The sequence below is a fragment of the Streptomyces buecherae genome (assembly GCF_014295035.1).
GTDB classification, from domain to species: Bacteria; Actinomycetota; Actinomycetes; order Streptomycetales; family Streptomycetaceae; genus Streptomyces; species Streptomyces youssoufiensis.
On sequence record NZ_CP060404.1, the window covers coordinates 2,072,501 to 2,187,843 of the forward strand.

Below are 115,343 nucleotides of genomic sequence, written 5' to 3' on the forward strand. Positions count from 1 at the left end.
CGCCGCGTCCAGGATCTGCTGGATGCGGTGCACGTGGCTGGCGAAGCTCGCCACGATGATCCGGCGGTCGGCGCTGGCGAAGACCTGGCGCAGCACGTTGGAGATGTCGCGCTCCGGCGCGACGAAGCCGGGGACCTCGGCGTTGGTGGAGTCCGACAGCAGCAGGTCGATGCCCTCCTCGCCGAGCTTGGCGAAGGTGGGCAGGTCGGTGAGGCGACCGTCCAGCGGCAGTTGGTCCATCTTGAAGTCGCCGGTGTGCACGGCCATGCCGGCCGGGGTGCGGATGGCGACCGCGAGGGCGTCCGGGATCGAGTGGTTGACCGCGACGAACTGGCAGTCGAAGGGGCCGATCCGCTCGCGGTGCCCCTCCGTGACCTCCAGCGTGTAGGGCCGGATGCGGTGCTCCTGGAGCTTCGCCTCGATCAGGGCGAGCGTCAGCTTGGAGCCGATCAGCGGGATGTCCGGCTTCTCGCGGAGCAGGTACGGCACGCCACCGATGTGGTCCTCGTGGCCGTGGGTGAGCACGATGCCGTCGATGTCGCCGAGGCGGTTCCGGATGGACGTGAAGTCCGGCAGGATCAGGTCAACTCCGGGCTGCTCCTCCTCGGGGAAGAGCACTCCGCAGTCGACGATCAGCAGCCGTCCGTCGTACTCGAAGACCGTCATGTTGCGGCCGATCTCGCCCAGGCCGCCCAACGGGGTGACGCGCAGGCCGCCCTTGGGGAGCTTGGGCGGCGGACCGAGTTCTGGGTGCGGATGACTCAAAAGACTCTCCTTACCACGCGCGCCACATGTCCCCTGTTCCGCCGGGAGCGGGCAGGGAGGCACGTGGCGCGGGTGTCATTCGTGCACTTGCAAGTGGGTCGGTATTCGGTTGTGAAGTCCGTGGTTAGAGCTGTACCCCGCCGGCGGCGAGGTCTCGCTTGAGCTGCTCGGTCTCGTCGGCGGACAGCTCGACGAGCGGCAGCCTGAGCGGGCCGGCGGGCAGGCCCTGGAGGGCGAGCGCGGCCTTGGTCGTGATGACGCCCTGGGTGCGGAACATGCCGGTGAAGACCGGGAGCAGCTTCTGGTGGATCTCGGCCGCCTTGGCCACGTCGCCGGTCAGGTGCGCGTCGAGGAGGGCGCGCAGCTCGGGGCTGACGAGGTGCCCGACGACGGAGACGAAGCCGACGGCGCCGACCGACAGCAGCGGGAGGTTCAGCATGTCGTCGCCGGAGTACCAGGCCAGCCGTGAGCGGGCGATGGCCCAGCTCGCGCGGCCGAGGTCGCCCTTGGCGTCCTTGTTGGCGACGATGCGCGGGTGCTCGGCGAGCCGGACGATGGTCTCGGTGCTGATCGGGACGCCGCTGCGGCCGGGGATGTCGTAGAGCATCACGGGCAGTTCGGTGGCGTCGGCGATGGCCGTGAAGTGCCGGAGCAGGCCCTCCTGCGGGGGCTTGCTGTAGTACGGCGTGACGGCGAGCAGGCCGTGCGCACCGGCCGCCGCCGCGGAGCGGGCCAGTTCGACGCTGTGCCGGGTGTCGTTGGTGCTGGCTCCGGCCACGATGTGGGCGCGGTCGCCGACCGCTTCGACGACGGCCCGTACGAGGTCGGCTTTCTCCGCATCGCTGGTGGTCGGCGACTCGCCGGTGGTGCCGTTGATGATCAACCCGTCGTTGCCGGCGTCCACGAGGTGGGCGGCAAGTCGCTGGGCGCCGTCGAGATCGAGCGCGCCGTCAGCCGTGAACGGCGAGACCATGGCGGTCAGCACGCGCCCGAAGGGGGTCTGCGATGTGGAAGTCGGAGCCATGGGCACCACGCTACTCGCAGCACGCCCCTGCACGCTCCCTCGGGGGAGTATCGGTGTCAGACAAACCGGCACGAAGTGCGGCGCTATCGGGCCACGGGCGAGCCGCGACCGGACGTCGAAGCGGAAGGCACCGGCACTGCCTGCTCGGGGGTTCAGACAGTGCCGGGCCCATTCGTCAGCCTAGATGAAGTCCCTTAAATGCCGCAATTTGGACAGTTCGCGAGGGCGTGAGGCGAGCACGCGCACCGCGCACGGAGCGCGGGACGCCCGGGCGGGCGGCGCGGGGCTACGGGGCGACGCGTCCGTTGGCGTTGAATGCCGCGTGGGTCAGCGGCATCAGCCGGGCCCACTCCGCCTCCATCAGCTCGCCCACCATCTCGATCTCCCGCTGCGGGAAGGACGGCACGGCCGCCTGCTCGTGCTGCGTGCGCAGGCCGAGGAAGTGCATCAGGGAGCGGGCGTTGCACGTCGCGTACATCGAGGAGTAGAGGCCGACCGGCAGCACGGAGCGGGCCACCTCGCGGGCGACGCCGGCGCTCAGCATCTCCTGGTACGCCTCGTACGCGTGGACGTACGCGTCCTCCATGACCTTGCCCGTCAGCTCCTGCTGGGCCTGGGTGCCCTCGACGAACCGGTACTTGCCCGGGCGCCCCTCCTGCACGAGCTTGCGGGACTCGTTCGGGATGTAGAAGACGGGCTGCAGCTCGCGGTAGCGGCCGGACTCCTCGTTGTAGGACCAGCCGACGCGGTGCCGCATGAACTCGCGGAAGACCAGGATCGGGGCGCTGATGAAGAAGGTCATCGAGTTGTGCTCGAAGGGGCTGCCGTGCCGGTCCCGCATCAGGTAGTTGATCAGGCCCTTGGAGCGCTCGGGGTCCTTGGTGAGCTCGTCCAGGGACTGCTCGCCCGCCGTGGAGACGCGGGCGGCCCACAGCACATCGGAGTCGGCGGCGCTGTGCTTGACCAGCTCGACGGTCATGTCACTGCGGAAGCTCGCCGTGGCGCTCTCGGCGGCGGTGTCGGTCACTGAGGGTCCTTCCAGTCGCATCGCTTTGCATCGCTCGGGGCGGCGCCCAGCTTACGGGCCCGTCCGCGCGCCCCTCGCCGCATAGGCCCCGTCCTGGGTTGGCGAGACAAAACGGACCCCGATGGCGGAGCCGGGCATGGCAGTTGATATTTTTTCCCCTAAGCAGTCGAAAACGGGCATGTATGGGGTAGCTCAGACGTTCTCCGTACACCTGGCCCGCTGCCCCAGCCGCTTCCCGCCTGAACCGCACGCGGCCCGAGACCCGAGGAGAGCGTCCGTATGTTCCGACGGCGAGAGTCCGTGCCGTTCGCCTTCGTGGCGGAGGCCGACCGTTTCCGCAGCAATGTGGAGCCGCCACCCAGGGAGCCGTCGACCCGGGGGCAGATAGCCGGCCGGGCGCTCATCGGGCTGACCATCGCGGCGGGCTTCGTGGGCGCGCTGCTGTTCGGGCTGCCGTCGCTGGACACGCAGTCGCACCCGACCCGTCAGATACCCAGCGCTGAGGCGGCCGACGGCCGCTGACGGTAGCCTCACCCCGCACAGCCGAGTGTGCTGGTGAGTGAGGACGGGCCCGTGCCTTTGACCATTCTGACTGCCGACCGCGAGTTCGACGACGCCGCGGCCGGCCCGCCGCCGTTGCCGCACGAGGGCCGCGAGCAGTGGCGCCGCCCCTACCGGCCGGGCCCCTGGCGGGTGGGACTGGCCGCGGTGTTCCTGTTGCTGGCCTCGTTCGTCCTGCTGTCGGCCATGGTCATCGCGATGGCGGGCTCCGTCGCGGGCGCGGCCACGTGTGTCGCCATCGCCGCCGTCATGATCACCGGCGCGCTGCGGCTGCTGCGGATGGGCGTCTGGGTGAGCCAGCACGGGCTGCGGCACACGAGCTTCCTGTCCACCTCGACGCTGCGCTGGTCGCAGGTGGCCAGCGTGCGCACGAGACAGCAGCCGGTGAAGCTGCTCGGCCTGCCGCGCACCGTGCAGGGACAGGCCCTGGTGATCACCACCACGCGTGGCGCCGTGCTGCGCGCGCTGGTCACCGACCACAACAGCGACTTCCTCGGCCGCAGGCCGGCCTTCGACCGGGCGGCCGACGCGGTCGAGGCGTGGGCGGCGGAGCACACCGCGCCGCGTCCCTGACGATCCACGCCCCTGACGAACCACTGACGACCCACGTCCCTGAACGACAGCGGTGCCCGCGCACGCGGCCACGTGGGCGGGCGTGCGCGGGCGCGTGGGGCCGGCGTACGGGGCGCCGCCGGAGGGCGCCCGCTGCCGGGCTCCGGTCCCCCGGTTCGTGGCGGTCAGCCCCGTACCGGCTGGCCGTCGTACAGGTTGATGGCGCGCTGCATCGCCTTGCGGGCCCGCGGGGTGTCCCGGGCGTCGTGGTAGGCGATGGCCAGCCGGAACCAGGTGCGCCAGTCGTCCGGGGCCGCCTCCGTCTCCGCGCGGCGCCGCTCGAAGATCGCGTCCGCCGAGTCCCGGTCGATCCGACCGCTGGGCGTGCGCACCAGCTCGTCGACCGGCAGCGCCCCCTCCGCCTCCAGCGTCCTGGCCAGCCGGCCGGCGTTGCGGGCGAACTTCGTGCTCTGCCACAGGAACCAGGCGCCGATGAGCGGCAGTACGAGCACGCCCACGCCGAACGCGATGGTCAGCGGCGTGCCCTGCTGGATGAGCAGCACGCCGCGGCTGCCGACGAGCATGAAGTAGACGACCAGGACGGCGGCGAGGGTGAAGTAGGTGATCTTTGCGCGCACTGTTCTCAGTCCAGATCCAGGAAGTGTTCCAGTCCGAAGGTCAGACCCGGCACCGTCACCACGCGCCGCACGCCGAGCAGGATGCCCGGCATGAACGAGCTGTGGTGCAGCGAGTCGTGCCGCAGCGTGAGCGTCTCCCCCGCGCCGCCCAGCAGGACCTCCTGGTGGGCGAGGAGTCCGCGCAACCGTACGGAGTGCACCCGTACGCCGTCCACGTCGGCGCCGCGCGCGCCGTCCAGGGCGGTGCTCGTCGCGTCGGGCTGTGGCGCGCTGCCGGCCTCCTGCCGCGCCGCCGCGATGAGCTGCGCGGTGCGGGTGGCGGTGCCGGACGGGGCGTCGGCCTTGTTCGGGTGGTGCAGCTCGATGACCTCGACGGACTCGAAGAAGCGGGCCGCCTGCTGGGCGAAGCGCATGGTGAGCACGGCGCCGATGGAGAAGTTCGGCGCGATGAGCGTCCCGGTGCCGGGCGCCGCGTCCAGCCACGTGCGGAGCTGGGCCAGCCGCTCGTCGGTCCAGCCGGTGGTGCCGACGACGCCGTGGATGCCGTTGCGTACGCAGAACTCCAGGTTGTCCATGACGGCGTCCGGGTGGGTCAGCTCGACCGCGACCTGGGCGCCGGCCTCGGTCAGCGTCTCCAGGCGGTCGCCGCGGCCCAGGGTCGCGACCAGCTCCAGGTCGTCGGCCGCCTGCACCGCTCGTACGGCCTCGGAGCCGATGCGGCCCCCCGCTCCGATCACGGCTACGCGCAGCTTGCTCATGGTCTCTGGCTTTCCTTCGCTCAGACGGGTGGGAGGACGGAGTGGGTGCTCACTGGGGCACTCTCGCACGGGGCGCCGACGCACGGTGCACGGGGCGCCGTCCGCTGGAGCCCCGGCACCGTCCTACGGGGCACGGGGCACGGGGCACGGGGCACGGAGCGCCGGCGCCGTTCCACGGGGCACGGAGCGCCGGCACCGTTCCACGGGGCACGGGGCCACGGGGCCACGGGGCCACGGGGCCACGGGGCATAAGGCCATGGAGCACGGAGCACGGAGCGAGTGCCCCGCCGCCCCGTGCGGCCCGCACCGGGTGGCGCGGGCCGCACGGGGCGGGGCGGTCAGGCGACCGCCTCGTCCAGGCGGCTGGCCTGCTTGTCCTTCAGCGGGCCGATCACCGACAGCGAGGGGCGCTGCCCCAGCACCGTGCGGGCGATCTCGCGCACGTCGTCCGCGGTGACGGCCGCGATCCGCGTCAGCATGTCGTCGACCGACATCTGGTCGCCCCAGCACAGCTCGCTCTTGCCGATGCGGTTCATCAGCGCGCCGGTGTCCTCCAGGCCCAGCACCGTGGAGCCGGAGAGCTGGCCGATGGCCCGCCGCAGCTCCTCGTCGCTCAGGCCCTTCTCGGCGACCTCGTCGAGTTCGTCGCGGCAGATCCGCAGCACGTCGTGCACCTGGCTCGGGCGACAGCCCGCGTACACCCCGAACAGTCCGCAGTCGGCGAAGCCGGAGGTGTACGAGTACACGCTGTACGCCAGGCCGCGCTTCTCCCGCACCTCCTGGAACAGGCGCGAGCTCATGCCGCCGCCGAGCGCCGTGTTGAGCACGCCGAGCGCCCAGCGGCGGTCGTCGGTGCGGGCGATGCCGGGCATGCCGAGCACGATGTGCGCCTGCTCGGTCTTGCGGCCGATCAGGTCCACGCGGCCGGCGGTGCGGATCGCCCGGCTGCCGCCGCGCGGCGCCACCGGCGTCACGTCCTCCCGCTCCAGCGCCCCGGCCCGGTCGAAGGCCGCCCGGACCTGCCGTACGACGCGGGCGTGGTCCACGTTGCCCGCGGCGGCGACGACCAGGTGGGTGGGGTCGTAGTGCTTGCGGTAGAAGCGGCGGATGCGGTCGGCCGTCAGCGCGTTGACGGTGTCCACGGTGCCGAGGACGGGGCGGCCCAGCGGGGTGTCACCGAACATCGTCTGCGCGAACAGGTCGTGCACGCAGTCGCCCGGGTCGTCCTCGGTCATCGCGATCTCCTCGAGGATGACGCCGCGCTCGGCGTCCACGTCCCCCGGTTCGATCAGCGAGCTGGTCAGCATGTCGCACACGACGTCTATGGCCAGCGGCAGGTCCGAGTCGAGCACCCGCGCGTAGTAGCAGGTGTACTCCTTGGCCGTGAACGCGTTCATCTCGCCGCCGACCGCGTCGATCGCGGCCGAGATGTCCAGCGCGCTGCGCCGCTCGGTGCCCTTGAAGAGCAGGTGCTCCAGGTAGTGGGTGGCACCGCCGAGCGCCGGCGTCTCGTCCCTGGAGCCGACGTGGGCCCAGATCCCGAAGGTGGCCGACCTGACGGACGGCAGGGTCTCGGTGACCACGCGCAACCCCCCGGGGAGGGTGGTGCGGCGCACCGTACCGATGCCGTTCTCGCCCTGGAGAAGCGTCTTGGTGGTGGACCGGGTACGGGCGACGGCCCGCCCCTCGCTGGAGGGGCGGGCCGTCGCGCGGTGCGATCCGCCCGAAGGGGAAAGCGGCATCACTGGGCGGCTTCGTCCTTCTGGTCGTCGCCGTCCTCGCCCTCGATCACGGGGATCAGGGAGAGCTTGCCGCGCTGGTCGATCTCGGCGATCTCGACCTGCACCTTCGAGCCCACCGCGAGCACGTCCTCGACGTTCTCCACGCGCTTGCCACCGGCGAGCTTGCGGATCTGCGAGATGTGCAGCAGGCCGTCCTTGCCCGGGAGCAGGGAGACGAACGCGCCGAAGGTCGTGGTCTTGACGACCGTGCCCAGGTAGCGCTCGCCGACCTCCGGCATGGTCGGGTTGGCGATGCCGTTGATCGTGGCGCGCGCGGCCTCGGCGGCCGGGCCGTCGGCGGCACCGATGTAGATGGTGCCGTCGTCCTCGATCGTGATGTCGGCGCCGGTGTCCTCCTGGATCTGGTTGATCATCTTGCCCTTGGGGCCGATGACCTCACCGATCTTGTCCACCGGGATCTTGACGGTGATGATCCGCGGCGCGTTCGGGGACATCTCGTCCGGAACGTCGATGGCCTCGTTCATCACGTCGAGGATGTGCAGCCGGGCGTCCCGGGCCTGCTTGAGCGCGGCGGCCAGCACGGAGGCGGGGATGCCGTCGAGCTTGGTGTCGAGCTGCAGCGCGGTGACGAAGGTCTTGGTGCCCGCGACCTTGAAGTCCATGTCACCGAACGCGTCCTCCGCACCGAGGATGTCGGTGAGGGTGACGTAGTGCGTCTTGCCGTCGATCTCCTGCGAGATCAGGCCCATGGCGATGCCGGCGACCGGGGCCTTGAGCGGCACACCGGCGTTCAGCAGCGACATCGTGGACGCGCAGACCGAGCCCATCGAGGTCGAGCCGTTGGAGCCCAGCGCCTCGGAGACCTGACGGATCGCGTACGGGAACTCCTCGCGCGTCGGCAGCACCGGCGTCAGGGCGCGCTCGGCGAGCGCGCCGTGGCCGATCTCGCGGCGCTTGGGCGAGCCCACGCGGCCGGTCTCACCGGTGGAGTACGGCGGGAAGTTGTAGTTGTGCATGTAGCGCTTGCGCGTCACCGGCGACAACGTGTCGAGCTGCTGCTCCATGCGGAGCATGTTCAGCGTGGTGACGCCCAGGATCTGGGTCTCGCCGCGCTCGAACAGGGCCGAGCCGTGCACCCGCGGGATCGCCTCGACCTCGGCGGCCAGCGTACGGATGTCCGTGACGCCACGGCCGTCGATGCGCTTCTTCTCCTTGATGACGCGCTCGCGGACCAGGGTCTTGGTCAGCGAACGGTACGCGGCGGAGATCTCCTTCTCGCGGCCCTCGAACTGCGGCAGCAGCTTCTCGGCGGCCAGCGCCTTGACGCGGTCCAGCTCGCTCTCGCGCTCCTGCTTGCCGGCGATGGTCAGCGCCTGGGCCAGCTCGGTGCGGACGGCCGCGGTCAGCGCCTCCAGGACGTCGTCCTGGTAGTCGAGGAAGACCGGGAACTCGCCGGTCGGCTTCGCGGCCTTGGCGGCCAGCTCGGCCTGGGCCTGGCAGAGCGCCTTGATGAACGGCTTGGCGGCCTCGAGACCGGCGGCCACGACCTCCTCGGTGGGAGCGTCGGCGCCGTCCTTGACGAGCTGGATGGTCTTCTCGGTGGCCTCGGCCTCGACCATCATGATCGCGACGTCGCCGTCCTCCAGGACGCGACCGGCGACGACCATGTCGAAGACGGCGTTCTCCAGCTCCGAGTGGGTCGGGAAGGCGACCCACTGGCCGTTGATCAGCGCGACCCGGGTGCCGCCGATGGGGCCGGAGAAGGGCAGGCCCGCGAGCTGCGTGGAGCAGGAGGCGGCGTTGATGGCGACCACGTCGTACAGGTGGTCGGGGTTGAGCGCCATGATCGTCTCGACGATCTGGATCTCGTTGCGCAGGCCCTTCTTGAAGGAGGGGCGCAGCGGGCGGTCGATCAGGCGGCAGGTGAGGATCGCGTCCTCGGAGGGGCGGCCCTCACGACGGAAGAAGGAGCCGGGGATCTTGCCGGCTGCGTACATCCGCTCCTCGACGTCCACCGTCAGCGGGAAGAAGTCGAGCTGGTCCTTCGGGTTCTTCGAGGCCGTGGTGGCCGACAACACCATGGTGTCGTCGTCCAGGTAGGCCACGGCGGAGCCGGCGGCCTGGCGAGCCAGGCGGCCCGTCTCGAAGCGGATGGTGCGGGTGCCGAAGCTGCCGTTGTCGATGACGGCCTCGGCGTAGTGGGTCTCGTTCTCCACCAGGAAAATCTCCTCGTCTGCGTCCCTCGTCCGTGTGACGGGGGACGTTGGCGGAGGAGCGCTCGGTCTGCCGCTGGGTCCGGCGGCCGGGCCGGTCTTCGATTGAAGCCACCGGAATTGCCAGTTCCGGGAGCCACTACCGAGGACCGGCGCCTGCGGCCTCGATTCGGCGGGATGAGGGCGCTCCCCCTCGTTCGTTATGGCGTTATGGGACCAGACTACAAACCTTCAGCCGCCGCCACGACGGCTGAGACGTCTGTCCATGGGGCCGCGATGTCGCGGCCCGGCCGGGTGCGTGGGCCTCGGGTGAGGCACACGCGCCGCGTGCTGTCCGGCTCGTCCGCGGGCGCTCGACACGCTGCGGACGGCCCGGGTACGGCGCCCGCTGTGGCCGGGCGGGCGACCGTGTGGCGGGCGGTGCGGGCGCGAGGTGCGCGCCGGACGCCGTGCGGCGGGTCTGTCGCCCGATCGGGGCGACGGGGTGCGGTCTCCGGCGGCAGGTGATCGGCGCGGGACGCGATCTGGCGCCTGCCGCGCGTCGCGGGCCCGCGCACCGCACGGTGCGGGCCCGTGGTCGTACGGAGGGCTCCGTCGGCCGCTGTGCGCGGCTGGCGAGCGGGGCCCGGTGCCCGTACGGCAAAGGAGCGGCCCCCAGGTGTGGGAACCGCTCCCTCCACGGCGTGTTACTTGGCGCCCGCCGCACCGCGGCGGATGCCAAGGCGCTCGACGAGCACGCGGAAGCGCGCGATGTCCTTCTTCGCCAGGTACTGCAGCAGGCGGCGGCGCTGACCGACCAGGAGCAGCAGACCACGGCGGGAGTGGTGGTCGTGCTTGTGCATCTTGAGGTGCTCGGTCAGGTCCGAGATGCGACGCGAGAGCATGGCCACCTGAACCTCGGGGGAGCCGGTGTCACCCTCCTTGGTGGCGAACTCGGCCATGATCTGCTTCTTCGTTGCGGCGTCGAGCGACACGCATACTCCTTCAAGGATTCTCGTTTGGCCACCGAGTGCCCCCGGTCTCATTCGCGGGGGAGCTTCCATGACTCGGAAGGCGGGGTCCGCTGAGCGCAGCTTCCAGAGCCTCCGGAAGCGCGTACACACACGGCCGTCACACAGCGTACCAGCCATGCGAGTGAGCCCTCACCGCGGGCGACCCACGGGCCGTACCGCGGGGCCCGCTCCTCCGCCCGAGGCCCGGCCGGGCGGGCTTACGGGGCGAGACGCCGCGGGGCGCGGGGCCGGTCTCGCTCGGAGGCGGGGCCGGCCGTACGGGGCGCGGGGCCACGGAGCACGGAGCCACCGTCGCGGAGCCAGCGCCACGGGCCACGGAGCACGGGGCACGGAGCACGGGGCACGGGGCACGGGGCGCGGGTTTCAGCGTACGGAGCCCCGGGCGCGCCCGGTCGGTGGTTATCCGCTCGTCATGCTCCGTGCCGAGGAGTAGACGTCGAGGACGGCCAGGCACAGCGGCACCAGCGACAGCAGCAGGGCGCCCTCCGCCAGGTCCGAGACGCGGCCCCAGAACGGGGTCAGCCCCTTCTTCGGGATGACCAGGCCGAGCGCGACGATCAGCGCCGCTCCGGCGGCGATGGCGCCCACGAGCCAGACGGTGCGTACGTCCATCCCGGTCCGGTCGCCGCCCAGCAGTTCCGCCCGCAGGTCGTCGGGGGCGTGCAGCGCGAGCCCGAGGACGAGGAGGCCGATGGCCGCGATCCCGGCGACGAGGACGCAGGCCACCTGCGAGGTGTAGCGGAAGAGCCTGGCCCGCAGCAGCATGGCCAGGCCGGTGGTCAGGGCCAGTATCTGGCCCCACACCGAGTCCGAGAAGCCCAGCACCGCCGCCGCGCCGATCACCACCACGCTGCAGCCGCCGACCAGGCCGAGCAGCATCTCGTGCCCGCGCCGCGCCTGCGCCGCGATGCGTTCGGCGTCGATCGGGTCGGGGGACGGCGGGTCGTCGGGGTCGGCGTCGAAGTCCACGTTGGCCGCGCTGTACGGCGACGCGTAGCCGATCGGCAGTCGCGCGAAGCGGGTGGAGAGCCCGGGCAGGAAGGCCAGGGCGCCGACCGCGACCGGCGCGCAGACCGCGGCGGCGTCGGTGGCGCTGGCGTCGGCGAGGATGGCGCAGAACGTGGCGAGCGTCCCGATGGTCGCGGCGAAGGCGGTGGCGACGAACGGCGCGTCACCGTCCGGCGTGAGCGCCACGAGCAGGACGGACGCCACCAGGACGCACACGCAGCCGAGCAGGAACTGCAACCGTCCGGGGCCCACGCCCGGGTCCGCCTCGATGATCCCGGAGCCGGCGACCAACAGGTGCGGCATGGCGCCGAGCCCCAGCGCGATGGCCGACGGGCGGTCGTCGTACACCCGGGCCCGCACCCCCGCCAGCGCCGTCAGCAGCACCGCGGCGACGCCGGCGACGATGCCGGGCAGGCCGTGCATGGAGTGCCGGTCGGGGTCGGCGTACCAGAGCACGAGGCTCATCAGGAAGATCAGGAGCACGCCGCCCACCAGGCCGGCGCCGCGGAGCATGTCCTCGCGCCACAGGTGCCGGTCGCGGGTCACGGCGGTGGCCACGGCGTCGGACACGTCGTCGAAGACGGTGGGCGGCAGGGAGTCCGCGAACGGGCGCAGGCTGAGCAGCTCGCCGTCCAGGACGCGCTGGGCCGCGAGCGAGCGCGCGCTGTCGAGGACGGTGCCGTCGCGGCGCAGCAGGTGGTAGCCGGTCGGCGCGCCCGGAGGCTGGGTCTGGCCGGTCAGCCGAAGGATCTCGGGGTAGACGTCGGCAACCGCGATGTCGTCGGGCAGCGCGACGTCGATGCGGCTGTCGGGAGCAACGACGGTGACCCGACAGAAGCCGGTCGTTGCGGTCGAACTCACCAGAGTGCCCCTCTGTTTGGCGTCTGTTGGACAGGTGCGCGCCCGGTCACCCTACCTACCTTGGTGTCAGAGCGTGTCAGTAGGATCACGCATACGAGGTGAGAGGCCGGCGCTACGGGCGCTTCTGTCCGAAATTTCCCGAAGTCGCCGCCGTAATACGGGGATTGGTGCACCGGTGAGTCAGATCGTCGTCAAGCGTCCGCCGCGCGCGTTACCTTCCGAGGTGCCGACGGACGAGCTGCGGCTCGAACCGCCACCCGAGCTGCCCCGCGGGCAGCAGGAGGGCGTGCTGATGCAGCTCCTGCCGATGCTCGGCATGGGGTCGTCCGTGGTGTTCTTCTTCATGCCGGGCGCGGCACCGTTCATGCGGATCATGGGCGCGCTGATGCTGGTCTCCACGGTGGGCATGGTGATAGCGCAGATCGTGCGCTATCGGCGGGGCACCCAGGGCCAGTTGGCGGACGTGCGCCGGGACTACCTGAAGTACCTGGCGCAGACCCGGCGCCAGATCCGGCGCACCGCGCGGGCCCAGCGTGACGCCCAGTTCTACCTGCACCCCGCGCCGGACCAGTTGTGGTCCCTGGCGGCGGACGCGGGCGCGCGCCCGTCCGGTGACGCGGCGAGCCGGGTGTGGGAGCGGCGGATCAGCGACGCGGACTTCGGGCAGGTGCGGGTCGGGCTCGGCGCGCAGCAGCTCGCCACGCCGCTGGTGACCCCCGACACGGCGCCGGTCGACGAGCTGGAGCCGCTGTCGGCCGGCGCCATGCAGCGGTTCGTGGCGGTGCACGGCGCCCTGGACGGGCTGCCGATGGCCATCTCGCTGCGCCGCTTCTACCACCTGACCGTCTCGGGAGAGCCGCGCTCGGCGCACGGCCTGGCGCGGGCGCTGGTGGCCCAGTTGGTGGCGCTGCACTCGCCGGAGGACCTGCTGGTCGCGGTGGTGGCGGCGCCGGGTGCGGTGCCGCGCTGGGACTGGACGAAATGGCTGCCGCACGCGCAGTTGTCCCAGGCGGCGGACGGGGCGGGCACGAAGCGGCTGTTCGGCGACGACCTCGGCGAGTTGGAGGAGTTGCTCGCCGGGCGGCTCGACGGGCGGCCCCGGTTCAACCGCGACGGCCAGCCGCTGCTCGACCAACCGCACCTGGTGATCGTCCTGGACGGCGGGGTGGTGCCGCCGGACTCGGTGTTCGCGGCGCCCGAGGGGCTGCAGGGCGTCACCATCGTCGAGGTGGTCTCCGGCGAGCTGGACGAGTTGCGCGGCGGCCTGTCGGTGGACGTGCGCCCGGGCCGGCTCACCCTGGACTCCGGCACCGGGGTGCGGTACGAGGGCGTGCCGGACACGCTGTCGCCTGAGGCGGCCGAGGCACTGGCCCGCCAGCTCGCGCCGCTGCGGATGGGCGGCGGGGACGACGACGAACCGCTGTTGGCCAACCTGGACTTCACCGACCTGCTCGGGCTCGGCGACGCGGGCGCCGTGGACGTCACGCGCACCTGGCGCCCGCGCAGCCAGTCGGAGCGGCTGCGGGTGCCGATCGGCGTGGGCGAGGACGGCCAGCCGGTGATGCTCGACCTCAAGGAGGCCGCGCAGGAGGGCATGGGGCCGCACGGGCTGTGCGTCGGCGCGACCGGCTCCGGCAAGTCGGAGTTGCTGCGCACGCTGGTGCTGGGGCTCGCGGTGACGCACTCGTCGGAGACGCTCAACTTCGTCCTCGCCGACTTCAAGGGCGGCGCCACGTTCACCGGCATGTCCCGCATGCCGCACGTCTCCGCGGTGATCACCAACCTGGCGGACGACCTGACGCTGGTCGACCGGATGGGTGACTCGATCCGCGGCGAACTCCAGCGCCGGCAGGAGCTGCTGCGCTCGGCCGGCAACTTCGCCAACATCCACGACTACGAGAAGGCGCGCACCGCCGGCGCACCGCTGGAGCCGCTGGCCTCGCTGGTCCTGGTCATCGACGAGTTCAGCGAACTCCTCACCGCCAAGCCCGACTTCATCGACATGTTCATCCAGATCGGCCGCATCGGCCGGTCGCTCGGCGTGCACCTGCTGCTGGCGTCGCAGCGCCTGGAGGAGGGCCGGCTGCGCGGCCTGGACACCTACCTGTCGTACCGCATCGGGCTGCGCACCTTCTCGGCCGCCGAGTCCCGCACGGCCCTCGGCGTGCCGGACGCGTACCACCTGCCGTCCGTCCCCGGCTCCGGCTACCTGAAGTTCGGCACGGAGCAGATGACCCGCTTCAAGGCGGCGTACGTCTCCGGCGCGTACCGCACGGGCGCGCCGGCCTCCGCCGGTGGGCCGCTGCCCATCGAGCGGCGCCCCGTGCTGTTCACGGCGGCGCCGGTGCCCGTCGCGTACGGCCTGCCGGACCCGCAGACCCCACTGACGGCGCCCCGTACGGGCGACGACCCGATGGTCGACACGGTGCTCGACGTGATCGTGCGCCGCCTGGAGGGCCAGGGGCAGCCGGCCCACCAGGTGTGGCTGCCGCCACTGGACGAGGCGCCGTCGCTCGACCAGTTGCTGCCGCGGCTGTCCACCTCGCCCGAGCGGGGTATGCACGCGCCCGAGTACACGCGCCTGGGCGGCCTCGTCGCCCCGCTCGGCCTCATCGACAAGCCCTTCGAGCAGCGCCGCGAGGTGCTGTACCGCGACTTCTCCGGCGCCGCGGGGCACATGCTGGTCGTCGGCGGCCCGCAGTCCGGCAAGTCCACGTTGCTGCGCACCCTGATCGCCTCGTTCGCGCTCACCCACACGCCGCGGGAGGTGCAGTTCTACGGGCTCGACTTCGGCGGCGGCGGCATGTCCGCCCTCGCGGACCTGCCGCACGTGGGCGGCGTCGCCTCGCGCCTGGACCCGGAGCGGGTGCGGCGCACGGTCGCCGAGGTCGCCGGCGTCCTCGCGCGTCGCGAGGAGTACTTCCGGGCGAACGGCATCGACGGCATCGGCTCCTACCGCCGCCAGCGCGCCACCGGACAGCTCCCCGACCAGCCGTGGGGCGACGTGTTCCTGCTGATCGACGGCTGGGGGCCGTTCAAGCAGGAGTACGAGATGCTGGAGGGCGTCGTGACCGACATCGCGGCCCGCGGCCTCGGCTACGGCATCCACGTGGTGATCACCGCCTCGCGGTACATGGAGCTGCGAGCCAACCTCAAGGACCAGCTCCTGGGCCGCCTCGAACTCCGGCTCGGCGACTCGCTGGACTCCGAGTTCGACCGCAAGGTGGCCGCCAACGTGCCGGCCGGGGTGCCCGGCCGCGGCCAGGTACCGGAGAAGCTGCACTTCATGGCGGCGCAGCCGCGCGTCGACTCGGCCAGCGACCCGGACGGCCTCTCGGACGCCACCGCGGCCCTGGTGCGCGCCGTCAGCGCGCAGTGGCCGGGCCCGCACGCCCCCGCGGTACGCCTCCTGCCCCGCCGGCTCTCCTCCGACCGCCTGCCCAAGGGCTTCGAGTTCCCCGAGCGCGGCATCGCCATCGGCATCGACGAGACCAACCTGGAGCCGGTGTACGTCGACTTCGAGACCGACCCGTTCTTCCTCGTCTTCGGCGAGAGCGAATCGGGCAAGACGGCGCTCCTCCGCCTGATGGCGAAGCAGCTCACGGAGCGGTACGGGGCGGACGAGGCGAAGATCGTCGTGGGCGACTACCGGCGCTCGCTGCTGGAGACCATCTCCCCGGAGCACCTGTTGGAGTACGCGCCGGTCGCCTCCGCGCTGCAGACGCACATGGACGCCATCAACACCGTGATGGAACGCCGCGCACCGCGCTCCGACGTGACCCCGCAGCAGTTGCGCGACCGTAGCTGGTGGTCGGGCCCGCAGTTGTTCGTCCTGATCGACGACTACGAACTCGTCTCCACCAGCAGCGGAAACCCCCTCGCCGTCCTCACGGAGAACCTGCCCTTCGCGCGCGACGTCGGCATCCGCTTCATCATCGCCCGCAACTCGGCCGGCGCCTCCCGCTCGTCCTTCGAGCCCTTCATGCAGCGCATCAAGGAGCTCGGTGCTCAGGGCGTCGTCCTCTCCGGCGACCGGGGCGAGGGCGAGGTCCTGGGCAACATCCGCCCCCGGGCCCTCCCCCCGGGTCGGGGCGTGTTCGTCTCCCGCCGCCGCGGGACGCCCCTGGTGCAACTGGGCTGGCTGCCGGAGAACTGACGGGTGCGGGGACGGGCTCGCGCTCGCTCGGGCTCGGTCTCGGGCTCGGGCTCGGGCTCGGGCTCGGGCTCGCCGTCATCGGCGGCCATCGCATCGCGGGGCGTTGCGGGGTGTGGGTGGCCCGCCCGTTCACGAGTGGGCGCGTGTGCGCACGGCAGTGCGGGGCGGATCGAACGGCGATCCGCCCCGCACTGGTCGGCGGTGCACAGGACAGGCACGTGACGCGCGTCGGCCCGACGGTTCACGGAACCGTCGGGCCGACGTGTACGTGCTGCGGAGAACCTCAGATGCGGAACTGGGCGGCTGCGGCCTTGTCCGTGGCGCGGTAGCCCTCCGTCGCGTCGTCCAGGGCTCGCGCGATCTGGTGCAGCGTGCTGGTCAGCTCGTTGACCGAGGTGTTCCACTGCGTCTGGGTCTCGTGGAAGGCGATCTGCGCGTCACCCTCCCACGTCGAGACGACGCGCTCCACGCGGCGGTGCAGCTCGTCGAGTTCGGTCTTCAACGTGTTCGCGGTCGTACGGACGTCATTGGCGGCCGTGGTCACGGTCTCGTACGTAACGAGCAGGGACATCGTCTCTCCTTGGGTCAGATCAGAGGAAGGGTGGTCGTCAGGCCATGTCGAGAATGCGACTCTGGCCGCCGCCCTCGCCGCCCTGCATGTTCTTGAACTTCTGCAACTGGTCCAGTTCCTGCTGCGAGAACCCGTCACGGCTCATCTTCATCGCCTGCTCGATGAGCACCAGCAGCTCCCGAATCTTGCGGGCATGCAGGTTGACCCCACTCTGAAGCTGGTTGTACGCCCCCGCGGCCGAGCCCTTCCAACCGCTCTCGATCCGGTCCACCACACCGTTCAGCGACCGGATCTTGTTCTCCAGCGAGCTCTCCATCAGATCCAGGTCGTTGATGAGCTGCGTGAGCTCGGCCTCGGTTACCTTCAGATTTCCGGCCATGACGTGTTTCCCTCCGTTTTTCGTACGCTGAGTCGTGCTGGTCGGTCAATACATGCTTGAGCGAGGCTGGCGCCGTCGCAGATAGAAGACGGCCCCACCAATGACTGCCATACCGGCGCCCGTTCCCAGCACCGGCCACAGAAGACCGGACCCCCCATTCCCGCCTCCGCTCCCGCCACTGGCCGCGACTCCCTCGGCAGCGCGCTGCGCGTCCTCGGAATCCGAGCCCTTTCCGCTGCCCGGAGACGATCCGGAAGGCGCAGCAGACGGCTGGTGCGTGGGCTTCGCCTGTTCCTTTTCCTTGGGCAGCAACGGGTTGACATCGGGATCACCCGGATCGCCCTTGCCGTCAATCAGCACCTGCCCCGGCCGGATGATCCCGTACCCGATGTACTTACTGGGCACCTTCCCCTCCGGCTTACTCGCGGTCTGCATCATCACGCGGAGGACCTGGTTGTTCGTCCAGGTGGGGTGCTTGGACCAGATGAGGGCGGCGGAGGCGGAGGCTAGGGCGGTGGCGGGGCTGGTGCCGCGATTCCTGCACAACCCTTGGCCGCTTTTGCATCGCGCCGGAATGTCCACGCCAGGCGCCGCCAGCGTCACTTGCGGCCCATGGGTGGAGAACTTAGCCACCTTTCCAGACTGGTCAACCGCTCCTACGCCCACCACTCCAGGGAAGGTCGAGGGGTACCCAGGAATGTTACTCGTTGCGCCATCATTACCTGTCCCCGCGAAAACCAACAATCCTTTCTTTCTGGCGTAGTCGACAGCAGCCCTAAGCTCTCGCATCTGTCGATCAAGCGAACCCGTTGCTGTCTGCGACAGGTTGATAATGCGCGCACCATTATCTGCCGCATATCTAATAGCGCGAGCCCAGATTTCACCCGAGCCGCCAACTGTGAAGTCCCTATAACCAGTTTGGAGGGACATGATTCTCGCCCCTGGAGCTAGCCCCTGCACGCCGCCTGGGCTTTCAGCGCCCGCGATCAATGCAGCCATCGCCGTCCCATGGCTGCGTCCGTCACCACCTCCCGGTGGTGGCGTGCTAGCGAAATTCTTCTCATCTACCACCCGCCCACGCAATTCAGGGACGGGATCCACGCCCGAATCGACGACGGCAACCGTAACTCCCTGCCCCGTGCTCACTGACCACAACTCTTCAGCGCTCATCGCGTCAAGGTGCCACTGACGGTCCCGAAATTCGTCGGCAGTTGCGGGCGGCGCCACCCAGACAACCACAAGCCCTAAGAGGGTGAGTGTGTGGAGTATGCCTCGTCGCCAGCAGTCCAGCGGAAACGGCATGGGTGCTCATTCTCCTGGTAACTCGGTATGGGACGAGCTATTCAACGACTGGCGGGACGGTGTCGCGCGCCAGGGGCCAATCCTCACCTTCCTCACCTCGTTCGGGACGAGGTGTTTGACCGGCCCCTGATTGCGCTGTCGGCGTAGCACCCGATCCTCGAACCAGCCCACTCCCGCCAGGCGTGAAGCCCGCACTGCGTGGTGAGCCCATGCGTCGCGCCGCAGCCGTGCCACCCGGTTCGGTGGCCAGTCCTTGTCGACCCCTGCCGGCGTCTGCCCCCCTCATCCCTCCGGCGCTGCCGACTGGCATCCCACCGGCCGCCCCGGGCAGCGGACCCCTGGCCGGCCCGCTCCGCTCCTCACCTGCAACTCCTCCTCGAGGACCACCCGTTGTCGTGGGGGCGATCGAGCCAGGCGCTTGCGGGCCGTAGTTCCGTCGTCCCGCCGCAGGATTGTCACTCGTTGGGAGCCCTCCAGCAGGCGGAATGCTGCCGGGCATGGCCCCTCGTATAGAGGGCGCACGCCCCTCTCCCACAACCACCCCTCGTGGCAATCGAGAGCTACTCGGCAAACCGCTCGCGTTGCGGGGACGGCCACCTGAAACTCCCGGCGCATCGGACAGCCGTTGATTCTTTGCTCGAGTGGCTGGACGCTGCTGATGGACCAAGCCGTCAGAAGGCACACGCGGAACAGCCTTGCCAGCCTGATCAGGCAGGTTGGGCGTGTGCAGGCCAGGGGTAGGCGTGATGCGAGCGGGCGTGGTAGGCAAACCCTGCTCTGGAAGCTTCGAAGTTTCCACGGGCGCTAGAAGGTGTGGCGGCGAGTCGCGGACAGGAGGGGACAGCTTGTCCATCCCGTCGAGACTCATCTCTACAGGCTCACCTAAGTGCTCACCGGCCCTCATGCCATGGGCAACCGAACCCTCAGAGCGTCCACTTACATCTGCCGTCAAGACAGGTTGACGGTGAACAGCCACTATGCCGGGCGGTGCCTGCCCGGCGGGGTCCACCTCAGGTCCGTATGGCGCCTCGGGATCAAAAACCGCACCGTCGAGCGGCAACTCCTTGAACTCCGGCTCCCGCTCAGCCGCAATGTCCTCCTTGGCCGCCCGGTAGTAGGAAGAAAGCCGCTCCATCTGATGGATGGCCTGCTGCAGCTTGGTCGTCCCGTCAGCGATGTGCGCCTTGTCCGCGTCAGGGTCCCCGTGTGCCTTCTCCGCGTCAACGGGCTTTGGAACGACCGCCTTTGCCTCGGTCAGCGCTTGTCCCGCGTTGACCATGTGGTTACCGACGGCGCCTGTGAACCCCCCTAATCGCATGACCTCCAAGGCGAAGTGGTGAGACCACTCGCGGAAGCTGTCGGCACCTTCGCCGCGCCACTCCACACGCGTCGCGTGGCTCCGCAGGTAGTTGCCGACCTCTGTGATCTTCGGGGCCGCGTCGCTGAGCGCGTTCCCCGCGTTCGCCAGCTTGGCTGGATCTGAGCCCGCCAGCATCGCGTGCAGGCTCTCAAGGGACTGACCCTCGAACTCCCCGTTCCCCATGCCCCCTCTTTCCGCTACCTGAAGTCCGAGCCGGAGCCGCCGGTCTCGCCACTCCCTGCCTCCACCGGCGCCGTTCCTTGGTCGGCAGGCTGGCTCTGCTTCGTCGCCGGGTACTCCTCACGCGCACGACGCTGAATCTCACGCAGCCGCGCGGCCTGCTTAGCGTCGATGCTGTCGTAGCCGCGGTCCGCGATCTGCACCGCGATGCCGAGCGCCTCCAACTGCTCCCCCAAGGTCTGGGAGAACTTCTCCAGCCGCCCGTGCACCTTGTCGTACATGCTCGCGAGATCGTCCGCGGCGCTGAAGCCCGTTCCGTAGGCCGCCCGCGTGATGGTCTGGTCGCCGATCTTGCTCTTCGCTGCCGGAGACGACTCCAGGTCAAGGAGGATCTTGTCGATCTTCCCCTTGAAGTAGCTCAGCGTCTCGGCCTCGCGCGCGAGGTCAGCTCCACCTCGCCTGCCGCCTACGTCGCGGCCACCGTTCTGGTCTTGTTCGCCCATCTCACTCCGCCTCCCCGTACGGCGCAGATGACTTCGAGTGCCACTCTAACCACTCGGAGCGACGTCGCGCGCAGCGATATGTGACCACGCCAACGATTACTGGCCGTTGAGTACATCCCCACGTAGCGCCAAGCCACTCCGCCCACTGCAGGGTGGTCTGAAATGCCCCCGCGCGAGCGATTAGTGGCCTCTATTCGAGGGGCCCGCCCCCGGCCGACCGGACCTTGGGCCGCCGGCTCCCGCGCAGCGGAGGAATCCGCGCGCGCAGACAACACGAAGGGGGCGTACGCCAGTTGGCGTACGCCCCCTCAGCTCGTTCAGGCAGAGCTACCCGGGACTCGTCAGGGACCGAAGGCCATGATGAGCTTTTCCTTCTCCTCGTCGCCGGTCAGGCGCTCGGAGGCCAGGTAGAAACGGCCTCGCTCGTCGAAGACGCGGCGCGTGCGGTAGAAGCCGTTCTCCGCTTCCCTGGTTGCCGCGGGCAGTTGGAGCACCGTCTTCTGCGGCTTGCCGCCGCTCGGGGAGATGCTGACGATCGTGCCGGCCTTGTCGTACCTGGGCTGCTGATAGGCGATCAGGTTCCTACCGTCCATACGCAACGGGGACATCATGCGCCCGTCGGTCTTCGACTCCCACTTCTTCTTTCCGGTGTTGAGGTCGAAGGCGTGAATCTCGGTGGTGAGCCCGGAGGAACTGCTCTTACCCAACGCGGTGGGCAGGAAGAACGTGTCGTCCGAGGCCACGACGCCCTGGCAGGAACCCATACTCGAGCCGAAGATGCTCATGCCGCAGTCCGGCTGGTAATTCTGTCCCCCGAGGGCGAGGGCGGAACGCTCCTTGCCGCCCTCCTTGACGGCGATGAGGCCGCCCGATTTCCGGTCCTTGTTGACGAGGTGGATGACCACCGGACTGGTGGAGTAGATCTTCGCCACCTCGTACCCCTTGCGCACGGGGTACGTCCACGCGACCTTTCCGGTCGCCGGGTCCACCTTCTGCAGTTTGGCGGTGCCGTCATTGCAGGAGTACGCGCGCAGGAGCGCCTTGCCGCCCGCCCAGCCCTTGACGGAGCACGCTGCGGTCAGTTCCTGGACCGGAAGCGGGTTGCCGTCCTTGACGCTCACCAGGGCGGAGCCGCCGAACCAGGACAGGCCCACCGCGTCGCCGCTCTGGGCTATGCCGAGGCTGTTGTATCCCCCGCCGAACATCCCGCCCTCGGGTGCCGGCTTGTCCCAGAGTTTCTTTCCCGCCTTGAGGTCGATGAGCGCGAGCTGACTGCATTCGTCCTTCTTGCGCCCCTCGTACGCGATGACGACCTTTCCGTCGTCATTGGCGGTGGTCGGGGCGGCGCACACCGTCTTCGGCAGCGGAACGTTCCACTTTTCCGCGCCACTGTTGTCGTACGCGACGATCTTGGTCTGAACGGCCTTCACCACGTAGTCGTCCAGGACCCAGAAACCGGGCACGTCCTCGCCACTGCGCGACACCTTGGGGGCGGGCGCCTGGAAGAGGACCTTCGCCTCGCCGTCCTGGCGGATCTCGTTCGGGTCGAGTTCCTCTTCCTCAGGGGTCGCGGATTCCTCGGGCGCCTTGGTCGGCTCCGTCGACTCCTTTTCCCTGGGCTCGGTGCTCTGCTTGGCCTTGGGCTCCTTGTCGCCGTCGTCGCCGCCCACCACGGCCCACACGCCGCCGCCCGCCGCCAGTACGACCGCCACCGCGGCCGCGACGATGATCGCCGTGCGCTTCTTACGCTGACCGCCCTGACCGCCGCCCGGGCTCCCCGGTATTCCGGGCCCACTGGGCCCGGGCGCGCCGTAGGGCGGCTGGCCCGCCGGCGGGTAGCCGTACTGGGGCTGCTGAGCGTACGGGTTCGGCTGCGTCGGGTGCTGCGCGTACCCGCCGGCGCCGCCCCATGCCGGCGGAGGCGTCGGCGCACCAGGCGGAGCCGGCGGGGGCGTCGGTGGGGCATGCGGCGCGGCCGGCGGGACGTGCGGTTGCTGGGGTGCGCCAAAGCCGCCCGGTGACGGTTCCTGCGGCGCACCGAAGCCACCGGGTGGCTGGTTTGGGGGCTGTGGCGGCTGCGACATGGGCGCCTACCTCTTTACGCGGACCCGCCGACCGGTCGGCCTCCTCCCGCAATTCGGATGATCTTTCCCCCGAAAAGGAGCGAACCGGTCGCGGAGCCCGTCACGCAATGACTAATCGAGCGGGGGTTCTTTCTACCATTACCAGCCAAGAATGCCTTGACGAGGTAGCGGACCGTGGATCTTGGTGATAGTGCGCCGCTTGATCATCGGACTCCCTATTCACCTCCGTAGCGGGCTCGCACCCTCCGCTCCACGGGTCACGGAGCGGGGGCGGGGACGCGGAAAGGCCACGGGGACCGGAGCCGGCCCGCCACCCGCCGCCCGCGCCCTCGCGCACGGGGCACGGGGCACGGGGCAGTGTCGCCGGAGCGGGGCCCTACGGGGGCGGGGCGGAGGCGCCGTTGTCGGTGGTCAGCCTGCCGTGCGGCGTTCGGCGCGGCGGCGCCGGTCGCGGAGGATGACCGCCGTACCGGCGATGACCGCGACGGTCACGGCCGTCGCGCCGAGCGCGTAGGTGGCCAGTCGCTCGCGCCGCTCCTGTGCCGTCTCGCCAAGCGTGAGCCGCGCCGGTTCCGGGGCGCTCTGCCGGCCTGGGGCCCGATCCGGCGCGGGCTTCGAGATCGGGCTGACCCTGCCGCCGAGGGCTCGTACGGGGTCGACGACGCCCCAACCGACGTTGTTGTCGCGGCCGTTGATCGACCGGTTGGCGGTCTGTTTGATCCAGGCGACGACCTCGTGCTCCTTCCAGCTCGGGTATTTGGCGCGCAGCAACGCGGCGACGCCGGCTACGTACGGCGCGGAGAAGCTGGTGCCGTTGTCAACGCACTGACCGTTTCCGGGCACGGTCGAGACGATGTCCACGCCCGGCGCCGCGACCCCGACGAAGTCGCCGCGCTGGGAGAACGGGGCGCGTTCGTTGTTGCGGTCGGAGGACGCCACGGCCAACACGCCCGTGTAGGCCGCCGGATAGGTTTCCTTCACCTTGTTGTCGAGGCCGTCGTTACCCGCCGACGCCACGACGACGATGTCCCTTTGCCGCGCCCTTTCCACTGCCATCGCCAGATCGGAATGGTGCGAGAGCGGCTTGGCCGTGTCCTGCGAGATATTGATGACCCGGGCTCCCTCGGCGATGGCGTGCTCGATGGCCACCACCATGGTCTTCGTCGTGCCCGTACCCTTCTCGTCGTTCTGCCGGATCGGAATGATGGTCGATTCCGGCGCGAGACCGACGAAGCCCGTGCCCCGGCGCGGGCGAGCGGCGATGATGCCCGCGACCTTCGTGCCGTGTCCCACGGCGTCCGCCGTCGGGTCCTTGCGCTTTCCCTTGCTCACCAGGTCGAGCCCGCTCCCGTCGTCAACGGCGGGCGCCAACTGCGGATTGGCGTCGTCCACCCCGGTGTCGATCACCGCGACTTTCACGCCCTCGCCCCTGGTCTCCTGCCACAGCTCGTCGAGTACGACGCGCTGGAGCGCCCACGGACGAGCGGCGAACTGCTTCTTCATCGGGTACGTGCACTCGCCGCCGCCGTTCGGAGTGAGGCCGATGTCCCGCGCGGGGCCAGCGGGCTCACGGTCGGCCATCGGGTGAGCCTGGCCGCCTGGTGCGGGTGCCCCCGCCCCGGCCGTCGCCCCGCTGGCGGGGGATGCCGCGCCGAGGCTCGTCAGCAGCGCGGCGGCCGACAGCGCCACCGACCGGGTTGCCTGGTGCGTCGTCCACATCGTCGTTCGTCCCTCTCCCGTGTTCCCGTTCCTGCGCCCCGGGGCGCGGCGCCCCGCGCCCCGTCGGCGCGTGAACCCCCCGCCCCGACGCCCGCGCCCCACCGCGGCCCCGTGCCCCGCGCCCCACCGAGGCCCCGTGCTCCGTGCTCCGTGCTCCGTGCTCCGTGCTCCGTGCTCCGTGCTCCGTGCTCCGTGCTCCGTGCTCCGTGCTCCGTGCTCCGTGCTCCGTGCTCCGTGCTCCGTGCTCCGTGCTCCGTGCTCCGTGCTCCCGGGGAGGATCGCCGCCCCGTACGCCGTGGCTACGCTCCCTGCGGCTGCCGGGCCGCGGTGGTGTCCAGGCGGGGGCCCTTGGCCAGGAAGGACGACCACTCGATGGGCACACGGGCCGGCTTGACGTCCCGGTAGCCGAGGCGGATGCGTGCCTGGTCGACCTCGCGCTGGCCCTCCTCGTCCGCCTTCTTCGGCTTGCCGTCCGTGCCGATCACGCTCTCCTCGGAGCTGCTGTCGTTGTTCGTCTGCACCGCGTAGCGCAGCCCCGTGTCGGTCACCAGGAAGAGCGAGCCGGAGCTGGACTGGTGGCCGCGGATCTCGCGGTAGAGCAGCCCGGTGCCCGGCGTGACGTAGGTGGTGCTGCCGCCCTCCGCGATCGTCGCGGGGAAGCCCTGTCCGGCCCAGGTGCTCAGCTTCGTCGTGCCGTTGGCCTTCACGTCGCGCAGGACGCTGCACACCGTGTCGCGGGCTGACTCGCCGCCGAGCGAGTTGACCTGCACCGCCTTCGCCTGTGGCCACGCGCGGTCGCCGTAGAACGCGTCTTCGGCGCCCTCGGGCGAGAACGCCTGGGCGTCGACGTCCCTGGCCTGTCCGGCCTGGTTCAGGCGGTCCGTCTCGGGCGAGCTGAGGAGCAGTTCGGCGGTGAAGTCCGAGACGGGGAGCACCTTGCCGGGGAGCACCACGTAGTGCTGGGGTCCGGTGCCGGTCTTCGCCCGCAGCACCATGCCCACGCGACCCTCCTCCTCGCTGAGCCCGTCGATACCCGCGTCAGTGGCGACGGCGCCCGGAAGGTGCGGGAAGGTGATCGGGGTGCCGTCGCGCAGCGTTTTCAGCCAGTCGTCGGTGACGCTCTGCGGGTGGGCGGACCTGTTGCCGACCAGGGTGCGCAGCAACAGCTTGTCGTACGCGGAGCCGTAGTCCTTCGAACGCTGGCGCCAGTCGGGGCCGCCGATCAGGTACTTGGAGCCCTTGCCGTCCACCAGGTAGCGCGCCCCGTTCTGGGCCCGTACGTACATCACCTGGCCGCCGCGCAGCCGCTCCGTACCCTCCACCTTCGACGTCTCGCGGTCGGCCAGGACGAACGTCGCCTTCTGCACCGTGCTGCCGCGCCCGCCCGGCTGTTCGCACACCGCCCAGCGCTTGGCCTTGCCCGCGTCGCCCGCGTCGGGCAGTCGGTCGGGGGCGTAGGGGATGCCGATGGTGGGGCCGTGCGGGATCTTCCCGTTGTCCAGCACCTTCTCGTCGACCTTGATGACCTTGCCCTTGTCGGGATTGAGCAGGAGTTTGGCCGAGGAGAGGTTGAGGACGGGGTGGAGTTGGGCCTTGCCGTTGGTTTCCAGGACCACGTACCGCGTGGTGGAGTCGCTGCCGATGATGACGTTCGTCTTCGGCTGGTCCCAGCCCTTCGGGGCTTTGGGTTTGAACATGCCCCACGCGCCGAATCCGGCCAGGATCAGGGCGCCGACGATGGCCCCGGGCAGTACGGCGCGCAGCGCACGGGGCGCGCCCTCCTCCGTGCCCGCGGGCGTGGGCTGCAAGAAGGCAGCGACCACGCGTTTCTTGGCGAAGGTGTACGCGTTGAGCTCGTCCCGCCGTGATGCCATGGCCTCAGTTCCTCCCCCAGGCTGAAACGGTGCTGGCCGTGCGGCGCACCCGCGTTCGGGCGCCGCTGTCAGACCGGCCCCCTACTATGCCGGTAAGCGTTCGGTGCGTGACGCTCGGGTCACTCCGCGCAAGATTGGGGGCCCCGGACTTGGGCGCGGGGGCGCTACGGTCTACGGTCAGTGTGCGCACGACAGCGGGGTGTGTGGGGCACGGGGTGGCAGAGCGACCGGGGCAACAGCCCGCGGTGGCGCGGCGTGAGGGGGCGTACGACATGACGCGCATGGCCGGTGGGTGCTTACGGGCGCTCCGATCGCCTCGGCAACGCGTCGGTGCGGCAAGCGACATGACGGGGCGCCGCCGTGCGACGCGCCCCGAGCGGGGCGGGAGCCACGGACGGGGCGGAAGCCGGGGACGTGATCTCGGTCGGGCGCCGGGCCGGGGGCAGGATCGGGGTCGAGGGCGGAGCTGGGGGCGATGACGGGAACAGCGGTCACGGGCAGGGCGACGGGGGCCGGGACGACCACCGCGGGAGCGCGGGGCCAGGGGCCCGGCGCGCCGGCGGGGCCGAGCGCGGTGACGACGGCCGTGCCGCGCAAGGCGGCGCGGACGGGCGGGTTCAGCTCCTTTCCGCTGCGTCAACTTGTACTGGTGGAGATCGCCGCCGCCGTGCTGCTCGTGGCCTGGGTCGTCGACACGCTACTGGTGGTACCCGCCGCGGCCGCCGCCGCCGTGTTGGTGCTGGTCGCCGTGGTGCGCCGGCGTCGACGTTCGCTGCCGGAGTGGCTGGCGACCGCGCGGGGGCTGCGGCAGCGCACGCGGCGGGCGGCTTCGGTGCGCGTCCCGGCGGGCACCGACCCCGGGCTCGCGCCTGTCCTGGAATGCGAGCCGGCGCTGCGCACGTACTCCTTCACCGGCCGTTCGCGGCGGGACGTGGGCATGATCGGGGACGGCACGTTCCTGACGGCCGTGTTACGCGTGGAGGCCGCTGACACCGGCCTGCGGCCGGCGGGTGGCGAACGCTCGCTGCCTCTCGAGTTGTTGCGCGAGGCCATGGACGTGGACGGCATACGGCTGGAGTCGGCCCAGGCCGTGCAGCACACCCAGCCGGCTCCCGCGCCCCATCTGCCACAGCAGGCGGCGGCCATGCGCAACTACGGCCCCTTGCAGGCCCAGGCGGGCGCGCCCGCGCTGCGCGTGACCTGGGTCGCGCTGAAGCTCGACCCGGAGCTGTGCCCGGAGGCGGTCGCCGCCAGGGGCGGTGGGCTGGGCGGGGCGCAGCGGAGCCTGTTGCGCGCCGCCGACCAGTTGGCCAGCCGCCTGATAGGCGCCGGCTTCCGGGCGGAGGTGCTCTCCGAGGCGGAGCTGACCGCCGCCGTGGCCGCCGCCGCGTGCGCCAACCCGATCGCCGCCGCGTCCGGCGGCTCGTCGGGCGGGCCGGCGCGGCGCACCGTGGAGACCTCCCGTACCTGGCGCTGTGACGACCGCCGACACACCACGTACTGGGTCGGCCGCTGGCCCCAGTTGGGTGCGAGCGCGACGCCGCTGGCTCGCCTGGTGTCGCTGTTGACGGCCGTGCCGGTGCTGGCGACGACGTTCAGCCTGACCCTCGCGCGGGGCGGCAGTCAGGAGGTCGTCCTCAGTGGGCACGTACGGATCACGGGGCGTAGCGACGACGAACTGGTCGGCGCCCGGCGCGCGTTGGAGCGTACGGCGCGCGAGGCCAGGGCCGGCCTGGTTCGACTGGACCGTGAGCAGGTGCCCGGCGTGCTGGCCACCCTGCCGCTTGGGGGGACCCGCTGATGAGTACACCGCCATCCACGCCCGGAGCCTCGGGCTACCCGCCGGGCGCGGCCGGTCCGTACCCCGGGGCGCCCGCGGCAGGGGGCGCGGCCCCGAACACCTTCGGCGCCCCCGGCGCTTCGAGGGGCGCCGGGGCGCCCGGGCCCGCGCATGCGCCGGGAGGCGCTGGCGGCCCGGCCCCCACCGGCGCCGGGGTGGTCGGTGGGCAGGGCGGGCCGGCACCGGTCGGGCCCGGCCCGACGTCCGGGGCACCGTACGGTCACCCTGGCCCGGGCCCCCGCGCGACGCCCGCCCCCGCGCCCGCCGGGCCCGGCACGCTCCCCCTGGGCCAGCGCGTGCCCGCCGCCTCGCCACCGGGGCCCACCCCGCCGGCGCCCGCGCCAGCGGGGGGCGGCGCGCCTGGCGACGGGGCAACGCCCGGGGCACGGCGCGGCGTTCGGGCCAGGTTCGGCTTCGGGCTGATCGGCCCGCGCCGCGACCGACATGTGCTGCGGGCCAGTCAACTGTCGGCGCTGTCGCTGCCGATCGGCGATGACGGCGTGGTGGTCGGGGTCGACCAGCAGCAGCGCCCCGTCACACTCGCGCTCAGTCGCCCGGCCCCGTATGACGTCGTGCTCGTGGGCGGGTTGTGGACCGCGCAGGCCCTGGCGCTGCGGGCGGCGGGCACGGGCCTGCGGGTGGCCGTGGAGACGGGGCGCGCCCAGTCCTGGGGCCCGCTGGTGCAGGCCGCCGGTGGCGGCCACCCCTGCATGGTGACGCACGAGGTGGGCCGGGTGGCTCCGCAGGGGCCGTCGGTGCGCGGCCCTGTGCTGGTCGTGCGCGACTGCGGGATGCGCCCGCCACGGGGGCGGGTGACGTCGACGCCCTGGCAGTCGGTCCTGACGTTGCTGCCCTACGTCAGTCCGGTGGCCCCACGCCTGCTCGAGCATGCCGATCTGGTGGGTATTCAACGGGTTTCCCCTGATGAGGCCAGCGCGGTGGGCCGAGTGCTGGCGCTCCCGCAGGCGGATGTGAACGCGCTGTCTTCGCTGCCCGACGAGGTAACTCTGTGGTGTACGCGGCGTTCACGGCAGTACGTCACGATACGGGCGACCGATATCGAAACGGCACTCCTGGGCACTCCGCGCCGCGTGGACTGACGCCCCTGGACGCCGGGTGCGCGCACCGGCGAGGCTGACGGGGCGCAGCCGGCCCGGGTGCTACGAGGCGCCGGGCCCGGATCGCACGGGGCGCGGGGGCCACGATCGCCGGACAAACACCGCCGGTTCCCCTCGCGTGAACCGAGGCCAGGGGGCGGGCCTGCCGTTGTTGCGCTCATGGTGATTAGTCTTGGTGCGGAGTGCGGAGAACCCGATTGAGGTGGCTCCGCGTCCCCATGGGGGTAAGCCGAGCGGTCGTGCGACGGGAACGGTCGGCCCGCCGGAAACATTCGAGGGTGCTCGACCACACCAGCAGGAGGCATTGTGAGCAGCGATCGGGACGAGATCCGCACGGGCGGAACCAACCCGGGCGAGGATCAGTCCGACGCGGACGCCGAGCACACGGGCGAGTTCACTATCGACTACACCCCGCCTGCCTGGTATACGCAGAACGCTGCCTCCTCTTCGCCTTCCTCTTCGTCGTCGCCTTCCTCGGCGTTCGCCTCGTCCACGCCGCCGCCTCCGCCGTCGAGTTCGGCTTCCGCCGCGTCGTGGCCGCCCATCCCGTCGGCGCCCGCGACGCCTCCGGCAGCCGGCGGTCACGACGCGGCCTCCGCCGCTGCCACTCCCCCGCCGCCCACCGGGAGCCCCGTGGCGGTGCCGGGTCTCCCCGCGCCGGACGCGTACCAGTCCTCGTGGGCACCGCCCGCGGTGACACCGAAGGTCGACGTGTCGGCGCCGCCGTCGGCGGATGAGGCGGCCTCAACCGGCGCGTCGGGTACGGGAGCCGCGTCCGGATCCGCTTCCACTTCGGATTCCGGTTCGGTTTCCGCTTCGCCTTCCGGCGCGGTGCTCGACAAGGAGGGCCCCGACGCGGGCGGCAGCGCGGCGCGCGATGCCACGGGCGCGGATGCGGAGGCGGACGCGACCGCGGATGGCGACGGAGCGGGTACCGACGCCGCGCAGTCGGGCGACGCGGATGCCGCGCCCGCGGGTGCCGCTGTGTCGTCCACCGACGCCCGCGGCGGCACACGGAGCGAGACGGACGGCGCGACCGATGCCGGTGCCGCGACGACCAGCGAGCCGGGCACGGGCGGGGGGCCCGCCGTGACGGAGCACGGCCAGAGCCCCTCCACCGTGCGCTTCTCCACCGCCTCGCTCCAGCGCGACATGGACGAGATCGCCGCCCGCGAGAACACCGATCGCGCGGACGGGCCCACGGCTGACGTACCGAACTCGCCCAGCGGGCAGGAGTCGTCCGCCGGCGCGCGGCCCGAAGCCGCCCTCGGCGCCGAACCCACGCCTGGCTCCGCCGCCAGCCCCGGGACCATGCGGTTCTCCACCGCGGCGATGCAGCGCGAGGCAGCGGAGCGCGGGGCGGGCGACAGCGCGGCTGCCGCGCCCGACGCCGCCGGGGCGGACGCCGCGCACCAGGCCGACGCCGGGGCGCCGGCCGACGCCGCGTCACCGAGCGTCCCGGCGCCCGCCACACCGTCGTACGCGCCCGACGCCCAGCCCGCGACGGCCTGGCCGCCGGCTGCCCCGCAGTCCGGCCTGCCGCCGCTGCCGCCGAACTTCGAGCGGGCCGCGCCCCCGCCCGCGGGTCAGTCCGGCCCCGCGGCACACGGCGCCGCCGGCCCCGCCGCGTCGCCGCCGCTGGGTACGCCGTGGGGCGCGGGCCAACCCGCTCCGCACGCGGGCGACGCCCCCGGGCAGGGGCCGGCCGCCTCGGACGGAGCCGCCGCATCGGGCGCGGCGCCCGCCGCCGCGCCGGTGCCGCAGCAGAGCGGGCCGTGGGCGCCGCCCACACCGCACGCACAACCCCAGCCCGGCCTCGCGCCGCCGCCCGGACAGCAGCACCAAGCCCCCAACGCGGTGCCGCAGCAAGGCGGTTACGGCTACCCGCAGCAGGGCGGCGGCCCCGGCGCGGCAGCGCCGTTCCCCGGCGCCCAGCCGTCCGACGCCCAGCCCGCCGCCGGCGGCGGGCACGCACCGTCCGCGCAGCACACGCCAGGCGGCCCCGTCCACGACCCGAGGAGCGGCGCACCCGGCCAGGTGGCCGCCCCAGGCCCGCAGGCCGGCAGCGCTCCCGCGCCCGCGCAGGCGGCAGCCCACGGGCAACCCGGCCCCGCCGCCCCGTCCGGTTACGGCTACCCGCTGGCCGCCCCGGCTCCGGCCCAAGGCGCGGCGAGCGGCGCTGAGCAGCAGCAGGCGGCCCCGGCCGCCGCTCAACCGGGCGCGGCACCGGGCGGCTACGGCTTCCCGCAGTCCGGGGCGCCGGGCGCGGCCCCCGCGGCCGGCGGCCAGGGCGCCGTACCGCCGGGCGGGTACGGGTTCCCGCAGCCCGCCTCGCCCGCTCCCGGGCAGGGGCAGTCCGGCCAGCAGGCGCAGCACGGAGCGCCCGGCCCGTACGCGGGGCAGCAGGCGGCACCCGCGCCGGGGCACGGGGCCGCCGCGCAGCCGCACGGGGCCGGCCCCGTGGACCCGCGCTCCGGGGAGTGGCCGACCGCGCCGGCCGACCAACGCGCGCGCACGGGGCACGGGGCCGGCGCCCCGCTCGGCTACACCGCGGCCGTCGAGCTCTCCTCCGACCGTCTGCTGCGCGCCAAGCAGAAGCCCAAGAAGCAGGGCGGGGCGGCGTCGCGGTTCAAGTTGGGCGGCAAGAAAGAAGAGGCGGAGCGACAGCGGAAGCTGGAACTCATCCGTACGCCGGTGCTGTCCTGCTACCGGATCGCGGTCATCAGCCTCAAGGGCGGCGTCGGCAAGACCACGACGACCACGGCGCTCGGCGCGACGCTCTCCACGGAGCGGCAGGACAAGGTCATCGCCATCGACGCCAACCCGGACGCCGGCACGCTCGGCCGCCGCGTCCGTCGCGAGACCGGGGCGACCATCCGCGACCTGGTCACGGCCATCCCGTACCTGAACAGCTACATGGACATCCGGCGGTTCACCTCACAGGCCCCGTCGGGTCTGGAGATTCTCGCCAACGACGTGGACCCGGCGGTCTCGACGACCTTCAACGACGAGGACTACCGCCGCGTCATCGACGTGCTCGGCAAGCAGTACCCGATCATCCTCACCGACTCCGGCACCGGCCTGCTCTACAGCGCCATGCGCGGCGTCCTCGACCTCGCGCACCAGCTCATCATCATCTCCACGCCGTCGGTCGACGGCGCGAGCAGCGCGAGCACCACGCTCGACTGGCTCTCCGCGCACGGCTACGCCGATCTCGTCTCGCGCAGCATCACCGTCATCTCCGGCGTCCGCGAGACCGGGAAAATGATCAAGGTCGAGGACATCGTGTCGCACTTCGAGACGCGCTGCCGCGGCGTGGTCGTGGTGCCGTTCGACGAGCACCTGGCGGCGGGCGCCGAGGTCGATCTGACGATGATGCGGCCCAAGACCCGTGAGGCGTACTTCAACCTGTCCGCGCTGGTCGCCGAGGACTTCACCCGGGCCCAGCAGGAACAGGGCCTGTGGACGACGGACGGCAGCGCCGCCCAGCCCCCGCACGTGGCCCCGCCGATGCCGGGCACGCAGGGCGCTCACCCCGCCGCGGGGTACCCGGCGCAGCAGCAGGCGCCCGGCTACGGGCAGCAGCCCGGCGACCCGTACGGCCAGCCGCGGCAGGGCCCCGGCGGGGCGGCGTACCCGCAGCACCAGGGCTACCCGCCGCAACCGGGCCCGCAGCAGGGACAGAGCTGGCAGCAGCAGCCCCCGCCGTCCCAGCCCGACCCGCAGGGGCAGGCCGGCCAGTACGGGGCGCAGCAGGCCGCCCAGCCCGCTCCACAGGGACAACAGCCGGGGCAGCCCGGGCAGGCTCCGTACGGGTACGGCTATCCCCTGCCCGGCCAACCCGGCGCGCACCAGCAGGCGGGCCAGGACAACCAGCAGGGCGCCGGCCAGGGCGGCTGGCCCCAGCCACCGGCGCCACCGCAGCAGTAGGCAGCGGGTCGTACGCGCCCGGTGCCGTTGCGCGCCGGGCGCCGGCGCCACGGAGCAGGCCGCGCGCTGGCTTGCACGCTCCGCCTCAGGCCGCGCGACCCTGCCGTCGTCGAGCGCCCCTCACGCCGCCCCCGGGTCGGCGCTCCGTCCGGCTCCGGGCCGCTGACCGGGACGCTGTGCGACTCAGGACCGCTGGGCGCCCTCGTGGGCGGCCACCAGTTCCCGGGCGCGCTGCACGTCGACGGCCATGCGCTCCAACAGCGCGTCGATGGTCGCGAACTTCTCCTGCCCCCGCAGGAAGGCGAGGAAGTCGACCTCCACGTGGAGCCCGTACAGGTCGAGCCCCACTCGGTCGATCGCGTACGCCTCCACCGTCCGCTCCGTGCCGTCGAACTGCGGGTTGGTGCCGACCGAGATGGCCGCCGGCATCGCCTCCCCGTTCGCCGTGAGCCAGCCGGCGTAGACGCCGTCGGCCGGGATGGCCGTGTGGGGCAGGGTCTCCAGGTTGGCGGTGGGATAGCCCAGCTCGCGCCCGCGCTGTGCGCCCCGTACGACGACGCCCTCCACCCGGTGTGGGCGGCCCAGCACCTCCATGGCGCCCGCCACGTCACCCTCGGCGACGAGCTTGCGGGTCAGCGTCGACGAGAACGGCTCGCCGCCCCCCGCCTCGCCCCGTTCGTAGAGGTCGACGATCTCGACCTCGTAGTCGTAGGTGCGGCCGAGTTCCTCGAGCGTCTCCACGTTGCCGGCGGCCTTGTGCCCGAAGCGGAAGTTCGGGCCCTCCACGACCACCTTCGCGCGCAACTTGTCCACGAGCACCTTCACCACGAACTCGCTCGGTGGGAGCTTCGAGAACTCCATCGTGAACGGCAGGATCAGCACCGCGTCCACCCCCAGCTCCGCCATCAGCTCGGCGCGCCGGTGGTGCGGAGCCAGCAGCGGTGGATGGCTGCCGGGGCGCACGACCTCGCTCGGGTGCGGGTCGAAGGTCACCACCACCGCGGGTACGCCGAGCTCGCGCGCCCGCGCCACGGCCCGACCAATGATCAACTGGTGCCCGCGGTGCACGCCGTCGTACGAGCCGATGGTGACCACGCTGCGTCCCCCAGACCCAAAGAATGCAGCCTCGGGGATGTCCTCCAAGCCACGCCAGCGTTGCACTGTGCCCGCTCCTCACCCGAACTCTTGTCTGTCCAATGACGCAGGTCTAAGACTGCCATGCCCACGTCCCGACCCCGCCATCACCCACCCGTCCCCGTACGCCCCGACCCCACCCCACTGCGGGCCCGGTCAGCGCCCCGTGCTCCGTGCTCCGTGCGCCGTGGCCCCATCTCGGATTCCGCCCCGTGCCCCGTGCCCCGTGCCCCGTGCTCCGTGCCCCGTGCGCCGTGGCCCCATCTCGGATCCCGCCCCATGCTCCGGGCCCCGTGCCCCGTGCCCCGTGCCCCGTGCCCCGTGCCCCCGGGCAGGATCGCCGCTCCGTGCTCCGTCCCGGCCTCCGCTCCACGCCTGCGCTCCGTGCCGCACCGCCAGCCCCTCGACCGGTGAGGGCGGGCGGAACCCACGCACGATGTCCTCGGCCACAGGGCCTCCGCACGGCGGCGCAGCGAAACAGGCGCGAAACAGACACAGTGCGGCACGGACGACGTACCCGCGAACGGAACAGCTCCCGTCGGCGGGCAGCGCGAAGCCGCCGGCTCCGTCACGGGACGGGGCCGGCGGCTGGGTGCCTGGTGGCGGCGGCGTACGGCGGCACGGGGCCACCGCACGGCCTCGCGGCGGGGCGGCTGCTAGGCGAAGACCGCCAGGCTCTTGGCCTTGCCGTCCCGTTCCTCGATGAGCGCCAGGAATCGGCCGTTGGGGTCGAAGACCGCGACGGGGCCCTCGACGCCGAGCCCGGGGCCGTTGAGGCGGACGCCGTTGCCCAGGAGGCGGGCCTGTTCGGAGCTGACGTCCCAACGAGGGAAGGCCGCCGCCGCGGCCTCGGCGATCGGGAGCACCGTCAGCGACGCCTCGAGCTCCTCCAGGGAGTGCGCCCCGTCCAGGCCGTAGGGGCCGACCCGGGTGCGGCGTAGCGCGGTGAGATGGCCCCCGGTGCCGAGGTCGGTGCCCAGGTCGCGGGCGAGCGCGCGGATGTACGTGCCCGAGGAGCACACCACCGTGACGTCGAGGTCCACGACGGGCGCGCCGTCGGCGGCGACCGCCTCGCGCACCTCGTGCACGTCGAAGGTCGAGACCGTGACGGGGCGGGCCGGGATCTCGAAGTCCTCGCCCTCCCGCACCCGCGAGTACGACCGCTTGCCGTCGATCTTGATGGCGCTGACCTTGGACGGGACCTGCTGGATGTCGCCGGTCAGCTTGGCCACGCCGGCGTCGATGGCCGCCCGTTCCAGGCCGTCGACGCTGGCGGACGCGGTGATCTCGCCCTCGGCGTCGTCCGTGACGGTGCTCTGGCCGAGCCTGATCGTCGCCGCGTACTCCTTCTCGGTGAGCGCCAGGTGGCCGAGGAGGCGGGTCGCCTTCTCCACGCCGATGACCAGCACGCCGGTCGCCATCGGATCGAGCGTCCCGGCGTGTCCGACCCGGCGCGTCCCCGCGAAGCGGCGCAGCTTGGCCACGACGTCGTGCGAGGTGAAGCCGGCCGGCTTGTCCACGATCACCAGTCCGTCCGGACCGGTTCCCTTGCGCTTCATGCCTGTGTGGTGCCCTCGCTGCCGGTCTCGGGCTCGGGGGCCTCGTCGTCCTCGTCCGGCTTGCGGTACGGGTCGGCGTCGCCGGCGTACGCGGCGCCCTCGGACGCTTCGCGTACCTGCGCGTCGGCTGCCTTCGCCTTGGCGAGCAGGTCGTCGATGGTGCGGGCGTTGTCGGGCAGCGCGTCCGGGACGAACGTCAGGGTGGGGGTGAAACGGACGCCGGTCTGGCGACCCACCTCGGAGCGCAGCACGCCCTTGGCGCTCTCCAGCGCCGCGGCCGACGCGGTCCGCTCCTCCTCGTCGCCGAAGACCGTGTAGAAGACAGTCGCCTCCCGCAGGTCACCGGTGACCCGGGTGTCCGTGATCGTCACGTAGCCCAGCCGCGGGTCCTTGATGCGTCGCTGCAGGGTCTCCGCGACCACGACCCGGATGCGGTCAGCCAGCTTGCGTGCCCGCGCGGTGTCGGTCATGCGTCTTCTTCTCTCTTCTTCGGTTCACGTATCAAGTCGTCGGACGCGGCGCCGTGGCGCCCCGTGCCGTCGCGGCGCCCCGTCGCGGGCCCACCGCCAACCGCGGCCCCGCCCGCGGCCCGCCACGGGGTCGCGGAGAGGTCGGGCGGTGCCCCGTCGGTCACGGTCAGTCGTCGTCGCCGTGGTACCGCCGTCGGACTGACAGCAGCTCCACTTCGGGGCGAGCGGCGACCCAGCGTTCGCACCGGTCGAGCACGTCCGCGAGGTGCCCCGTGTCCCCGGAGACCGCCGCCAGGCCGATCTCGGCCCTGCGGTAGAGGTCCTGGTCGCCGACCTCCGCCACGCTCACCGCGTACTTGCGGTAGAGCTCGGCGACGATCGGTCGGACGACGGAGCGCTTCTCCTTCAACGACCGTACGTCGCCGAGGAGCAGATCGAAGGACAAGGTCCCTACATACATGTCTGTCCGGTTAACCCGCCGGTCCGGGGTAGCTCCCCGCCACTGCTTGGCAGGGACACCAGAACCGTACACGCAACGGCCGAGGCCGATCGACGGGATTTCCCCTCCGCCGCTGTCACCAGCGGCGGAGGGGGCCCGGCCGACCGGCCCCGGACCGTTACGGGTCAGACGAGATCAGCCGCGCGGCTTCTCCCGCATCTCGTACGTCGCGATGACGTCGTCGACCTTGATGTCGTTGAAGTTGCCGAGGTTGATACCACCCTCGAACCCTTCGCGGATCTCGGTGACGTCGTCCTTGAAGCGGCGCAGGCCCTCGATGTTGAGGTTCTCCGCCACGACCTTGCCGTCGCGCAGCAGGCGTGCCTTGGTGTTGCGCTTGACCTCGCCCGACCGGATGAGGACACCGGCGATGTTGCCGAGCTTGGAGGAGCGGAAGACCTCGCGGATCTCCGCCGTACCCAGCTCGACCTCTTCGTACTCCGGCTTGAGCATGCCCTTGAGGGCCGCCTCGATCTCCTCGATCACCTGGTAGATGACCGAGTAGTACCGGACGTCGACACCCTCGCGCTCGGCCGCCGACGTGGCACGGCCCTCGGCCCGCACGTTGAAGCCGATGACGATGGCGTCGGAGCCCGCCGCCAGGTCGATGTCGGTCTCGGTGACCGCACCCACACCGCGGTGCAGGACGCGCAGGTCCACCTCTTCGCCGACGTCGAGCTGGAGCAGCGAGGACTCCAGGGCCTCGACCGAACCGGACGCGTCGCCCTTGATGATGAGGTTGAGCTGCTGCACCTCGCCGGCCTTGAGCACCTTGTCCAGGTCCTCCAGGGAGACCCGGCGGGTGCGCTTGGCGAACGCGGCGTTGCGCTCGCGGGCCGCACGCTTCTCGGCGATCTGCCGAGCCGTCCGGTCCTCGTCGACAACCAGGAAGTTGTCGCCCGCGCCCGGCACGTTGGTCAGACCGAGCACCAGGACCGGGGTCGAGGGGCCGGCCTCTTCGAGCTGGGCGCCGGTGTCGTCGAGCATCGCCCGGACCCTGCCGTACGCGTCGCCCGCCACCATCGTGTCGCCGACCCGCAGCGTGCCGCGCTGGACCAGCACGGTGGCCACGGCGCCACGGCCGCGGTCGAGGTGGGCCTCGATCGCGATGCCCTGCGCGTCCTGCTCCGCGTTGGCGCGCAGGTCGAGCGAGGCGTCGGCGGTGAGGACGACCGCCTCCAGGAGCTGGTCGATGTTCAGACCCTGGCGCGCGGAGATGTCGACGAACATGGTGTCGCCGCCGTACTCCTCGGCCACCAGACCGAACTCGGTGAGCTGACCGCGCACCTTGGTCGGGTCGGCGCCCTCGACGTCGATCTTGTTCACCGCGACCACGATCGGCACGTCGGCCGCCTTGGCGTGGTTGAGCGCCTCGATCGTCTGCGGCATCACACCGTCGTTGGCGGCCACCACGAGGATCGCGATGTCCGTCGACTTCGCACCACGGGCACGCATGGCGGTGAACGCCTCGTGACCCGGGGTGTCGATGAAGGTGATCTTGCGCTCTTCGTTGTTGACCTCGGTCGAGACCTGGTACGCACCGATGTGCTGGGTGATGCCACCGGCCTCGCCCGCGACCACGTTGGTCTTGCGGATCGCGTCGAGCAGTCGCGTCTTACCGTGGTCGACGTGACCCATGACGGTCACCACCGGCGGACGCGCGACGAGCATGTCCTCGCCGCCCTCGTTCTCGCCGAACTCGATGTCGAAGGACTCGAGCAGCTCGCGGTCCTCCTCCTCCGGGCTGACGATCTCGACGTTGTAGTTCATCTCGTCGGCGAGGAGCTGAAGCGTCTCGTCGGAGACCGACTGGGTCGCGGTGACCATCTCGCCGAGGTTGAGCATCACGGCGACGAGCGACGCCGGGTTGGCGTTGATCTTCTCCGCGAAGTCGGTGAGCGAGGCGCCACGCGACAGGCGGACGGTCTGTCCGTTGCCGCGCGGCAGCATCACGCCGCCGACCGACGGGGCCTGCATGGCCTCGTACTCCTGGCGCCGCTGCCGCTTCGACTTGCGACCACGACGCGCCGGACCGCCGGGACGACCGAACGCGCCCTGCGTGCCACCACGGCCACCCGGACCACCGGGACGACCACCGAAGCCGGGACGGCCACCGAAGCCGCCGCCGCCACCGCCACCACCGGGACGACCGGCGAAGCCACCGCCGCCACCGGGACGACCAGCGCCACCGCCACCACCGGGACGACCGGCGAAACCGCCGCCGCCACCGGGACGACCAGCGCCACCGCCACCACCGGGGCGACCAGCGCCACCGGGGCCGCGACCGCCGCCACCGGGGCCCGGACGCGGACCCGCGGCCGGACGCTGCGGCATCATGCCGGGGTTCGGACGGTTACCGCCGGGGCCACCAGGGCCGCCACCGGGACGCGGGGCGCCGCCGGGGCCGCTCTGCGGACGGGGCATCCCGCCGGGGCTCGGACGGGCGCCGCTCGGACCGGGACGCGGGCCGGCGTGACCGCCCTGACCGCCACCCTGCGGACGCGGACCACCCTGGCTCTGACCACCGGGACCGGGCCGCGGGCCGCCCGGACGGGGTGCCTGCGGGCGGGACATGCCGGTGCTGCCGCCGGAGGTGAAGGGGTTGTTACCCGGACGCGGGCCGGAGGGACGCCCGCCCGGACGGGGAGCGCCACCCTGGCCGCCGGGACGCGGCGCGCCGGAGCGCCCGCCGCCCTGCCCCTGGCCGCCGCCCTGACCGGGCGTGGTGGGACGGGCACTGGGACGCGGACCCGGCGTCGCGCCGGGCTTGGCGCCACTGGGCTTGGGCGACGCGGCCGGAGCCGCGGGGGGCGCGGTGAACTCGGGCTGCGCCGGCGCGGACGGCGCCGCCGGGGCGGGGCCGGGGCGCGGAGCCGAGGCCGGCGTCGGCGCCGGGCTCTTCGGGCCCGGAGTGGGGCGCGGACCCGGCGTGGGGGCCGCACCAGTGTTGCCCGCGGGACCGCTCGACGCCGGCTTGGGGCCGGGAGCCGGGGCCTTCGGGGCAGCGGGACGGGCCGCCTGCGGAGACGGCGCAGACGGCTTGGCGGGCGACGCCTTGCGCGGCGCCGCGGGCTTGCCAGCGGAACGGCCGGAACCGTTGCCCTGCTGGAAAGCGTCAGTCAACTTGCGCACAACCGGCGCCTCGATCGTCGAGGACGCTGAACGTACGAATTCACCGAGTTCAGTGAGCTTGGCCATGACGACCTTGCTCTCGACGCCGAACTCCTTAGCGAGTTCGTATACCCGGACCTTAGCCACATCGCTCCTTTTAGGTCCGGGGTTCACCGCCGGACCGTCGCTACTTCATGGGCGTACTCATCGCGTACTCATCGAGTGCTCATCGCAATCTCGACCTACTTCCAACTCGCGAGGTACCTGACCGCACGGTGTCCCGTGCCGTTCTTCCAACTCTTACGGTGTTACCTGCTCGACGTAGCTCCGCAAAGCGGTCGTGTCGAGCGGGCCCTGGGCCCGGAAGGCCCTGGGAAACGCCCGGCGGCGAACCGCCAGGTCGTGACAGACCAGTGTCGGGTGCACATACGCACCCCGGCCGGGCAGCGTACCGCGCTGATCGGGGACACAGTCGCCCTCGACCATCACGATGCGCAGTAGATCGCCCTTTACCGCACGCTCCCGACATCCCACACAGGTTCGTTCAGGGCATGCGCTGACGCGCGTCCGGCCAGACACTGTTTTAGTCTACCTCCCCGCGTCGACCCCACCCGTTTAGGGCAACGATCGAACGGTCGTCGTTATGCCGCTTCACTGAGCCCATCGCCCACCCGACGACGACTCCGCGTTCACGGTGCCGCACAGCGCGCGACAACCCGCGCCCACCCAACACGGCCGGCGCCCCCGTGCCCCGTGCCCCGTGCCCCGTGCCCCGTGCCCCGTGCCCCGTGCCCCGTGCCCCCAGGCAGGATCGCCGCTCCGTGCTCCGTGCTCCGTGCTCCGTGCTCCGTGCTCCGTGCTCCGTGCTCCGTGCTCCGTGCTCCGTGCTCCGTGCTCCGTGCTCCGTGCTCCGTGCTCCGGCGGGATGGTGCCGCGGTGCGGAGGAAGGTGGGCGGCGGGTGTCGCATGCCTCAGGGGCGGCGGGCCCCGGGGCTTCAAGAGGTGCCGGGGCCTCGGGCTCCACGCTCTTGGCGGGGCCCACGCGGAGGGTCGTCACGCGGTGACGCGACGCTGGGTCGCCCCGCCCCAGCGTTCGACCCCGCCGTGCTCACGCCCGCTGGCCGCTGACCTTGCGGGCCGCTGGCTTCGCCAGGTGGCCCACTCGGCGAACGTGACGGATGACTCCCGGAGGGGCGCACGCTCGCGGGCACGCGAGCGGGGCCGGACTGCTCCGCTGCCGTTGGCTGGCGGCCTCGGTTCCGGGGCTTGTCCTCCAGCCTCTGCGCCGTACGCACCGGCGCTACGTTCCACACCGGCCCCGCCACGGCAGCGGAGCGCTCGGTATCCGTGCGCCAGCCGGCCCGCTCCGTGGCGCATGACACACGAGCGGCGTGCGCCGCACGCCACCCGTACAAGCTCGTACGCCCCCGCGCGGGCCCGCAGCCTCTGTACGGGCCCCGCGCGCTCCGTACCCGCGCAGCCGCGGGTACGGGGCTCAGCCCTGGCCGGCCGGCTGCTGCTCGGTGTCGGGGCGGATGTCGATGCGCCAACCCGTGAGACGCGCGGCGAGGCGGGCGTTCTGGCCCTCCTTGCCGATGGCGAGCGAGAGCTGGTAGTCCGGCACCGTCACGCGCGCGGAGCGCGCCGACAGGTCCACGACCTCCACCTTGCTGACCCGGGCCGGCGACAGCGCGTTGGCCACCAGTTCGGCCGGGTCGTCCGACCAGTCGACGATGTCGATCTTCTCGCCGTGCAGCTCGGCCATCACGTTGCGCACCCGCCCGCCCATCGGGCCGATGCAGGCGCCCTTGGCGTTGAGACCGGAGCGGGTGGAGCGTACGGCGATCTTCGTACGGTGCCCCGCCTCACGCGCGATGGCCGCGATCTCCACCGAGCCGTCGGCGATCTCCGGCACCTCCAGCGCGAATAGCTTGCGCACGAGGTTGGGGTGGGTCCGCGAGAGCGTGACCGACGGACCGCGCACGCCCTTGGCCACCCGAACGACGTAGGTGCGCAGGCGGGTGCCGTGGGTGTACTCCTCGCCGGGGACCTGCTCCTGCACCGGCAGGATGGCCTCCAGCTTGCCGATGTCCACCAGCACGTTCTTGGGGTCCTTGCCCTGCTGGACGATGCCCGCGACGACGTCGCCCTCGCGCCCCGCGTACTCGCCGAAGGTCACCTCTTCCTCGGCGTCCCGCAGGCGCTGCAGGATGACCTGCTTGGCGGTCGTCGCGGCGATCCGTCCGAACCCGGAGGGCGTGTCGTCGAACTCCTGGGGCTCGGCGCCCTCCTGGGCGTCTTCCAGGTCGGCGGCGTCTTCCTTCGCCCACACCGTCACGTGACCGGTCTGTCGATCCAGCTCAACGCGCGCCTGCCGGCGGCTGCCCTCGGTGCGGTGGTACGCGATGAGGAGGGCCGCCTCGATCGCCTCGACCAGCAGGTCGAACGAAATCTCCTTCTCCCGCACCAGACCCCGCAGGGCACTCATGTCGATGTCCACGGCTACGCCTCCTCTTGGCTCTCGTCGTTCTGCTTCTCACTGGCCTTGCGATTGAACTCGATCTCCACCCGTGCCTTGGAGATCTCGCTGAAGGCGAGACGGCGCTCCGTGGGCTTGCGACCCTTCACACCCGGGACCTCCAGGTCGAGCCCGTCGTCGTCGACCGCGACGATCCGGGCGAGTAGTTCCCCGCCCTCGACGAGCTGTGCCTTCATGAGGCGACCTGTGGCGCGGCGGTAGTGGCGCGGCTCGGTCAACGGCCGGTCGGCACCGGGCGAGGTGACCTCGAGGACGTACGGTGCGCCGCCCATAACGTCCGTTTCATCGAGGGTCTGCGAGACCGCTCGGCTCAACTCCGCACACGCGTCCAACTGCACGCCGTCGTCGGAGTCCACCACGATACGGAGCACGCGCCGCTTCCCGGCCGGGGTCACCTCGATCTCTTCCAGATCCAGGTCCCGCGCGCTGACAAGCGGTGTCAGCAGTCCGCGCAGCCTCTCGCTCTGGGTGGTGCTCATCCGGGTGACTCCTCGGCCGCGTGTGCTGTTGTGGGAACGTCGCGTGTCAGACCAGAGCCTAGCTGTTCCGGCGACGGGCTGACGATTCGGCAGTCGCGTCGCGCCCCGTCCCCGTGGCGCGGGCCGTACGGGGCGGCCCGCGGCGGGGGCAGCGCCACTCCGGCGCGCGTGATGGGTACGCTCGCCTGCGGTGATCACGAGCAGGGGATGAGGAACGTGCCGCTCACGAGAACAGCGTCAGGCCCCACGGGTCCGCGCAGACGCAGCCTGCTCGCTCTCGCCGGCGGCTCGGTCGGAGCCGCCGGCGTCGGGGCGTTGCTGGCCGGCTGCACCGACGGCGCCGGCGACGGGGCCGACTCGGACGGGCGTGCCTCGGCCGACGAACGCGTGCGCAGCGAGGCGGCCCGGGGTTCGCTCGCCCTGCTCGCGCACTACGACGCGACCATCACGACACACCCCGCCCTGGCCAACCGGCTCTGCCCGCTCCGCAGCGAAGTGGCTCGACACGCCGAGGCGTTCGGGTCACCCCCGCCATCGGCTTCCGCGTCCCCCTCGGCCACTCACGAAGGCAGCGGCCCGCGCCGCACCGTCGAGGTGCCCCGGGACGCCCGCAAGGCGCTGACCGCACTGGCCACGGCGGAGCGCCGGACGGCGGACGCGCGCACGACGGCTCTCGCCACCGCCTCACCCGAACTCGCCCGACTCCTCGCCTCCGTAGCCGCCAGCGGCGCGGCTCACGCCTACCTGCTGGCGGAGAGCCGCACGTGAGCCCTCGGAGCGGAGCGCCTCGTCGGGTGGGGTCGGGGCGGCCAGTCCCTCGCCCGCACCGTACGTGCGCCACGGAGCGCGGGGCGGGGCGTGTGGGCGCGAGCGTGGGGCATGGGGCGTGCGAGACCACCGGGGTGGGCACGGGGCACGGGGCACGGGGCACGGGGCACGGGGCACGGGGCACGGGGCACGGGGCACCCGACGATGACGGGCTGACGTGCTGCACCGCAAGGCAGGGACCAGACGAACCGCGCAGCGGACGGGACATGGCAGAAAGGTCGCCCATATGAGCCATATGAGCAGGGCCCGGCAGCGTATGGCGAACGCCGGAGGCGTCGACAGCGCCAAGGCCGCCGAAGGCAGCGCGCGCGAACAGGGGCACGACACCCCGGCGGAGCCCACGCTGCGGGCTACGCAGGCGGCCCTGGCAGCCGAACACGCTGCCGTCTACGGGTACGGCGTGGTCGGTGGTCGCATCGAGGACCAGCGGCTGCCCGAGGCACGCGAGGGCCTGACCGCCCACCGGGCACGCCGGGACGCCCTGGAACGCGCTGTGCGAGCCCTCAGGGGCGAGCCCGTCAGCTCCGCGGCCGCATACGCCCTGCCCTTCCCCGTACCGGATGCCGCCGCGGCAGCCCGGCTCGCGGGCGAGATCGAAGCCCGACTCTGCTCCGTCTACGCCGACCTGGTCCGGTCCGCCGAAGGCGGGGCGCGCCGGGAAGCCGCCGCCGCACTGCGCGAGGCAGCGGTGCGGGCGGTGCGCTGGCGCGGCAGCAGCGTAACCTTCCCTGGGCTCACCGAACGGACCGCCGGCAGCGCCCCCTCAACCGCCGCGAGCGACGTAGCCGACGCGCTGTGAGGCACCACTCAGCAGCCACCGGCCGGGTGAGAGCGGCGAGGCCCAGAACGCGTGAGGGCATGCTGTCGCGGTGCACGAAGCGACCGTCCCGGCCCCGCTGGAACACGGAGCACGCCGGCTCCGCGCCCGCCATCCGGCCACGGCGCCGCCGCCCCGCACGGGGCACGGGGCACGGGGCACGGGGCACGGGGCACGGGGCACGGGGCACGGGGCAGGCTAGTCGGCGGTGAGGGGGAGCAGGTGCGGGGGCGGGAGTGTCCGTGTGGCGCGCGTGCACGGCGCGGTCCGCGCAGCGGGGCAGACTGTCGCCGCGTGATCGCGGGGCGCACTGGGTCGGCGGGGCGGCTCGTACGCGGCACCGCCAGGTACTCGTGACGCGGTACCGCCAGGTAACGGAAAGGGACAGCTCGGCAATGGCAACAGCACCGCACGAGGGCGATTCGGAGCCCACGGGGGTTCCGGTGGAACCGCCGCAACGCCTGGTCCGCGCTGTTCAGGCCGAACACGGCGCGGCGGGCCAGGCCTGGCTGGCGACCGTACCCGAGCGCGTCGAGGGCCTGCTCGACCGCTGGAAGCTGACCGTCGAACGGGTCTGGACACCGGGTGGCCGCGGGAGCCTGCTGGTGCTGGTGCACCAGGCCGACGGGGCCCCGGCCGTGCTGAAACTCGGCGCGCACACGGAGCGCGTGGAGCGTGAGGGCGCCGCACTCGTCCACTGGGGCGGCTCCGGCGCCGTACGGGTCCTGCGGAGCGAGTCCCCCGAGGGCGCTCTGCTGCTCGAGCGGCTGCACGGCGAGGTGAGTCTGCGCTCCCTTCCGGAGCCGAAGTCCATGCTGGAGGCGGCCGAAACGGTTCGGCGCTTGTGGGTGCCGCCGCCGACGGGGCATGCGTTCCCGTCCGTCTCCGACCACACGGCCGACCAGGCCGCGGCGCTACGCGCATCACGCGACCAGTCGTGGGCAGCCGACGTCGGGCCACTGATCGACGAAGCCCTCGCGGTGCACGCCGAACTCGTCGCCACTTCGTCCGAGACGCTGCTGCTGCACGGCGCCTACCGGCAGGGCAAGGTACTCGCCGGCGATCGGGCCCCGTGGCTCGCGGTCGCGCCCGAACCGGTGGTCGGGGAGCGCGCGTACGACCTGGCCTGGCTGGCTCGGGACCGTCTCGACACCCTGATCGCCCTCCCCGGCGCCTCCAACGCCGCCCGCCGGCGTGTCAACAAGCTCGCCGACTCGCTGGAGCTGGACCGGGACCGTCTGCGCGGCTGGGCGCTGTTCCGCTCCGTAACCGCCGGCGTACGGCGTCTGTCCCGGGGCGAGCGCGACGAAGGGGAGCTGTTGCTGGAGTTCGCGGGTTGGCTGTAGCAGCCTCCCGCTCCGTACCTCCACCGCCCGGTGCCCCGTGCCCCGTGCTCCGTGCTCCGTGCTCCGTACCCGCTGCGGGGCACGGGGCCCGAGCGAGACGGAGCGCACGGGGCGGGCCAGCCGGCGCGGGGAACCCCGCGGGCGGCAGGCAGGCGTGCGGCGCCGTTACGCCGTGAGGCGGGCCACCGCCTCGTCGATGGCAAGCTCCTCACGCTCGCCCGTCCGCCGGTCCTTCAACTCGACCACGCCGTTCGCCGCCCCGCGCCCGACGACCAGGATGCTCGGCACGCCGATGAGTTCTGCGTCCGTGAACTTCACGCCGGGCGACACCCCGGCCCGGTCGTCAACGAGCACCCGTACGCCAGCACCGCCCAGTCGCTCGGCGAGTTCGAGCGCGAGTTCGTTCTGCACGGCCTTGCCCGCCGCGACGATATGCACGTCGGCCGGCGCCACCTCGCGCGGCCAGCACAGCCCGGCCCCGTCGTGGGTCTGCTCCGCGAGCGCCGCCACGGCGCGCGAGACGCCGATGCCGTACGACCCCATGGTGACCCGCACCGGCTTGCCCTGCTGGCCGAGCACGTCCAGTTCGAAGGCGTCGGCGTACTTCCGTCCGAGCTGGAAGATGTGGCCGATCTCGATGGCGCGGTCGAGTGTGATGCCGGCGCCGCAGGCGGGGCACGGGTCGCCCGGCTCCACGACGACCACGTCCAGGTACTCGTCCACCTCGAAGTCCCGGCCGCAGACGACGTTCCGAGCGTGGGTGTCGGCCTTGTTGGCGCCGGTGATCCAGGCCGTGCCCGGGGCGACCCGCGGGTCGGCGATGTAGCGGAACGCCTTGCCCGCCATGCCCTGCGGGCCGACGTACCCGCGCACCAGGTCGGGCCGGTCGGTGAAGTCCTCGGCCGTGACCAGTTCGACGGTCGCCGGGGCCAGGTGCTCGCCCAGCTTGCCGAGGTCCACCTCGCGGTCGCCCGGCACTCCGACGGCGACGATCTCGCCGTCCACCTTGACCAACAGGTTCTTGAGCGTCGCGGAGGCGGACACCCCGAGGTGCACGGCCAGGGTCTCGATGGTGGGCGTGTCGGGCGTGTCCAACTCCTCGACGGGGCCATGCGCCGCCCCGTCTCCGGCCGACGGTGCCGCGAAGGTGACGGCCTCCGTGTTGGCCGCGTAGTCGCAGGCGGGGCAGTCCACGAACGTGTCCTCACCGGCCGCCGCCGGCGCCAGGAACTCCTCCGACGCCGAACCGCCCATCGCCCCGGAGACCGCCGACACGATCCGGTAGTCCAGGCCCAGGCGCTCGAAGATGCGGGTGTACGCGTCACGGTGCAGCCGGTACGACTCGGCCAGGCCCTCGTCCGTGACGTCGAAGGAGTACGAGTCCTTCATCTGGAACTCTCGCCCCCGCAGCACGCCCGAGCGCGGCCTGGCCTCGTCCCGGTACTTCGTCTGGATCTGGTAGACGATCACCGGCAGGTCCTTGTACGACGTGCACTGGTCCTTGACGGTGAGGGTGAAGATCTCCTCGTGGGTGGGGCCGAGGAGGTAGTCGGCGCCCTTGCGGTCCTTGAGCCTGAAGAGCAGGTCGCCGTACTCGTCCCAACGCCCACTCGTCTCGTACGCCTCCCGCGGCAGCAGCGCGGGCAGCAGCACCTCCTGCGCGCCGATCGCGTCCATCTCCTCGCGCACGATGCGCGAAACGTTGTCCAGCACGCGCTTGCCCAGCGGCAGCCAGCTCCAGATTCCCGCCGCCGTGCGGCGGACGTACCCGGCGCGGACGAGCAGCTTGTGGCTGGCTGTCTCGGCGTCAGCCGGGTCGTCGCGCAGTGTCTTGAGCAGCATCGTGGACATGCGCTGGACGTTGACGGCATGGGCCATGGGGATCTCTCCTGCGTGCGAGGTGCGGTGAGCGAGAGGTTAGCCGCAGCGGGTCACACCGAGGAAACGAGCCGCCGCCCCGAGCCCCCTGGGCAGGGTTACCGCCCCGTGCCCCGTGCCCCGTGCCCCGTGCCCCGTGCCCCGTGCCCCGTGCCCCCAGGCAGGATCGCCGCTCCGTGCTCCGTACACCGCGCCCCGGGGCTGTGTCGGCCTCGGTTCCCACCCGATGGTCGCGCTGTGCGCTCCCCTGCCCGCCCCGGAGCGCTCGGCGATGGGGTCTGGCACGCTCCGCGCGTCCTCGGCGGACGCTACCGCCGCCGTAGCGGCAGGTGCGCTCCCATCACGACGTACGGGCTCCGTGCGCTCGGGAAGTGCACGGGGTGGGCCAGGTCGCGGTAGCCCAGGTCGCGGTAGAGGCCGCGGGCCGGGGTCTCCGCGTCGATCGCGGAGAGGATGCTGCGGGGCTGGGCGGCCGCGTCGGTCAGCATGGTGATCAGTGCCCGGCCGACGCCGTGCTTCTGGTGGGCCGGATGGACGTGTAGTTCGGTGATGACGAAGGAGTCGTCCAGCCAGTCCTCGTGGCCCTCGGCTCGGAGGTACGGGGCGACGATCGTGGACCACCAGTAGGAACGGTGGTTCGGCAGGCCGTAAACGAAGCCGACCAGGCGGCCGGTCTCGGTGGTGGCCCCGAGGGCACGCGCGCCCGGGGTCGCGAGGTGTCGGAGGACGATGTGGCGCCGCACTCCGATCTCGTCGTCCGTCAGCCCGAAGGCGAGGGCCTGGACTGCGAGTGCGTCGTCCACGCGAGCCGCGAGGTCGAGTGGCCCGACGGTGACGTCTCGGGGAGCTGAGGGCGGGCTCGCGGCGGGGTGTGACATGAGCGGCACACTACTGGCCGGCCCAGACGGAGTCAGAACAGGACGCTCATGAACGCGCCGACCTCGCGGAAGCCGACGCGCCGGTACGCGGCTCGGGCCGCCGCGTTGTAGTCGTTGACGTACAGGCTGACGACCGGGGCCACCTCGCGCAGGGCGTAGCTGAGTACGGCGGCCATGCCGGTTTCGGAGAGGCCGCGGCCCCGGTACTCGGGAGCGACCCAGACGCCCTGGATCTGGCAGGCGTGCGGGGTGACGGCGCCGACCTCGGCCTTGAAGATGACCTGCCCGTCTTCGACGCGGGCGAAGGAGCGGCCGGAACCGACGAGCTCCGCGACGCGCGCCTGGTAGAGCAGGCCGCCGTCGCCCGCCAGCGGCGAGACGCCGACCTCCTCGGTGAACATGGCCACGCAGGCGGGCATGATCACGTCCATTTCGTCCTTGCGGACGCGGCGCACCAACGGGTCGGGGGTGACGTTCGTCGGCATCGTCGTGGTGATCATCAGCGGCTGGTGGCTGCGCACCTCGCGAGCCGGACCCCAGCTCGGTTCCAGCAGGGACCAGAGGTCAGCGGTGGGCTCGGCGGGCCCGACGATCGAGGAACAGCGGCGCCCGGAGCGGCGCGCGCGGTCGGCGAAGGCGCGCACGGCGTCGGGGGTGGCGCAGATGGGTACGAGGTTGGCCCCGGCGTAGCACAGCGATTCCAGCCGTCCGTCGGCGTACCAACCCCACATCTCGCCGCCGAGCCGCCACGGGTCCAGACCTGCCGTCTGGACCCGTGCGGCAACGAAGGCATTGGCCACCGGGTCGCGGTCGAGGACGGCGAGCGCCGCATCGAGCTCACCCGGCTCAAGGACCCTGGTGGTGGTCGTCGTCAGCACGTGTCGGTATGCCTCGTGGTTGCGGGCCTGCGGGCCACAGGGGACTCGGTTTCCGCACTGTACCTCGCTCCCCCGCGCCGCACCCCCGCAACCGTGAACGAGGCAACGACCGGCCAACGTCAGCTGACGGATACCTCGGGTTCGCCGGAGGCGACGCCGGCCTTTTCCATCTCTTCGGCGATCTTCATGGCCTCGTCGATCAGGGTCTCCACGATCTTCGACTCCGGCACGGTCTTGATGACCTCACCCTTCACGAAGATCTGCCCCTTCCCATTACCCGACGCCACACCCAGATCCGCCTCACGCGCCTCACCAGGCCCATTCACCACACACCCCATCACCGCCACCCGCAACGGCACCTCCATCCCCTCAAGCCCAGCCGTCACCTCATCAGCCAGCTTGTACACATCCACCTGCGCCCGCCCACACGACGGACACGACACGATCTCCAACCGACGCGGCTTGAGGTTCAACGACTCCAGAATCTGGAGACCGACCTTGACCTCCTCCGCCGGCGGCGCCGACAACGACACCCGAATCGTGTCCCCGATCCCCTCCGACAACAACGCACCAAACGCCACAGCCGACTTGATCGTCCCCTGGAACGCCGGACCCGCCTCCGTCACACCCAAATGCAACGGATAGTCACACCGCGCCGCCAACAAGCGATAGGCGTTGACCATCACCACCGGATCGTTGTGCTTCACCGAGATCTTGATATCCCGAAACCCGTGCTCCTCGAACAACGAGCACTCCCACAACGCCGACTCCACCAACGCCTCCGGCGTGGCCTTGCCGTACTTCGCCAACAACCGCTTGTCCAACGACCCCGCGTTGACCCCGATCCGAATCGGCACCCCCGCGTCCGAGGCCGCCTTCGCGATCTCCTTCACCTTGTCATCGAACTGCCGGATGTTCCCCGGATTCACCCGCACCGCCGCACACCCGGCATCGATCGCCGCGAACACGTACTTCGGCTGGAAGTGAATATCAGCGATCACCGGGATCTGCGACTTCTTCGCGATCGCCGGCAACGCCTCCGCGTCATCCTGCGACGGACACGCCACCCGCACGATCTGACAACCCGACGCCGTCAACTCCGCGATCTGCTGCAACGTCGCGTTCACATCCGCCGTCAACGTCGTCGTCATCGACTGCACGGACACCGGGGCATCACCCCCGACAGGCACCGAGCCCACCTGAATCTGGCGGCTCACCCTACGGTCAGCAAGCTTGGTCGGAACGGACGGCATTCCAAGCGAAATCGCAGTCATCTGGCGAGCAACCCCAAGGTGTGTAACGAGGTCCCGAGATCGGCGGGCTCCGGTCTTCGAGATTACGGCACCCGACGCGGACACAGCGCACCCAGCCTCTAACCTCACACGATCGGTGATAGGCGGACGAATACGCCATGCCAGAACTTCGCTCCTTCGTGGCACGTACGTCAGCCAGCCGAAAGATCAACACTCCGCGCCGCCCGCCACGGCGCCGACGGCCGGCGGCCCCGTCCCCCGCGCGCTCGCCGCCCCGTAGGCCAGCCCCCAGGGGCGCGACCGCACGCGGCAGGGGTGAACAACGCGCCCCGTGGCGGCGTGGTCGCGCAGCTCCGTACCGAACCGCCGTATCGCCAGAGATCGTGGCGCACTACGCCAAACTCGCCCCATTACCACACGCACATGATTCAGCACGGTGAGCGATGGAGTCGGCAATGTGGGACGCATGTCACGTTGCATGGAGCAGGCGGCGGCGCGGTCGCCCTGGGGCGTCGTCGGGCCATCGTGGCCCCGTTCCAGCGATCCCAGCGGCCGCGGGACGGAGCCCGCGGCCGGGCTCCGTCCCGCGGCGGCCTACGGAGCCGGCATACGGCTGGGCCAGAAGCTCGGTACGCGGGGCAGCGGTGGTGGCCTGGTGACGTACCCGCGCTCGGGGCGGCGCGTCACGCTGGCGCCGCCCCGAGCGGCGTCAGGTGATGCGTACGGGGTTGACCACGTCGGCGATGAGGACCAGCAGGGTGAAGCAGATGAAGATTCCGGCGACGACGTACGCGACCGGCATGAGCTTGGCGACGTCGAAGGGGCCCGGGTCGGGGCGGCGGAAGACGCGCGCCGTCTTGCGCCGTACGGACTCCCACAACGCGCCCGCGATGTGCCCGCCGTCCAGTGGCAGCAGCGGCAGCATGTTGAACAGGAACAGCGAGAGGTTGAAGCCCGCCACCAGGAACAGCATCGTGGCGACCTGTTGCTCCGGCGGAATGTCGAGGTTGAACACCTCGCCGCCGACGCGTGCGGCGCCCACCACGCCCATCGGCGAGTCGGGCTCGCGCTCGGCGTCACCGAAGGCGGCGTTCCACAGGTCGGGGATCTTGGACGGCAGCGCCACCAGCGACTCGACGCCGGATTCCACCATGTCGCCCATGCGCTCGACGGACTCGCCGAAGGACTGCTGGACGACACCCGTGGCGGGCGCGAAGCCGAGGAAGCCAGCGGTGACGTACTCGTCTCTCACGTAGCCGCCGTCACCGTCCGACTTGGCGACCTTGTTCTTGATGAGGTCGGCTTGCAGCGTCTTGTGCGCCCCGTCCCGCTCCACGGTGATGGTGGCGGGCCCCGTGGTGTCGCGGATGTCACGCTGGAGCGTCTGCCAGTCCGGGGTCGGCTGACCGTTGAACGCCACGATCTTGTCGCCGGGCTCGAGCCCCGCCGCCTTGGCCGGGGAGTCCTTGGCGTCCTTCGGGCACGTATCCGTGTTGGCCGAGGCGGGGATCACGCACTCGGAGACGGAGCCGACGGTAGTGGTCTGGGTGTTGACGCCGAAGGTCATCATCACGCCGATGAAGATCACCACGGCGAGCACCAGGTTCATGAACGGCCCGGCGAACATGACGATCACGCGCTTCCACGGCTTGCGCGTGTAGAACAACCGCTTCTCGTCGCCCGGCTGGAGCTCCTCGTACGCGGCCGACCTGGCGTCCTCGACCATGCTCCGCCACGGCGAGGTGGAGCGCGCCGTGACCTTGCCGTCGTCGCCGGGCGGGAACATGCCGATCATGCGGATGTAGCCGCCGAGCGGGATGGCCTTGATGCCGTACTCCGTCTCGCCCTTCTTGCGCGAGAAGATCGTCGGCCCGAAACCGACCATGTACTCCGGTACCCGGATGCCGAACAGCTTGGCGGTCGAGAGGTGTCCCAGCTCGTGCCAGGCGATGGAGAAGAGCAGGCCGACGACGAAGACGATTATCCCAAGAATCGTCATCCAGGTCGTCATGCGCGTACCTCCGATGTTGCCTTCGCCGCCCGTGCGGCCAGTTCCCGGGCGCGGGCGCGCGCCCATGTCTCCGCTTCGAGGACGTCAGTCACCGACAGCGAGGTTCCATCATGGCGCTTTTTCACGGCGCCTGAGGCCAGTCCTTCGGAGACCACGGCGGCCACCGTGTCCACGATCCCGGTGAAGGGCAGTCGCTCGGCCAGGAACGCGTCCACGCATTCCTCGTTCGCCGCGTTGAAAACGGCGGGCGCGGTACCGCCCAGGTCGCCCACGTGGCGCGCCAGGGCCACGGAGGGGAACGCCTCCGTGTCGAGCGGGAAGAACTCCCACGTCGACGCCTTCGTCCAGTCGCAGCCCGGCGCGGCGTCCGGCACCCGGTCCGGCCATCCCAGGCCGAGCGCGATCGGCATGCGCATGTTGGGCGGACTGACCTGGGCGAGCGTCGAACCGTCGGTGAACTCGACCATGGAGTGCACGTACGACTGCGGGTGGACGACGACCTCGATGCGGTCGAAGGGGATGTCGAACAGCAGGTGCGCCTCGATGACCTCAAGGCCCTTGTTGACCAGGGTCGCCGAGTTGATGGTGACGACCGGGCCCATGTCCCAGGTGGGGTGGGCGAGCGCCTGGCGGGGCGTGACGGCGGTCAGTTCCTCCCGGCTGCGCCCGCGGAAGGGGCCGCCGCTGGCCGTGACGACCAGTTTGCGCACCTCGGCCGGGGTGCCGCCCATCAGGGCCTGGAAGAGCGCCGAGTGCTCCGAGTCGACCGGGACGATCTGGCCCGGCTTGGCCACAGCCTTGACCAACGGTCCTCCGACGATCAAAGACTCCTTGTTCGCGAGGATGAGCACGCTGCCGGCCTCTAGGGCGGCCAGCGTCGGGGCGAGCCCGATCGAACCGGTGATGCCGTTGAGGACGGAGTGGCACTCGCTGCCCGCGAGCTCGGTGGCCGCCTCCGGCCCCGCGAGGATCTCGGGCAGCGGCTCAGCTCCGTACCGCGCCCGCAGCGCCTCACGGAGCGCGGGCACGACGTCCTGCCGCGCGACGGCGACCATACGGACCCGCAACTGGTGCGCCTGCTCCGCGAGCAACTCCACCCGTCCACCGGCAGCGGACAGCCCCGTGACCTGGAACCGGTCGGGATTGCGCAACACCACGTCGATGGCCTGGGTTCCGATCGAACCCGTTGAGCCGAGAATCACGATGGTGCGCGGGGCCTCCGGGGCTGCGGAGGCGTCGATGGCAGCGGCGAAGGGCTGGTGCGGCGAGGCGAGGGAGTCCGTCATCCCCCCATTGTGGCCGCTCCACCGCGGGATTTGGGGGGCGCACCCCTAGTAGGACTCTGCCATAGCGGGGTCGGGGCGAACCAGGGGTCGCCGCGGCGCGGAGCGGGGCGGCCTCCTCGGGACCGCCTTGCGGGATCGCGCGCGCCGTGCGGTGCTGGGGCCCGGTGACGGGCCCAGCGGTGCCGGTGGGGCGGGGCTCCGTGCCCCGTGCCCCGTGCCCCGTGCCCCGTGCCCCGTGCCCCGTGCCCCGTGCCCCGTGCCCCCAGGCAGGATCGCCGCTTCGTGCTCCGTGCTCCGTGCTCCGTGCTCCGTACTCCGTGCTCCGTGCTCCGTGCTCCGTGCTCCGTGCTCCGTGCTCCGTGCTCCGTGCTCCGTGCTCCGTGCTCCGGCCGGATGGTGCCGCGGGTGGTCCGTGCGTGGCAAAGCGGCACGGCGCGCGGGGGCGGAGGGAATGACCGGCCTGGGCGCTGCGTACGCAACTCCGTGGGGCGGGTGCACTTCTTCGTGGTCGCCCCGTACGGTCGCGCATGGCCGGCGGCGCCGGGGTGCGGCGTACTGCTGTGCGGCGTAGCGCGGTGCTGTCGCGTGCGCGGGGCAGGGCGGGTGGCGGGGTGGCTCGTCAGCGGACGGGGCGGTGGACGGTGGGTACGCGGGCGGGGCCTGGCGTCGCGTCGGCGATCCAGGGGCCGTCGCCACTGGGGTCGAGGATGCCTTCCTCCACCCAGGTGTAGCCGCCGCCGAGTACGTCTGAGGCCACCGCGCGGTCCAGGGCGTCGGTGTTGCTCCACAAGCGCCCGAACAACTCCTCGACGCGGACGCGGGATTGCTGGCAGAAGGCGTCGGCGAGCCGGTACGCCTCGGCGCCGTGCGCCCCGTCCAGCCGTAGCCGCTCGGCCCGAACGCACGCAGCGCTCATCGCGAACAGTTCGGCGCCGATGTCGACGATGCGTCCGAGGAAGCCCTGTTTGGCCTCCAGACGGCCCTGCCAGCGCGACATGCCGTAGAAGGTGGAGCGGGCCAGTTTGCGCGCGCAGCGCTCCACGTAGCGCAGGTGTGAGGCGAGGTCCCGGTGGCCGGGTGGGTGGAACTGCGCGTACGAGCGCGGAAGCTGGCCCGCCCCCGTCACGAGTCGGGGCAACCAGCGAGCGTAGAAGGCGCCCGCCTTCGCGCCTGCCCTGGCCTTGTCACGGAGCGGCGTGTCCGGGGCGATCAGGTCGCCCGCCACCGACAGGTGTGCGTCGACGGCCTCGCGGGCGATGAGGAGGTGCATGATCTCCGTGGAGCCCTCGAAGATCCGGTTGATCCGCAGGTCGCGCAGGACTTGTTCGGCGGGTACCGCGCGTTCGCCCCGCGCGGCGAGCGAGGCCGCGGTCTCGAACCCGCGACCGCCGCGAAGCTGCACCAGTTCGTCGGCCATCAGCCAGCCCATCTCCGAGCCGTACAGCTTGGCGAGCGCGGCCTCGATGCGGATGTCGTTGCGATCCTCGTCGGCCATGTGGGACGACAAGTCGACAACGGCCTCCAGGGCGAACGTCGTCGCGGCGATGAAGGCGACCTTCGATCCCACGGCCTCGTGCCGGCCGATCGGCTTGCCCCACTGCTCCCGGGCGGCCGACCACTCCCGGGCGATCTTCAGGCACCACTTTCCCGTGCCGACGCACATGGCGGGCAGCGACAGGCGGCCCGTGTTGAGAGTGGTGAGGGCGATCTTCAGGCCGGCGCCCTCGGGCCCGATACGGTGCCGGGCCGGAACGCGCACGCGGTGGAACCGCGTGACGCCGTTCTCGATGCCGCGCAGCCCCATGAAGGCGTTCCGGTTCTCGACGGTGACCCCGTCGGCCGCGGCCTCGACGACGAAGGCGGTGATGCCGCCCTTGTGGCCGTCGCCCTCCGGCACCCGGGCCATGACGACGAGGAGGTCGGCGACGACACCGTTGGTCGTCCACAGCTTGACGCCGTCCAGTACGTAGTCCTCGCCGTCCGGCACCGCGGTGGTCGCCAGTCGCGCCGGGTCGGACCCGACGTCGGGCTCGGTCAGCAGGAACGCCGAGATGTCGGTACGGGCGCACCGCGGCAGGAAGGCTTCGCGTTGCTCCTGCGTGCCGAACATCTTCAGCGGCTGCGGCACCCCGATGGACTGGTGCGCGGAGAGCAGCGCCGCGATGGCGGGGCTGACGGAGCTGACAAGCGCCAGCGCCCGGTTGTAGTGGACCTGACTGAGACCGAGCCCGCCGTACTCGGTGCCGATCTTCATGCCGAGGGCGCCGAGTTCCTTGAGACCGTTGATCGTCTCGTCGGGGATGCGCGCCTCGCGCTCGATCCGAGCGCTGTCGATCTTCGTCTCGCAGAACGTCCGAAGTTCGGCGAGGAACTCCTCGCCGCGCTGGACGCTCTCGGTCGAGAGCGCTGGGTACGGGTGGATGAGGTCGAGCCGGAAGCGGCCGAGGAACAGTTCCTTGGCGAAGCTCGGCTTGCGCCATGTCGCTTCCCGGGCGGCTTCCGCGACCTGGCGCGCTTCGCGCTCGGACACGGACGGCGTCGTCGGGGGCGTCGGCGGGGGCGTTGCGGATGGAGCGGTCATCGGGAGCTCACCTCGCCGCGTCGTGGGATCGGAGCGGGCGGAGCGACCATCGGCGCGGGGCCCGGATGGCTGCCCCGCAGCCGGTATTCGCCGGCCCGTTCTGCTGGTCGGCGTGTACCCGATCCCAGCGCCCCGTATCAGCCAGCGCAGCCCAGCCCGACGTACGGCGTAACGGGTGCCGGCACGGCGAGCTTCGGGTGGCGGGGGGGAGCGGAAGGACAGTGGGGTGGGGTGGCGAGGGCGAGTGGCGTGGCCTCGGCGGGGCTACGTCGCGGGGTGCGGCCCGCCGCGTCGGAGAGCGCGGCGGGCATGGGGCGTGGGGCGGCGGCCCCGCCCGGGCACGGGGCACGGGGCACGGGGCACGGGGCACGGGGCACGGGGCACGGGGCACGGGGCACGGGGCACGGGGCACGGGGCACGGGGCACGGAGCCAACGGGCGGGAGGCGGATGGGACACGGGTGCGGGGTGCGGCAGGGGGCGGCGCCGGTGTAAGCAGGAGCCCAGACGCGTAACGTGCCTCGTTGCGCGCGGAGCCCCGAACGGAGCGACGGCTGGAGCGTGGTGCTTCGCTCCAGCCGTCGCCTGCGCCGCCACGGTTACTTCGGCGCCAGTTCCTCGATGTCGCGCCCGCCGTCGGCTCCGTGCCGAACCGCCGGACCGCCCTACAGGTCGATGCCGGTGAACACCATGACGCGCTCGTAGGTGTAGTCGTCCATGGCGAAGCGGACGCCTTCGCGTCCGACACCGGACTGCTTGGCGCCGCCGTACGGCATCTGGTCCGCCCGGTAGGAAGGAACGTCGCCGATGATGACGCCGCCGACCTCAAGCGCGCGGTGCGCGCGGAAGGCGGCCCGGGTGTCGTGCGTGAAGACGCCCGCCTGCAGGCCGTACTTGGAGTCGTTGACGGCCTGGAAGGCCGCGTCCTCGCCGTCGACCCTGTGGAGCGTCAGGACGGGGCCGAAGATCTCCTCGCGGGCGAGGGTGGCGTCGGCGGGGACGTCGGCGAGGACGGTCGGGGCGTAGGAGGCTCCGTCGCGCTTGCCCCCGGCGAGCAGCGTCGCCCCGCCCCGTACGGCCTCCTCGACCCACGACTCGACGCGCTTCGCGGCGTCCTCGCTGACCAGTGGGCCGACCTCGGTGGCCTCGTCCGAGGGGTCGCCGGTGACCTGTGCCTCGACGGCGGCCACGACCTTGGGGACGAGCCGCTCGTACAGCGACGCGTCCGCGATCACACGCTGGACGGAGATGCAGGACTGGCCGCCCTGGTAGTTGGAGAAGGTCGCGATACGGGTCGCGGCCCAGTCGAGGTCCGCCTCGGAGGCGAAGTCCGGGAGCACGACGGCCGCCCCGTTGCCCCCGAGTTCCAGCGTGCAGTGCTTGCGGGGCACCGACTCCATGATCGCGTAGCCGACCTTGTCAGAGCCGGTGAAGGAGATGACCGGAAGCCGCTCGTCCTGCACCAGCGCGGGCATGCGGTCGTTGGGTACCGGGAGCACCGACCAGCAACCCGCCGGCAGGTCGGTCTCGGCCAGCAGCTCGCCGAGCAGCAACGCCGACAGCGGAGTGGCGGGCGCGGGCTTCAGGATGATCGGCGTACCGACGGCGATGGCGGGGGCGACCTTGTGCGCGCAGAGGTTCAGCGGGAAGTTGAACGGGGCGATGCCCAGCACGGTGCCGCGCGGGAAACGACGCGTGAGCGCCAGCCGCCCGACCCCGCCGGTGTCGGTGTCCAGGCGCTGGGCCTCCCCACCGTTGAACCGACGGGCTTCCTCCGTCGCGAAGCGGAACACGGAGATCGCCCGACCCACCTCGCCGCGGGCCCACTTCATGGGCTTGCCGTTCTCGGCGGAGATGAGTTGGGCGATCTCCTCCGTGCGCTCGGTGAGGCGCTTCGTCACGTGGTCGAGGGCGGCGGCCCGCACGTGCGCCGGGGTGGCCGCGAACTCGGCCTGCACCGCTACGGAGGCGGCCACGGCCTCCTCGACCTGGGCCTCGGTGGGAATGCTCACGGTGCCGACGAGCCGGTTGTCCCAGGGGGACGTGACGTCGAAGGTGTCCTCGCCGGTCGCCGCGCGGCCAGCGAGCCAGAAAGCGTGGGTGGCAGATTCTTGAGTGACTGACACAGCGAATCCCGGCCCTTCTGATTGGTGGAGGTGGTGCGGTTCGTGGTCGCAGAACGAGTGCTGGACGGCCGGCGGCGGAACGGGGCGACCATCGCCGACTGCCCCCTGCATCGCTCGGTCACGCCCGGACCGAACGGCGCAGTTCGGCCCGTATCGCCTGCGTCCTGGGCAGGCGGACCACGTACCGGAGTGCTGACACACGCTCTGCCCACACCGTAGGGGCGATTGACACGTACGGCGTTTGTCCGACTCGTAGCACTGCCCGCCCGCGTCGTGCCGGATTGGCGCGTGCGAATCGCTGCGTGGTGGCCCATGAGCATTTCGTCGTTTTCCGTCGGCAGAGGCGGCTCGGGGCGGCCTGCGCGTGATGACGGTGCGCATCGGGCTGGCCCGAGGGTGGCGCATGGACGCGGAGGGCGGCAGGCGGCGGGCTTGAGGAGACTCGGGGCGGTCTTTCCGAGCGGGAGGACGGGGGTGACGGCTTGCGTGACAGACGGGGCGACGGACGACCACCTGACACGGAGCACGGGGCGCCGCCCCGCCCCCGCCCCCGGGCACGGGGCACGGGGCACGGGGCACGGGGCACGGGGCACGGGGCACGGGGCACGGGGCACGGGGCACGGGGCACGGGGCACCGCGTGAAGGTGTCGCGCGGACACGGCCATAACGAAGACGGCCTGTCCGAGAGAGTGTCCCTCGGCGCGACTTCTGTCGTACGGGCATGCCAGCTCCGGCTCCGTAAACGCCCTTGCGGTCCTTGGTAGGCCGGCCCCGAGTCAGCCGCGCAGCGACCCGTGTGCGCGGCTACATGCCGGTGGCCTTCAGGGCCAGCCAGAGCTCCATGCGGACGTCGGGGTCGTCGAGCGAGCGGCCGAGGATCTCCTCGACTCGTCGCATGCGGTAGCGCAGTGTGTGGCGGTGGACCCGGAGTTCGGCAGCCGCGGCGTCCCACTGGCCGTGCCGGGAGAGCCACGCCCGGAGACTCGCCACGAGGTCGCCCCGCCCCGTTGCGTCGTGGTCGTACAGCGCACGGAGCAGGCCGTCCGCGAAGGCCCGTACGGCGTCGTCGGCGAGGAGCGGCAGCACCGAACCGGCGGCGACCTGTTCGTGTTCGACGAGTACGCGACCGCGGCGGCGTGCTACGGAGAGGGCCTGCTCGGCCTGGCGGTAGGCGGTGGCCGCTGCCGTGGGCCCGGCGGGGGCGGAAAGGCCGATGACGAGACCATCGTCCGCGGGCGCGCTACTCCGGGCGCGGGGGCGCGCCGTACCGCCCCGGCGTGCCTCGGCCGCCTCGGCGTGCTCCGCGCAGGCCCTGACCGCCGCTCCCCCATCGGTGGCGAGCACGATCAAGCGCGCCCCGTCCGGAACGATGAGTACGGCCTCCCCAGTGCGTGCGGTCGCCGCCTCGATGGTGTCCACGAGCGAACCGAGTGGATCGGCGGTCGTCGTGGCCGGGGCGCCGCCGCAGAGGGGCGTGGCGGAACTGAGCGGCTGCGCCGGGGGCGCCGCCCCGTTCGAGGGGTCGTCCACGGTCGACGGGGCGCTCGGCGCCGCACCGTGCGGCGGTCCGTGAGCCTCCTGCGCGGTGCCGGGTTCCACGGCCGGAGCGGCATGAGCTTGCCTCGTGGAAGGGGCGGAGGGGGACGGAGCGGGAGCCGGGGCCGCCGTGTCGGCCCCGTGGGGCGCCGACGGGGCAGCGTGCGGCGTACTGGCCGGCCCCTCGGCGACGAGCATGCGGAACGGGGCGTCGAGCAGTTCGCCGTAGAGCTGGCCGGCCACGGCCCGCGCGTGGTCGGGCTCGCCCGCGAGGAGCATGCGGAGCAGCGCCGCACCGAGCCGTTGTTCGGCCTCGCGGAGCGCCCGGGAGCGCTCCGTGGTGAGGGTCAGCAGGGCGACGGCGGAGTGGACGGCGTAGCGTTCCGCGGTGCCCAACGGCGCCCCCGTACCGACGGCGAGGACGCCCCGTGTGCGCCGGCCGATGCCCAGCGTCTGGAGCTCCACCCGGTCGGCCACCTCCTCTTCGTCCCCGTCCGCTCCGCCGCCCCCGACGACGGCGCTCGCGGGGGCGGCTCGCTCGCGGAGCCGCTCGACGTCGCCGGTGAGCCTGGCCGCACGGCGCGCCGCCCAGTCGGGCGCGGAGCCGATGAGCGCGCCGGAGGCGTCGTAGAGGGCTGCCCAGCCGTTGAGGTGGGCGGCGAGCCTGGCCAGCAGCGCCGTGGGGCCCTCGGCGCCGATGGCGGCGCGGGTCAGCTCGCGCTGTGCCTCGAAGCCAGCGGTCACGGCGCGGTACTGGTCGGCGGCGATGGCGGCCGAGACGACCTTGCTGATCGCGATGAACGGGGTACGGCGCGGAACCCCGAGCAGCGGCAGCCCGGCCTCGCTGGCGGCCCGCACCAGGGCCGCCGGGGCCTGCTCGTAGTTGACGCCGACCGCGAAGCCGAGGCCGACGACGCCCGCGTCGACCAGCCGCCGGACGTAGCGGCGCATCGCCTCGGGGTCCTCGGCGTCCAGCTTCATCGCGGTGATCAGCAGCAGTTCGCCACCGTCCAGGTACGGCACGGGGTCGGGGAGCTCGCTGACATGCGCCCACCGCACGGGCGTGTCCAGCCGCCCCTCACCCGCGAGCACGGTCAGCTTCAGGGTGGAGTGGTGGACGAGTGAGGCGAGCGTGGGAGGCATGGCACCTTCGTTGCGGCTTCGGGCGGCTTCGCTTCGACGGGATGCGAAGAGTGCGCCGTCTCGTACGAACGGCTCCTTCCGATTCTGCCTCAATGGAGGAAAGCGCAGGTATCCCGTGCGCGGTAGGAGAGGGTGGGCAGGGGCCCGCGCCCTTGCCTGTCCACTCTCATCAGGGGTCGGTGATCAACCGTTCAGGTTGATCAGCACGGGTGGGGCGCTGTGGCCGCGTACGGACGTCAGCGACAGCACGGCGTGCCCGGGCGGTACCGCGTGCGCGAGCTCCGACGCCGACCAGCGCTCCCGCTCCACCGTCCGTACGGTCACGGACTGTGCGGTCGCAGCCTTGCCCGTCGCGACCCGGCGGATGAAGTGCAGCACCTTGGTCAGGGGCTCGTCCGAGATGATCTGCCGGTCGGTGACATCGCGTGTCTCCACCCACTCCTTGCCCCAGACCTCGGCGAAGTGCGCCCCGTCCCACGTCGTCAGCCCGGCGTACGCCATGCGGCAGCCCACCGCGCCGAGCAGGGCGCTGCGCAGGGCCTGCGGCACGTCGTCGAGGGTCCGAAGGGTGAGGACAGCGCCGGCGTTGGCCGAGCGCAGCCGCTGGAGGGCGCGCAGGGCCTCGGGCGTGACGGTGTGGGAGGCGTCATCGAGCACGAGGCAGGCGAACAGTGACCGGTCGGCGCGGCTGACGGCGCTTTCGGCGAACTGCGCCAGGACGAGGCGCGCGAGCAGCCGCGAGGCTTCGGCGTAACCCCGTTCCGGCAGGTCGATACGCACCCGAACCGGATGCTCCAGGGCGCGCAGCGAGAAGGGCCGGCTGGCTCCGTCGGTCTTGAAGAAGTGCGCGAAGGCGGGGCGGTCAAGGAGCGCGAGTCGCTCGGCGAGCACGGTGCCGATGTCGCCGGGCCGGGCGGCCTGGCGCTCCCTGGCGTCGAGTTCGCGGGCGTGCGCCTGCTGCCCAGTTGCTTCGAGCACCTTACGGAGCGCGAGCCAGGCCGACGGAGTGCCCTCCAGGAGCTCGCGCAGTTCGGGAACGGACGGGAAACGGCCGTGCGCCGCCCGGAAGGGGCCGAGGAGCTGCGCAATGGCGGTGCTGGCGCGCTGGCTCTCCCCGCCGGGCAGCGTGAGAGTCAGGTCGCCGAGCAGCGCTTCGGCCAACATGCCGCCTGCCTCGTCCGCGTCGGTGGCCCCGCCGTACAGGTCCAGGTCGTACGCCGAGTCCGACCGCCCGATCTTCACCACAACGTCGAACGCCTCGTCCGGCCCCAGGCCGGCACCCGCGGCCCCGACCACCACGACCGCGGCCTGTCCGGCGAGCGCCTGCAGGCACAGCGTCTCCACGACGGGGCCCACCAGCCGCGCCGTCTTCCCTGCCCCGGGCGGCCCGACCGCCAGCAGGGACGTCCCGAGCACCCCGGGGTCGACGGCCAGGCCGACGCCGCGGTGCTGGTACGGGTTACGAGGGTCGTCGGCGGCGGTGCCCAACCGCACCTGGCGGACGACCAGGTCGTGGCGGGCGATCCGTACGGGGAGGTCCCGTACCCCGGAGGGGTGCACGCACGCGGCGGCCCCGTGGCGCAACACGGTGTCGGTGAAGGCCGCCAGCCGGGAGGGCTGGGCGCGTGCGGAGGTCCACGCCTGTGCGATCCGGGCGTGGTCCACGTCGTTCATCAGCCCCGCGCGGGCATCGTGGGCCAGCCGATCGGCGGCATCCCTCGCTCCGGCCTGCCGCAGCTCGGGCCACTCGGCCGGGTCGGCTTCGGGGGTGGATGGGGGGCGAGAGGGGTCGGCGTTGTGCTCCTCCATGGCGCGGAGCAACGGGGCGAAGAGGCGGCGCAGGAGTTCGGGCCAGTGGCCTACGCGGCCGAAGATGAAGGCCAGGGCTGCCCAGATCAGCCAACGGTAGATCCGCGCCGCCCATAGTCCGATCGCCGACGACTTGTCATACCACGACTCGGGGGTAAGGAGGATGAGAGGTAGACGCCAGTAGTTACCCAGGTAGCGGTGCGACACGAGCTCCCACACCAGCCAGGCACACAAGAACGCCACCATCGCCCCACCCAACAACCTCGGGGTAGGAATCCGCTCCGGCTCCTCCGGAGGCTTGGGGCGGTACCCGAACGCCCAGATGCCTGGCTCCGCGAGTCGCCGCGGGGTGCGGAGCCACTCCAGGAACGGATGCTGTGCCGGCGGTGCCCCAGGCGGGCCAACTGGCACGGGCGGAGCCGCCGGCGCCCCGTTCCGCGGGCCGGTCAGGTACGGCTGGCTACCGACGAGCGGCGGCCCGCCGGGCGCCGGGCCGGATGTAGCCGGCGGGGGCGTCGTGGGCGGGGCGGGTACCTCAACGGGACGCTGGGGCACACCGTGCTGTCGCGGCGCCTCTGCCGAGTATGGAGGCCCAGGGGGTTGGGACGGATACGGGGCGGCCATCGGGGCGGGCGGCACCGTGGGACCGCCAGCAGGCCCAGCCGACGACGGGGGCCATAGCGGCGCCCCCTGGTCGCCCGCCCCCCTCACCGAGTCAGCGTACTTACGGGGCGGCTGTTGCCGATCGGCCGGGGGCGGCACGGTTTCCCGCCGCGCGCCGCGTGCGTCGTAGGTGCCCTCGGTATCCATCCGCTTTCCTTGCCCCCTGGCCTGACCTGCCGACTACCCACACTCAATTACCCGCGGCGCCGCACGGACCACACTCTCGGCACGTCACCGCGCGGCGAACCGGCGCCCGCCAACGGTGCGCCGTCGGGCCCCGTCGCCGCCTCGCCACTCCAGCCGCATCGACTCAGCATCCCCGCTCCCTCGGCGCTGCGACACCGACCCACACGCCCCGCCGTGCCACCGCTCCAGCCGCGTGCCGGCCTGCCGCGCGGCTCAGCGCGCTGGACGCGCCGCATGCTGGCGAGCCTCGGCGCCAGATCCCGCGACGCCTCAGCACACTCACGGGACGCTCCGCGGTACGGCGCTGATACGGGACGCTGCCGCCCCGTACTCGCTCCGTACCGCCCCGACGCGCTGTGACTACCGGCTCGCACGCCGGTATCTCATGCCCCATACTCCGCGCCACCCCCACGTCGCCCACCGATGCGCGCCGGTCCCGAGAGCCCTGAAACGGCCCATCGGCACCACGTTCGCCAGCTCGGCCCTGAGCCCGCACCGAGTCAGCGTCATGCGAGACCCTTCAACCGTCCCGCCGCTCAATCTAGTGTCCCAGCGCCGGCAGTTCCGCTGCCGCGTCCGGGGGCGCGTTGTTCGCTCTGCTATGTCCGAGCCCCGCGCTATGTCCGCCGCGGACAACGCAACACGCGCACTTCTCCCGAACGGAACATGCCCGGGCCGTGACGGCGCGCCTAGCCTGCGAAGTAAAGCCGCTGTCATTCCCTGCGTACCCCCTGGAGCCCCACATGACCGAACTGTCCGGAGGCCCCGCCCTCCCCCAGGAGCGCCGCCTCGTCACCGCCATCCCCGGCCCGAAGTCCCAGGAGCTGCTGGCCCGCAAGGGTGCGGCGGTCGCCGCAGGCGTCGGCAGCGTGCTGCCCGTCTTCGCCGCCCGTGCGGGTGGTGGCGTCATCGAGGACGTGGATGGCAACTCCCTGATCGATTTCGGCTCCGGTATCGCCGTGACCTCGGTCGGCTCCAGTGCCGAAGCGGTCGTACGTCGAGCCTCGGCGCAACTCGCCGACTTCACCCACACCTGTTTCATGGTGACGCCCTACGAGGGCTACATCGCCGTCTGTGAGGAGCTGGCCAAGCTCACTCCCGGTGACCACGCGAAGAAGTCCGCGCTGTTCAACTCCGGCGCCGAGGCCGTCGAGAACGCGGTGAAGATCGCCCGCGCCTACACCAAGCGCCAGGCCGTCGTCGTCTTCGACCACGGCTACCACGGGCGCACCAACCTCACCATGGCGCTCACCGCCAAGAACATGCCCTACAAGCACTCCTTCGGCCCCTTCGCGCCCGAGGTCTACCGGGTCCCGGTCGCCTACCCCTACCGCTGGCTGACCGGCGCGGAGAACTGTGCGGAAGAGGCCGCCGCCCAGGCCATCGACATGATCAGCAAGCAGGTCGGGGCCGAGAACGTCGCTGCCATCGTCATCGAGCCGGTGCTCGGCGAGGGTGGCTTCATCGAGCCGGCCAAGGGCTTCCTGCCGAAGATCGTCGAGTTCGCCAAGGACAACGGCATCGTCTTCGTCGCGGACGAGATCCAGTCCGGCTTCTGCCGCACCGGTCAGTGGTTCGCCTGCGAGGACGAGGGCATCGTGCCCGACCTGATCACCACCGCCAAGGGTATCGCCGGCGGCCTGCCGCTCGCCGCCGTGACCGGTCGCGCCGAGATCATGGACGCCGCGCACAGCGGTGGCCTCGGTGGTACGTACGGCGGCAACCCGGTGGCCTGTGCGGCAGCCCTGGGTTCGATCGAGACCATGCGCGAACTCGATCTGAACGCGAAGGCAAAGCGCATCGAGGAGGTCATGAAGGGCCGCCTGGGCGCCATGCAGGAGAAGTTCGAGATCATCGGCGACATCCGTGGCCGCGGCGCGATGATCGCGATCGAGCTGGTACAGCCGGGCTCCAAGGACCCGAACCCGAGCGCCACCGGCGCCCTGGCCAAGGCCTGCCACGCTGCCGGCCTGGTGGTGCTCACCTGTGGGACGTACGGCAACGTGCTGCGCTTCCTGCCGCCGCTGGTGATCGGCGAGGACCTGCTCAACGAGGGCCTCGACATCCTGGAGGAGGCTTTCACCCAGCTCTGACCCCGGCGGCAAGGGTCCGCCCCGTCGCCCCGTCCTGCCCCCCGCCCCGTCGCCGTACGGAGCCCGGGGTGAGGCAGGACGGGGCGGTTACGGGGCCCGAACCGCACCTGGCCTACTGCCACCCCTCAAAGCGCCCCGTGTCACCCCGCCGTTCGCCCTCTGTGCGCGTGTCCGCGCCCGGTGCGGCCGAAAAGTACGGCCGCACACCTCGCATGAGCTCCCACGCCACACGCCGCGTGGCACCGGACCAGGAAGCGGGCGACGAGCGGCGACAATGGAGGCCACAGAGAGCGGCTACGGGGCGGGAACGGAGCGCGCGGGGATGGGCGGACAGCACACTGGGGAGGGACAGGCTCACCTCGTGAAGAAGATGTGCGAGGGCAATGTCGAGCAAGTGATCCAGCTATCCGCCACGTCGGGCCTGACGTACGGTTCCCGCAGATGAGAGAAACACCCCGCTCACAGGAGACTGTGAGCGACGCCGGGCCGGTGCATCCCCAGCCCCGTTCCGGCCGCGCCATGACGCGCACCACTGGAGTCTCTGGCTCTGGATCTCCTCACCGATCGGATGGCCGCCCGCCCCACACCCCCCGGGGCGCGCGGCGCCTCGGTCGCTCCGGCGGCCCCGGGACCACCCCCCTTGTTCCGGGGCTGCCCTTTCCTCGTCGCGCGTTTCTCGTCGTCGTGGGCGGCGCGGTGTCGCTTCTCGTCCTCATCACCTGGCAGGTGGCCGCCCATGGCCCCCTCCGTGCATTCGACGAGCGGCTGAGCCACGACATCGCGCAGCACGGGGACGTGCCGTCCGGGTATTCGGCTTCGACCTTCGTCGCCGTCCTGGCCGAGTTCGGCGCGGATCTCGGCGGCGTCGTCGCCGTCCTGCCGGCCCTGGCAGCGGCGGTGTCGGTCGCGGCGTGGCGCGGCTACCGCGTACGGCTCCGTCTGTGGTGGCTGCCGCCCCTGACGGCGGCGCTCGCCTTGGGCGCCGTACCCGCGCTCGTCGCCCCGTTGAAGGCATGGCTCGGGCGGCCTGGCCCAAACGGTGCCCCGATCGCACCCGGGAACGGCTACTACCCCTCCGGCCACGCCGCCACCGCCGCCGTCGGCTACGGAGCGGTGCTCCTGCTGATCGCCTTCACCTGGGCCATCGCGCGCCCGCAGGCGCCGTCGGAAGCGCCCGAGGCACCCCCCACGACAGTCGCCCCCACCGTGCACACCATGCCCCGTGCCGCCTGGTGGTGGAGCATGGCCGCTCTGGCATGCCTGAACGCAGGTGTCGGTCTGGGCTTGGTACGACGGGGCTACCACGGGCCCCTGGACGTACTGGGCAGTTGGTGCCTGTCCGTGCTCCTACTGAGCTGCGTCGCCTGGTCGGTGGGGCGGGCGCTTTCCGTCAACCGCCCTGCCCCGGCGCCGGCTCGTGGCCCGCAGCCGCCTCGTGCATCGCCAACTCCAGCGCCACCGGATCGATGAGCGTGCCGGAGCCGTCCGGCGGGCTGATCCACCGCACCCCGCCCGCTGCCCGCCCGGGGTAGGGCACCACGACCCAACTGCCGCACCCCGCGCCTCGTACGCCGGTGGCTACCCACCCCGCGGCGGTATCGGGCGGCACGAAGAACCCGACCCGCGAGGCGTTGAAATCGCCCAGCACGGGGCCGACCGGCCCGACGTAGCGGCGCAGTACGTCGTACGTCTCGCCGCCGAGCTCCCCCGGCATGATGAGAACGTCCCACAACCGCCCAGCAGGGAGCAGCGCCACTCCTAACGGATTGCGCCCCCACTCCGCGAGGCAAGCTCCCGCGTCAGGCGCTGCCGCCGCCAGCCACCGCACCGCGTCCGTCGCCCCCGTACCACTCATACTCCCTGGCCCCTCTCGTTTCGCGTCGTCGTGCGTGTCAGAGAGGAGAGGGGGGCCGTGACCGTTCCTTACTCCATTACTGCTACCAGTTGGTAGTGAGGCGCGCCACTCTCGTCCCGGGCGGGCCGCCCCTGGGCTTGGAAGGCTCTCGTGGAGGGCTGCTCGTCGCCCCGCGAGCGGTACGGAGCGCCGCGCCCCTCGCCGCTCGCCGCTCGCTCCGTGCTCCGTGCTCCGTGCTCCGTGCTCCGTGCTCCCAGGCAGGATCACCGCTCCGTTCCGTGCTTCGCACGTCGGTCGTCGCGGTGTCGCCAGGCCCCGGCAATGTGTCGGGGCCCAGGCCCGCCAGTCCCACCTGCTCGCCTTGTGCCACCGCGCCTCGCGGTTTCCCTGCCCGAGTGAAGACGCACTCCCGTCTCTTAAGAGGATCGATCGCCGCTGGCCGCCCCTCCCTGTGCGACTGACACAATCCCTTCCATGGGGCAGGCAGAGATCGACTCGGACGGTACGCATGCGCACGGCGAGCCGACGAGTGTGGCGGAACTGGCGGAGCGCGCGGCGCAGGGCGAGCGGTTCAAGTACTTCTACTTCTGGGGGCACCAACCGCGCCGGGCCGGCTCCGTGGGCGCCGAGTGCTTCAGCCAGTGGTTTCCATCCCCGTTCGTCGTGGATCGGGTCACCTACGCGACAGCTGAGCACTGGATGATGGCAGGCAAGGCCCGACTGTTCGGCGACGCCGAGGCGGAGCGTCGTGCCATCGCCGCTTCGCACCCTGGCCAGGCCAAGGAGATCGGCCGCTCCGTGCGCGGATTCGACGATGTGGTGTGGCGCGAGCGGCGCTTCGAGCTCGTGGTGCGAGGCAGCGTCGAGAAGTTCAGGCAGCACCCGGAGATGCGCGACTACTTGCTGAGCACGGGAGTACGCGTGCTCGTCGAGGCCAGCCCCGTGGACCGCATCTGGGGCATCGGGCTGAGCGCGGACGACGAGCGTGCCGCCGTGCCACGACAGTGGGAGGGGCAGAACCTCCTCGGCTTCGCCCTGATGGAGGCCCGTCGCCGGCTGGCGTAGTCACGGCCGGACGGCCACCGCCGGCACGAGCGGCGCTTCCTCCCAAGAACCCCGGGCACGGTGCGGCCGGGGCACGGGGCACGGGGCCAACGGGCGGGAGGCACGGGGCACGGGGCACGGGGCACGGGGCACGGGGCACGGGGCACGGGGCACGGGGCACGGGGCCTGACTCTGTACGAGCCCGCGCCGGCATGGGGGACAGACGCCTCGCCGCGCCCCCTCCCGTACGCCGGCGCCCAAGCGCAGGCTTCGCCGGGCAGAAGGGGCCTCAGGCTGAGCCCGCTACGCCCCTCCCACCGAAACCTTCCGCCAGCACCCGGGCCCGCACCAGCGCCGTGCTGCCATACGGCTCGTCACGCTCGCCCTCGCCGTCCTCGTCGACACCGGTCACGGCGTAGACGAAGATCATGGCCACGCTCGCCGCACAGGCGACGATCCCGATGATGATGCCGGCCAGCGCGGCGCCACCGTTGTTCGCCTCACCGCGCCGCGCCTTACCCCGCCCGAGTGCGCCGAAGATGATCGCCAGGGCGCCCAGGACGATGCCGAAGACGATGCTGAAGAACAGCACGAGCCCGACGATTCCCAGCACCAGTGCGGCGGTGCCCTGCGCGTTGTTCGGCCGCCACACATCATGGGACCATCCCGCTCCGTACGGCACTGGGTGCGCGTACGCCTGCCCCGCATGCGCGTGGCCCGCCCCGTAGCCGGGATAGCTCGGGCCGCCGGGGGCGTACGGCCCCTGCCCGTAGCCGCTCGGGACATGGCTGCCCGGACCATACGAGGCGGCGCCGTGCGCGTAGGCGCTCGGTGTCCCCGGCCCCGTCGGGGCCATGGGGGGCGGAGGAACGGTGCTCGAACCCGCCGCACCATGCGACGGCCACCCTGCCGGGTGATAGGCCCCAACGGGTCCATGCACGCCAGGCCCCGGCGCCCCCGTGGGCGGCACAGCCTGGGACGGAGCTGAGGAGCCCGCCGCGCCGTTTACCCCGGGCGGCGTGGCCGCGACTTCGCCCGGCACCGACGATCGCGGCTGTCCGGGCGTCGCCGGGGGGACCTGGTCCTGCGGCTCGGAGTCGGGCGCGACGGAAGGCACTGCCTCCGGGCCACCAGACGACGGGGCGGGTGTTGGCTGCTCGTGCTCATCGGACATGTCGCTCCCCCAAGGGCATCTGCTCGTGCCGCGGCCTGTTGCTACGGGGCCTACGCCCCGGTTCTACGATGATCCAAGCGTGCCCCTTCCCGGGCCCCGCCCCCAGGAGGTCTTGTTGTCCGATATCACCGCCTTCATCGCTGGGCTACCGAAGGCCGAACTCCATGTGCATCACGTGGGCTCCGCCTCTCCCCGCATCGTCGCCGAACTCGCCGCCCGACACCCCGACTCCAAGGTCCCCCAGGACCCGGCGGCGCTTGTCGACTTCTTCACCTTCCGGGACTTCGCGCACTTCATCGAGGTCTACCTCTCCGTTGTGGATCTGATCCGGGACGCGGAGGACGTACGACTCCTGACGTACGAGATCGCCCGGGACATGGCTCGGCAGAACATCCGGTACGCGGAGCTGACCGTTACCCCGTTCAGTTCCATCCGGCGAGGCATAGCCGATGCGGCGTTCGTGGAGGCCATCGAGGACGCGCGCAAGGGAGCCGAGACGGAGCTCGGCGTCTCGCTCCGTTGGTGCTTCGACATCCCGGGTGAGGCCGGTCTGGAGGCCGCGGAGGAGACCACGCGCATGGCGCTGGACCTCCAGCCCGACGGCCTGCTCAGCTTCGGCCTGGGAGGCCCGGAGATCGGCGTGCCGCGGCCCCAGTTCAAGCCCTTCTTCGACCGGGCCATCGCGGCCGGGCTGCACAGCGTGCCGCACGCGGGTGAGACCACGGGGCCGCAGACCATCTGGGACGCCCTCACCGAGCTCCGCGCCGAGCGCATCGGCCACGGCACCTCCAGCACACAGGACCCGAAGCTGCTCCAGTTCCTGGCGGAGCACCAGATCCCGCTTGAGGTCTGCCCGACCTCCAACATCGCCACGCGGGCGGTGACGACGCTGGAGGAACACCCGATCAGGGACATGGTCGCGGCGGGCGTTCTCGTGACCGTCAACACCGACGACCCGCCCATGTTCGGCACGGACCTCAACAACGAGTACGCCGTGGCGGCGCGCCTGCTGGACCTCGACGCCACGGGGGTGGCCGCGCTGGCGAAGAACGCCGTGACCGCGTCGTTCCTCGATGCCGCGGGCAAGGCCAAGCTCACGGCGGAGATCGACGCGTACACGGCGGAGGCAGTGGCCGGGTAGTTCGTACGTGTGGGTGGCACGGACGGCACACCGTATTGAGCGCCCCGTCCCCGCCTCTCGGCCCGCCCCGTGCCTCGTGCTCCGCGCCTCCGGGTGCCCCGGCTCCGTACTCCAAAATGTCCCGCCTCCGCACGGGGCCGGGGCGGGTCGCCCGCTCCGTGCCCCGGCACCGTGCGATCCCGGCTGGACATCCGCTCCGTGCCTCACACGGACCGTCGAGCAGGGCGGGCGACGACGCCCCAGCCGCCCCTCGGGCACGGAGCGCGGGGCACGGGGCACGGACCCGCAACGGAGCGGAGGGAAGGCACCGCGGCAACAATGGAGCGCATGTTCACCAGAACCGCACCACGCGTCAGCAACTTCACCGCCGTAGCCCATCGCGGCGATCCGTACGAGCAGCGCGAGAACACTCTGGCCTCGATCCGCTCCGCGATGCGCGCGGGCGCCGACGCCGTGGAGGTCGACGTACGGATCACGCGCGACAACGTGCCCGTCCTGCTGCACGATGCGTCCCTCAAGCGGCTGTGGGGACACGATCGCCCCCTCGCGAGCCTCACGGCGGACGAGGTGGGGGCCATCACGGGGGATGGGGTGCCGACCCTGCGGGACGCCCTCGGCGAGTTGGCCAAAGGCACGCGCACCGTGCGCGCCATGATCGACCTGCCCGCTGCTTCAGCCGTGCCCGCGACACTTGCCACGGTGCGCGAGGCCGGCGTGTTGGAGCACGTGTACTACTGCGGCAATCTGGCCGCGCTGCGCGCCGTGCGACGCGCGGAACCCGATGCGGAGATCGCCTTCACCTGGACGACACTCGCCCCGCCGCGCCCCGATCTGGTGGCAGAGCTACGCCCGCGATGGCTGAACTACCGGTTCGGCATCGTGTCCCCTGCCTTGGTGGAGCGGGCGCACGCCGACGGCATCCTGGTGTCCGCCTGGACAGCGGACACCAAGCGCACGATGCGGCGCTTGCTCCGCGCAGGCGTAGACGGCATCACCACCAACCGCATCAGCACACTGCGCGCCCTGGTCGGGCAAGGAGCACCCAACGGTCGGTGATGTCCGTCATCGATGGCGCCGGCGGACCGTGCTACATGCGGCCTCACACGCGCCGTTGACTGACGGCAGGTCGGCGCCGTCGATACGGAAGGGACTTACGCGCGGCCCCAGCCCTGCCTACGGCGCCACAGCCCGCCCCCGTCCCTACGGGACCCCTGTGGCTCCGTACAACAACCTCGCCTCACCGAAGACCGCCCGCCGTGCACCGTCGCAGGGACAGCCGCCCCGTGCCCCGTGCCCCGTGCCCCGTGCCCCCAGGCAGGATCACCGCTCCGGTGCTCCGGTGCTCCGTGTCCCGTGCTCCGTGTCCCGTGCTCCGTGCTCCGTGCTCCGTGCTCCGTGCTCCGTGCTCCGTGCTCCGTGCTCCGTGCTCCGTGCTCCAGCATGAAGCCCGGTCTCGTCGTTGCACCCCGCTCCCAGGCGACCAGGCAGCCACCACCCCCTCGTCCCCGCCGACCCCGCACACCCAAGCACTGCGCGCCCACCTCCCGCAGCGCCCCCGCCCCGCCCCGCTGCCACACCCCACACAGCACGGCGGGCCGGACCCGTACGGCATTCCGTACGAGACCGACCCACCTCCGACACACACCGCAACGCCCCACCCCGAGCCGCGACGCAGCCACGCACACGGCACCGTGTTCACGCCCCGCACCGCGTCACTGAGCCACGCCCGCCGGCAACGCGCACCCACCAGCATCCAACCGGCCAGCCGCCGTCATCAGTACGCACTCACAGCGGCACCCAGCCCGCCGGTCACCGAAAGGCCACGCGGCTCCGCTCCGCGCCACAGACGCCGAACGAAGACGCACCCGGCGGCGCATAACCTGCCGCCGTTCAGCCGTCCAGCGACGTCATGACGTGCTTCACGCGCGTGTAGTCGTCGAAGCCGTAGGCGGACAGGTCCTTGCCGTAACCCGACTTCTTGAAGCCGCCGTGGGGCATCTCCGCCACGAGCGGGATGTGCGTGTTGATCCACACGCAGCCGAACTCCAGCGCCTTGGACAGCCGCATGGCGCGCGCGTGGTCCTTCGTCCAGACGGACGACGCCAGGGCGTACTCGACGCCGTTGGCGTAGTTGATGGCCTGTTCCTCGTCGGTGAAGGACTGGACGGTGATGACGGGGCCGAAGACCTCGTTCTGGATGATCTCGTCGTCCTGCTTCAGGCCGGACACGACGGTGGGGGCGTAGAAGTACCCCTTGTCGCCGACACGCTGGCCGCCCGTCTCCACCTTCGCGTGGGCCGGGAGCCGGTCGATGAAGCCGGAAACCTGGGCGAGCTGGTTGGCGTTGTTCAGCGGGCCGTAGAGCACGTCCTCGTCGTCCGGCGCGCCTGTCTTGATCTCGGCGGCAGCCTTGGCCAGAGCCGCGACGAACTCGTCGTGGATGGACTCGTGCACCAGCACGCGGGTCGCGGCGGTACAGTCCTGGCCCGCGTTAAAGAAACCCGCCGTCGAGATGTCCTCGACGGCCTTGGCCATGTCGGTGTCCTCGAAGACCACGACGGGGGCCTTGCCGCCGAGCTCCAGGTGGACCCGCTTGATGTCCTTGGACGCGCTCTCGGCGACCTGCATGCCGGCGCGTACGGAACCGGTGATGGAGACCATGGCGGGGACCGGGTGCTCGACCATGCGGCGGCCCGTGTCGCGGTCGCCGCACACGACGTTGAAAACGCCCTTGGGGTGGCCGAGGTCGGCCAGCACGCCACCGATGATCTCGGCCATCAGAACGGTCGACGCCGGGGTGGTGTCCGAGGGCTTCAGGACGACCGTGTTGCCCGCCGCGAGGGCGGGGGCGAACTTCCAGACGCCCATCATCATCGGGTAGTTCCACGGCGCGACCTGCGCACAGACACCGATCGGCTCGCGGCGGATGAAGGACGTCAGCCCCTCCATGTACTCGCCCGCCGAGCGCCCCTCCAGCATGCGGGCCGCCCCGGCGAAGAAGCGAATCTGGTCGACCATCGGCGGGATCTCCTCGGTCCGCGTGAGGCCGAGCGGCTTGCCGGTGTTCTCCGACTCAGCCGCGATGAGTTCCTCCGCGCGCTCCTCGAACGCGTCGGCGATCTTGAGGAGGAGCTTCTGCCGCTCGGCCGGCACCACGTCCCGCCACGCCGGGAAAGCGGCCTCAGCAGCCGCCATCGCGGCGTCCACGTCCGCCGCGCCAGACAGCGGAGCGGTGGCGTACGCCTCCCCGGTGACCGGGTTGACCACCTCGGTGGTCCGCCCGTCAGCGGCGTCCTGGAACTCCCCGTCGATGTAGTTGCGCAAACGACGCAGCTCGGTGGTCACTGCCACCCCTCCCTGCCTGGTGTCCGATGGGTGAGACACCCACCCTAGCCTCTCGGGTGACGCTTTCGACATACCCACTCGCCGAAAGCTACGGAATCAGCACACCTATCGAACTCAAACAACGAATTCCGGCGAACTTGGGTTGCGACACGGTCGAGTCCTCGTGCACAGTGAGGCACGTGGCCACACCTGACAAGCGCAGTTCGCCCTCGATCGACGCCGTCTCCTTGGCGATCATCGAGCAACTCCAGGAAGACGGGCGTCGTCCGTACGCCGCGATCGGCAAGGCCGTGGGACTGTCCGAGGCGGCCGTCCGACAGCGCGTCCAGAAGCTGCTCGACCAGAACGTCATGCAGATCGTCGCCGTCACCGACCCACTGACCGTCGGCTTCCGGCGCCAAGCCATGGTCGGCGTCAACGTCGAAGGTGACGTCGATCCGGTGGCCGACGCCCTGACGGCCATGGACGAGGTGGAGTACGTCGTCGTCACCGCCGGTTCCTTCGACCTCCTCGTCGAGATCGTCTGCGAGGACGACGACCATCTCCTGGAAATGATCAACAAGCGGATTCGCACGCTGCCCGGCGTGCGCTCCACCGAGAGCTTCGTCTACCTCAAGCTCCGGAAGCAGACCTACACCTGGGGAACGAGATAGCCATGAGCGCCGACGCCGGCACAGAAACCACCAACGCACGTCACTCCAAGACCGCTTACGACCACTTGTGGATGCACTTCACCCGCATGGCGTCGTACGAGAACGCCCCCGTGCCCACCATCGTGCGCGGTGAAGGTGCCTACATCTACGACGACCAGGGCAAGCGCTACCTCGACGGCCTGGCCGGACTCTTCGTGGTGCAGGCGGGACACGGCAGGGCGGAACTCGCCGAGGCCGCGCGCAAGCAGGCGCAGGAGCTCGCGTTCTTCCCGGTGTGGAGCTACGCCCACCCGAAGGCGATCGAACTCGCCGAGCGACTCGCGCACCACGCCCCCGGCGACCTCAACAAGGTCTTCTTCACCACCGGTGGCGGCGAGGCGGTCGAGACGGCGTGGAAGCTGGCGAAGCAATATCACAAGCTGACCGGTAACCACACCAAGTACAAGGTCATCTCCCGCGCCGTCGCCTACCACGGCACGCCCCAGGGCGCCCTGTCCATCACGGGACTGCCCGCCCTCAAGGCCCCGTACGAGCCCCTGGTACCCGGCGCGCACAAGGTGCCCAACACCAACATCTACCGCGCGCCGCTGCACGGCGACGACCCGGAGGCGTTCGGCCGCTGGGCCGCCGACCAGATCGAACAGGAGATCCTCTTCGAGGGCCCGGAGACGGTCGCCGCCGTCTTCCTGGAGCCCGTGCAGAACGCCGGCGGCTGCTTCCCACCGCCGCCCGGCTACTTCCAGCGGGTTCGGGAGATCTGCGACCAGTACGGCGTGCTGCTCGTCTCCGACGAGGTCATCTGCGCCTTCGGCCGCCTCGGCACGATGTTCGGGTGCGACAAGTTCGGCTACGTGCCGGACATCATCACCTGCGCCAAGGGCATGACCTCCGGCTACTCGCCCATAGGCGCCGCGATCGTCTCCGACCGGATCGCCGAACCCTTCTACAAGGCCGACAACACCTTCCTGCACGGCTACACCTTCGGCGGCCACCCCGTCTCGGCCGCCGTCGCTCTCGCCAACCTCGACATCTTCGAGCGCGAGGGCCTCAACCAGCACGTACTCGACAACGAGAGCGCCTTCCACGCCACCCTCTCCCGCCTCAACGACCTCCCGATCGTCGGCGACGTACGCGGAAACGGCTTCTTCTACGGCATCGAACTCGTCAAGGACAAGGCGACCAAGGAGTCGTTCACCGACGAGGAGTGCGAGCGACTCCTGTACGGCTTCGTCTCCAAGAAGCTGTACGAGAACGGCCTCTACTGCCGCGCCGACGACCGGGGCGACCCCGTCATCCAGCTCTCACCGCCCCTCATCGCCGACCAGGCCACATTCGACGAGATCGAGCAGATCGTGCGGAGCGTACTGACGGAGGCGTGGCAGAAGATCTGACCGCTGCGGCGTACGACGGACGGCACGGGGCGGGGCGGAAGGGGCGGGGCGCGGGGGGGCTTGGCGGGCGGGTGTAACCGGGCCGGGCCGACGGAGCACGGACGCGTGCGCTCGCTGCTACTGGCCCACGACGGCTGGCCGGCGTGGCAGCGCGCCCAGAGAGCTACGGAGCGGCAAGCTGCCCCGTGCCCCGTGCCCCGTGCCCCGTGCCCCGTGCCCCGTGCCCCGTGCCCCGTGCCCCGTGCCCCGTGCCCCGTGCCCCGTGCTCCGTGCTCCGTGCTCCGTGCTCCGGCGGCATGATCGTCGCCGCGACGAGACATGCAACCGCTCGGCAACACCACCTCGGTAACGAACGCCGGCCGGCGAGCCCGCCGGCTCGGTCATGCACCACCGTCGGCCCTCGCCGAGACCGCCGATCCGCTCTGCCACACCCCACTACGGCCCGCGCCCGCCCACTCGCACCCTCGGCTGAGGGCCACCACTGGCCATTGAGCCGCGAGCGCGCGTCCGTTCCCCCTGACCCGGGCGCGGGCGCTCGGGCGTACGGCTGATTTGACGGCTGATCGGAGGAATAGCGCGCTTTCAGCGCCGCGCCTGGGCACCGTTCCCCGTGCGAGTCCCTACCGTTCCAGTGACCGATCGCCTTTGTCTTCGTTCACCCAGTCAGGGGAACGCGGACAAACGTCAGCAACCGAGGTACTGCCATGGTGGCTCCGCCCGACAACGATGTGCTGTGGGCGCGTGCCCTCACCTACGCGTATGGCGGCTCGCCCGCGCTGACGGGCGTGTCCCTGGGCGTTCAGGAGGGTGAGATCCTCGCCGTGTCCGGGCCTCGCGGCTCCGGCAAGACCACCTTGCTTCGCTGTCTGTCGGGCCAGCTCCTGCCCGACAGCGGTGAGGTGTGGTTCAACAGCTCGCCCATCCACACCATGTCAACGCTGGCGCGTGAGCGACTGCGTTGCGAACGCTTCGGGTGGATCGGCCCCGAACCGTGCCTCGTACCGGAGCTCAACGCCTGGGAGAACGCCGCGCTCCCCCTGCTGCTCCGTGGCACGCGCCGTAAGAGCGCCAAGCACGCGGCGCACGAATGGCTGGACCGACTCGACATCGGTGACTGTGCCCGGAGCCGACCTGCCACGCTCCTGCAGGCCCAGCGACAGCGCGTGGCCGTCGCCAGGGCGCTCGCCGCGGCGCCCGACATCCTCTTCGCCGACGAACCTACGGCTCCGCTGCACGGCCCCGACCGGGAACAGGTGCTCCGCACCATCACCACGGCAGCCCGTTCGCACGGCATCACCGTGGTGCTCACCGGCCACGGCACCGAGGCCGACGCCCTGGTCGACCGCTCCGTCTCACTCATCGACGGCCGCCGAAGCGGCTCCGTCCCCGCCCATCACGCGGAGGGCAGTGCGGCGTGCTCAGTCTCCGTCTAGTCCTCGGCGCGGGACCGCTGACGCACGTCCGGCGGTCGCTGGTGGCGATCGCATCGGCAGGAGCCGGATTTCTGCTGCTGTGTTCCCTCGGGTACGCCCTGGGGCACCCCGACGACAGGTCTGACGCCCTTGCCCGACTGTTGTGGTGCGTGGCCCCGCTTGCCACGACCGTCCAACTGGCCAGCGCGGTAGGGCGCGTTGACACGATCCTCCACCCCGCCCCGGGCTTGGCTGGCGCTGGCTGCGGACCGTACAGGCACGCCCTCCTGACGGCAGCGTCCACGGCCCTGATCTGTTTCGCCGGTAGCGTGCTCGCGCTGGTCGCCTTCCTCTCCCTGCGTGGCAGCATCGTCGGCTCGCCCCTCGACGACCCCATCATCGACGCGTTCGCCGTGGGTCACCGGCTGCCCGTCGGCGCCGTGCTCACCCTCCTGTCGGTAGCGCCTCTCGCCGCCGCAGCGGCCAGCGCGTTCAGCCTGCGCACGCCTCGTCCGACGGACGCGCGCCGTGCGTGGACGCCCCGGAGCGCGCGGCCGGCGCTCGCCTCGCAGCCGGCCGCCGCTGCGCTCACCACGAACGGAACGTCACACACAACTCGCACCGCCACGTCGCCGTTCGCCTCGATGACCGCGCCTCTCGGCCAGTCCGACCGAGTCGTCCCCGCGCATCACGGAGCCGACACCGGCGCTCCGTCGACCGCTCCCCCGGCCTCCCCCGAACTGGTGCAGGCAACCAACCAGCGTGCCCCTCACGTAGTGCACACCGCGCCGCCCCCGAGTCCCACCGAGGCATCGGGACTGCCGTGGGGGATCGCACTGATCTCCGTGGGGCTGGCGCTTGAGGCTTACGTCAGCCGCGACGCGACCGACACGCGGGATCTGCTGCCCACGCCCGGTCATCTCAGCGGCGGCGCCATCGCGGTCCTCGCGACGTGGGCGCTGGCCACCGCGGGGCTCGTGCTGGTGGGCCCCGGGCTCATCCGTCTCTGCGGCAGGCTGCTCGCCCTGGGGCGGCCGGGCGCCATGCGACTGCTGGCCGGGCGCGGGTTGCAGGAGGAGTCGAACCGGCTCGGTCGTCCGTTGGGCGCGCTCTGCGCGGTCGCCAGCAGCACCTACGTCGCTGTACGCCTCTACGACGCGGTGCCCGATCTGACCCACGACCGCCCGTTCGGCCCGCTCACGGGGCTCGGCGCTGCCCTGGTGATGGGGTGCGCCACCGCGACGGCGCTGATGGCCGTACTGGAGAGCAAGAACGCACGCATCGCCTCCACCGACGCCCTGATCCGCATCGGCGCCTCCCGCTCCGTGCTGCGCAACGCTGCGACGCTTCGCGTCACAGCAGTCGTCACGGTCCTAGGCGCCCTCAGTTGGCTGGTTGCCGAGCTTGCGGCAATGCCGCTGGCCACGTGAGACCCGACATCCCCACCACATCGAAGCGCACCACGCTCCGCGCCCCGACCGGCGCCCACACCCCGCCGCGACTCGCTGCGACTCCGCCCCGTGCCCCGTGCCCCGTGCCCCGTGCCCCGTGCCCCGTGCCCCCAGGCAGGATCGCCGCTACCTCCCGGTGACTCAGCAAGCAGACCGCCGTATGTGTGCCACACAAACGCACCGCTCAACGCTCGGCCCTCCGTGCTCCCTGCACCACGCCAGGGAAGTGCCGTCCCCTCGATGGCGAAGGCCAGCCCGAAGTCGCCCCGTGCTCTACTCCGTACCGCCAAGGATCACCACGTCCTCGGCCAAGAACGCGACGCGCACCTGGTCCCCCTCTGCTGGCGCCTCCCGCAGCGAACACGCTGCCTCCAGCGTCGGGCCCCGCTCGGGTTGCAGGAGCAGGGAGACGCCCAGGCCGCCCCGGAACGTGCGCGCCCGCACCACGCAAGGGAGGCCGTCGTCCGCGCTGGTCAGCCGCACACCCGTGGGGCGAACCAGCAGTTGGCACGGGCCAGCCGAGGCGCCGACTGGTACGGGCACCTCACCCCAGGGCGTGACGGCAGCCGCATCCTGCACGGTGGCGTCAACGACGTTGTCGAAGCCGAGGAAGCGCGCCACGAACTCAGAAGCGGGACGCTGCCAAACCTCCAACGGCGTGCCTACCTGAGCAATCCGCCCGTCCCGCATGACCACCACCCGGTCGGCGAGGGCGAACGCCTCGCCCTGGTCGTGGGTGACCGCCAGCACCGTCATGCCCAGTTGGCGGAACATCTGCCGCAGCTCGACGACGAGCCGTTCGCGCAGGCTCCGGTCGAGTTGGCCCAGCGGCTCGTCCAGCATCAGCAGCTTCGGGCGGGGGGCGAGCGCACGTGCCAGCGCCACGCGCTGCTGTTCGCCCCCGGACAGTGCGGCGATCGCCCGTCGCTGAGCGCCCGGGAGGCCCACCAGGTCGAGAAGTTCGGCCACGGTGCGGTCAGCCTCTCCGCGCCCGGCCCTCCTCATCCGCAGGCCGAAGGCCACGTTGCCCGCCACGTCGCGTTGAGGGAACAACTGGTGGTCCTGGAACATGAGGCCGACGCCCCTACGGTGCGCAGGCACCCCGGCCTGGTCTCGGCCTGCCAGCCAGACCTGCCCGGCATCCGCAGCCTGGAGGCCGGCTACCACCCGCAACAGGGTGGATTTGCCGCTACCACTGGGCCCCAGCACGCAGACGGTCTGCCGCTCGGTGACGTCGAGGCTCACCGCGTCCAGCGCGACGCGATCGCGGAAGCGCACCGTGACGCCATCCAACCGCAGCAAGCTCTCACCAGGCTCGCCCTGTTCCCCCCGCACACCCTGGGCACCGCGCGCACCCTCGTCGACGCCCCGTGCTCCGTGCCCCGTGCCCCGCGCCCCGTCGCCTGACGCCCCGGCGCCCTGTGCTCCGTCGCTCCGCGCCCTGTCCCCGCGCCACCGCCCCGTGCGGGACGGTCGCTCCACCGCGCCGGACCGCTCCGTGCCGCCAGGCGCAGCATCGCCCGGTGCCGGCCTGTCGGGCTGTCCTCCCGCGCGGTTCTCGGCCTGCCTCTTGCTCGACAACGTCATCTAGAACTCTCCCGAACGGTTGGTACGGAGCCGCTCAAGGGCCAACAGCGCAGCCGCGCAGACCACCATCAAGATGGTGCTCAAGGCCATGGCTTGCCCGTAGTTAAGCTCTCCTGCACGACCCAGGAAACGGGCGACGGCCACCGGCAGGGTGGGGTTGTCGGGTCGGGCGATGAAGACGGTCGCCCCGAACTCGCCAAGCGACACGGCGAACGCGAAACCCGCTGCGATCAACAGGGCCCGCCGGACCAGGGGGAGGTCGACCTCCCGCCACGCACGGAGCGGTGACGCCCCCAGTACGGCCGCTGCCTCGCGCAGCCGGTCATCCACCGCACGGAGCACCGGCAGCATCGTCCGGACGACGAACGGCACCCCGACCAGGGCCTGCGCCAGGGGCACCAGGAACCACGAGGCCCGCAAGTCCAGCGGCGGCTCATCCAAGGTGATCAGGAACCCGAACCCCACCGTGACGGCCGAGGTGCCGAGAGGCAACATCAGCAGCGCGTCGAAGCCCCGTACCAGCCGCCCCGTACGCGTGGGCCCCTCACCACGCGGCCCCCTTACGGTCAGCGCGGCGGCTGCCAGCCCGCCGACGACGAGAGCGATGACGGTCGCGACCGCCGCGTACTGGAGCGAGTTCCACAAGGCGTCCAACGGGGCCACGATAAAAGTCCCGCCGCTCTCCTCCGCCGAGGCCAGTACCTCGTAGAAGGCGAACCCGTAACCCTCGGGGCCGGAGAATGACCGCTCCACCAGCACCGCCAGCGGCAATACGATCAGCAGCGCGATCACAGTGAGCACACCAGCCAGGAGTGCCCACTGTCCGGCTCCTCGCGGTCGGTGGGCCGTGTGCGAGGCGTCCACCAGCCGCAGCGCGCTCTCCCGTCGCCGCACCGTCCACGCGTGTACGACCAGCAGCGAGGCGACCGCGGCGAACTGGGTGAGCGTGAGCACGGCGGCGGTCGGCAGGTCCAGAAGCTGTGCCGTTTGTCGATAGATCTCCACTTCCAACGTTGCGTAGCGCGGCCCACCGAGGATCTGGACAGCGCCGAAGGACGTGAAGGTGAAGAGGAAGACCATGAGCGCCGCACCGGCCACGGCGGGACCGAGAGCGGGCAGCGTCACCCGGCGCCAGGCGGCGAACCGACCGGCTCCCAGAACTCGTGCCGCCTCCTCCTGCCGCGGGTCGAGCTGCGCCCACAACCCGCCGACGGTGCGGAGCACCACGGCGTAGTTGAAGAAGACATGGGCGAGCAGGATGGCCCAGACCGTGGTGTCCAGCCGAACGCCCCACAGTTCGTCGAGGAGGCCGCCTCGTCCCAGCAGCGCGAGGAAGGCCGATCCCGCGACCACGGTGGGCAGCACGAAGGGCACCGTCACGACGGCCCGCAGCACCTGCTTGCCCGGGAAGTCGAGGCGCGCGAACACGTAGGCGCCGGGCAACGCGAGGGCCAGGGTCAGCCCGGTTGAGGCGGCTGCCTGCCACACGGTGAACCACAGCACGTTCAGCACGTCGGGGTCGCCGAGCACCTCACCGATGCGAGCGAGCTGCCAGCCACCGTCGGCGTGGAGCCCACGGGCGGTGATCGCGGCGACGGGGTAGCCGAAGAACAGCGCGAAGAACCCGAGCGGCACGGCCATCAGGCCCAGGCGTAGTCCCGCGACACGCCAGCCCCTCGGCGCCCGCCGGCCGCGCTCCGTGCCCCGTGCCCCGTCTCCGCCCGCCCCGCGCCGTACGGGGCGCTGCGCACTCTGGACCACCGGGACGCTGACCCCGTGCCCCGTGCTCCGTGCCTGCGCCCCGTCGTGCCCGGTACTCGGCGATTTCGCCCCGTGCGCCGCGTCGGGGCGCGAATGGTCGCTCACTTCACGACGAGCGAAGTCCACGACTTGATCCACTGCTCGCGGTTCTCGGTGATCTTCTCCGGTGCGACGGTGGCCGGCTTGGTGATTCGCTCGCCGTACTTGGTGAAGATCTCCGGCAGCTTCGCGTCCCGCCGCACCGGGTTGACGTACATCTTGACCGGTACGTCCTCCTGGAAGGTCTTGCTCAACATGAAGTCCAGCAGGGCCTTGCCGCCCTTGCTGTTCTTCGCGCCGTCGAGCAAACCGGCGAACTCGATCTGCCGGAAGCAGGTGCCGGTGGCCACACCCGTCGGGCCCTCCTTGGGCTGCGGCTTGACGCCGACCACCTCGGCGGGCGGGCTGGAGGCGTACGAGACGACGAGGGGTTTGTCCCCCTTGCCCGAACCGCCGCCGGAGCCCGAGAACCGGTCGTTGTACGCCTGCTCCCAGCCGTCCACGACCTCGACCCCGTTGTCCTTCAGCTTCTTCCAGTAGTCCTGCCAGCCGTCGTCCCCGTACACGCCGACCGTTCCGAGCAGGAAGCCCAACCCGGGCGACGAGGTGGCAGCGTTCTCGGTGACCAGGAGGTTCTTGTACTGCGGCTTGACCAGGTCGTCGAAGGTCTGCGGCGGCGCGAGCTTCTTGTCCGCGAAGTACTTCCGGTCGTAGTTGACGCAGATATCGCCGGTGTCCACCGGGGTGACGCGGTGCTTCGCGGCATCCAGTTGCAGCTCCGCCGGCACCTGGCCCAGGTCCTTGGCGCGGTACGGGGCGAAGACGCCCTCGTCGAGCGCGCGGGAGAGCAGTGTGTTGTCGATACCGAAGAAGACGTCGCCCTGCGGGTTCCCCTTCGACAGGATGGCCTGGTTCACCGCCGCTCCGGCGTCCGCACCGCGCGCGACCTTGACCTTGTAGCCGGTCTGCTTGGTGAACTCGTCAAGCACCGACTTCGAGACCACGAAGGAGTCGTGCGAGACGACGGTGACCGTCTTGGAGTCCGCTCCGTTGTCGGACTCGCCGCACGCCGCGAGTGTCGTGGCACCCAGTGTGCCGAGCAGGGCCGTGCCCACGGCACGGCGAAGGTAGCTGTTCATCAGTGCGTCTGACTCCCTACGCCGGTATGACCCGGATCAGGTTCGAGGGTCTGCGGCCCTTGCGATGCCGCACTCTCAGCGCGTAGCGCTCCCCTGTCGGAAATGTGCGTTTGTTCGACTCAACGGTATCGCGGCACAGTATCAGCGCCTCGCCCGCCCAAGATCGCGCCGGCCCGCGCCACGCGCACCGTCCCACCTCACGGGCCACGGCCACGGGGCGGAAACGTCGGCCCGACGGCCCAGCGGGGCACGGGGCACGGGGCACGGGGCACGGGGCACGGGGCACGGGCCACGGGGCACGGGGCACGGGGCACGCCGAGCATGACGCACTGCGGAACACTGGCGCGTACGGAAGCGAGGCCGACGCGACGCGCTTCCCGCGCCCCGTTAGCGCTCGGAGGCCGCCAACTGCCCGCACGCACCGTCGATCTCTTGGCCCCGAGTATCCCGAACGGTCACAGGCACACCATGCGCCTCAAGCCCCGCGACGAACGCGCGCTCGTCCTCGGGGCGCGACGCGGTCCACTTCGATCCGGGCGTGGGGTTGAGCGGAATGAGGTTGACGTGCACCCGCCGTCCGCGCAGCAGCTTGCCCAGCAGATCGGCCCGCCAGGCCTGGTCGTTGATGTCCTTGATGAGGGCGTACTCGATGGACACCCGGCGACCGGACTTCTCCGCGTACTCCCACGCGGCGTCCAGAACCTCGCGGACCTTCCAGCGGGTGTTCACCGGCACCAGGGTGTCGCGCAGCTCGTCGTCCGGCGCGTGCAGCGACACGGCCAGGCGGCACTTCAAGCCCTCGTCGGCGAACCGCAGCATCGCTGGCACCAGGCCCACCGTGGAGACGGTGATGCCGCGCTGGGAGATGCCCAGCCCGTCCGGCTCCGGGTCGGTCAGCCGTCGGATGGCGCCGACGACCCGCTTGTAGTTGGCGAGCGGCTCGCCCATGCCCATGAAAACGATGTTCGACAACCGCGCGGGACCGCCTGGCACCTCGCCGTCACGCAGAGCACGCATACCGTCGACGATCTGGTGCACGATCTCCGCGGTGGAAAGGTTGCGGTCCAACCCCGCCTGGCCCGTGGCGCAGAAGGGGCAGTTCATGCCGCAGCCGGCCTGCGACGAGATGCACATCGTGACCCGGTCCGGGTAGCGCATCAGCACCGACTCGACCAGGGTCCCGTCGTGTAGGCGCCACAGCGTCTTGCGGGTGGTGTCGCCGTCACAACTGATGTGCCTGACGACGTTCATCAGGTCAGGCAGTAGTTCCGCGGCCAGCTTCTCGCGTGCGGTCGCGGGAATGTCGGTCCAGTCCGCCGGGTCGTGCGTGTACCGAGCGAAGTAGTGCCGGGAGATCTGTCCAGCACGGAAGGGCTTCTCACCGATCGCGGCCACGGCCTCACGGCGCTCGGCGGGGGTGAGGTCGGCAAGGTGCCGCGGCGGCTTCTTGGCTCCGCGCGGCGCGACGAAAGTGAGTTCTCCGGGTGCAGGCATGGTTCATCTAGTGTCGCAGACATACGGGCAGGACCTCACCGCCCGCGCACGGCACCCTCAGGGTCAGCGAAACCGCAGCTCAAGGCGGCTTTCACGACATCCAGCACTGCAGCCATCGACGTCTGGCGGCGCTCCGCTCGCCGCCCCGTCAGCTCATCCTCGACAGACCACTGCGCAAGCGACGACGCTCCGCCGGCCACCGCGCCCACATGACAGAGACGCATTGATGATCCGGCCGGCCGCACGCTCCGTCCCCCGCGTCGGTCCGCCGACTCCGTCCGTACCTTTCGGCCGCACCAGGCGACCACCTCGCGCCAGGTGACGCGCTCCGCGCACCGTGCCCCGTGCTCCGTCCACCGCTCGAACCACGCCGCCGCCCCAGCGCCCCGCCGATGCGTCGCTCCATGCCCCGTGCCCCGGCTCCGCGCCAGCCGCACGCACCTTCCCCCACTAGGCAGCCCCACGCACACCCCAACGCTCCGCCACACCACACCACACCCGCGCACCACGCACCACGCACGCAGCCCCCTCCCCCGCTCCAGCAAAGAAACCGCGGCCCCGCGCTCCGTACCCCGCCCCCGAGAAACCGCCGGGCCCCGCCTGCGCGCCCCTCACACACCACGAGCCGCCGCGCCCACGGTGCTCGTGGGCGGGCGGCTCGTGGTCGGCCGTGGGCTTCTCAGCCCGCGCCGACGAACATCACCAGCAGCAGCCAGGCCACGGGCGCCGTCGGAAGCAGCGAGTCGAGACGGTCCATGATTCCGCCGTGTCCCGGCAGCAGCGTTCCCATGTCCTTGATCCCGAGGTCCCGCTTGATCATGGACTCACCCAGGTCACCCAGGGTGGCGCTGACGGCAACGGCGAGGCCGAGGATGAGCCCCTGCCACCAGGCACCGTCCTCGATCAGGAAGTGCATGCACAGCGCGCCTGCCACCATGGCGAAGGCCACGGCGCCCAGCAGGCCCTCGCGCGTCTTGCCGGGGCTGATGCGCGGGGCGAGCTTGTGCCTGCCGAACTTCCACCCCACAGCGTACGCCCCGGTGTCGCTGACCACGGTCAGGATCAGGAACGTGAGAACCCGCTGCGGCCCGTCGTCATCCGCGGCGAGCATGAGGGCGACGAACGTCGCGAGGAACGGCACGTAGAACGCCGCGAAGACGCCCGCCGTGACGTCCCGGAGGTAGTTGTCCGGCGGCTCCGTCATCCGCCACAGGAGCACCGCGAGCGCCGTGAGCGCCATGGCGATCCAGGCGCCCTGTGCGCCACGCAGGTACCCGGACACGACCATGGCCGCGCCGCCCACCGCCAGCGGTACGAGCGGTGCGCGGATCTCCTTGCGCTCGGCGAGCCGCGAGGTCAGCTCCCACAGGCCGACGACGACGGCGACCGTTATGACGCCGACGAAGAGGACCTTCTGCACGAAGAGCGAGACGACGATGATGGCGCCCAGCCCGAGGCCGACCCCTATCGCGGCGCGCAGGTCACGCCCTGCCCGCTTCTTCTGCGGCGCGGATGGCACGGCCGGGTGCTCCCTGGGCGTCGTGCCCGCGTCGCCCCGTGCGGGCTCGTGAGCGGGCTCCGAGCCGGGCTGGGGCGACGGGGCTGGCGGTTCCTGCTCGTCGCGGAACAGGGGGCCACTCAACCGAGCGGCCCCCTGGTCGTCCTGGTCTCCGCCTCTGTCGGGCACGATGGGCATGGGCCGAGTCTGCGCCGCATGCTCCGCCGCGCGCAGGGGACCCGCCGATGTCGAAGGCATTGCCCCACGAAGCGAGGGAGCCGATCCCTGGTCGGTCGAGCCCCGGTAGCCGGTACGGGGCGGAGCCCCCCAGGATGAGTCGTTCATCAGACCTCGAGCAGCTCGGCTTCCTTGTGCTTGAGCAGCTCGTCCACCTGCGCCACGTACTTCGCGGTGGTGTCGTCGAGCTCCTTCTCCGCGCGGCGACCCTCGTCCTCACCCGTCTCGCCGTCCTTGACGAGCTTGTCGATGGTCTCCTTGGCCTTGCGGCGAACGCTGCGGATGGAGATCTTGGCGTCCTCGGCCTTGGTCTTGGCGACCTTGATGTACTCCTTGCGGCGGTCTTCCGTGAGCTGGGGGAACACCACCCGGATGATGCTTCCGTCGTTGCTCGGGTTGACGCCCAGGTCCGAGTCGCGGATGGCCTGCTCGATGTTGCGCAGCGCGCTCTTGTCGAACGGCGTGACAACCGCCATCCGCGGCTCCGGCACCGAGAACGACGCCAACTGGTTGATCGGCGTCAGCGCCCCGTAGTAGTCCGCCACGATCTTGTTGAACATCGCCGGGTGCGCACGCCCGGTGCGGATCGCGGCGAAGTCCTCCTTGGCGACCACGACGGCCTTCTCCATCTTCTCCTCGGCCTCGAGGAGGATCTCTTCGATCACCACTTGCTCCTGGTGTTATCAGTAAGCAGAGCCTCGCCCCTGCGTGCGTCTTCTCCTGCACGGTGTCCGACCGGCAGGCCGTTGTCCATCCCCGCGCCGAGCACTTCCGACGGCCGGGAGTTGCCGCCCGTATGGCATCACGGGCGACCCTGTGAAGGCGGTACGGACCGTCAGTTCCGGTCACCCTGGCCGCTGACGAGCGTGCCGATCTTCTCACCCTTCACCGCGCGCGCGATGTTGCCCTCGGCGAGCAGCTCGAAGACGAGGATCGGCAGGCTGTTGTCGCGGCACAGCGTGATCGCCGTGGCATCGGCGACCTTGAGGTCCTGGGTGATGACCTCGGCGTAGCCCAGCGCGTCGAACTTGACCGCGTCCGGGTTGCGCTTGGGGTCCGAGTCGTAGACCCCGTCCACGCCGTTCTTGCCCATCAACAGCGCCTCGGCGTCGATCTCCAGGGCGCGCTGGGCCGCGGTGGTGTCGGTGGAGAAGTACGGCATGCCCATGCCGGCGCCGAAGATCACGACGCGCCCCTTCTCCAGGTGTCGCACCGCACGGAGCGGGATGTACGGCTCCGCCACCTGCCCCATGGTGATGGCGGTCTGGACTCGGGAGTCGATGCCCTCCTTCTCCAGGAAGTCCTGGAGAGCGAGGCAGTTCATGACGGTTCCGAGCATGCCCATGTAGTCCGAGCGGGCGCGGTCCATGCCGCGCTGCTGTAGTTCGGCTCCGCGGAAGAAGTTGCCGCCGCCGATGACGATGGCGATCTCGGCACCGTCGCGGACGACGGCGGCCACCTCGCGGGCGATCTTGTGCACGACGTCTGGATCGACGCCGAGTCCGCCGCCACCGGCGAATGCCTCGCCGGACAGCTTCAGCAGGAACCGGCGGCGCTTGGCACCGTCAGCTTTCGGGTCGGCCTGGTCGGCGTCCAGATTCATGGGAGATCTCCTCGTGCACATACGAAGGAGGCCACTGCCGGGATGGTCCTTGATCGACCTCTACGGCAATGGCCTCCTCGTCACATCTGCGGCCAACCGGTGGACGGCTGGCTGCGTACGACCCTATCGGGGTCGCTGGTCATTCGCTGCCCTGCTTCAACCCTGAGCCGGGCTGAATTCCGGGAACGACTCAGACGCCGACGCGGAAGCGGGCGAAGCGCTTGAGCGAGACGCCGGCCTCGTCCAGGACCTTCTTGACGGACTTCTTGTTGTCCTTGGCGAACGGCTGGTCGAGCAGCACGTTCTCCTTGAAGAAGCCGGTGACGCGGCCCTCGACGATCTTCGGCAGGGCGGCCTCGGGCTTGCCCTCCTCGCGCGCGGTCGCCTCCGCGACGCGACGCTCGTTCTCGACGGTCTCGGCCGAGATCTCCTCGCGGGTGAGGAACTTCGGCGAGAACGCGGCGATGTGCTGCGCGACGTCCTTGGCGACCTCGGCGTTCTCCTGGTCCAGCTCGACGAGCACGCCCACCTGGGGCGGCAGGTCCGGGCTGGTGCGGTGCATGTACGCCGCGACGTAGCCCCCGGAGAACTGGGCGAACCGGTCGAGGACGATCTTCTCGCCGAGCGTGGCGTTGGCCTCGTCCACGTACGCCTGCACGGTCTTGCCGGCCTCGATCTCGGAGGCGAGCAGCGCGGCGATGTCGGCCGGGGCGGTCTTGGCGACGTGCGCGGCGATCGTGTCGGCCACGGCGACGAACTTGTCACCCTTGGCGACGAAGTCCGTCTCGCACTTGAGCTCGACCAGGACGCCGGAGCTCTTGTCGTCGGCGATCAGCGAGACGACGGCGCCGTTGGTGGCGTTGCGGCTCTCGCGCTTGGCCACGCCCTTCTGGCCCTTGACGCGCAGGATCTCGACGGCCTTGTCGACGCTGCCCTCGGCCTCGTCCAACGCCTTCTTGCAGTCCATCATGCCGGCGCCGGTGAGCTCGCGGAGCTTCTTGACGTCAGCGGCGGTGAAGTTCGCCATGGTCTGTGAATCTCTTCTCGAAAGGTCTCGAAAGGTCTCGAAAGATCTGTGATCTTACGGGTGGACGGCGGGGCGTCGCGTCGCGCAACGCCCCGCCGTCACCAACCGTGACGCTGCGACGGAGCGGAGTGGGACCGATCCGTCACGGCGTTCGTCAGGCCTGCTCGGCGTCCGCGGCCGGAGCCTCGGGGGCGGCGGCCTCAGGGGTAGCGGCCTCGGGGGCGGCAACCTCGGCGGCAGCGGCCTCGGCGGGCTTCTCGGCCTCTTCGGCCTTCTTGGCCGTGTCGCCCTCGAGCAGGTCGCGCTCCCACTCGGCGAGCGGCTCACCGGCCGCCTTGTCGGCCTTCACGTCGCCGGTGGCCGCACCGGAGCGGGCGATGAGGCCCTCGGCGACGGCGTCGGCGATGACGCGGGTGAGCAGCGTGACGGAGCGGATCGCGTCGTCGTTGCCGGGGATCTTGTAGTCGACCTCGTCGGGGTCGCAGTTGGTGTCGAGGATCGCGACGACCGGGATACGGAGCTTGCGCGCCTCACCGACGGCGATGTGCTCCTTCTTGGTGTCCACGATCCAGACGGCGCTCGGCACCTTCTGCATCTCGCGGATACCACCGAGGGTCTTCTCCAGCTTGGCCTTCTCGCGCGAGAGGACCAGGAGCTCCTTCTTGGTGAGGCCGGAGGCGGCCACGTCCTCGAAGTCGATGAGCTCAAGCTCCTTGAGGCGCTGGAGGCGCTTGTAGACGGTCGAGAAGTTGGTGAGCATGCCGCCCAGCCAGCGCTGGTTGACGTAGGGCATGCCGACGCGGGTCGCCTGCTCGGCGATGGCCTCCTGCGCCTGCTTCTTCGTGCCGACGAACATGATGGAGCCGCCGTGCGCGACGGTCTCCTTGACGAACTCGTAGGCGCGGTCGATGTACGACAGCGACTGGAGCAGGTCGATGATGTAGATGCCGTTGCGCTCGGTGAAGATGAAGCGCTTCATCTTCGGGTTCCAACGGCGGGTCTGGTGACCGAAGTGGACGCCGCTCTCCAGCAGCTCCCGCATCGTGACGACGGCCATGGCCGTACTCCTTGGATACTCGGTTACCGCGGCGGCCGGGCGGCCGTCGCGCCTGACACCCCGAACGCGCCTGCCACGGAAGGAGACCTTCCGAAGACCGAGGGACGCGGCCACCGGGCTGCCCGAGAGGGACTGATGCGCCGATGGCGGGGCGTGCGAAGTCGACCCGGTCACCCGGATCGCCATGTGAAGTGTACGGGACCGGTGCGCCGGCGGGTGACGGCGTTATCCACAACCCGTGAGTAATCCACCGAAGGTCGTCATGATCCCCGCAGACCGGTGATTTACGGCACGGTCGTCGCATGTCTTACACACCCAAACCCCGCCAAGCCCTGAGCACGGTCCGGCGCGCATGGCGCCGGTTGCGCCCCGGTCGAGTGATCGCCTCCCTCAGGCGCTCGCCGGCGCCGCCACGCACAAGCGGAGTCCGCGCGCGGGGTGCTCCGTTGGTCCGCTGGATCGCGGCGGGTGCGACCGCGATCGGCCTCGCCCTCACGGCCTGTGCCGTGGCGCTGCACGCAGACGCCCGCGCGAGCGAGCGAGGCGACTGGCCCGACACGGAGAACGCCGCTTCGGACCCCTCGCGAGTACGAGTCACCACCGCACAGGCCCGCCCCGGTGAGCGCGCACCTGCACTGGACGGCCCGGATTCGCCTGCCGCCATCCCGCTTCCCGGTGCCCCGGCCCACGTGACCTCCACTCCGTCGGCCGCCCCGCGCCAAGCCCCGTCGCCGGCCAGCGCCTCGGAAACACCTACCGGGCACCTCGGCGCTGCCACCGACCCCTTCCCCCCACCGGTCCCACTCCTGGGTACGTCGCCGCGCGCTGCGACGCCGGCTCCGTCCGCTCCCTTACGGCCCCCGACGGCCCGACAGCCCCGCCCCGTAGCGGACCGTGCCTGGCCGGTGGACGGGGCGGTGGGGGCGCTACGACCCACGGTGCTCCGCGGCTGGGAGCCGCCTCCCGAGCCGTGGGCCGCCGGGCACCGTGGGGTGGACCTCGCGGCACGTGCCGGGCAGCCGGTGCGGGCTGCCGCACCGGGTCGCGTGACGTTCGCGGGCCGGGTCGCCGGGCGAGGAGTGCTCGCCATCGCGGTGTCCAACAGCGGAAGCCCGCCGCTGCGCACGACGTACGAGCCGGTGCGGGCCCTGGTGGCCAAGGGTGACGTGGTGGCGGCGGGGCAGGTGGTGGGTGTGATGGAGGGTGGGCCGTTCCACTGCCAGCCCGGGTGCCTGCACTGGGGACTGCGCCGCGGAGATCGCTATCTGGACCCGCTGTCGCTGATGCCGCCCGCCTTGCTGCGCGGCGGCCCCTCTCGGCTGCTGCCCACGATCGGCGTCCCAGCGACCCCGGCCGCCCCGACTGCTCGGGCCGCCTCGGGTCACCCACGGACTTTCCAGTCCCCGGAGCAGGCCGGCCCACACCGGCACCAACCAATCCGGTACGGCTCCACGCGGGGCCTGGCCCGTTGCGCTTGCCCGCGTGGCCAGCACGAAGAGAGCCAGGGGACCTGCGCCCGTCGGTTGTGCCAGACCACCCGCCCCGTCGCCCCACCGAGGCCACGGCGCAGCCGTCCTCGCGCTGCGGCCGTGGTGCCGGCGGAATGGGCGCATGTTCTGGTCGTGACCGCCGTGGCGGCCTGGGCGCGGCTACGCCTGGGGCGCCGAGCGGCGGCTCAGCCGCACACTCCGCGCAGGGCCGTGGCAACAGCGGCGTCCGTGATACGTCCGGGGTCCTCCGCGGCGCCCAGTTCGATGCGCCGGACGGCCGCGTCGACCACGCCCTGCAACAGCATCGCGGTCAGCCGGGGCTCCTCGTGACCGAGCGCGCCCAGCGCCTCGACCACCATGGCGATCAGCCCACCGTGCGCGGCCCGGATCTTCTCCCGCGCCCCCGCGTCCAGCTCCCCCGCGGAGATCGCCACCACGGCCCGGTGACGTCGGTCGCCCACCAGCGCCAACTGTTGTCGGACGTAAGCCTCGATCTTGGCCTCGGCGGTGTCGGCTCGCTCCATGGCGGCCTCGACCTCGGCCGCCCACACGGGGAAGTCCACGGCACACAGCTCTTCGACCACGGCGGCCCGCGACCGGAAATACTCGTAGACGGACGACCTGGCGAGCCCCGTCCGCTCCGCGAGGGCGGGGAACGTCAGCGCGTCGGTACCGCCTTCAGACAGCAAGGTACGGGCGGCGTCCAGCAGGGCGCCGCGCTGCATCGTCCGGTGCTCGGCCACCGAGGCCGCTCGAATCCTGGGCACTCCTCCACTTTACGTACGTGCGCCACACACCACGACGGAGGAGGGACGATTCAGCGCCCGACGTCGGCCAGTTTCGCACGCAACTGGAGCACGGACTTCGTGTGAATCTGGCTGACACGGCCCTCCGTGACGCCGAGCACCTGCCCGATTTCAGCCAGCGTGAGCCCCTCGTAGTAGTAGAGCGTCACCACGGTCTTTTCCCGCTCCGGCAAGGTGTTGATGGCGCGCGCGAGCAGTCGCCGTAGCTCCCGGTCCTCGGCGACCTCCACCGGGTCGTCAGCGGCCTGGTCCTCCAGCGTGTCGCCGAGGGTGAGTCGATCGCTGCCCTCTCCCCCGACGTGCAGCAACTCCTCCAGAGCCACCACGTTGGCCAGGGACAACTGGCTGAAAACGCCATGCAGTTCTTCGAGGCCGATCCCCATCTCGGCGGCGACCTCCACTTCCGAGGGCGTGCGGCGCAGGGCGGCCTCCAGCGTGGCGTACGCGCGCTCGACCGCCCGGGCCTTCTGTCGGACCGAGCGGGGGATCCAGTCCAGGGCCCGCAGTTCGTCGATCATCGCGCCGCGGATGCGGGTGATGGCATAGGTCTCGAACTTGATGGCCCGCTCGGGGTCGAACTTCTCGATGGCGTCGATAAGGCCGAAGACTCCGGACGACACGAAGTCCGCCTGCTCGACGTTGGCCGGCAGCCCCACACTGACGCGGCCGGCCACGTACTTCACCAGCGGCGAGTAATGCAGGATCAACTGTTCCCGCAGCCTCTCGTCCCCGGTGGCCTTGTAGGAGCGCCACAGTTCTTCGAGGGACGAGGGCGCGGGTGGCCGGACAGCGCCGCGGGCAGCGGGCGGCACCGTCGCGCGTTCAGACCCGGAGGTGTGCTGGGGCATGCGTCGCCTTGAGCCGTTCTGCCGTGACGTGGGTCAGGACGTGTGCCCGCGTCGGAATCCTTGTGAGCGTAGCGTGACTGATACGTCGCAGTGTGCGAGCGACAGGGGCTATGCGATGCGCAGATTCGTTCCGTTCTCCGCACCCCGGAGTTACGGTCGCCAGCGCGGACGGCGACCGCAATGCCGGCTCTACAACGGCGTATACGGTCATCTCCCACACCCTTTCACCCAATTGCCGCAAATCAAGAACCGCCTCGCCGCGAGGTTTTCCCCCGTTGCTCCGGGCGGGCCAACTCCCAACGTTCACCGGTTCGTTGGACGAAGCCGAGGGAGAGCAATTCGTAGAGCCTGGTCAACGTTTCGTCGTGGCTCATCCCCGCGTCCCGGGCCACCGCCCGGGTGTCACTCGTGCCGCGGGCGGGCAACGCTTCCAGCACTTGGGCGGCCGCGGCCTCCAGCAGATCGCGCCCCACGACGGGGCCTTGCCGGCTTGGCGCGAGGTCCCCGATGCTGCCGACCAGCTCGACCACCTCGTCGGCATCGCTCACCAGCAGCGCCTCCCCGCGTAACAGCTCGTGCACGCCGGCGGAGAGTGCGCTGGTCACGGGGCCGGGCACGCCCATCGCGCACCGTCCCAGCCGCTGCGCCCACCGGGCGGTGACCAGGGACCCGCTGCGGTACTGGGCCTCGACGACGACCGTGCCGCGGGTGAGGGCCGCGATGACCCGGTTGCGCAACACGAACCGGCTACGCGTGGGGTGGCTGCCCGGGGGCAGCTCCGCCAACACGAGGCCCTGCTCCGCCACCCTGTCGATCAGCTCCGTGTGGCCACGTGGGTAGGGAACGTTCGCCCCGGAGGCGAGCACGGCGATGGTCGCCCCGTTCGCGCTGAGGGCGCCCCGGTGGACCGCTCCGTCCACCCCGTAGGCCGCCCCGGAGGTCACCACCCAGCCCCGTTCGGCGAGCCCGGCGCCCAGCGTGGTCGCCACGTGCGCCCCGTAGTCGGTGCAGGCCCGCGCGCCGACCACGGCCACCGACCGCAGCGCCCACATCCGCAGCGACGCCGCCCCGCGCACCCACAGCCCCACGGGTCGGGCGTCTTCGAGGTCGTCGAGCTGGCTCGGCCACTCCGCGTCCTCCGGACAGACGAAGCGCCCGCCGAGCGCCTCCATGGCGGCCAGGTCGCCGGCCGGGTCGAGCCGGGCGGCACGGAGCGCGCAGCCGGCGAGGCGTCGGCCACTCGCCCCCGGCGGTGGCGCGTCGGCACCGGTCAGCGCGCGTCGCAGCGCCACGGGGCCGAGCTCGCGCAGCCATCGGCCGACGACCTCGTCCCCCGGCTCCGTCAGCCGGGTCAGCGCGGCTCGGGCCAGCCGCACGTCGTCGTCGACCCGCTGCCTGGCGGCGCCCCCCGTGGCGGGCTCGGGGCGCTGGCTCGGGGCACCGCCCTCCTCGGCGGCCGGGCCCGGGGCCATCACGCGCGTCCCATCGGCTGGGGCACGCCGCGGTTGACGCCGGTGCGCAACTGCAGGGCCTGTGCCACGTCATCCCGCGTCGGCCGGTCGTGGCCGGCCAGGTCTGCCACGGTCCAGGCGACGCGCAACACCCGGTCCAGTCCGCGTGCGGTGAGCACGCCCCGCTCCATGTCGCGTTCCGCCTCGCGCAGCGCTCCCGGTGCCAGCGGCCAGCGTGTGCGCAGCTCGTACCCGGGGACCGCGCCGTTCACCGTCCAGGGCGTTCCGGTGTAGCGCGCGCCGGCCCGCTCCCTGGCCTCATGTACGCGGGCCGCCACCACCGCGGTGTTCTCCGCCCGACCCAGCTCGCCAGCCAGCTCCGCGCGGCTCACCGGTCCCACTCGGACGCGCAGGTCCACCCGGTCGAGGAGTGGGCCCGACAGCCTGGCCTGGTAGCGGCGGATGACGGCGGGCGAACACGCGCACCCGTCCCCAGGCTGCCCGTGCCGCCCGCAGGGGCACGGGTTGGCGGCCAGCAACAGCAGGAACCGGGCCGGCATCCGCATCACCCCGGCCGACCTGGCCACCACCACGTGTCCCGACTCCAGCGGCTGCCGCAGCGCCTCCAAGGCGCGCCCGCTGAACTCGGCGGCTTCATCCAGTTTTCCGGCCTCCCTTTGAGCTGTACGTGATGTCTGCGGCGCCTGTGACTCGTGACGTCCCGGTCTCGTTTTGTGACCGCGATCGGGATGTTCGCCATGTCGCATCAAGTCAGTTCGGAGGGCAAGTGGCACGAAAACTGGTCATGGGTCAGCTCAGGGTGCAGGAAGTGCGGCATCGAGACGGACGGATCTCGTACACGATCGTTGGGGCGAACGGAGACGTCCATGCGGCGGCCGATGGGTACCTGGATGTGTACGCCGGGGCGGGTACGGACAAGACGTACGCCTACGTGCTCGTTGATCACCTGCGGTGGTTGGAGCACGAGGGGCTGGCGCCGGAGACCGTCGCGTTCCGGGATCTACAGAGGTACATGGGGGCGGTCGGGGCCCGTGTCCCGATGCCGTTGGGGACGCCGTGGCGCGTCGGGAAGAAGTCGTACGGCAACAGTGCACTGAAGACTGCGGCCTCGTGCCTGAAGGGCTTCTACCTGCACCATGCCGCGCTGGGGGTGAACGCTGGACTGGCCGAGGATCTGAACTTGCGCCGGATGCCGACCAAGTCCGACCGTCAGCGTTCTCTGCTGGGGCACGTCAAGCGCGATATGCCGTCCAACCCTCTGGCGCCCAAGAGCACGCGCCGTCGGCATCCGAAGATGCTGCCGGAGGGCGCCCGTGAGGTCCTGCTGGACGAGGTCAACTCCGCGCGCGACCGGCTGGTGGTGCAGTGGCTTAGCGACGGGGGCTTCCGCATCGGTGAGCTCTGCGGGCTTCATCTCGCCGACCTCCACTTGCGGGAGGGGGCGGCCTGCGGGGAGTGCCGCACCCCGCACGCCCACGTCTGCCACCGCGACGGTCTGGCCAACGGAGCCAGGGCGAAGACGAAGTACCCGTGGGAGCTGGAGGACGGCGTCATCCGCGGCGGTCTGATCAAGCGGGTCAGCCCTACGATGATCCACGCCTACTTCGACTACATGATGGCCGAGTACCCGCGGGGCGCCGGGCACGGTCAACTGCTGGTCCAGTTGCACGGCGCGAATCGCGGGATGCCCTGGGCTCCCGAGGGGGCCCGCAAGATGATCGGTCGAGCCGCCGTCCGTGGTGGGCTGGGAAGGGTTCGCCCCCACGCATTTCGGCACACTTTTGCCACCTCGGTTCTCGACGCGGCAAACGGGAACCTGGTAGTGGCCCGGGACGCCGGTGGATGGGCCTCGACGGAGGTCGTGGACGAGATCTACGCCCACGTCGACATCCATGACTCGGTCTTCGACGCTGCCCTGCGCACGGTTTGGGGTGAGGGCGCATGACCGGGCAGACACCGCGGCCGCTGCTGCCCGTGGTCGACCACCACGGCGACCGTCGCCGAGTCCGTGACCGCCTGGAGCTGCTCGAAGCCCTCACCCAGGCGCCCACGGTTGACACGTTCTACCGCGATGATCTGATCAGGATCCCGCCGCGCCACGAGGTCTACGGCTGGCAGTGCGCCGTCGAGGTCTGCCGGACGCCGTTCACAACGGGCAAGGACCTGTGCAGCGCCCATCAGACAGATTGGCACCGCGTTCGCCGTGAGCAACCCGACCTGAGCCGGTTCTCCTATGCCCGGACCGCCGGGCCGCTGCACTCCACGGAGTCGACTTCGGAACCGGCCACCTGCCGGATCTGTCCCGAGCGACCGGTAACCAACATGCTCAGGCAGCTGTGTCAGCGCCACATTGGCCGGTGGAAGTTCGCCCTGACCACGGCGCCGGATCTGGACTTCGACGTCTGGCTCGCCGGCGAGGTGCCCTACCCGTCCTACGGCCAGTGCGCCGCGGCGGTCTGTCTGTCCTGGGCCCGCGGCCCGATGAGGCTGTGTTTGGCGCACGAGCGGCAGTACTCGGCCGACGGACGGCCTGGCCAGGCAACGTTGCCCGGCAAATGGTTCGCCTATGAGCAGGTCGGACGCCCGGTCCCGGTGTTCTACGACGACGAGGGCGCCTTCCGGGCCTGGTGCTCGCAGGTGGCGGCCGCGACACGGGCTGGGCAGGTCAACCTCCGGGGGCTTCCTCCGCTGGTCAGGGCCGAGATCCGGTGGGGGATGATCGCGCACGCTCAGCGTTCCCAGCACACCGTGTGGCCGCTGCAGTGGCTCCAGCGGATCGCGGATGCCGCCCGCGCCGAACGGGTCACCTCACTGTTCGACGAGAGTCTGTCCACCTCACGGCTGGCCCGGCGCGGTCAGCTGGTGGTCGAGGAGATCCGTCGCCACCTCCAGCTCGTCTACTTCACCCGGGCCGACAGCAGGGAACTGGGCTACATCGACACCGAGCACTTCGGAGTCCGTTTCCGACACCGTCTCAGCCACTTCGACCTGACCCAGATCTCGCAGCGATGGCTGCGTGACCTGCTCTGGGACCACCTTGCCGCCCGGCTGGATGATCCCGCCGGATCACGCAGCAGCACCCCGTTCGATGCCTGCCGCCGGTCCTGCATCGAGCTGGGTGCGTTCTTGTCCGTCGCCGCGCCGGAAGGCGGGCACGATCCGCGGCTGCTCGGCGAGGAACACATGAAGCGGTTCGTCGCCGATCACCGCAACCGCGCCCGCGAGGGCCTGCCCCACCTGGGAGTCTGCCACCCCTACAAGGACAAGCCCAGCAAGGTCACCGACGTCTCGCTGAAATTCGTGTTCAACTACAGCCGGCTCGTCCTCCGCGAAGCTCTGGACAACGGGCAGGCCGAACGCGTCGGGCTCTCCCGGGCCTTCATCACCGCCCTCCCTCACGGAGGCGGGAACGGGGTGGCCCAGCGCAAACGCAGCCCGTTCAGTGACGATGTCGCGCGAGCCCTGGCCGACGACGCCAACCTGCAACAGCTGACCGTCAGTTACGACTCCCACGACCGCGGGGTGCGCGACGTCTGGGAAACCTTGGTCTTCAGCGGGCGCCGCTGCGGGGAGGTACTCGAACTGCGGCTGGAGTGCATCGGCCGCTACGGGAATCTGCCCCTGCTCTGGCACGACCAGACGAAGGTCGGCAACTACGACGAGGCGATCAGGATCCCCGAGCGGATCTACCAGCGGATCCGTGAACGCCAGCGGATCACACTCGGCAGGTTCGAGGATCGTCACGCTCGCCAGCCCACGCCCGCGGAGCGCAAGCAACTCGCCCTGTTCCCCAGCCATGTCCGCAACCCCATGGGAAACCGCGCGATCTCCTACACCTTCTTCCACTCCTGCTTCTCCCGCTGGATCAACGAGCTGGACCTCGGCTCATGCGTCCCGCACCAGGCCCGCCACACGCTGGCGACCAACCTGCTGCGGCACGGCGCCGGGCTCCACCACATTCGTAAATACCTCGGTCAGGTGTCGGTACGCATGGCCGAGCACTACGCGAAGGTCGCCAGCTCCGAGATCGAGGACGTCCTTCAGCACGTCTGGGTGGCCGGCCCCGGCGCCGCCACACCCGGCAAGCTCCTCGCCTCGCCTAGCGAAGGGATGAGCCGCACGCAGGCGGAAGCCCTGGCCCTGGACCTCTCACGCCGGTCCACCCCGGCCGAGGGCGGGTTCTGCACCTTCCAGCCCGTCGTCGACGGCGGCGAATGCCCCTGGAAACTCAATTGCGAGGGTTGCGACAAGTTCGTCATGTCGGGCGCTGATCTTCTCTACTGGCGCCGCAAGCGTGAGCAGTGGAGATCCATCGCCGAGCGAGCCCCGGACGATGCGACGGCCGACTACCTGCACCAGGTCTTCGAGCCCACTGACCGGGCCATCGACGGGCTGGAGAAGGCCCTGGGCGGTCTCGGTCTCCTCGACCAGGCTCTCGCCCTGGACCTGCGTCGGCCCCAGGACTACTTCGGCCGCATCTGGAGCACCGCGTTCCGGGCCACGGACCTCGCTGCTGCCGCCGAAGACGCCCTCGACACCGACTGGCCCGAGGAGGACGAATGACGACGACAGTGCCCGCGGCCCGCACGTCGAACGCGCTTGAGGCCCGACGCCGCAAAACCCAGGCGGCCTTGGAGCGGATCCAGGCCGTGCTGGAGCAGCTGGCAGGAGCGAAGAGGCCCATCACGATGGCCGCCGTCGCCCGCCAGGCCGATGTCTCCCGCACCTTCCTCTACGAGCACGCCGAAGCCAGGGCTCTCGTCGCGGAAGCGGTCAGCCGGGCTGCCGGCCGCCGCGTCCAGGACCGCCGAGCCGAATCCGAGGCCATCGAGGCTTCCTGGCGGGAACGCGCCCTGAACGCCGAGGAGGCCCTCAAGGCCGCCCACGACGAGATCCGCACGCAACGCGAACGGATCGGCGACCTCCTCGGCCAGGTCAAAGATCTTCAGACCCAGTGGAGCGAAGAGGACATCGTCCGGGTCACCACCGACAACGCCAACCTCACCCGCCGAGCTCGCCGACTAGCGGCCGAGAACAAGTCGCTGACCGACAAGCTCGCCGCCGCCCGCGACAACGTCCGCTTCGCCGACAAGCGCATCGCCGACCTCGAAGTTCAACTCACCGAACGGGAGCTTTCATGACCAGAGCCTGCCGAGACGTTCCACGCCCTCCGAGGCCCGGTCACCGTCGAAACCTCCACCCGATCGAGCGACACCGTCGTGCTCCACATCCCGGACATGTTCGCTATGTTTTCTCCCAGGTCACAGACCCTTCCGCAGCTCGCTCAGCCGGAAAACGTCAGAAAAAGGACCCCGTTGTGGGCCAGCGAAACGGCACCCGGTCGAGGGATGCCGGTGCCTCCGCCCACCAGTGAGGCCATCGTCGCGGAGTGGTGCGGAGCGCAGTACGGCGGTACGTCCAGGAGTGGCTTGCCCGGCGGGAGGACGCCTGCCACGGAGTGCACCGCGGTGACCTCGAGCGCCTCGTCCCGCGTGAGCGGCGGCAACAACCCCGGCAGCCGCTCCGCCAGCATCGTCTTGCCCGCGCCCGGAGGACCCTTGAGATAGATGTGGTGCCCGCCGGCCGCCGCCACCTCCAGGGCCTTACGGGCACCCTGCTGACCTGCCACGTCGGCCATGTCGAGCCGCCGGGCGGGCCCGGCGCGACCGACCGTGCCCGTACCCGCACCGGCGCCCGGCAGCACGAGGCCCGCCAGCATGGGATCGGGCCGCCCCTGGTCCGGCTCCTCCGCCTCCTCGGGCACCGGCGCATCGGTCAGGATGGCCACCAACTGGCGCAGGCTGCGCACGCCCAGCACGGAGACGCCCGGCACCAGCATCGCCTCGGCCGCGGTCTGCTCCGGGACGACGACCTGTCGGTACCCCGCGTCAGCGGCGGCGAGCACGGCCGGCAGCACGCCGCGCACCGGTCGCACCCGTCCGTCCAACCCCAGTTCGCCGATCATCATCAGGTCGGCGATCTCCCGTGGGTCGATGAACTCGGCCGCGGCGAGGACGGCGCAGGCCACTGCGAGGTCGAATCCGCTGCCGGCCTTGGGCACGGAGGCGGGGCTCAGCCCCACCGTGAGCTTCTTCTGCGGCCACTCGGCACCCGAGTTCACGACGGCCGCCCGAACCCGGTCCCGGCTCTCGGACAGGCTCTTGTCCGGCAGCCCCACCAGCGTGAACGCCGCCACGCCCGGCTCCAGATCCGCCTGCACCTCGACCACGACCCCCTCGACGCCGACGAGCGCCACCGAGCACGTGCGAGCGAAGCCCATCAGGACACCCCCCGCACGTGCTCGACGGCCGGCGCGCCACGGTCCGGCAGCCGCACGCCCACCACGTCGATGCGCACCCCGCCGGCCGGCGGCCCGCCGTACCGCTCCAGCCAACGGGCGGCGAGCCGGCGCAGGCGCTCGGCCTTGGCCTGGCCAATGGCGGCCATCGGGTCCTCGTACGCACCCGCTCTGCGGGTCTTCACCTCGCAGATGACCAGCGCGTCGCCGTCCAGGGCCACGATGTCGATCTCGCCCTCGCGGCAGCGCCAGTTGCGCGCCAGGACGAGCATCCCGGCTGCCACCAGACGCCTCACCGCCAGGTTCTCGCCGTAGGCGCCGAGGGCGCGGCGGGCCGACGAGGGGCGGGGTCGATCAGCGGTGGCGGGCCAGGTCCCGGGCACCGGGGGTGGTGGCGCGGGCGGGGCGAGGCTGGGGCGTGGCGCCCCGGCCTCGCTGGGCGCGGGGTGTGCGGGGGATCGTTTCCGGGATGTTCGCGGCATGAGTAGTACCTCCGGCACTGACGGTGCCGGAGGGGTCGCGAACTTTTGGATCTTGGTGGATGACCGGGGTGCTGGGGAAAACTCGCTCACCCATGCGAGTGAAGAAACCTTCGCTCACCGAGTCGACGGGACAGCGGTCAGTTATTGAAACCGGATTCGCCCGAGGTGAGGTCCAGGTCGCTCTTGTTGAGCTCCTCGATGTTCACGTCCTTGAACGTCAGCACCCGTACCTGTTTGACGAAGCGCGCCGGCCGGTACATGTCCCAGACCCACGCGTCCGCCATGGAGACCTCGAAGAAGACCTCGCCCTGGACCGAGTGCACCTGCATCTCGTAGTCGTTGGTGAGGTAGAAACGCCGCTCGGTCTCGATCACGTATTTGAACAGACCGACGACGTCGCGGTACTCCCGGTAGAGCTTCAGCTCCATCTCGGTCTCGTACTTTTCGAGGTCCTCGGCACTCATGGCATGTTCCCCTTCAGCCGTGCGTCCCCCCATTGTGCGTCAGACGCGCTCCGTCTCCAGGACCACCGGCGCGGTAGGGGGGCCCTCGTCGAGCAACGTACGCAGCAGTTCGGCGAGCCTGGTCGGGTACACCGTCTCACGAGTGGCGAACAGTTCTTCGGCGGTCCACCATCGAAGCCCGGCGACGCTGCGCCGCTCCAGGTCGGTCTGACCGGCGGTGCGGGTCCGCGTCTGCTCCGTCCTGGCCAGGTAGTACCACTCGTCCTGGTCCCATCGGCGCCCGTCGAACGGGAAGGAGCACACCCGCTGCCAGATCACCGGGCCCAGTCGTACGTCGGTGATCCCGGTCTCCTCGGCCAGCTCCCGCAGCGCCGCCTGCTCGCGGGTCTCCCCCGCCTCGACGCCGCCACCGGGGGTGAACCACCAGGTGGACGACGGATCGTGTGGCTCGTATCCGTGCATCAGCAGGATGCGGTCGTCGGGGCCCAGCAGGATCACCCTCGCGACCTTGCGCAGTCCGGGCCCGGCCGAGCCCTCCCGTATGCCGTCAGCCACCGTTCTTCGCCGTTCCTTCCCTGCCCCGTCCGGGCCGGCCCGCACCGTCGCCTCGCGCCGGTCTGCTTCCCGGAGCCTGCGCGCCCGGCGCCGCCGTTCCGTGCTCCGTGCCGCTGGCCCTCGTGCCCGCCCCGCGTCCGGGGGGCGTCCGCTGGGTGGGCGGCGCGGCCCCGGTGCCGCGCGGGGCGCCGCTCCGTGCCCCGTGCTCCGTGCCCCGTGTGGCGCCGCTACGTGGCTTGCCCTTGCCGCCCCTACGGTTCGCGATCGGGCCGTAGGCGGCCCCTCCGAGGATGAGTACGGCGCCGGCCACCACCATGCCGGTGATCAGGCTCAGCGGCCCGCGCTGCGAGACCCCGCCCGGCAGCTCGTCGAAGCCCGACGCCTGCTCCAACATCCCCAGGGAACCCAGGGGCCAGACCGCCGCCTCCACCCGCGCTTGGACGGCGGTCCGCGGTACGGCGCCCTGGTCGCCGTCTGCCAGGTGGCCTCGGGAGTCGACCGAGGTGTCCCGGTTGTCGCCGAGCAGGAAGAGCTGGTCCCGGGGCACCGTCGCGGAGAACACGGTCGGCGAGGCCGGGCCCTGGCGCTCCAGGTACGGCTCCTCGATGGCCTTGCCGTTGACCGTGAGGCGCCCCTGCTTGTCGCAGCAGGCGACCTTGTCGCCACCGACCCCGACCACGCGCTTGACCATCGGCAGGTCGCTCCACACCTGGTCGCGGAAGACGACGACGTCCCCCCGGCGCACGTCGTCGCCGTCAACGCGCTCGGCGAGGACCCGATCGTCCTTGGCGATGGTCGGTGCCATGGAGTCGGTGGGCACGGCGTACGGCTTGTACAGCACGGCGCCCCAGGCGAAGCCGCCGAGGAAGAGCACGCAGCCAAGTGCCACCGCCAGCCCCGACACCACGCTGCCGCGACGGCTGTGGCCGTCGCTCGTCCGTCGTGGTCCGCCCATTCCACTCCCCTGTCACCCGCCGGCGCTCCGTACGAGCCGCCCCGTGCCCCGATCGCGCCGGACGCCCCGTACGGACTCCGCAGCGGCTCCGTGCGCGCGGCGGGGCGGACCCGGCACTCAAGCCAGCACGGGTCCGCACCTTACCCGGCGGTATGGGCGCCGTCAGCTCTTCAGTTCCGCCTTCTTGATCAGCCGGCGCCTGCGCCACAACACCAGGGGCAGGGCGCCGGCGAACCCGGCGATCGTCGGCGTCATCGACGCCGCCGCGCTCAGCCCGGGCTGGTCGAAGGTGTCCGGAACCGGCAGCGTGCCCCAGCGGTTGATCGGCCACGCCTTGACGATCGCCCGGCCCACGACCTCGTCGTTCGACACGGTGCCGTTGTCCAGGTTCTGGTGGTAGCGGGAGTCGAGGGAGTCCTGACGGTGGTCGCCCATGACCCAGATCCGGCCCTCGGGCACGTGGATCGGGCCGAACTCCTTGTCACCGCACGGAGTGTCGCCAGGGAAGATGTACGGCTCGTCCAGCGCCTTGCCGTTGACCTTGACCGGGCCGTCGTTCTTGCACTCGACCGTGTCGCCACCGACCGCGATCACGCGCTTGATCAGGTCTTTCTCCTCCGCCGACGGCATCAGGCCGATGAAGCTGAGGACCTTCTGCATGCCTTCGGCGATCGGTCCCGAGTCGGACTGCGGCGCCTCGTCCAGCCAGCCGCCCGGGTCGTGGAAGACGACGACCTCGCCGCGCTCGGGCTCCGAGCCGAACCACGGCGTGAGCTTGTCGACCAGCACCCGGTCGCCGCGCTGCAGGGTGTGCTGCATCGAGTCGGAGGGAATGGAGAACGCCTGCACCAGGAACGTCTTGATCAGCAGTGCGAGCAGCAGCGCGATACCGACGAGGAGCGGTAGCTCCTTCCAGAAGGAACGGTGCTTCGCGCGCCGGGCCCGCGCGCGCTGCTCCTCCTCGCTGGGCTCGGCGGCCGCGGTGCTGGCCTGACCGTCGGCGGGCCCCCCGGGGGTGCCCGGCTCGGCCACGGCGTCCTCCGGCTCGGTGCCCTGGGCGCCGCGCGGGCGGGCCACGTCGTCGCCGTCCGGCCCCGCACCGTCGCGGTGCTGCCGGGCCTCCTGGCCGGGCCCACCGAGACCGTCGCCCCGACCCGCGTCGTACGGGGTCTCGGCCTCGGACGCCCCGTTCACGGGTGACTCACCGGGGTGCTCGGGCCGCCTCTCGGGCTCTTCGTGTCCGGATCGTGCGCCGACCGCCAAATCCCCCACATCCACTCCTCTTGCCGCGCTGCCGCCTGCCCCAGGTTCGACGCAGGCCCACCAACCCCATAACGAGCGGGAGTTCCGCAAGGGTCGGGAGATGGGTCAATCCCTGCGCTTCCGGAGAAAGCGCAGAGCCGGAAGACACACTATGCGGAGCCCCGACCGCCTGGGATGGAGCGTCACTCGCGTCGCCTACGGAGGCGAAGGTTTCCGGCTCTTCCAGCCGCCGCCAGTGACCGATCGGCCAGGCGATGACCACGGCCTTCCCGACGACCAGGTCCTCGGAGATCGTGCCACGTGCCTCGTCGTCGAGGTGGTAGCGCGAGTCGGCCGAGTTCGACCGGTGGTCGCCCATGACGAAGATACGCCCCGGGGGCACCCGCACCGTGAACTTCAGCTTCGACGGCGCATTGTCCGGGTGGACGTACGGCTCGTCGATGGGGGTGCCGTTGACGGTGATCCGGCCGTCCTTGTCGCAACAGCGCACCGTGTCACCGCCGACGGCCACGACGCGTTTGATCAGATCCTGTTCGTCAGCGGATGGCAGTAGTCCGATGAACGTCAGGAACTGCTTGGCCTGCTTGATGCCCACGGGGGCGTCGTCACTGGGCTTGTGCTCGTTTTCCAGCCATCCTCCGGGATCCTTGAAGACCACGACGTCGCCGCGCTCGGGCTTGGCGCCGAACCAGGGCGTGAGCTTGTCCACGAGCACCCGGTCGCCGATCTTGATGGTCTGTTCCATGGAACCGGAGGGGATCACGAACGCCTGTACCAGGAAGGTCTTCAGCACCAGAGCGATGAGCAGCGCCACCGCGACGAGAAGCGGTATCTCGCGCAGCGTCGAGCGGCGCCGCCGGCGTCTGACGCGGCGGGCCGCCTTGCGTCGCTCGGCCCGACCGCCCGACTGGCGCGGCGACGGTCGCTCCGTGTCACCCTCGTGTGCCGTCGCGGGCTCCGTCAGCTCGCCGTCGAGCGCTACGGGGCCCGCGCCAGGCCCCGTGCCGAGATCCGTCGTGTCGTCGACCGCGACGGCCGGCCGCGCGGTGCGCGGCGGTGCCCCTACGCCCTGGGGCCCCGACGGGGCGGGCGCGTGCCGGGCCGGTGCCGTGTGGGAGCCGTGCTGCCCGGGGGCTGTGGGCGGTGGGTGGGCGGGTGCTCCGTAGGGCGGGGTGGGCGCTCCGTAGCCGCCCGGCGCCGCCGCTTGCGGTGGGCGACCGCGCGCCTGGTACGGGGCCACGGGCGGGGCGGTGGGCGCACCCCTTGGGGCAGCCCCGTGTGGGCCCGCGCCGGCTGCTCCGCGCTCGGGGCTCCAGGCGTCGCGCCGGGGCCCCGTAGGGTCGGCTCCCGGGTTCTGGCCGGAGGCCACGCCGGTGGGCGCCCCGGGCCCCGTGCCCTGGGCGGGCTCCGCTCCGTAGCCTTCCGCTCCGTGGCCCCGTGCTCCCTGCCCCGTGGACGGGGCGCCGGCGGGGCCGCCGGGTGGTACCGGCTCGTGCGGCGGCTCCGGGGAATGGGGGCCGGAACGCGGCCGTCCGCGGTTACCCATGGCGCCGGCCCGAGGCCGGCGTCCCGCCGGGCTCCGGCACCTGGGCGAAGGCGTCGGGGCGGTGCAGGGAACGAACGCGGTTCAGCGGCCAGCCGATCCAGTCGGCCCGCCCGATGACCTTCTCCACGGGCACGAAGCCGCCTCCCGGCGCGCCGAGGCGGTCGCGGGAGTCGCGCGAGGCGCTGCGGTGGTCGCCCATCACCCACAGCTTGCCCGCGGGCACCACGACGTCGAAGGGCACGCGGGACGGGGCGTCTCCGGGGTACAGGTAGTCCTCGTCCACCGCCTGACCGTTCACCTTGATCCTCCCCCGCTTGTCGCAGCAGGTGACCCGGTCGCCTCCGACGCCCACCACGCGCTTGACGTAATCGGTCTCGGCGGGTTCGGCCAGGCCGACCGCCGAAGCCGCCGAGCGCAGCAGCGACGTCACGGGGTTCTCCGGTGGGTACTCCTCCGCGAAGGAGCCGGTGCCGTCGAAGACCACGACGTCGCCGCGCCGCGGCGTATCACCGAAACGGTACGCCAGCTTGTTCACCAGCACCCGGTCCCCGACCTTGAGGGTGTTCTCCATCGAGGCGCTGGGGATGAGGAAGGGCTGCACCACGAAGACGCTCAGCAGCAGGACACACGTCACGCACGCCGCGGCCAGCAACCCCGTCCGGCGCCAGGGACCGCCGCCGGTCAGCCACGGGAAACGCGAAGAGCGCGACCGCTGCTCCGGACCCGGTTCGGGGTCGGGAGAGCGGTCGCGCTCCGAGATCTGTGCGTCGGTGTCCATCGGGCCCAGAGCCTATCCGGCCATGCTGTGACCGCCCGGCACGCCCTCGGCTCAGTTGTCGCGCTTCTCCTTGATCTTCGCGGCCTTGCCACGGAGGTCACGGAGGTAGTACAGCTTCGCACGGCGGACATCACCGCGGGTCACGAGCTCGATCTTCTCGACGATCGGGGTGTGAACCGGGAAGGTGCGCTCGACGCCGACGCTGAAGCTGACCTTGCGGACGGTGAAGGTCTCCCGCACGCCGGAGCCCTGGCGGCGGATGACAACGCCCTTGAACTGCTGCACACGAGAGCGGTTGCCCTCGATGACGCGGACGTGGACGTTGACCGTGTCGCCGGGGCGGAAGGCCGGGACGTCGCTGCGCAGCGACGCGGCGTCGACGTTGTCGAGAAGGTGCATGACCGTCTGCTTTCTTCGCTGATGCCACAGGTCATCAACGGGATTTCGGAATGATCGATGAGTGTTGTCGATCCGCCGGGCGGGCGTCGTTCCCCCTGTGGCAGGGGCGCGCGCTAGGTGGACAACAGCGGCCTATTCTTCCACGGCCGCCCCCGGCGGCCCAAATCGGCCATCCGCCCGCTGCTGCCAGCCCAGGGCGGCCAGAATCGCGCGGTCGCCCTTGTCGAACGACGCGGGGTCGCACCGTTCGATGAGGTCGGGGCGGTTGCTCGCGGTGCGCCGGAACGCCTCGTCCCTGCGCCACCGGGCGATCTTCCCGTGGTGCCCGCTGACCAGCACGTCGGGGATGGTGCGGCCACGCCACTCCGGCGGCTTGGTGTAGACGGGGCCCTCCAACAGGTCGGCCATGGCCCCGGGGGCGAAGGAGTCGTCGCGGTGTGACTCGGCGTTGCCGAGCACGCCGGGCAGCAGCCGGGCGACCGCCTCGGTGATCACCAGGACCGCCGCCTCGCCTCCGGCGAGCACGTAGTCCCCGATGGAGACCTCGTACACGTCCAGCCGCTGCCCGTACTCGTCGATGACGCGACGGTCGATGCCTTCGTAGCGGGCCGGCGCGAAAACCAGCCACGGCCGCTCGGAGAGCTCCATCGCCAGCGCCTGGGTGAAGGGCCGCCCGCTGGGCGTCGGTACGACCAGGGCGGGGCCGGCCCCGCCCTGGTCCGTACCGGAGTCGAGTACGGCGTCGAGCGCCTCGCCCCACGGCTCGGGCTTCATCACCATGCCCGGGCCGCCGCCGTACGGGGTGTCGTCGACCGTGTTGTGCCGGTCGTGCGTCCACTCCCGCAGGTCGTGGACGCGCACGTCGAGCTGGCCACGGGCGCGCGCCTTGCCGACCAGCGACACGTTGAGCGGCTCCAGGTACTCCGGAAAGATCGTGATGACGTCGAGCCGCATCAGGCGTCGTCCCCGCCCCGTGCCACCTCGGCCGCCCCGTCGTCCAGCAGTCCCGGCGGCGGATCGATGATCGCCCGCTGCTCCGTCAGGTCGATCTCGGGAACGATCTCGGTGACGAACGGCACCATGACCTCGCCCCCGTCGGGACGCCGCACGATGAGCAGATCCTGGTAGGGCAGGTGGGAGATCTCCGCGATGCGCCCCACCAGGGCCCCGTCCACGGTCACCACGTCCAGGTCGATGAGCTGGTGGTCGTAGAACTCCTCGGGGTCCTCGGGAACGTCCTCGGGGTCCACCTCGGCGATCAGCAGGACGTTACGGAGCGCCTCGGCCCCGGTACGGTCGCTGACGCCGGCGAAGCGCAGCAGCAGGCGCCCACTGTGGACGCGGCCGGTCTCGATCGTCAGCGGCCCCGCCGAGGCGGGCTCCGTCGCCAGTACGGAGCCCGGTGCGAGCCGCAGTTCCGGCTCGTCGGTCCGTACCTCGACCGTGACCTCGCCCTTGATGCCGTGGGCGCGGCCGACGCGCGCGACTACCAACTGCACTGTGCGTTTCCTTCTCTGCCGCCGCGTGGGCCACGCGGGGTGGGTGAATCGAACGGAACGGAGGCGGGGCGGCGCCACGGGGCGCGTACGGGACGGGTCCCCGGCCGCACGCCCCGTGACACGGAGCGCCGGACAGGGCCGGCCGCACGGGGCACGGAGCGGACACACGGTGCGCGGGACACGGGGCGCCGGGCGGGGCTGGCCATACCTTCACCGTAGTGCCGAATGCGACACGGGCCGGGGACGACAGTTCAGCCGTCCCCGGCCCGTGCCGGTGCTCACTCGCTCTTCAGCGAACCTGGTCCACGTCGACGAGATCGACTCGGATACCTCGGCCGCCGATGGCACCCACGACCGTGCGCAGTGCCCGTGCGGTGCGGCCGTTGCGACCGATCACCTTGCCGAGGTCGTCGGGGTGTACCCGAACCTCCAGAACGCGCCCGCGGCGCAGGACGCGCGAGGCGACCTGCACGTCGTCAGGGTTGTCGACGATGCCCTTGACCAGGTGCTCGAGGGCTTCCTCGAGCATCCTCAGGCCTCGGTCGACTCGGTGGACTCAGCAGCCGGGGCCGCCTCGTCCGACTTCTTGTCGGCCTTCTTCGCCTTCGGGGTGATCGCCTCACCCTTCGGCTCGTCACCGGCGTCCTTGGCCGCGGCCTCGAACAGCGCGCTCTTGTCGGCCTTCGGCTCGGCGACCTTCATCGGCTCCGGAGCCGGCAGGCCCTTGAACTTCTGCCAGTCACCGGTGACCTTGAGGATGGCCGCGACCGGCTCGGTCGGCTGGGCGCCGACGCTCAGCCAGTACTGCACGCGCTCCGAGTCGACCTCGATGCGCGAGGGGTTCTGCACCGGGTGGTACAGGCCGATCTCCTCGATGGCCCGGCCGTCACGGCGGGTACGGGAGTCGGCGACGATGATGCGGTAGTGAGGCGCGCGGATCTTGCCCAGGCGCTTCAGCTTGATCTTGACTGCCACGGGAGTGGTGTCTCCTGGTCTTGACGTGGTTGAGCACTCGATGTGCCGCGTGGGGTTGCGGTACCCGAGTGCCCGATGGACGCGTCAGCCGGAGGAGAGAGGGGTCCTGTTCGACTGTCGAGTACAGCTCGCTATTCTGCCACACCGCGACCGGTCAGCCGACCGCGACCACCTCGGGGATACGGAAGGGCTTCCCGCATCCACCGCACATGATCGGCGCCTGGGCCAGGACCGATGGGACGACTCTCACGTTGCGCCCACAGTCACACACCGCCTTGACGCGCACGCCGCCGCCCGAGGACCCGTGCCGCGCGGCGGGGCCGCGGAAGCTACGCGTGGTGTCGGAGGCGGTCGCCACGGTGTGCGCCTTCAGGGCGCGCTGCAGCCGCTCGATGGTCGGGCGGTAGCGCTTTCTCGCTTCTGGGTTCAAGGTCACCAGCGAGAAGCCGCTGCTTGGATGCGGCTCCTCGGCGTGATCGAGGCCCAACTCCTCGGCGATCGCCAGGAATCGGCGGTTGTGGTAGCGACCGGCGCGCGACGTGTCACGGATACCGCGGGCTGCGGCGATCCCGTGCACGGCCTCGTGCAGCAGCCGTTCGAATGAGAGCTCGTGGCCACAGGCTGACGACGACTCTCCGATCAAGGATTCGGGCGCGGCGAGATCCGGCAGCTCGGGGTGGTGCCGTTGAATGTCGGCCCACGCCAGCGCCAGCTCCGCGGCGAGAACAGGTGGTGTCGTGCTCACGTCGTGACAACGAGCGGTGGCGGCTGGGTGTTCCGATTCCGGGCATCCCAAATAATTTGCACGTACCAGTCGGTTCACGCTGATGCCTCCTGACGAGGGCGGGTGCGCAGATCTGCGGAGGAGCGGCACGGCGCGCGTCAAGCTGGTACGTACCGGTGCGTACGCCCCAGCGTCCGGGCAGGAACCTCGCTTCAGGCGGGCGCCGCGCGCCCGCCCCGCGCGCCGGCGGCGCTCCGTGTACCGCCCCGCACCGCGCGCCGTGCACCATGGCCGGCACGGCTCCGCGTGCCGCCCCGTCGCTCCGGGCCATGACGTCGTCCAGCCGCGCCGTGCGTGCGGCACGGCTGGAACCCGGACGTCGAATCCGCGTCGGACGGTCACCCCTCGCCGAGGGGCCCGCCTCAGTACGAGCGGGCGACGATGGCGACCGTACCGGGAGCGTCGTCCGCGTCCGGCACCGAACCATCCTCGGCGATCAAACACCGTACGGACACAGCCTGTTCAGCCAGTTTGGCCTCGCCCTCGGGGCCGAGCTTCGCCCATGGGATGCGCGCCCAGCCGCCCGCCGTCGCGGCCTGCGCGGCCTCGTCGAGCGTGGCCACCTCCGTCGTACGGCTCTCCCGACGCTCACGGGACTGCTGGAGCAGCAGTGCCTGGTCCTCTTCGAGGATCGCCGGCAGGGTCTCGGGCAGGGTCTCCGCGCGGACCGGCTCCTTGCCCCCGGGGATGCGCCGGGCGAGCATGGCGGTGCCGTTCTCCAGGTCGCGCGGGCCGATCTCGATCCGCACCGGTACGCCCTTGAGCTCCCAGTCCACGGCGCGACGGCCGAACGGGACGTCCACCCGGTCGTCGACCTGCACGCGGATGCCGGCGGCCTTCAGCTTGTCGCCCAGGGCCCGCACGGCGGCGACGGACTCCTCGCCCTTGATCGCCAACACCACGGCCTGCACGGGCGCGAGCCGCGGCGGCACCCGCAGGCCGCTGTCATCGCCGTGCGACATGATCAGTCCGCCGACCATCCGGGTCGAGACGCCCCACGAGGTCTGCCACACCAGCTCCCGGCCGCCGTCGGCCGAGAGGTACTGGGTGTTAAACGCCTTGGCGAAGTTCTGGCCGAGCTCGTGACTGGTGCCGAGTTGCAACGCCTTGCCGTCGCCCATCATGCCCTCGAGGGTGAGGGTGTTGATCGCGCCCGCGAACCGTTCCTTCGCGGTCTTGCGCCCGAGCACGACGTCGATGCCCAGGACATTCACCATGAAGTCGGCGTACACCTCGCGGTGGATGCGCGCGGCGTACTCCCGCGCGTCTTCGTACGTGGCGTGCGCCGTGTGCCCCTCCTGCCAGAGGAACTCGGAGGTGCGCAGGAACACGCGCGGGCGCATCTCCCAGCGCACCACGTTGGCCCACTGGTTGATGAGCAGCGGCAGGTCCCGGTAGCTCTGCACCCACTTCGAGAAGTACTCGTTGATGATCGTCTCGGACGTGGGGCGCACCACGACCGGCTCTTCCAGCTCCTTGCCGCCACCGTGCGTGACGACCGCCAGCTCCGGCGCGAAGCCCTCGACGTGCTCGGCCTCGCGGGTCAGGTACGACTGCGGGATGAACAGGGGGAAGTACGCGTTGGCGGCGCCCGCCTCCTTGATCCGGTCGTCCAGCTCCCGCTGCATCCGCTCCCAGAGCCCGTACCCGTACGGTCGGATGACCATGGTGCCGCGCACCGGGCCGTTGTCGGCCAGTTCGGCCTTGTTGATCAGATCCTGGTACCAGCGCGGGAAATCGTCCGCCTGGGGCGTGAGTACGGGAGCCTTTGCCATGGCGCAGATCGTACGGGGCAAGCCCCGCAGAACGTGAATCGCGCCCCTGGTCCCTCATCACGCCGCCCCGTGTGCGGCGCCCTGCGGGGTGCGCGCGGGGTGGGCGGGTGTCAGGGGCAGCGCCGCGCCGAGCACGGGGCACGGGGCGGCGTCCGTAGCGGGGTACGGGGCACGGGGCACGGGGCACGGGGCACGGGGCACGGGGCACGGGGCACGGGGCACGGGGCACGGGGCACGCGAGTCTGCCGCGTGCGCGCGGGCCGTGGGGGCAGCGGGCCGCGAGGGGGCGGGTAGCGGGTGCGGCGCGCGCCGGATACGGCAGCGCCGTGGCCTCGTACTGGTACGGGGCCACGGCGCGAGCGGCGGAGCCGCGTAACAGCCGTTACTGCTGCGGCGGGAGCATGTCGCGGAACTCCTTGGGCAGCTCGAACGAACTCGCGTCCTTGCCCGCGCCCGGCAGCCCGAACGCGTCGCCCTGCTGGGCGCCCGGGCCCGCGGCGCGGCGCTCCGCCGCGGCCTGCTCCTCGGCCTTGCGCTTCATGGGGTTACCGCTGCGCTGCTTGCCCTTGGCCTTCTTCTGGGGCTTGCCCTTCTTGCGCGAGCCACCCCCCATGCCAGGCATCCCAGGCATGCCGGGCATTCCCGGCATGCCGCCACCCTGGGCCATCTTCGACATCATCTTGCGCGCCTCGAAGAAGCGCTCGACGAGGTTCTTGACCGCACTGACGTCGACACCGGAGCCGCGTGCGATACGGGCACGGCGCGAGCCGTTGATGATCGTCGGCTCCTGCCGTTCGGCCGGGGTCATCGACTTGATGATCGCGGCGGTACGGTCGACGTCCTTCTCGTCCAGGTTGTTGATCTGGTCCTTGATCTGCCCCATGCCCGGCAACATGCCGAGCAGCTTCGAGATGGAGCCCATCTTGCGGACCTGCTCCATCTGCGCCAGGAAGTCGTCGAGCGTGAACTCCTTGGGGCCCTTCGCCAGCTTGGCCGCCATCTTCTCGGCCTCGGCCTGGCTGAAGGTCTGCTCGGCCTTCTCGATCAGGCTCAGCATGTCGCCCATGCCGAGGATGCGCGAGGCCATGCGGTCCGGGTGGAAGGCGTCGAAGTCGTCGAGCTTCTCGCCGTTCGACGCGAACATGATCTGCCGGCCGGTGACGTGCGCGATGGACAGCGCGGCACCACCGCGGGCGTCACCGTCAAGCTTGGAGAGCACGACGCCGTCGAACCCGACGCCGTCCCGGAACGCCTCCGCGGTGTTCACCGCGTCCTGGCCGATCATCGCGTCGACGACGAACAGCACCTCGTCCGGCCGCACGGCGTCGCGGATGTCCGCGGCCTGCCGCATCAGTTCCTGGTCGATACCGAGGCGTCCCGCCGTGTCGACGATCACCACGTCGTACTGCTTGGACTTGGCGAAGGCGATGGAGTCCTCGGCGACCCGGACCGGGTCACCCACACCGTTGCCCGGCTCGGGCGCGTAGATCGCGACCCCGGCGCGCTCGGCGACGACCGAGAGCTGGTTGACGGCGTTGGGGCGCTGGAGGTCACAGGCCACGAGCAGCGGCGTGTGCCCCTGCGTGCGCAGCCACCGGCCGAGCTTGCCGGCGAGGGTGGTCTTACCGGCGCCCTGGAGGCCGGCCAGCATGATGACGGTGGGCGGGGTCTTGGCGAACCGCAGGCGGCGGGTCTCGCCGCCGAGGATGCCGACCAGCTCCTCATTAACGATCTTGATGACCTGCTGGGCGGGGTTCAGCGCCTGGG

Annotated in this window: 86 protein-coding genes, 5 pseudogenes and 1 riboswitch (2 of these 92 running past the window's edge); of the genes and pseudogenes, 23 read left to right on the plus strand and 68 right to left on the minus strand. The window is 71.3% G+C overall.

What is annotated here, in order from left to right:
- From H7H31_RS07520 to thyX, 3 genes are all read right to left on the minus strand, one after another.
- Positions 1 to 765, minus strand: partial view of a ribonuclease J gene (locus tag H7H31_RS07520; protein ID WP_187063996.1) — the 5' end (the start) only. Its footprint begins 921 nt before the window's first position; the window shows 765 of its 1,686 coding nt (coding positions 1-765); its start codon is at positions 763 to 765; its stop codon lies off the left edge, out of view.
- Positions 766 to 889: 124 nt separating this feature from the next.
- Positions 890 to 1,789 carry a 4-hydroxy-tetrahydrodipicolinate synthase gene (gene dapA / locus H7H31_RS07525; RefSeq protein WP_187063997.1) on the minus strand — a complete coding sequence of 300 codons (900 nt, stop codon included), beginning with the start codon at positions 1,787 to 1,789 and terminating at the stop codon, positions 890 to 892.
- A 286-nt stretch (positions 1,790 to 2,075) separates the two neighbouring features.
- On the minus strand, positions 2,076 to 2,837 hold the full coding sequence (gene thyX / locus H7H31_RS07530; protein WP_222623924.1) for an FAD-dependent thymidylate synthase: 762 nt from the start codon (positions 2,835 to 2,837) through the stop codon (positions 2,076 to 2,078).
- A 258-nt stretch (positions 2,838 to 3,095) separates the two neighbouring features.
- Between thyX and H7H31_RS07535 the strand changes: the two genes are divergently transcribed.
- Both H7H31_RS07535 and H7H31_RS07540 read left to right on the plus strand, forming a co-directional pair.
- The gene (locus H7H31_RS07535; RefSeq protein WP_176164443.1) at positions 3,096 to 3,338 is read left to right on the plus strand and encodes a hypothetical protein; all 243 of its coding nucleotides are present in this window, start codon (positions 3,096 to 3,098) and stop codon (positions 3,336 to 3,338) included.
- 51 nt (positions 3,339 to 3,389) lie between these two features.
- On the plus strand, positions 3,390 to 3,950 hold the full coding sequence (locus H7H31_RS07540; protein ID WP_187063998.1) for a hypothetical protein: 561 nt from the start codon (positions 3,390 to 3,392) through the stop codon (positions 3,948 to 3,950).
- Positions 3,951 to 4,114: 164 nt separating this feature from the next.
- Here the strand turns inward: H7H31_RS07540 and H7H31_RS07545 are convergent, their stop codons facing one another.
- The 6 genes from H7H31_RS07545 to eccD form a co-directional block, all read right to left on the minus strand.
- Positions 4,115 to 4,567: a tetratricopeptide repeat protein gene (locus H7H31_RS07545; RefSeq protein WP_187063999.1), complete on the minus strand. Its 453-nt coding sequence runs from the start codon at positions 4,565 to 4,567 to the stop codon at positions 4,115 to 4,117.
- A 5-nt stretch (positions 4,568 to 4,572) separates the two neighbouring features.
- Entirely contained in the window at positions 4,573 to 5,325 is a 753-nt protein-coding gene (gene dapB / locus H7H31_RS07550; protein WP_187064000.1) for a 4-hydroxy-tetrahydrodipicolinate reductase, read from the minus strand.
- A 338-nt stretch (positions 5,326 to 5,663) separates the two neighbouring features.
- Positions 5,664 to 7,067 carry a M16 family metallopeptidase gene (locus H7H31_RS07555; RefSeq protein ID WP_187064001.1) on the minus strand — a complete coding sequence of 468 codons (1,404 nt, stop codon included), beginning with the start codon at positions 7,065 to 7,067 and terminating at the stop codon, positions 5,664 to 5,666.
- A complete protein-coding gene (locus tag H7H31_RS07560; protein WP_187064002.1) occupies positions 7,067 to 9,283 on the minus strand; it encodes a polyribonucleotide nucleotidyltransferase in 2,217 nt (738 codons plus the stop codon). The genes H7H31_RS07555 and H7H31_RS07560 overlap by 1 nt, the downstream gene beginning before the upstream one ends.
- A 683-nt stretch (positions 9,284 to 9,966) precedes the next feature.
- Positions 9,967 to 10,254 (minus strand): 30S ribosomal protein S15, encoded by a 288-nt coding sequence (gene rpsO, locus H7H31_RS07565; protein ID WP_176164437.1) that lies wholly within the window; start codon positions 10,252 to 10,254, stop codon positions 9,967 to 9,969.
- A gap of 438 nt (positions 10,255 to 10,692) precedes the next feature.
- Entirely contained in the window at positions 10,693 to 12,162 is a 1,470-nt protein-coding gene (eccD, locus tag H7H31_RS07570; protein WP_187064003.1) for a type VII secretion integral membrane protein EccD, read from the minus strand.
- A 175-nt stretch (positions 12,163 to 12,337) separates the two neighbouring features.
- Between eccD and eccCa the strand changes: the two genes are divergently transcribed.
- Complete coding sequence (eccCa, locus tag H7H31_RS07575) at positions 12,338 to 16,318, plus strand: type VII secretion protein EccCa (RefSeq protein ID WP_187064004.1); 3,981 nt, start codon at positions 12,338 to 12,340, stop codon at positions 16,316 to 16,318.
- A gap of 283 nt (positions 16,319 to 16,601) precedes the next feature.
- Here the strand turns inward: eccCa and H7H31_RS07580 are convergent, their stop codons facing one another.
- The 7 genes from H7H31_RS07580 to eccB all read right to left on the minus strand — a co-directional run bounded on the left by H7H31_RS07580 (position 16,602) and on the right by eccB (position 26,290).
- A complete protein-coding gene (locus tag H7H31_RS07580) occupies positions 16,602 to 16,889 on the minus strand; it encodes a WXG100 family type VII secretion target (protein ID WP_176164434.1) in 288 nt (95 codons plus the stop codon).
- A 37-nt stretch (positions 16,890 to 16,926) separates the two neighbouring features.
- Positions 16,927 to 17,268, minus strand: a complete 342-nt coding sequence (locus H7H31_RS07585) for a WXG100 family type VII secretion target (protein ID WP_176164433.1) — start codon at positions 17,266 to 17,268, stop codon at positions 16,927 to 16,929.
- 45 nt (positions 17,269 to 17,313) lie between these two features.
- Positions 17,314 to 18,570, minus strand: a complete 1,257-nt coding sequence (locus tag H7H31_RS07590) for a S8 family serine peptidase (protein WP_187064005.1) — start codon at positions 18,568 to 18,570, stop codon at positions 17,314 to 17,316.
- A 1,557-nt stretch (positions 18,571 to 20,127) separates the two neighbouring features.
- Positions 20,128 to 20,613 carry a hypothetical protein gene (locus H7H31_RS07595; RefSeq protein ID WP_187064006.1) on the minus strand — a complete coding sequence of 162 codons (486 nt, stop codon included), beginning with the start codon at positions 20,611 to 20,613 and terminating at the stop codon, positions 20,128 to 20,130.
- Positions 20,614 to 20,954: 341 nt separating this feature from the next.
- The gene (locus tag H7H31_RS07600) at positions 20,955 to 22,325 is read right to left on the minus strand and encodes an outer membrane protein assembly factor BamB family protein (RefSeq protein ID WP_232109729.1); all 1,371 of its coding nucleotides are present in this window, start codon (positions 22,323 to 22,325) and stop codon (positions 20,955 to 20,957) included.
- A gap of 783 nt (positions 22,326 to 23,108) precedes the next feature.
- Positions 23,109 to 24,416: a type VII secretion-associated serine protease mycosin gene (gene mycP / locus H7H31_RS07605; RefSeq protein WP_187064008.1), complete on the minus strand. Its 1,308-nt coding sequence runs from the start codon at positions 24,414 to 24,416 to the stop codon at positions 23,109 to 23,111.
- Between the two features lie 299 nt (positions 24,417 to 24,715).
- A complete protein-coding gene (gene eccB, locus H7H31_RS07610; protein ID WP_187061435.1) occupies positions 24,716 to 26,290 on the minus strand; it encodes a type VII secretion protein EccB in 1,575 nt (524 codons plus the stop codon).
- A gap of 475 nt (positions 26,291 to 26,765) precedes the next feature.
- On the opposite strand from eccB, the gene eccE reads away from it, so the two are divergent.
- The 3 genes and pseudogenes from eccE to H7H31_RS34915 all read left to right on the plus strand — a co-directional run.
- Positions 26,766 to 28,091 carry a type VII secretion protein EccE gene (gene eccE, locus H7H31_RS07615; RefSeq protein ID WP_187061436.1) on the plus strand — a complete coding sequence of 442 codons (1,326 nt, stop codon included), beginning with the start codon at positions 26,766 to 26,768 and terminating at the stop codon, positions 28,089 to 28,091.
- A gap of 335 nt (positions 28,092 to 28,426) precedes the next feature.
- Positions 28,427 to 29,230, plus strand: a complete 804-nt coding sequence (locus tag H7H31_RS07620; RefSeq protein WP_372456041.1) for a hypothetical protein — start codon at positions 28,427 to 28,429, stop codon at positions 29,228 to 29,230.
- Positions 29,231 to 29,554: 324 nt separating this feature from the next.
- Positions 29,555 to 29,629: pseudogene (locus tag H7H31_RS34915) on the plus strand (SCO5717 family growth-regulating ATPase); the annotation flags it as partial.
- A gap of 23 nt (positions 29,630 to 29,652) precedes the next feature.
- On the opposite strand, the gene H7H31_RS34920 reads toward H7H31_RS34915, so the two are convergent.
- Both H7H31_RS34920 and H7H31_RS34925 read right to left on the minus strand, forming a co-directional pair.
- Positions 29,653 to 29,793 (minus strand): hypothetical protein, encoded by a 141-nt coding sequence (locus H7H31_RS34920; protein ID WP_187061437.1) that lies wholly within the window; start codon positions 29,791 to 29,793, stop codon positions 29,653 to 29,655.
- A gap of 36 nt (positions 29,794 to 29,829) precedes the next feature.
- Entirely contained in the window at positions 29,830 to 30,090 is a 261-nt protein-coding gene (locus tag H7H31_RS34925) for a hypothetical protein (protein WP_187061438.1), read from the minus strand.
- Here H7H31_RS34925 and H7H31_RS07635 point away from each other — a divergent pair.
- Positions 30,080 to 33,178 carry a MinD/ParA family ATP-binding protein gene (locus H7H31_RS07635; RefSeq protein WP_390857355.1) on the plus strand — a complete coding sequence of 1,033 codons (3,099 nt, stop codon included), beginning with the start codon at positions 30,080 to 30,082 and terminating at the stop codon, positions 33,176 to 33,178. The two genes, H7H31_RS34925 and H7H31_RS07635, sit on opposite strands and share 11 nt — an antisense overlap.
- Before the next feature lie 183 nt (positions 33,179 to 33,361).
- On the opposite strand, the gene H7H31_RS07640 is transcribed toward H7H31_RS07635, so the two are convergent.
- The 8 genes from H7H31_RS07640 to rimP form a co-directional block, all read right to left on the minus strand.
- Positions 33,362 to 34,339: a bifunctional riboflavin kinase/FAD synthetase gene (locus H7H31_RS07640; RefSeq protein ID WP_187061439.1), complete on the minus strand. Its 978-nt coding sequence runs from the start codon at positions 34,337 to 34,339 to the stop codon at positions 33,362 to 33,364.
- A gap of 629 nt (positions 34,340 to 34,968) precedes the next feature.
- Entirely contained in the window at positions 34,969 to 35,871 is a 903-nt protein-coding gene (gene truB / locus H7H31_RS07645; protein ID WP_187060549.1) for a tRNA pseudouridine(55) synthase TruB, read from the minus strand.
- Positions 35,868 to 36,341: a 30S ribosome-binding factor RbfA gene (gene rbfA / locus H7H31_RS07650; protein ID WP_187060550.1), complete on the minus strand. Its 474-nt coding sequence runs from the start codon at positions 36,339 to 36,341 to the stop codon at positions 35,868 to 35,870. Before rbfA ends, truB begins: the two co-directional genes overlap by 4 nt.
- Positions 36,342 to 36,507: 166 nt before the next feature.
- A complete protein-coding gene (locus H7H31_RS07655) occupies positions 36,508 to 36,801 on the minus strand; it encodes a DUF503 domain-containing protein (protein ID WP_176164422.1) in 294 nt (97 codons plus the stop codon).
- A 174-nt stretch (positions 36,802 to 36,975) separates the two neighbouring features.
- Positions 36,976 to 40,098 (minus strand): translation initiation factor IF-2, encoded by a 3,123-nt coding sequence (gene infB / locus H7H31_RS07660; RefSeq protein ID WP_187060551.1) that lies wholly within the window; start codon positions 40,096 to 40,098, stop codon positions 36,976 to 36,978.
- Positions 40,099 to 40,251: 153 nt separating this feature from the next.
- Positions 40,252 to 40,530, minus strand: a complete 279-nt coding sequence (locus tag H7H31_RS07665; RefSeq protein WP_176164420.1) for a YlxR family protein — start codon at positions 40,528 to 40,530, stop codon at positions 40,252 to 40,254.
- A gap of 916 nt (positions 40,531 to 41,446) precedes the next feature.
- A complete protein-coding gene (gene nusA, locus H7H31_RS07670; protein WP_187059888.1) occupies positions 41,447 to 42,451 on the minus strand; it encodes a transcription termination factor NusA in 1,005 nt (334 codons plus the stop codon).
- 2 nt (positions 42,452 to 42,453) lie between these two features.
- Positions 42,454 to 42,969, minus strand: a complete 516-nt coding sequence (gene rimP / locus H7H31_RS07675; RefSeq protein ID WP_187059889.1) for a ribosome maturation factor RimP — start codon at positions 42,967 to 42,969, stop codon at positions 42,454 to 42,456.
- 207 nt (positions 42,970 to 43,176) lie between these two features.
- Between rimP and H7H31_RS07680 the strand changes: the two genes are divergently transcribed.
- From H7H31_RS07680 to H7H31_RS07690, 3 genes are all read left to right on the plus strand, one after another.
- On the plus strand, positions 43,177 to 43,737 hold the full coding sequence (locus H7H31_RS07680; RefSeq protein ID WP_187059890.1) for a hypothetical protein: 561 nt from the start codon (positions 43,177 to 43,179) through the stop codon (positions 43,735 to 43,737).
- 286 nt (positions 43,738 to 44,023) lie between these two features.
- Positions 44,024 to 44,596, plus strand: coding sequence for a ferritin-like domain-containing protein (locus H7H31_RS07685; RefSeq protein ID WP_308284278.1), 573 nt, complete (start codon positions 44,024 to 44,026; stop codon positions 44,594 to 44,596).
- 413 nt (positions 44,597 to 45,009) lie between these two features.
- Entirely contained in the window at positions 45,010 to 45,960 is a 951-nt protein-coding gene (locus tag H7H31_RS07690) for an aminoglycoside phosphotransferase family protein (RefSeq protein ID WP_187061849.1), read from the plus strand.
- Positions 45,961 to 46,125: 165 nt separating this feature from the next.
- On the opposite strand, the gene H7H31_RS07695 is transcribed toward H7H31_RS07690, so the two are convergent.
- The 10 genes from H7H31_RS07695 to H7H31_RS07740 form a co-directional block, all read right to left on the minus strand.
- Positions 46,126 to 47,838 (minus strand): proline--tRNA ligase, encoded by a 1,713-nt coding sequence (locus tag H7H31_RS07695; protein WP_187061850.1) that lies wholly within the window; start codon positions 47,836 to 47,838, stop codon positions 46,126 to 46,128.
- Between the two features lie 308 nt (positions 47,839 to 48,146).
- Positions 48,147 to 48,716, minus strand: a complete 570-nt coding sequence (locus tag H7H31_RS07700) for a GNAT family N-acetyltransferase (protein ID WP_187061851.1) — start codon at positions 48,714 to 48,716, stop codon at positions 48,147 to 48,149.
- A 32-nt stretch (positions 48,717 to 48,748) separates the two neighbouring features.
- The gene (locus H7H31_RS07705) at positions 48,749 to 49,594 is read right to left on the minus strand and encodes a GNAT family N-acetyltransferase (protein WP_187061852.1); all 846 of its coding nucleotides are present in this window, start codon (positions 49,592 to 49,594) and stop codon (positions 48,749 to 48,751) included.
- A 119-nt stretch (positions 49,595 to 49,713) separates the two neighbouring features.
- A complete protein-coding gene (gene ispG, locus H7H31_RS07710; protein ID WP_187061853.1) occupies positions 49,714 to 50,868 on the minus strand; it encodes a flavodoxin-dependent (E)-4-hydroxy-3-methylbut-2-enyl-diphosphate synthase in 1,155 nt (384 codons plus the stop codon).
- 688 nt (positions 50,869 to 51,556) lie between these two features.
- On the minus strand, positions 51,557 to 52,858 hold the full coding sequence (locus H7H31_RS07715) for a M50 family metallopeptidase (RefSeq protein WP_187061854.1): 1,302 nt from the start codon (positions 52,856 to 52,858) through the stop codon (positions 51,557 to 51,559).
- Positions 52,855 to 54,144 carry a 1-deoxy-D-xylulose-5-phosphate reductoisomerase gene (dxr, locus tag H7H31_RS07720; protein ID WP_187061855.1) on the minus strand — a complete coding sequence of 430 codons (1,290 nt, stop codon included), beginning with the start codon at positions 54,142 to 54,144 and terminating at the stop codon, positions 52,855 to 52,857. The genes H7H31_RS07715 and dxr overlap by 4 nt, the downstream gene beginning before the upstream one ends.
- A gap of 619 nt (positions 54,145 to 54,763) precedes the next feature.
- Complete coding sequence (locus tag H7H31_RS07725) at positions 54,764 to 56,725, minus strand: acyl-CoA dehydrogenase family protein (protein ID WP_187061856.1); 1,962 nt, start codon at positions 56,723 to 56,725, stop codon at positions 54,764 to 54,766.
- Positions 56,726 to 57,388: 663 nt separating this feature from the next.
- Positions 57,389 to 58,849 carry an aldehyde dehydrogenase family protein gene (locus H7H31_RS07730; protein WP_232109730.1) on the minus strand — a complete coding sequence of 487 codons (1,461 nt, stop codon included), beginning with the start codon at positions 58,847 to 58,849 and terminating at the stop codon, positions 57,389 to 57,391.
- 804 nt (positions 58,850 to 59,653) lie between these two features.
- Positions 59,654 to 61,528: a PucR family transcriptional regulator gene (locus H7H31_RS07735; RefSeq protein ID WP_187062064.1), complete on the minus strand. Its 1,875-nt coding sequence runs from the start codon at positions 61,526 to 61,528 to the stop codon at positions 59,654 to 59,656.
- Positions 61,529 to 61,711: 183 nt separating this feature from the next.
- A complete protein-coding gene (locus tag H7H31_RS07740) occupies positions 61,712 to 63,961 on the minus strand; it encodes a type IV secretory system conjugative DNA transfer family protein (protein ID WP_390857655.1) in 2,250 nt (749 codons plus the stop codon).
- 968 nt (positions 63,962 to 64,929) lie between these two features.
- Here H7H31_RS07740 and gabT point away from each other — a divergent pair.
- Together gabT and H7H31_RS07750 are read left to right on the plus strand one after the other, a co-directional pair.
- Complete coding sequence (gene gabT, locus H7H31_RS07745; RefSeq protein WP_187062065.1) at positions 64,930 to 66,279, plus strand: 4-aminobutyrate--2-oxoglutarate transaminase; 1,350 nt, start codon at positions 64,930 to 64,932, stop codon at positions 66,277 to 66,279.
- A 684-nt stretch (positions 66,280 to 66,963) separates the two neighbouring features.
- Positions 66,964 to 67,749, plus strand: a complete 786-nt coding sequence (locus H7H31_RS07750) for a phosphatase PAP2 family protein (protein ID WP_332112634.1) — start codon at positions 66,964 to 66,966, stop codon at positions 67,747 to 67,749.
- On the opposite strand, the gene H7H31_RS07755 is transcribed toward H7H31_RS07750, so the two are convergent.
- A complete protein-coding gene (locus H7H31_RS07755; protein ID WP_187062067.1) occupies positions 67,670 to 68,134 on the minus strand; it encodes a hypothetical protein in 465 nt (154 codons plus the stop codon). The two genes, H7H31_RS07750 and H7H31_RS07755, sit on opposite strands and share 80 nt — an antisense overlap.
- 474 nt (positions 68,135 to 68,608) lie before the next feature.
- On the opposite strand from H7H31_RS07755, the gene H7H31_RS07760 reads away from it, so the two are divergent.
- A complete protein-coding gene (locus H7H31_RS07760; protein WP_187062068.1) occupies positions 68,609 to 69,199 on the plus strand; it encodes an NADAR family protein in 591 nt (196 codons plus the stop codon).
- A 268-nt stretch (positions 69,200 to 69,467) separates the two neighbouring features.
- Here H7H31_RS07760 and H7H31_RS07765 read toward each other — a convergent pair whose 3' ends face one another.
- Positions 69,468 to 69,791 (minus strand): DUF4190 domain-containing protein, encoded by a 324-nt coding sequence (locus H7H31_RS07765; RefSeq protein ID WP_187062069.1) that lies wholly within the window; start codon positions 69,789 to 69,791, stop codon positions 69,468 to 69,470.
- Positions 69,792 to 70,467: 676 nt separating this feature from the next.
- Between H7H31_RS07765 and H7H31_RS07770 the strand changes: the two genes are divergently transcribed.
- Both H7H31_RS07770 and H7H31_RS07775 read left to right on the plus strand, forming a co-directional pair.
- Positions 70,468 to 71,493, plus strand: coding sequence for an adenosine deaminase (locus H7H31_RS07770; protein ID WP_187062070.1), 1,026 nt, complete (start codon positions 70,468 to 70,470; stop codon positions 71,491 to 71,493).
- A gap of 327 nt (positions 71,494 to 71,820) precedes the next feature.
- A complete protein-coding gene (locus H7H31_RS07775) occupies positions 71,821 to 72,549 on the plus strand; it encodes a glycerophosphodiester phosphodiesterase (RefSeq protein ID WP_187062071.1) in 729 nt (242 codons plus the stop codon).
- 834 nt (positions 72,550 to 73,383) lie between these two features.
- Here H7H31_RS07775 and H7H31_RS07780 read toward each other — a convergent pair.
- Positions 73,384 to 74,838 carry a gamma-aminobutyraldehyde dehydrogenase gene (locus tag H7H31_RS07780; protein ID WP_187060046.1) on the minus strand — a complete coding sequence of 485 codons (1,455 nt, stop codon included), beginning with the start codon at positions 74,836 to 74,838 and terminating at the stop codon, positions 73,384 to 73,386.
- A gap of 170 nt (positions 74,839 to 75,008) precedes the next feature.
- Here H7H31_RS07780 and H7H31_RS07785 point away from each other — a divergent pair, with 170 nt between their 5' ends.
- From H7H31_RS07785 to H7H31_RS07800, 4 genes are all read left to right on the plus strand, one after another.
- A complete protein-coding gene (locus tag H7H31_RS07785) occupies positions 75,009 to 75,491 on the plus strand; it encodes an Lrp/AsnC family transcriptional regulator (RefSeq protein ID WP_372455956.1) in 483 nt (160 codons plus the stop codon).
- The gene (locus H7H31_RS07790; RefSeq protein ID WP_372455013.1) at positions 75,476 to 76,882 is read left to right on the plus strand and encodes an aspartate aminotransferase family protein; all 1,407 of its coding nucleotides are present in this window, start codon (positions 75,476 to 75,478) and stop codon (positions 76,880 to 76,882) included. Before H7H31_RS07785 ends, H7H31_RS07790 begins: the two co-directional genes overlap by 16 nt.
- 704 nt (positions 76,883 to 77,586) lie before the next feature.
- The gene (locus H7H31_RS07795) at positions 77,587 to 78,315 is read left to right on the plus strand and encodes an ABC transporter ATP-binding protein (RefSeq protein WP_187060884.1); all 729 of its coding nucleotides are present in this window, start codon (positions 77,587 to 77,589) and stop codon (positions 78,313 to 78,315) included.
- Positions 78,316 to 78,623: 308 nt separating this feature from the next.
- Entirely contained in the window at positions 78,624 to 79,724 is a 1,101-nt protein-coding gene (locus H7H31_RS07800) for a hypothetical protein (protein ID WP_232109732.1), read from the plus strand.
- A gap of 294 nt (positions 79,725 to 80,018) precedes the next feature.
- On the opposite strand, the gene H7H31_RS07805 is transcribed toward H7H31_RS07800, so the two are convergent.
- The 9 genes from H7H31_RS07805 to rpsB form a co-directional block, all read right to left on the minus strand.
- Positions 80,019 to 81,047 carry an ABC transporter ATP-binding protein gene (locus H7H31_RS07805; protein WP_372456023.1) on the minus strand — a complete coding sequence of 343 codons (1,029 nt, stop codon included), beginning with the start codon at positions 81,045 to 81,047 and terminating at the stop codon, positions 80,019 to 80,021.
- Between the two features lie 285 nt (positions 81,048 to 81,332).
- On the minus strand, positions 81,333 to 82,973 hold the full coding sequence (locus tag H7H31_RS07810) for an ABC transporter permease (RefSeq protein WP_187060887.1): 1,641 nt from the start codon (positions 82,971 to 82,973) through the stop codon (positions 81,333 to 81,335).
- 221 nt (positions 82,974 to 83,194) lie between these two features.
- Positions 83,195 to 84,271: a thiamine ABC transporter substrate-binding protein gene (locus H7H31_RS07815; protein ID WP_187060888.1), complete on the minus strand. Its 1,077-nt coding sequence runs from the start codon at positions 84,269 to 84,271 to the stop codon at positions 83,195 to 83,197.
- A riboswitch (TPP riboswitch) is annotated at positions 84,268 to 84,376 on the minus strand. It overlaps the preceding gene by 4 nt.
- A 282-nt stretch (positions 84,377 to 84,658) precedes the next feature.
- Positions 84,659 to 85,765 (minus strand): 23S rRNA (adenine(2503)-C(2))-methyltransferase RlmN, encoded by a 1,107-nt coding sequence (gene rlmN / locus H7H31_RS07820; RefSeq protein ID WP_187059645.1) that lies wholly within the window; start codon positions 85,763 to 85,765, stop codon positions 84,659 to 84,661.
- A 679-nt stretch (positions 85,766 to 86,444) separates the two neighbouring features.
- The gene (locus H7H31_RS07825; RefSeq protein ID WP_187062478.1) at positions 86,445 to 87,608 is read right to left on the minus strand and encodes a phosphatidate cytidylyltransferase; all 1,164 of its coding nucleotides are present in this window, start codon (positions 87,606 to 87,608) and stop codon (positions 86,445 to 86,447) included.
- On the minus strand, positions 87,608 to 88,165 hold the full coding sequence (gene frr / locus H7H31_RS07830) for a ribosome recycling factor (RefSeq protein ID WP_176164388.1): 558 nt from the start codon (positions 88,163 to 88,165) through the stop codon (positions 87,608 to 87,610). Before frr ends, H7H31_RS07825 begins: the two co-directional genes overlap by 1 nt.
- A 170-nt stretch (positions 88,166 to 88,335) precedes the next feature.
- Positions 88,336 to 89,103 carry a UMP kinase gene (gene pyrH, locus H7H31_RS07835; protein ID WP_187062479.1) on the minus strand — a complete coding sequence of 256 codons (768 nt, stop codon included), beginning with the start codon at positions 89,101 to 89,103 and terminating at the stop codon, positions 88,336 to 88,338.
- 190 nt (positions 89,104 to 89,293) lie between these two features.
- On the minus strand, positions 89,294 to 90,130 hold the full coding sequence (tsf, locus tag H7H31_RS07840) for a translation elongation factor Ts (protein WP_187062480.1): 837 nt from the start codon (positions 90,128 to 90,130) through the stop codon (positions 89,294 to 89,296).
- A gap of 154 nt (positions 90,131 to 90,284) precedes the next feature.
- Positions 90,285 to 91,187 carry a 30S ribosomal protein S2 gene (rpsB, locus tag H7H31_RS07845; RefSeq protein WP_187062481.1) on the minus strand — a complete coding sequence of 301 codons (903 nt, stop codon included), beginning with the start codon at positions 91,185 to 91,187 and terminating at the stop codon, positions 90,285 to 90,287.
- Positions 91,188 to 91,849: 662 nt separating this feature from the next.
- Here rpsB and H7H31_RS34930 point away from each other — a divergent pair.
- A pseudogene (locus H7H31_RS34930) lies at positions 91,850 to 92,548 on the plus strand (M23 family metallopeptidase); the annotation flags it as partial.
- A 314-nt stretch (positions 92,549 to 92,862) separates the two neighbouring features.
- Here the strand turns inward: H7H31_RS34930 and H7H31_RS07855 are convergent.
- From H7H31_RS07855 to H7H31_RS07870, 4 genes and pseudogenes are all read right to left on the minus strand, one after another.
- Complete coding sequence (locus tag H7H31_RS07855) at positions 92,863 to 93,420, minus strand: TetR/AcrR family transcriptional regulator (protein WP_176166462.1); 558 nt, start codon at positions 93,418 to 93,420, stop codon at positions 92,863 to 92,865.
- 74 nt (positions 93,421 to 93,494) lie between these two features.
- On the minus strand, positions 93,495 to 94,331 hold the full coding sequence (gene whiG / locus H7H31_RS07860) for an RNA polymerase sigma factor WhiG (protein WP_187062482.1): 837 nt from the start codon (positions 94,329 to 94,331) through the stop codon (positions 93,495 to 93,497).
- A 242-nt stretch (positions 94,332 to 94,573) separates the two neighbouring features.
- Positions 94,574 to 95,803 (minus strand): DNA-processing protein DprA, encoded by a 1,230-nt coding sequence (gene dprA, locus H7H31_RS07865; protein WP_187062483.1) that lies wholly within the window; start codon positions 95,801 to 95,803, stop codon positions 94,574 to 94,576.
- Positions 95,803 to 96,450: pseudogene (locus tag H7H31_RS07870) on the minus strand (ATP-binding protein); the annotation flags it as partial. The pseudogene H7H31_RS07870 and the gene dprA, both read right to left, overlap by 1 nt.
- Before the next feature lie 119 nt (positions 96,451 to 96,569).
- On the opposite strand from H7H31_RS07870, the gene H7H31_RS07875 reads away from it, so the two are divergent.
- Genes H7H31_RS07875 through H7H31_RS07885 form a run of 3 tightly spaced genes read left to right on the plus strand, consistent with a single transcriptional unit; the run spans position 96,570 to position 100,944 of the window.
- Entirely contained in the window at positions 96,570 to 97,748 is a 1,179-nt protein-coding gene (locus H7H31_RS07875; protein ID WP_232109733.1) for a tyrosine-type recombinase/integrase, read from the plus strand.
- On the plus strand, positions 97,745 to 100,366 hold the full coding sequence (locus tag H7H31_RS07880) for a tyrosine-type recombinase/integrase (RefSeq protein ID WP_187062484.1): 2,622 nt from the start codon (positions 97,745 to 97,747) through the stop codon (positions 100,364 to 100,366). Before H7H31_RS07875 ends, H7H31_RS07880 begins: the two co-directional genes overlap by 4 nt.
- On the plus strand, positions 100,363 to 100,944 hold the full coding sequence (locus H7H31_RS07885) for a DUF6262 family protein (protein WP_187062485.1): 582 nt from the start codon (positions 100,363 to 100,365) through the stop codon (positions 100,942 to 100,944). The genes H7H31_RS07880 and H7H31_RS07885 overlap by 4 nt, the downstream gene beginning before the upstream one ends.
- A gap of 158 nt (positions 100,945 to 101,102) precedes the next feature.
- Here H7H31_RS07885 and H7H31_RS07890 read toward each other — a convergent pair.
- From H7H31_RS07890 to ffh, 16 genes and pseudogenes are all read right to left on the minus strand, one after another.
- Positions 101,103 to 102,083, minus strand: a pseudogene (locus H7H31_RS07890) (ATP-binding protein); the annotation flags it as partial.
- On the minus strand, positions 102,083 to 102,484 hold the full coding sequence (locus H7H31_RS33765) for a YraN family protein (protein WP_269475468.1): 402 nt from the start codon (positions 102,482 to 102,484) through the stop codon (positions 102,083 to 102,085). The gene H7H31_RS33765 and the pseudogene H7H31_RS07890, both read right to left, overlap by 1 nt.
- Before the next feature lie 236 nt (positions 102,485 to 102,720).
- On the minus strand, positions 102,721 to 103,047 hold the full coding sequence (locus tag H7H31_RS07900; protein WP_176164363.1) for a DUF2469 domain-containing protein: 327 nt from the start codon (positions 103,045 to 103,047) through the stop codon (positions 102,721 to 102,723).
- A gap of 39 nt (positions 103,048 to 103,086) precedes the next feature.
- Complete coding sequence (locus H7H31_RS07905) at positions 103,087 to 103,602, minus strand: NUDIX hydrolase (RefSeq protein WP_187060178.1); 516 nt, start codon at positions 103,600 to 103,602, stop codon at positions 103,087 to 103,089.
- A 238-nt stretch (positions 103,603 to 103,840) separates the two neighbouring features.
- Positions 103,841 to 104,557, minus strand: a pseudogene (lepB, locus tag H7H31_RS07910) (signal peptidase I); the annotation flags it as partial.
- 162 nt (positions 104,558 to 104,719) lie between these two features.
- A complete protein-coding gene (gene lepB, locus H7H31_RS07915) occupies positions 104,720 to 105,829 on the minus strand; it encodes a signal peptidase I (protein ID WP_372456022.1) in 1,110 nt (369 codons plus the stop codon).
- Entirely contained in the window at positions 105,759 to 106,784 is a 1,026-nt protein-coding gene (lepB, locus tag H7H31_RS33770; protein WP_222624827.1) for a signal peptidase I, read from the minus strand. Before lepB (H7H31_RS33770) ends, lepB (H7H31_RS07915) begins: the two co-directional genes overlap by 71 nt.
- 574 nt (positions 106,785 to 107,358) lie before the next feature.
- On the minus strand, positions 107,359 to 108,144 hold the full coding sequence (lepB, locus tag H7H31_RS07925; RefSeq protein ID WP_187060659.1) for a signal peptidase I: 786 nt from the start codon (positions 108,142 to 108,144) through the stop codon (positions 107,359 to 107,361).
- A 51-nt stretch (positions 108,145 to 108,195) separates the two neighbouring features.
- A complete protein-coding gene (gene rplS / locus H7H31_RS07930) occupies positions 108,196 to 108,543 on the minus strand; it encodes a 50S ribosomal protein L19 (protein WP_176164359.1) in 348 nt (115 codons plus the stop codon).
- Positions 108,544 to 108,675: 132 nt separating this feature from the next.
- The gene (trmD, locus tag H7H31_RS07935; protein ID WP_187060660.1) at positions 108,676 to 109,497 is read right to left on the minus strand and encodes a tRNA (guanosine(37)-N1)-methyltransferase TrmD; all 822 of its coding nucleotides are present in this window, start codon (positions 109,495 to 109,497) and stop codon (positions 108,676 to 108,678) included.
- Positions 109,497 to 110,042 carry a ribosome maturation factor RimM gene (gene rimM / locus H7H31_RS07940; RefSeq protein ID WP_187060661.1) on the minus strand — a complete coding sequence of 182 codons (546 nt, stop codon included), beginning with the start codon at positions 110,040 to 110,042 and terminating at the stop codon, positions 109,497 to 109,499. The genes trmD and rimM overlap by 1 nt, the downstream gene beginning before the upstream one ends.
- Before the next feature lie 289 nt (positions 110,043 to 110,331).
- Positions 110,332 to 110,571: an RNA-binding protein gene (locus H7H31_RS07945; protein WP_176164356.1), complete on the minus strand. Its 240-nt coding sequence runs from the start codon at positions 110,569 to 110,571 to the stop codon at positions 110,332 to 110,334.
- A 2-nt stretch (positions 110,572 to 110,573) separates the two neighbouring features.
- A complete protein-coding gene (rpsP, locus tag H7H31_RS07950) occupies positions 110,574 to 111,017 on the minus strand; it encodes a 30S ribosomal protein S16 (RefSeq protein WP_176164355.1) in 444 nt (147 codons plus the stop codon).
- 154 nt (positions 111,018 to 111,171) lie between these two features.
- Positions 111,172 to 111,762 (minus strand): hypothetical protein, encoded by a 591-nt coding sequence (locus tag H7H31_RS07955; RefSeq protein WP_176164354.1) that lies wholly within the window; start codon positions 111,760 to 111,762, stop codon positions 111,172 to 111,174.
- Positions 111,763 to 112,163: 401 nt separating this feature from the next.
- Positions 112,164 to 113,576 carry a proline--tRNA ligase gene (gene proS, locus H7H31_RS07960; RefSeq protein ID WP_187060662.1) on the minus strand — a complete coding sequence of 471 codons (1,413 nt, stop codon included), beginning with the start codon at positions 113,574 to 113,576 and terminating at the stop codon, positions 112,164 to 112,166.
- Positions 113,577 to 113,958: 382 nt separating this feature from the next.
- On the minus strand, positions 113,959 to 115,343 hold the 3' portion of the coding sequence (gene ffh, locus H7H31_RS07965; protein ID WP_187060987.1) for a signal recognition particle protein. The gene runs 193 nt beyond the window's last position; only the last 1,385 of its 1,578 coding nucleotides appear in the window; the start codon falls outside the window, past its right edge — the gene reads right to left on this strand; the stop codon is at positions 113,959 to 113,961.

Coding starts and splice junctions, on each gene's coding strand:
- dapA (WP_187063997.1), bottom strand. CDS start 1,789: ATGGCTCCGACTTCCACATCGCAGACCCCCTTCGGGCGCGTGCTGACC.
- thyX (WP_222623924.1), bottom strand. CDS start 2,837: ATGCGACTGGAAGGACCCTCAGTGACCGACACCGCCGCCGAGAGCGCC.
- H7H31_RS07535 (WP_176164443.1), top strand. CDS start 3,096: ATGTTCCGACGGCGAGAGTCCGTGCCGTTCGCCTTCGTGGCGGAGGCC.
- dapB (WP_187064000.1), bottom strand. CDS start 5,325: ATGAGCAAGCTGCGCGTAGCCGTGATCGGAGCGGGGGGCCGCATCGGC.
- H7H31_RS07555 (WP_187064001.1), bottom strand. CDS start 7,067: ATGCCGCTTTCCCCTTCGGGCGGATCGCACCGCGCGACGGCCCGCCCC.
- H7H31_RS07580 (WP_176164434.1), bottom strand. CDS start 16,889: ATGTCCCTGCTCGTTACGTACGAGACCGTGACCACGGCCGCCAATGAC.
- H7H31_RS07585 (WP_176164433.1), bottom strand. CDS start 17,268: ATGGCCGGAAATCTGAAGGTAACCGAGGCCGAGCTCACGCAGCTCATC.
- H7H31_RS07590 (WP_187064005.1), bottom strand. CDS start 18,570: ATGCCGTTTCCGCTGGACTGCTGGCGACGAGGCATACTCCACACACTC.
- H7H31_RS07595 (WP_187064006.1), bottom strand. CDS start 20,613: ATGGGCGAACAAGACCAGAACGGTGGCCGCGACGTAGGCGGCAGGCGA.
- mycP (WP_187064008.1), bottom strand. CDS start 24,416: ATGTGGACGACGCACCAGGCAACCCGGTCGGTGGCGCTGTCGGCCGCC.
- eccB (WP_187061435.1), bottom strand. CDS start 26,290: ATGGCATCACGGCGGGACGAGCTCAACGCGTACACCTTCGCCAAGAAA.
- eccE (WP_187061436.1), top strand. CDS start 26,766: ATGACGGGAACAGCGGTCACGGGCAGGGCGACGGGGGCCGGGACGACC.
- H7H31_RS34920 (WP_187061437.1), bottom strand. CDS start 29,793: ATGGGCGGCCACGACGCGGCGGAAGCCGAACTCGACGGCGGAGGCGGC.
- truB (WP_187060549.1), bottom strand. CDS start 35,871: ATGAAGCGCAAGGGAACCGGTCCGGACGGACTGGTGATCGTGGACAAG.
- rbfA (WP_187060550.1), bottom strand. CDS start 36,341: ATGACCGACACCGCGCGGGCACGCAAGCTGGCTGACCGCATCCGGGTC.
- H7H31_RS07655 (WP_176164422.1), bottom strand. CDS start 36,801: ATGTATGTAGGGACCTTGTCCTTCGATCTGCTCCTCGGCGACGTACGG.
- rimP (WP_187059889.1), bottom strand. CDS start 42,969: ATGAGCACCACCCAGAGCGAGAGGCTGCGCGGACTGCTGACACCGCTT.
- H7H31_RS07680 (WP_187059890.1), top strand. CDS start 43,177: ATGAGGAACGTGCCGCTCACGAGAACAGCGTCAGGCCCCACGGGTCCG.
- H7H31_RS07685 (WP_308284278.1), top strand. CDS start 44,024: ATGAGCCATATGAGCAGGGCCCGGCAGCGTATGGCGAACGCCGGAGGC.
- H7H31_RS07690 (WP_187061849.1), top strand. CDS start 45,010: ATGGCAACAGCACCGCACGAGGGCGATTCGGAGCCCACGGGGGTTCCG.
- H7H31_RS07695 (WP_187061850.1), bottom strand. CDS start 47,838: ATGGCCCATGCCGTCAACGTCCAGCGCATGTCCACGATGCTGCTCAAG.
- H7H31_RS07700 (WP_187061851.1), bottom strand. CDS start 48,716: ATGTCACACCCCGCCGCGAGCCCGCCCTCAGCTCCCCGAGACGTCACC.
- ispG (WP_187061853.1), bottom strand. CDS start 50,868: ATGACTGCGATTTCGCTTGGAATGCCGTCCGTTCCGACCAAGCTTGCT.
- H7H31_RS07715 (WP_187061854.1), bottom strand. CDS start 52,858: ATGACGACCTGGATGACGATTCTTGGGATAATCGTCTTCGTCGTCGGC.
- dxr (WP_187061855.1), bottom strand. CDS start 54,144: ATGACGGACTCCCTCGCCTCGCCGCACCAGCCCTTCGCCGCTGCCATC.
- H7H31_RS07725 (WP_187061856.1), bottom strand. CDS start 56,725: ATGACCGCTCCATCCGCAACGCCCCCGCCGACGCCCCCGACGACGCCG.
- H7H31_RS07735 (WP_187062064.1), bottom strand. CDS start 61,528: ATGCCTCCCACGCTCGCCTCACTCGTCCACCACTCCACCCTGAAGCTG.
- H7H31_RS07740 (WP_390857655.1), bottom strand. CDS start 63,961: ATGGCCGCCCCGTATCCGTCCCAACCCCCTGGGCCTCCATACTCGGCA.
- gabT (WP_187062065.1), top strand. CDS start 64,930: ATGACCGAACTGTCCGGAGGCCCCGCCCTCCCCCAGGAGCGCCGCCTC.
- H7H31_RS07755 (WP_187062067.1), bottom strand. CDS start 68,134: ATGAGTGGTACGGGGGCGACGGACGCGGTGCGGTGGCTGGCGGCGGCA.
- H7H31_RS07760 (WP_187062068.1), top strand. CDS start 68,609: ATGGGGCAGGCAGAGATCGACTCGGACGGTACGCATGCGCACGGCGAG.
- H7H31_RS07775 (WP_187062071.1), top strand. CDS start 71,821: ATGTTCACCAGAACCGCACCACGCGTCAGCAACTTCACCGCCGTAGCC.
- H7H31_RS07795 (WP_187060884.1), top strand. CDS start 77,587: ATGGTGGCTCCGCCCGACAACGATGTGCTGTGGGCGCGTGCCCTCACC.
- H7H31_RS07810 (WP_187060887.1), bottom strand. CDS start 82,973: ATGGCCGTGCCGCTCGGGTTCTTCGCGCTGTTCTTCGGCTACCCCGTC.
- H7H31_RS07815 (WP_187060888.1), bottom strand. CDS start 84,271: ATGAACAGCTACCTTCGCCGTGCCGTGGGCACGGCCCTGCTCGGCACA.
- rlmN (WP_187059645.1), bottom strand. CDS start 85,765: ATGCCTGCACCCGGAGAACTCACTTTCGTCGCGCCGCGCGGAGCCAAG.
- H7H31_RS07825 (WP_187062478.1), bottom strand. CDS start 87,608: ATGAACGACTCATCCTGGGGGGCTCCGCCCCGTACCGGCTACCGGGGC.
- pyrH (WP_187062479.1), bottom strand. CDS start 89,103: ATGAATCTGGACGCCGACCAGGCCGACCCGAAAGCTGACGGTGCCAAG.
- tsf (WP_187062480.1), bottom strand. CDS start 90,130: ATGGCGAACTTCACCGCCGCTGACGTCAAGAAGCTCCGCGAGCTCACC.
- rpsB (WP_187062481.1), bottom strand. CDS start 91,187: ATGGCCGTCGTCACGATGCGGGAGCTGCTGGAGAGCGGCGTCCACTTC.
- whiG (WP_187062482.1), bottom strand. CDS start 94,331: ATGCCCCAGCACACCTCCGGGTCTGAACGCGCGACGGTGCCGCCCGCT.
- dprA (WP_187062483.1), bottom strand. CDS start 95,803: ATGGCCCCGGGCCCGGCCGCCGAGGAGGGCGGTGCCCCGAGCCAGCGC.
- H7H31_RS07880 (WP_187062484.1), top strand. CDS start 97,745: ATGACCGGGCAGACACCGCGGCCGCTGCTGCCCGTGGTCGACCACCAC.
- H7H31_RS07885 (WP_187062485.1), top strand. CDS start 100,363: ATGACGACGACAGTGCCCGCGGCCCGCACGTCGAACGCGCTTGAGGCC.
- H7H31_RS07900 (WP_176164363.1), bottom strand. CDS start 103,047: ATGAGTGCCGAGGACCTCGAAAAGTACGAGACCGAGATGGAGCTGAAG.
- lepB (WP_187060659.1), bottom strand. CDS start 108,144: ATGGACACCGACGCACAGATCTCGGAGCGCGACCGCTCTCCCGACCCC.
- rplS (WP_176164359.1), bottom strand. CDS start 108,543: ATGCACCTTCTCGACAACGTCGACGCCGCGTCGCTGCGCAGCGACGTC.
- trmD (WP_187060660.1), bottom strand. CDS start 109,497: ATGCGGCTCGACGTCATCACGATCTTTCCGGAGTACCTGGAGCCGCTC.
- H7H31_RS07945 (WP_176164356.1), bottom strand. CDS start 110,571: ATGCTCGAGGAAGCCCTCGAGCACCTGGTCAAGGGCATCGTCGACAAC.
- proS (WP_187060662.1), bottom strand. CDS start 113,576: ATGGCAAAGGCTCCCGTACTCACGCCCCAGGCGGACGATTTCCCGCGC.